100 protein-coding genes and 7 pseudogenes (2 of these 107 cut by a window edge) are annotated in these 115,105 nt (G+C 72.3%); 69 read left to right on the forward strand and 38 right to left on the reverse strand.

Annotation, left to right across the window (positions count from 1 at the left end):
• Positions 1-351 carry the 3' portion of a thymidine kinase gene (locus tag AB0G56_RS04635; protein ID WP_360963582.1) on the forward strand. It extends 309 nt beyond the left edge of the window, so 351 of the gene's 660 nt are visible here — the last part of the coding sequence; its start codon lies beyond the left edge, outside the window; it ends in the stop codon at positions 349-351.
• 136 nt (positions 352-487) lie between these two features.
• On the opposite strand, the gene AB0G56_RS04640 is transcribed toward AB0G56_RS04635, so the two are convergent.
• Positions 488-1,318, reverse strand: coding sequence for a VOC family protein (locus tag AB0G56_RS04640; RefSeq protein WP_360963585.1), 831 nt, complete (start codon positions 1,316-1,318; stop codon positions 488-490).
• A gap of 243 nt (positions 1,319-1,561) precedes the next feature.
• Between AB0G56_RS04640 and AB0G56_RS04645 the strand changes: the two genes are divergently transcribed.
• Positions 1,562-2,413 carry a sulfurtransferase gene (locus tag AB0G56_RS04645; protein WP_360963588.1) on the forward strand — a complete coding sequence of 284 codons (852 nt, stop codon included), beginning with the start codon at positions 1,562-1,564 and terminating at the stop codon, positions 2,411-2,413.
• Between the two features lie 69 nt (positions 2,414-2,482).
• On the opposite strand, the gene sepH is transcribed toward AB0G56_RS04645, so the two are convergent.
• Entirely contained in the window at positions 2,483-3,532 is a 1,050-nt protein-coding gene (gene sepH, locus AB0G56_RS04650) for a septation protein SepH (RefSeq protein WP_360963591.1), read from the reverse strand.
• 487 nt (positions 3,533-4,019) lie between these two features.
• On the opposite strand from sepH, the gene AB0G56_RS04655 reads away from it, so the two are divergent.
• Positions 4,020-4,907 carry a hypothetical protein gene (locus tag AB0G56_RS04655; protein WP_360963594.1) on the forward strand — a complete coding sequence of 296 codons (888 nt, stop codon included), beginning with the start codon at positions 4,020-4,022 and terminating at the stop codon, positions 4,905-4,907.
• Here AB0G56_RS04655 and AB0G56_RS04660 read toward each other — a convergent pair.
• Positions 4,831-6,150: a D-arabinono-1,4-lactone oxidase gene (locus AB0G56_RS04660; protein ID WP_360963597.1), complete on the reverse strand. Its 1,320-nt coding sequence runs from the start codon at positions 6,148-6,150 to the stop codon at positions 4,831-4,833. The two genes, AB0G56_RS04655 and AB0G56_RS04660, sit on opposite strands and share 77 nt — an antisense overlap.
• The gene (locus AB0G56_RS04665) at positions 6,110-7,348 is read right to left on the reverse strand and encodes an MFS transporter (protein WP_360963600.1); all 1,239 of its coding nucleotides are present in this window, start codon (positions 7,346-7,348) and stop codon (positions 6,110-6,112) included. Before AB0G56_RS04665 ends, AB0G56_RS04660 begins: the two co-directional genes overlap by 41 nt.
• Before the next feature lie 126 nt (positions 7,349-7,474).
• Between AB0G56_RS04665 and AB0G56_RS04670 the strand changes: the two genes are divergently transcribed.
• Both AB0G56_RS04670 and AB0G56_RS04675 read left to right on the forward strand, forming a co-directional pair.
• On the forward strand, positions 7,475-8,602 hold the full coding sequence (locus AB0G56_RS04670) for a ferrochelatase (RefSeq protein ID WP_360963603.1): 1,128 nt from the start codon (positions 7,475-7,477) through the stop codon (positions 8,600-8,602).
• Between the two features lie 8 nt (positions 8,603-8,610).
• On the forward strand, positions 8,611-9,432 hold the full coding sequence (locus AB0G56_RS04675; RefSeq protein WP_360964245.1) for an inositol monophosphatase family protein: 822 nt from the start codon (positions 8,611-8,613) through the stop codon (positions 9,430-9,432).
• A 102-nt stretch (positions 9,433-9,534) separates the two neighbouring features.
• Here AB0G56_RS04675 and AB0G56_RS04680 read toward each other — a convergent pair whose 3' ends face one another.
• The gene (locus AB0G56_RS04680; RefSeq protein ID WP_360963605.1) at positions 9,535-9,708 is read right to left on the reverse strand and encodes a hypothetical protein; all 174 of its coding nucleotides are present in this window, start codon (positions 9,706-9,708) and stop codon (positions 9,535-9,537) included.
• A gap of 471 nt (positions 9,709-10,179) precedes the next feature.
• Between AB0G56_RS04680 and AB0G56_RS04685 the strand changes: the two genes are divergently transcribed.
• From AB0G56_RS04685 to AB0G56_RS04700, 4 genes are all read left to right on the forward strand, one after another.
• Positions 10,180-10,833, forward strand: a complete 654-nt coding sequence (locus AB0G56_RS04685) for a response regulator transcription factor (protein WP_028424348.1) — start codon at positions 10,180-10,182, stop codon at positions 10,831-10,833.
• A gap of 6 nt (positions 10,834-10,839) precedes the next feature.
• A complete protein-coding gene (locus AB0G56_RS04690; protein WP_360963608.1) occupies positions 10,840-12,072 on the forward strand; it encodes a HAMP domain-containing sensor histidine kinase in 1,233 nt (410 codons plus the stop codon).
• Positions 12,073-12,466: 394 nt separating this feature from the next.
• Entirely contained in the window at positions 12,467-12,763 is a 297-nt protein-coding gene (locus tag AB0G56_RS04695) for a DUF4193 domain-containing protein (protein ID WP_005481602.1), read from the forward strand.
• Positions 12,764-12,776: 13 nt separating this feature from the next.
• Positions 12,777-13,730, forward strand: a complete 954-nt coding sequence (locus tag AB0G56_RS04700) for a hypothetical protein (protein ID WP_360963610.1) — start codon at positions 12,777-12,779, stop codon at positions 13,728-13,730.
• 228 nt (positions 13,731-13,958) lie between these two features.
• Here the strand turns inward: AB0G56_RS04700 and AB0G56_RS04705 are convergent, their stop codons facing one another.
• Positions 13,959-14,438 carry a DUF3093 domain-containing protein gene (locus tag AB0G56_RS04705; protein ID WP_360963613.1) on the reverse strand — a complete coding sequence of 160 codons (480 nt, stop codon included), beginning with the start codon at positions 14,436-14,438 and terminating at the stop codon, positions 13,959-13,961.
• A gap of 58 nt (positions 14,439-14,496) precedes the next feature.
• Here AB0G56_RS04705 and AB0G56_RS04710 point away from each other — a divergent pair, with 58 nt between their 5' ends.
• The 8 genes from AB0G56_RS04710 to AB0G56_RS04745 all read left to right on the forward strand — a co-directional run bounded on the left by AB0G56_RS04710 (position 14,497) and on the right by AB0G56_RS04745 (position 22,384).
• On the forward strand, positions 14,497-15,081 hold the full coding sequence (locus AB0G56_RS04710) for a PaaI family thioesterase (RefSeq protein ID WP_360963616.1): 585 nt from the start codon (positions 14,497-14,499) through the stop codon (positions 15,079-15,081).
• Positions 15,082-15,200: 119 nt separating this feature from the next.
• Positions 15,201-15,737, forward strand: a complete 537-nt coding sequence (dut, locus tag AB0G56_RS04715) for a dUTP diphosphatase (protein ID WP_360964248.1) — start codon at positions 15,201-15,203, stop codon at positions 15,735-15,737.
• Position 15,738: 1 nt separating this feature from the next.
• Complete coding sequence (locus AB0G56_RS04720) at positions 15,739-16,506, forward strand: DUF3710 domain-containing protein (protein ID WP_360963619.1); 768 nt, start codon at positions 15,739-15,741, stop codon at positions 16,504-16,506.
• Positions 16,507-16,692: 186 nt separating this feature from the next.
• Entirely contained in the window at positions 16,693-17,385 is a 693-nt protein-coding gene (locus tag AB0G56_RS04725) for an ABC transporter ATP-binding protein (RefSeq protein ID WP_360963622.1), read from the forward strand.
• 328 nt (positions 17,386-17,713) lie between these two features.
• Entirely contained in the window at positions 17,714-20,329 is a 2,616-nt protein-coding gene (locus AB0G56_RS04730; protein ID WP_360963625.1) for a sensor histidine kinase KdpD, read from the forward strand.
• A gap of 134 nt (positions 20,330-20,463) precedes the next feature.
• The gene (locus AB0G56_RS04735; protein ID WP_360963628.1) at positions 20,464-21,150 is read left to right on the forward strand and encodes a response regulator; all 687 of its coding nucleotides are present in this window, start codon (positions 20,464-20,466) and stop codon (positions 21,148-21,150) included.
• Positions 21,151-21,193: 43 nt separating this feature from the next.
• Positions 21,194-21,592, forward strand: coding sequence for an OB-fold nucleic acid binding domain-containing protein (locus AB0G56_RS04740; protein WP_360963631.1), 399 nt, complete (start codon positions 21,194-21,196; stop codon positions 21,590-21,592).
• Between the two features lie 3 nt (positions 21,593-21,595).
• Complete coding sequence (locus AB0G56_RS04745; RefSeq protein WP_360963634.1) at positions 21,596-22,384, forward strand: DUF3159 domain-containing protein; 789 nt, start codon at positions 21,596-21,598, stop codon at positions 22,382-22,384.
• Between the two features lie 97 nt (positions 22,385-22,481).
• Here AB0G56_RS04745 and AB0G56_RS04750 read toward each other — a convergent pair whose 3' ends face one another.
• The gene (locus AB0G56_RS04750) at positions 22,482-23,159 is read right to left on the reverse strand and encodes a TrkA family potassium uptake protein (RefSeq protein ID WP_360963637.1); all 678 of its coding nucleotides are present in this window, start codon (positions 23,157-23,159) and stop codon (positions 22,482-22,484) included.
• Positions 23,159-23,830 carry a TrkA family potassium uptake protein gene (locus tag AB0G56_RS04755; RefSeq protein ID WP_360963640.1) on the reverse strand — a complete coding sequence of 224 codons (672 nt, stop codon included), beginning with the start codon at positions 23,828-23,830 and terminating at the stop codon, positions 23,159-23,161. Before AB0G56_RS04755 ends, AB0G56_RS04750 begins: the two co-directional genes overlap by 1 nt.
• 476 nt (positions 23,831-24,306) lie before the next feature.
• Here AB0G56_RS04755 and AB0G56_RS04760 point away from each other — a divergent pair, with 476 nt between their 5' ends.
• From AB0G56_RS04760 to AB0G56_RS04770, 3 genes and pseudogenes are all read left to right on the forward strand, one after another.
• A complete protein-coding gene (locus tag AB0G56_RS04760) occupies positions 24,307-26,364 on the forward strand; it encodes an APC family permease (protein WP_360963643.1) in 2,058 nt (685 codons plus the stop codon).
• 126 nt (positions 26,365-26,490) lie between these two features.
• On the forward strand, positions 26,491-27,843 hold the full coding sequence (locus tag AB0G56_RS04765) for a TRAM domain-containing protein (protein ID WP_360963646.1): 1,353 nt from the start codon (positions 26,491-26,493) through the stop codon (positions 27,841-27,843).
• Positions 27,844-28,124: 281 nt separating this feature from the next.
• Positions 28,125-28,214 (forward strand): annotated as a pseudogene (locus AB0G56_RS04770) (ATP-binding protein); the annotation flags it as partial.
• Between the two features lie 36 nt (positions 28,215-28,250).
• Here AB0G56_RS04770 and AB0G56_RS04775 read toward each other — a convergent pair.
• Positions 28,251-28,625: pseudogene (locus AB0G56_RS04775) on the reverse strand (hypothetical protein); the annotation flags it as partial.
• Between the two features lie 640 nt (positions 28,626-29,265).
• Between AB0G56_RS04775 and AB0G56_RS04780 the strand changes: the two are divergent.
• The gene (locus AB0G56_RS04780) at positions 29,266-32,634 is read left to right on the forward strand and encodes a type ISP restriction/modification enzyme (RefSeq protein WP_360963649.1); all 3,369 of its coding nucleotides are present in this window, start codon (positions 29,266-29,268) and stop codon (positions 32,632-32,634) included.
• A gap of 675 nt (positions 32,635-33,309) precedes the next feature.
• On the opposite strand, the gene AB0G56_RS04785 is transcribed toward AB0G56_RS04780, so the two are convergent.
• Positions 33,310-34,242, reverse strand: a complete 933-nt coding sequence (locus AB0G56_RS04785) for an alpha/beta hydrolase (protein WP_360963652.1) — start codon at positions 34,240-34,242, stop codon at positions 33,310-33,312.
• 100 nt (positions 34,243-34,342) lie between these two features.
• Between AB0G56_RS04785 and AB0G56_RS04790 the strand changes: the two genes are divergently transcribed.
• On the forward strand, positions 34,343-34,939 hold the full coding sequence (locus AB0G56_RS04790) for a TetR/AcrR family transcriptional regulator (protein WP_360963654.1): 597 nt from the start codon (positions 34,343-34,345) through the stop codon (positions 34,937-34,939).
• A gap of 108 nt (positions 34,940-35,047) precedes the next feature.
• Here the strand turns inward: AB0G56_RS04790 and AB0G56_RS04795 are convergent, their stop codons facing one another.
• A complete protein-coding gene (locus tag AB0G56_RS04795) occupies positions 35,048-35,668 on the reverse strand; it encodes a TetR/AcrR family transcriptional regulator (RefSeq protein WP_360963657.1) in 621 nt (206 codons plus the stop codon).
• A 197-nt stretch (positions 35,669-35,865) separates the two neighbouring features.
• Between AB0G56_RS04795 and AB0G56_RS04800 the strand changes: the two genes are divergently transcribed.
• The 7 genes and pseudogenes from AB0G56_RS04800 to AB0G56_RS04830 all read left to right on the forward strand — a co-directional run bounded on the left by AB0G56_RS04800 (position 35,866) and on the right by AB0G56_RS04830 (position 42,931).
• Positions 35,866-36,609 (forward strand): class II aldolase/adducin family protein, encoded by a 744-nt coding sequence (locus tag AB0G56_RS04800; RefSeq protein ID WP_360964251.1) that lies wholly within the window; start codon positions 35,866-35,868, stop codon positions 36,607-36,609.
• A 101-nt stretch (positions 36,610-36,710) separates the two neighbouring features.
• Positions 36,711-37,955 carry an MFS transporter gene (locus tag AB0G56_RS04805; RefSeq protein ID WP_360963660.1) on the forward strand — a complete coding sequence of 415 codons (1,245 nt, stop codon included), beginning with the start codon at positions 36,711-36,713 and terminating at the stop codon, positions 37,953-37,955.
• Entirely contained in the window at positions 37,952-39,208 is a 1,257-nt protein-coding gene (locus AB0G56_RS04810) for an amidohydrolase (protein WP_360963663.1), read from the forward strand. Before AB0G56_RS04805 ends, AB0G56_RS04810 begins: the two co-directional genes overlap by 4 nt.
• 63 nt (positions 39,209-39,271) lie before the next feature.
• A pseudogene (locus AB0G56_RS04815) lies at positions 39,272-39,937 on the forward strand (amidohydrolase family protein); the annotation flags it as partial.
• 154 nt (positions 39,938-40,091) lie between these two features.
• Positions 40,092-40,876: pseudogene (locus AB0G56_RS04820) on the forward strand (amidohydrolase family protein).
• Between the two features lie 24 nt (positions 40,877-40,900).
• Complete coding sequence (locus AB0G56_RS04825; RefSeq protein ID WP_360963666.1) at positions 40,901-42,124, forward strand: alpha-hydroxy-acid oxidizing protein; 1,224 nt, start codon at positions 40,901-40,903, stop codon at positions 42,122-42,124.
• A gap of 266 nt (positions 42,125-42,390) precedes the next feature.
• Positions 42,391-42,931: pseudogene (locus AB0G56_RS04830) on the forward strand (TetR/AcrR family transcriptional regulator).
• A gap of 966 nt (positions 42,932-43,897) precedes the next feature.
• Here the strand turns inward: AB0G56_RS04830 and AB0G56_RS04835 are convergent.
• The 3 genes from AB0G56_RS04835 to AB0G56_RS04845 all read right to left on the reverse strand — a co-directional run bounded on the left by AB0G56_RS04835 (position 43,898) and on the right by AB0G56_RS04845 (position 45,689).
• On the reverse strand, positions 43,898-44,569 hold the full coding sequence (locus AB0G56_RS04835) for a 2OG-Fe(II) oxygenase (protein WP_360963669.1): 672 nt from the start codon (positions 44,567-44,569) through the stop codon (positions 43,898-43,900).
• Between the two features lie 215 nt (positions 44,570-44,784).
• Complete coding sequence (locus AB0G56_RS04840; RefSeq protein WP_360963672.1) at positions 44,785-45,081, reverse strand: tail fiber domain-containing protein; 297 nt, start codon at positions 45,079-45,081, stop codon at positions 44,785-44,787.
• A gap of 86 nt (positions 45,082-45,167) precedes the next feature.
• A complete protein-coding gene (locus tag AB0G56_RS04845; RefSeq protein WP_360963675.1) occupies positions 45,168-45,689 on the reverse strand; it encodes a hypothetical protein in 522 nt (173 codons plus the stop codon).
• A gap of 962 nt (positions 45,690-46,651) precedes the next feature.
• Between AB0G56_RS04845 and AB0G56_RS04850 the strand changes: the two are divergent.
• Positions 46,652-47,554: pseudogene (locus tag AB0G56_RS04850) on the forward strand (serine/threonine-protein kinase); the annotation flags it as partial.
• Positions 47,555-47,984: 430 nt separating this feature from the next.
• On the opposite strand, the gene AB0G56_RS04855 reads toward AB0G56_RS04850, so the two are convergent.
• The 5 genes from AB0G56_RS04855 to AB0G56_RS04875 all read right to left on the reverse strand — a co-directional run bounded on the left by AB0G56_RS04855 (position 47,985) and on the right by AB0G56_RS04875 (position 53,881).
• Positions 47,985-48,890 carry a LysR family transcriptional regulator gene (locus tag AB0G56_RS04855; protein WP_360963678.1) on the reverse strand — a complete coding sequence of 302 codons (906 nt, stop codon included), beginning with the start codon at positions 48,888-48,890 and terminating at the stop codon, positions 47,985-47,987.
• A gap of 296 nt (positions 48,891-49,186) precedes the next feature.
• Positions 49,187-49,975 (reverse strand): OBAP family protein, encoded by a 789-nt coding sequence (locus AB0G56_RS04860; RefSeq protein ID WP_360963681.1) that lies wholly within the window; start codon positions 49,973-49,975, stop codon positions 49,187-49,189.
• A gap of 87 nt (positions 49,976-50,062) precedes the next feature.
• Positions 50,063-51,406 carry an MFS transporter gene (locus AB0G56_RS04865; protein ID WP_360963684.1) on the reverse strand — a complete coding sequence of 448 codons (1,344 nt, stop codon included), beginning with the start codon at positions 51,404-51,406 and terminating at the stop codon, positions 50,063-50,065.
• A 355-nt stretch (positions 51,407-51,761) separates the two neighbouring features.
• Complete coding sequence (locus AB0G56_RS04870) at positions 51,762-52,127, reverse strand: hypothetical protein (protein ID WP_360963687.1); 366 nt, start codon at positions 52,125-52,127, stop codon at positions 51,762-51,764.
• An 848-nt stretch (positions 52,128-52,975) separates the two neighbouring features.
• The gene (locus AB0G56_RS04875) at positions 52,976-53,881 is read right to left on the reverse strand and encodes a phosphorothioated DNA-binding restriction endonuclease (protein WP_360963690.1); all 906 of its coding nucleotides are present in this window, start codon (positions 53,879-53,881) and stop codon (positions 52,976-52,978) included.
• Positions 53,882-54,145: 264 nt separating this feature from the next.
• On the opposite strand from AB0G56_RS04875, the gene AB0G56_RS04880 reads away from it, so the two are divergent.
• Positions 54,146-54,880: a lytic polysaccharide monooxygenase gene (locus tag AB0G56_RS04880; RefSeq protein WP_360963693.1), complete on the forward strand. Its 735-nt coding sequence runs from the start codon at positions 54,146-54,148 to the stop codon at positions 54,878-54,880.
• Between the two features lie 89 nt (positions 54,881-54,969).
• On the opposite strand, the gene AB0G56_RS04885 is transcribed toward AB0G56_RS04880, so the two are convergent.
• Complete coding sequence (locus AB0G56_RS04885; RefSeq protein ID WP_360963696.1) at positions 54,970-55,236, reverse strand: GlsB/YeaQ/YmgE family stress response membrane protein; 267 nt, start codon at positions 55,234-55,236, stop codon at positions 54,970-54,972.
• Positions 55,237-55,524: 288 nt separating this feature from the next.
• Here AB0G56_RS04885 and AB0G56_RS04890 point away from each other — a divergent pair, with 288 nt between their 5' ends.
• The 3 genes from AB0G56_RS04890 to mgtA all read left to right on the forward strand — a co-directional run bounded on the left by AB0G56_RS04890 (position 55,525) and on the right by mgtA (position 59,856).
• Positions 55,525-56,709 carry a TerD family protein gene (locus AB0G56_RS04890; RefSeq protein WP_360963699.1) on the forward strand — a complete coding sequence of 395 codons (1,185 nt, stop codon included), beginning with the start codon at positions 55,525-55,527 and terminating at the stop codon, positions 56,707-56,709.
• 113 nt (positions 56,710-56,822) lie between these two features.
• Positions 56,823-57,185 carry a metalloregulator ArsR/SmtB family transcription factor gene (locus tag AB0G56_RS04895; RefSeq protein ID WP_360963702.1) on the forward strand — a complete coding sequence of 121 codons (363 nt, stop codon included), beginning with the start codon at positions 56,823-56,825 and terminating at the stop codon, positions 57,183-57,185.
• Complete coding sequence (gene mgtA / locus AB0G56_RS04900; protein ID WP_360963705.1) at positions 57,178-59,856, forward strand: magnesium-translocating P-type ATPase; 2,679 nt, start codon at positions 57,178-57,180, stop codon at positions 59,854-59,856. Before AB0G56_RS04895 ends, mgtA begins: the two co-directional genes overlap by 8 nt.
• A gap of 73 nt (positions 59,857-59,929) precedes the next feature.
• On the opposite strand, the gene AB0G56_RS04905 is transcribed toward mgtA, so the two are convergent.
• The 4 genes from AB0G56_RS04905 to AB0G56_RS04920 all read right to left on the reverse strand — a co-directional run bounded on the left by AB0G56_RS04905 (position 59,930) and on the right by AB0G56_RS04920 (position 64,815).
• Positions 59,930-61,138 (reverse strand): helix-turn-helix domain-containing protein, encoded by a 1,209-nt coding sequence (locus AB0G56_RS04905; protein WP_360963707.1) that lies wholly within the window; start codon positions 61,136-61,138, stop codon positions 59,930-59,932.
• A gap of 231 nt (positions 61,139-61,369) precedes the next feature.
• On the reverse strand, positions 61,370-62,320 hold the full coding sequence (locus tag AB0G56_RS04910; RefSeq protein WP_360963710.1) for a hypothetical protein: 951 nt from the start codon (positions 62,318-62,320) through the stop codon (positions 61,370-61,372).
• Between the two features lie 35 nt (positions 62,321-62,355).
• A complete protein-coding gene (locus AB0G56_RS04915; RefSeq protein WP_360963713.1) occupies positions 62,356-63,978 on the reverse strand; it encodes a DUF6801 domain-containing protein in 1,623 nt (540 codons plus the stop codon).
• Positions 63,979-64,188: 210 nt separating this feature from the next.
• Positions 64,189-64,815, reverse strand: a complete 627-nt coding sequence (locus AB0G56_RS04920) for a hypothetical protein (RefSeq protein ID WP_360963716.1) — start codon at positions 64,813-64,815, stop codon at positions 64,189-64,191.
• A gap of 744 nt (positions 64,816-65,559) precedes the next feature.
• On the opposite strand from AB0G56_RS04920, the gene AB0G56_RS04925 reads away from it, so the two are divergent.
• From AB0G56_RS04925 to AB0G56_RS04990, 14 genes are read left to right on the forward strand one after another with little or no spacing between them, the layout of a single operon-like run.
• Complete coding sequence (locus AB0G56_RS04925; protein ID WP_360963719.1) at positions 65,560-66,558, forward strand: ATP-binding cassette domain-containing protein; 999 nt, start codon at positions 65,560-65,562, stop codon at positions 66,556-66,558.
• Positions 66,555-67,319 (forward strand): ABC transporter permease, encoded by a 765-nt coding sequence (locus AB0G56_RS04930; protein ID WP_360963722.1) that lies wholly within the window; start codon positions 66,555-66,557, stop codon positions 67,317-67,319. The genes AB0G56_RS04925 and AB0G56_RS04930 overlap by 4 nt, the downstream gene beginning before the upstream one ends.
• 4 nt (positions 67,320-67,323) lie before the next feature.
• Entirely contained in the window at positions 67,324-68,130 is an 807-nt protein-coding gene (locus tag AB0G56_RS04935; RefSeq protein WP_037856002.1) for an ABC transporter permease, read from the forward strand.
• Position 68,131: 1 nt separating this feature from the next.
• Positions 68,132-69,385, forward strand: coding sequence for an MCE family protein (locus AB0G56_RS04940; RefSeq protein ID WP_360963726.1), 1,254 nt, complete (start codon positions 68,132-68,134; stop codon positions 69,383-69,385).
• Positions 69,382-70,440, forward strand: coding sequence for an MCE family protein (locus tag AB0G56_RS04945; protein WP_360963729.1), 1,059 nt, complete (start codon positions 69,382-69,384; stop codon positions 70,438-70,440). The genes AB0G56_RS04940 and AB0G56_RS04945 overlap by 4 nt, the downstream gene beginning before the upstream one ends.
• Positions 70,437-71,534, forward strand: coding sequence for an MCE family protein (locus AB0G56_RS04950; RefSeq protein ID WP_360963732.1), 1,098 nt, complete (start codon positions 70,437-70,439; stop codon positions 71,532-71,534). The genes AB0G56_RS04945 and AB0G56_RS04950 overlap by 4 nt, the downstream gene beginning before the upstream one ends.
• Complete coding sequence (locus tag AB0G56_RS04955) at positions 71,534-72,565, forward strand: MCE family protein (protein ID WP_360963735.1); 1,032 nt, start codon at positions 71,534-71,536, stop codon at positions 72,563-72,565. Before AB0G56_RS04950 ends, AB0G56_RS04955 begins: the two co-directional genes overlap by 1 nt.
• Positions 72,562-73,881 (forward strand): MCE family protein, encoded by a 1,320-nt coding sequence (locus AB0G56_RS04960; protein ID WP_360963738.1) that lies wholly within the window; start codon positions 72,562-72,564, stop codon positions 73,879-73,881. Before AB0G56_RS04955 ends, AB0G56_RS04960 begins: the two co-directional genes overlap by 4 nt.
• A complete protein-coding gene (locus AB0G56_RS04965) occupies positions 73,878-75,179 on the forward strand; it encodes an MlaD family protein (protein WP_360963741.1) in 1,302 nt (433 codons plus the stop codon). The genes AB0G56_RS04960 and AB0G56_RS04965 overlap by 4 nt, the downstream gene beginning before the upstream one ends.
• Entirely contained in the window at positions 75,176-75,712 is a 537-nt protein-coding gene (locus AB0G56_RS04970) for a hypothetical protein (protein ID WP_360963744.1), read from the forward strand. Before AB0G56_RS04965 ends, AB0G56_RS04970 begins: the two co-directional genes overlap by 4 nt.
• Positions 75,709-76,485, forward strand: coding sequence for a hypothetical protein (locus tag AB0G56_RS04975; RefSeq protein WP_360963746.1), 777 nt, complete (start codon positions 75,709-75,711; stop codon positions 76,483-76,485). Before AB0G56_RS04970 ends, AB0G56_RS04975 begins: the two co-directional genes overlap by 4 nt.
• A gap of 26 nt (positions 76,486-76,511) precedes the next feature.
• A complete protein-coding gene (locus AB0G56_RS04980; RefSeq protein WP_360963749.1) occupies positions 76,512-77,057 on the forward strand; it encodes a nuclear transport factor 2 family protein in 546 nt (181 codons plus the stop codon).
• A 51-nt stretch (positions 77,058-77,108) separates the two neighbouring features.
• Positions 77,109-78,047: a hypothetical protein gene (locus AB0G56_RS04985; protein WP_360963753.1), complete on the forward strand. Its 939-nt coding sequence runs from the start codon at positions 77,109-77,111 to the stop codon at positions 78,045-78,047.
• Positions 78,048-78,099: 52 nt separating this feature from the next.
• Positions 78,100-79,401 (forward strand): lytic murein transglycosylase, encoded by a 1,302-nt coding sequence (locus AB0G56_RS04990; protein ID WP_360963756.1) that lies wholly within the window; start codon positions 78,100-78,102, stop codon positions 79,399-79,401.
• Positions 79,402-79,430: 29 nt separating this feature from the next.
• Here AB0G56_RS04990 and AB0G56_RS04995 read toward each other — a convergent pair whose 3' ends face one another.
• The 4 genes from AB0G56_RS04995 to AB0G56_RS05010 all read right to left on the reverse strand — a co-directional run bounded on the left by AB0G56_RS04995 (position 79,431) and on the right by AB0G56_RS05010 (position 82,469).
• Positions 79,431-79,610, reverse strand: coding sequence for a hypothetical protein (locus AB0G56_RS04995; RefSeq protein WP_360963759.1), 180 nt, complete (start codon positions 79,608-79,610; stop codon positions 79,431-79,433).
• Positions 79,611-79,699: 89 nt separating this feature from the next.
• A complete protein-coding gene (locus tag AB0G56_RS05000) occupies positions 79,700-80,269 on the reverse strand; it encodes a hypothetical protein (protein ID WP_360963761.1) in 570 nt (189 codons plus the stop codon).
• A complete protein-coding gene (locus tag AB0G56_RS05005) occupies positions 80,266-81,783 on the reverse strand; it encodes a HAMP domain-containing sensor histidine kinase (RefSeq protein ID WP_360963763.1) in 1,518 nt (505 codons plus the stop codon). The genes AB0G56_RS05000 and AB0G56_RS05005 overlap by 4 nt, the downstream gene beginning before the upstream one ends.
• Complete coding sequence (locus AB0G56_RS05010; protein WP_360963766.1) at positions 81,780-82,469, reverse strand: response regulator transcription factor; 690 nt, start codon at positions 82,467-82,469, stop codon at positions 81,780-81,782. The genes AB0G56_RS05005 and AB0G56_RS05010 overlap by 4 nt, the downstream gene beginning before the upstream one ends.
• Positions 82,470-82,642: 173 nt before the next feature.
• On the opposite strand from AB0G56_RS05010, the gene AB0G56_RS05015 reads away from it, so the two are divergent.
• Positions 82,643-83,593, forward strand: a complete 951-nt coding sequence (locus AB0G56_RS05015; protein WP_360963769.1) for a DUF3152 domain-containing protein — start codon at positions 82,643-82,645, stop codon at positions 83,591-83,593.
• Positions 83,594-83,888: 295 nt separating this feature from the next.
• Here AB0G56_RS05015 and AB0G56_RS05020 read toward each other — a convergent pair whose 3' ends face one another.
• The gene (locus AB0G56_RS05020; RefSeq protein WP_360963772.1) at positions 83,889-85,241 is read right to left on the reverse strand and encodes an MFS transporter; all 1,353 of its coding nucleotides are present in this window, start codon (positions 85,239-85,241) and stop codon (positions 83,889-83,891) included.
• A gap of 246 nt (positions 85,242-85,487) precedes the next feature.
• Between AB0G56_RS05020 and AB0G56_RS05025 the strand changes: the two genes are divergently transcribed.
• The 9 genes from AB0G56_RS05025 (at position 85,488) to argF (ending at position 94,685) form a co-directional block, all read left to right on the forward strand.
• On the forward strand, positions 85,488-85,844 hold the full coding sequence (locus tag AB0G56_RS05025; protein ID WP_360963774.1) for a hypothetical protein: 357 nt from the start codon (positions 85,488-85,490) through the stop codon (positions 85,842-85,844).
• A 122-nt stretch (positions 85,845-85,966) separates the two neighbouring features.
• A complete protein-coding gene (gene helR, locus AB0G56_RS05030; protein ID WP_360963777.1) occupies positions 85,967-88,111 on the forward strand; it encodes an RNA polymerase recycling motor ATPase HelR in 2,145 nt (714 codons plus the stop codon).
• Positions 88,112-88,220: 109 nt separating this feature from the next.
• Positions 88,221-88,610, forward strand: coding sequence for a cell division protein SepF (locus AB0G56_RS05035; RefSeq protein ID WP_360963780.1), 390 nt, complete (start codon positions 88,221-88,223; stop codon positions 88,608-88,610).
• A gap of 99 nt (positions 88,611-88,709) precedes the next feature.
• Entirely contained in the window at positions 88,710-90,056 is a 1,347-nt protein-coding gene (locus AB0G56_RS05040; protein WP_360963783.1) for an ATP-binding protein, read from the forward strand.
• Between the two features lie 100 nt (positions 90,057-90,156).
• Positions 90,157-90,501 (forward strand): nucleotide pyrophosphohydrolase, encoded by a 345-nt coding sequence (locus AB0G56_RS05045; protein WP_360964254.1) that lies wholly within the window; start codon positions 90,157-90,159, stop codon positions 90,499-90,501.
• 170 nt (positions 90,502-90,671) lie between these two features.
• Positions 90,672-91,145 (forward strand): DUF6099 family protein, encoded by a 474-nt coding sequence (locus AB0G56_RS05050; protein WP_360963785.1) that lies wholly within the window; start codon positions 90,672-90,674, stop codon positions 91,143-91,145.
• Between the two features lie 112 nt (positions 91,146-91,257).
• A complete protein-coding gene (locus AB0G56_RS05055; RefSeq protein WP_360963788.1) occupies positions 91,258-92,181 on the forward strand; it encodes an LLM class F420-dependent oxidoreductase in 924 nt (307 codons plus the stop codon).
• Positions 92,182-92,371: 190 nt separating this feature from the next.
• The gene (locus AB0G56_RS05060; RefSeq protein WP_360963791.1) at positions 92,372-93,610 is read left to right on the forward strand and encodes an arginine deiminase; all 1,239 of its coding nucleotides are present in this window, start codon (positions 92,372-92,374) and stop codon (positions 93,608-93,610) included.
• Between the two features lie 61 nt (positions 93,611-93,671).
• Positions 93,672-94,685, forward strand: coding sequence for an ornithine carbamoyltransferase (argF, locus tag AB0G56_RS05065; RefSeq protein ID WP_360963794.1), 1,014 nt, complete (start codon positions 93,672-93,674; stop codon positions 94,683-94,685).
• A gap of 10 nt (positions 94,686-94,695) precedes the next feature.
• On the opposite strand, the gene AB0G56_RS05070 is transcribed toward argF, so the two are convergent.
• Positions 94,696-95,172, reverse strand: a complete 477-nt coding sequence (locus AB0G56_RS05070; RefSeq protein WP_360963797.1) for an ATP-binding protein — start codon at positions 95,170-95,172, stop codon at positions 94,696-94,698.
• Positions 95,173-95,516: 344 nt separating this feature from the next.
• On the opposite strand from AB0G56_RS05070, the gene AB0G56_RS05075 reads away from it, so the two are divergent.
• Together AB0G56_RS05075 and AB0G56_RS05080 are read left to right on the forward strand one after the other, a co-directional pair.
• Entirely contained in the window at positions 95,517-96,344 is an 828-nt protein-coding gene (locus tag AB0G56_RS05075) for an enoyl-CoA hydratase family protein (RefSeq protein ID WP_360963800.1), read from the forward strand.
• Between the two features lie 7 nt (positions 96,345-96,351).
• Positions 96,352-98,631, forward strand: a complete 2,280-nt coding sequence (locus AB0G56_RS05080; protein ID WP_360963803.1) for a bifunctional salicylyl-CoA 5-hydroxylase/oxidoreductase — start codon at positions 96,352-96,354, stop codon at positions 98,629-98,631.
• Between the two features lie 7 nt (positions 98,632-98,638).
• Here AB0G56_RS05080 and AB0G56_RS05085 read toward each other — a convergent pair whose 3' ends face one another.
• Positions 98,639-99,472, reverse strand: coding sequence for a PaaX family transcriptional regulator C-terminal domain-containing protein (locus tag AB0G56_RS05085; RefSeq protein WP_360963806.1), 834 nt, complete (start codon positions 99,470-99,472; stop codon positions 98,639-98,641).
• Positions 99,473-99,517: 45 nt separating this feature from the next.
• Complete coding sequence (locus tag AB0G56_RS05090; RefSeq protein WP_360963809.1) at positions 99,518-101,179, reverse strand: AMP-binding protein; 1,662 nt, start codon at positions 101,177-101,179, stop codon at positions 99,518-99,520.
• 125 nt (positions 101,180-101,304) lie between these two features.
• On the opposite strand from AB0G56_RS05090, the gene AB0G56_RS05095 reads away from it, so the two are divergent.
• The 5 genes from AB0G56_RS05095 (at position 101,305) to AB0G56_RS05115 (ending at position 105,757) form a co-directional block, all read left to right on the forward strand.
• Positions 101,305-102,783 carry an acyl-CoA dehydrogenase gene (locus AB0G56_RS05095; protein ID WP_360963812.1) on the forward strand — a complete coding sequence of 493 codons (1,479 nt, stop codon included), beginning with the start codon at positions 101,305-101,307 and terminating at the stop codon, positions 102,781-102,783.
• Positions 102,780-103,178 (forward strand): RidA family protein, encoded by a 399-nt coding sequence (locus tag AB0G56_RS05100; RefSeq protein WP_360963815.1) that lies wholly within the window; start codon positions 102,780-102,782, stop codon positions 103,176-103,178. Before AB0G56_RS05095 ends, AB0G56_RS05100 begins: the two co-directional genes overlap by 4 nt.
• Positions 103,179-103,320: 142 nt before the next feature.
• Entirely contained in the window at positions 103,321-103,773 is a 453-nt protein-coding gene (locus AB0G56_RS05105) for a DUF6299 family protein (protein ID WP_360963818.1), read from the forward strand.
• Positions 103,774-103,946: 173 nt separating this feature from the next.
• Complete coding sequence (locus AB0G56_RS05110; protein WP_360963821.1) at positions 103,947-104,885, forward strand: hypothetical protein; 939 nt, start codon at positions 103,947-103,949, stop codon at positions 104,883-104,885.
• A 5-nt stretch (positions 104,886-104,890) separates the two neighbouring features.
• Complete coding sequence (locus AB0G56_RS05115; protein ID WP_360963824.1) at positions 104,891-105,757, forward strand: alpha-L-glutamate ligase; 867 nt, start codon at positions 104,891-104,893, stop codon at positions 105,755-105,757.
• A gap of 22 nt (positions 105,758-105,779) precedes the next feature.
• On the opposite strand, the pseudogene AB0G56_RS05120 reads toward AB0G56_RS05115, so the two are convergent.
• Positions 105,780-106,511: pseudogene (locus AB0G56_RS05120) on the reverse strand (YhjD/YihY/BrkB family envelope integrity protein); the annotation flags it as partial.
• A gap of 362 nt (positions 106,512-106,873) precedes the next feature.
• On the opposite strand from AB0G56_RS05120, the gene AB0G56_RS05125 reads away from it, so the two are divergent.
• Positions 106,874-108,205, forward strand: coding sequence for a hypothetical protein (locus AB0G56_RS05125; RefSeq protein ID WP_360963827.1), 1,332 nt, complete (start codon positions 106,874-106,876; stop codon positions 108,203-108,205).
• Between the two features lie 24 nt (positions 108,206-108,229).
• Here AB0G56_RS05125 and AB0G56_RS05130 read toward each other — a convergent pair whose 3' ends face one another.
• Positions 108,230-109,498 carry an MFS transporter gene (locus tag AB0G56_RS05130; RefSeq protein ID WP_360963830.1) on the reverse strand — a complete coding sequence of 423 codons (1,269 nt, stop codon included), beginning with the start codon at positions 109,496-109,498 and terminating at the stop codon, positions 108,230-108,232.
• A gap of 133 nt (positions 109,499-109,631) precedes the next feature.
• On the opposite strand from AB0G56_RS05130, the gene AB0G56_RS05135 reads away from it, so the two are divergent.
• A complete protein-coding gene (locus AB0G56_RS05135) occupies positions 109,632-110,516 on the forward strand; it encodes a LysR family transcriptional regulator (protein ID WP_360963833.1) in 885 nt (294 codons plus the stop codon).
• A 311-nt stretch (positions 110,517-110,827) separates the two neighbouring features.
• Here AB0G56_RS05135 and AB0G56_RS05140 read toward each other — a convergent pair whose 3' ends face one another.
• From AB0G56_RS05140 to AB0G56_RS05155, 4 genes are all read right to left on the reverse strand, one after another.
• Complete coding sequence (locus AB0G56_RS05140; protein WP_360963836.1) at positions 110,828-111,244, reverse strand: hypothetical protein; 417 nt, start codon at positions 111,242-111,244, stop codon at positions 110,828-110,830.
• Between the two features lie 18 nt (positions 111,245-111,262).
• Positions 111,263-112,012, reverse strand: a complete 750-nt coding sequence (locus AB0G56_RS05145) for a hypothetical protein (protein ID WP_360963839.1) — start codon at positions 112,010-112,012, stop codon at positions 111,263-111,265.
• 509 nt (positions 112,013-112,521) lie between these two features.
• The gene (locus AB0G56_RS05150; protein ID WP_360963842.1) at positions 112,522-112,719 is read right to left on the reverse strand and encodes a DUF397 domain-containing protein; all 198 of its coding nucleotides are present in this window, start codon (positions 112,717-112,719) and stop codon (positions 112,522-112,524) included.
• Entirely contained in the window at positions 112,716-113,585 is an 870-nt protein-coding gene (locus tag AB0G56_RS05155; RefSeq protein ID WP_360963845.1) for a helix-turn-helix transcriptional regulator, read from the reverse strand. The genes AB0G56_RS05150 and AB0G56_RS05155 overlap by 4 nt, the downstream gene beginning before the upstream one ends.
• Positions 113,586-113,729: 144 nt before the next feature.
• Here AB0G56_RS05155 and AB0G56_RS05160 point away from each other — a divergent pair, with 144 nt between their 5' ends.
• Positions 113,730-114,218: an ATP-binding protein gene (locus AB0G56_RS05160; protein ID WP_360963848.1), complete on the forward strand. Its 489-nt coding sequence runs from the start codon at positions 113,730-113,732 to the stop codon at positions 114,216-114,218.
• A gap of 31 nt (positions 114,219-114,249) precedes the next feature.
• On the forward strand, positions 114,250-115,105 hold the 5' portion of the coding sequence (locus AB0G56_RS05165) for a TIGR02677 family protein (RefSeq protein WP_360963851.1). The gene runs 743 nt beyond the window's last position; 856 of the gene's 1,599 nt are visible here — the first part of the coding sequence; it begins with the start codon at positions 114,250-114,252; its stop codon lies beyond the right edge, outside the window.

Genomic DNA, 115,105 nt, shown 5'->3' on the forward strand with positions numbered 1-115,105 from the left:
GACGACCTGGAGATCGACGTCTACGCGTTCGGCATCACGACGGACTTCCGCTCCAAGCTGTTCCCCGGCTCCCAGCGCCTGGTCGAACTGGCCGACCGGGTCGAGGTGCTCCAGGTCGAGGCCCTGTGCTGGTGCGGCGCCCGCGCCACGCACAACGCCCGCACGGTGGGCGGCGTCATGGTCGTCGAGGGCGCCCAGGTGGTCGTGGGCGACGTCGACCAGTCCGAGGACGAGGTCGGTTACGAGGTACTGTGCCGCCGCCACCACCGTCGCCGCATGACGGCGGCCTCGGCCCGGGCGGCGGCACTGTCGCCGGACGTCCTCCCGGTGGAGCCGGGCACCCGCCGCTGACACCGGAGGCGTCGGCCGCGCCGAGCCGGCCGGGCGAACCCGGACCGAGCCTCACGCGAGAGGGTGACGACGACCCCGCCGCGTTCCTGCGGTCCCGGTGCGCCGAGCGCATTCCCCGCCGCTCGGAACTGCCGCGTCAGCGGCCGCTCCGCACCAGGGCGAACCGGGCCCCCTCGGGGTCCGCGACCGTGGCCGCCCGGCCGTGGGCGGTCTCCCGCGCCGGAGCGAGGACACGGCCACCGAGCCCGATCACGCGCTCCAGCGCCGCGTCCACGTCGTCGACCGCGAAGTACGTCGTCCAGTGGGACCCCCCGTCGTGCCGCAGGGCAGGCCCCACGCCGAGGATCCCCGCGACCGGGCGGCCGTCGAGGCACAGAGTGACCTGGTCGACGGCCTCCCCGTCCGCGCCGGTACCGCCGGACTCGGACTCAGCCCGCCGTTCCTCGTAACCGAACAGCGTCCCGTAGAACTTGGCGACGTTCGCGGTCTCGAAGGTCCGCAGCTCGTTCCAGACGGGCGTGCCGGGCACCCCGCCGGCGTTCGTGCCGCGCTCGGCCGGCACCTGCCAGACGCCGAAGACCGCCCCCGAGGGATCGCAGCCCAGGGCCAGCCGGCCGGCCGCGCCCGCGTCGAGCGGCCCCACCCCGACCGTGCCGCCGCACAGCCGTACCGTTTCCGCCGTCAGATCCACGTCGTCCGAGACGAGATACGGCGTCCACGCGACGGGCAGCTGCCGGTCGGCGGGCAACCGGCCGATCCCCGCCACGTGCCGTCCGCCCAGCAGTGCCCGCACGTACGGGCCGAGCTGGGGCGGCCCCGGTTCGAACTCCCAGCCGAACAGCTCCCCGTAGAAGGCCTGTGTCGCCGTCATGTCGTGGACCATCAGGCTCACCCAGCAGGGTGCGCCGGGCGTGTGCCGAGCGGGTGTCCGGCCGTCGCGTCCGGTCGGCCCCGGTGCCTGCGTCATCGTCACTCTCTCCTTCGGCCATCGAGGTGGCCGCGTCGATTCCGCTCTTCCCCCGGACCCCGGTCGATGACCGGAGGATGCCCCCTGTGCGGTGTCCTGCCCGTTTCGGCTCGCTTGCCGGCGGATGTCGATCGGCTGCACAGCATGTGGCCGATCCCGTACGCCTCGTGATCGGACCTGTCCGGCCGAGCAGAGTAGCGGGACCTGGACGCCGCGGCCACCCCGTGCGCGAGGATGGTGACCATGAACGCCATCATCTCCGCATCCGAACTGGCGACCGCCCTCGCCGGGCCGAACCCGCCGGTCGTCCTCGACGTGCGCTGGCAGCTCAGCGTGGCCAAGGCCGCCGGGGAGCCACCCTTCGACGGGCGCGCCGCGTACGCGTCGGGGCACGTCCCCGGCGCCGTCTTCGTCGACCTGGACCGCGAACTGGCCTCGGCACCGGGCCCCGACGGCCGGCACCCGCTGCCCGGCACCGAGCAGTTCGGTGCGGCGATGCGCCGCGCCGGGGTCCGCTCCGCAGTGCCGGTCGTCGTCTACGACGGCGGGCAGGGCTGGGCGGCGGCTCGCGCGTGGTGGCTGCTGCGCTGGACCGGGCACTCCGACGTACAGGTCCTTGACGGGGGCCTGGCGGCCTGGGACGGACCGCTGGAGACGACGGTCCGCGAGCCGGACGCGGGTGATTTCACGCCGTCGCCCGGCGCCCTGGAACTGCTCGACGCCGACGGCGCGGGGGAGTTGGCCCGCTCCGGAGTGCTGTTCGACGCGCGCGCGGGGGAGCGCTACCGCGGTGAGGTGGAGCCGATCGACCGCGTCGGCGGCCACATCCCGGGCGCGGTGTCCGCGCCCACGACCGAGAACGTGGGCCCCGACGGTCGTTTCCTGCCCGCGGCCGAGCTGCGGGAGCGGTTCCGCGCGCTGGGCGCGGCCGACGACACGCACGTGGGTGTGTACTGCGGCTCGGGCGTCTCCGGCGCGCACGAGGTGCTGGCCCTGGCCGTGGCGGGCATTCCGGCGGCGCTGTACGTCGGCTCGTGGTCGGAGTGGTCCTCGGACCCCTCGCGTCCGGTGGCGGTGGGAGCCGATCCGCAGTAGGCGCGGGCAGCGCGCACGGGAAGGGCCGCGCCGGTCCGCGCGGCCCTCCTTCCCGTACGCGGTCGCCTGCTACTCCTGCTTCTTGCGGCGGGTGCCGAAGACGATCTCGTCCCAGCTCGGGACGGCGGCCCGGCGGCCGGGCCGGACACCGTCCGCCTCGGCCTGGCGGTCGGTCGCGCCGACGAGGCGGTCACGGTGGCTGCTGACCGAGCGGGGCATGAGAACGTCCGCGTAGGCGGAACCGGCACCGGCGGACGCCGCGGGGGCGGGCGGTTCCTCCACCGCCGCCTCCTGGTCGGGCTCCTCCACGGGCTCCGGTGTGCGCTCGGGCACCACCAGGTCGCCGCGGAAGCTCGGCACCGCCTCCAGCAGGCTGGTCAGGGAGTCACGCTCGCCCGCGCTCTCCTCGGCCGGTTCGAGCGCCTGCGCGGGCAGCGCGGGACGATCCCGGTCGCGCTCCCGGTCGCGTTCCCTGTCCAAGGGGCGGTCGCGGGGCAGCCGGGCGATGCGCGGCACGAACGGGAAGCTGGGTTCCGGGGCGCCGAGGTCGTCGGACTCGCCGATCAGGGCGCGCGCCTCCGAGTCGACGGCCTGCACCAGGCGTCGCGGCGGGTCGTACGTCCAGCTCGCCGAGTGCGGTTCGCCCGCGACCAGGTAGACCAGCAGGACCTCCCAGGTGCCGTCGTCGCGGCGCCAGGAGTCCCACTGCACGGTGTCCTTCTCGGCGCCGCGCAGCAGCAGCCGTTCCTGGACGGCCTCGCCGAGCAGCGGTCCGGAGTTCTCGCCGGGGCGGCGGACCGGGGTCTTGCGGGCCCGCTCGGCCATGAAGGCGCGCTCGGCGAGTACGGGGCCCTCGAAGCGGCGTACGCGGTCCACGGGGATGCCGGCGAGCTGGGCGACCTCTTCCGCGGTCGCACCTGCTCTTATCCGCGCCTGGATGTCGCGGGGGCGGAGATGGCTCTCCACCTCGATCTCGATCTGGCCGAGGCGGGGACGGTCGCCGCGCACGGCGGCGCGGAGCCGTTCGTCGATGGGAAGCGTGTACTCCGTGCTGTCCGCAGCCTTCAGCACCAGCCGTGTGCCGTCATTGGAGACGGCCACGACACGCAGTTCGGGCATGGGGACCTCCCGGGTGGTGCCTGCCGACGTCACGTGCGTCGCTGCTTCCGCTAGTCGAGTGTGGCCTGCCCGGGTGCAGCCTGCCACAACCTTGCCGAGTTGCCCGGCGTGTCGGGCACGGGCCCTGGATCGCCGTTATGGCACGGTTACCAGTTCACCACGCTCAGTGACCAACTGCGTCACCCTGTGCAACCAGCCCCCTCCCGGCGGTCCAGCAGGTCTCGGACACCCCGGCGGGAGGCCGGACCCAGGGCTCGCAACAGTACTCCATTCGGACCACGTGCGTGGATCGGCGCGCCGCCCAACTTCTGGCGAGGCGAAGGACTTGGCCGCCCCTGACCCGTTTTATCGATCATGAACGTGGCGTACTTCACGTAATCACCAGAAACGGAACTAACGGTTTCGTCCGTACGTCCCTTTCTCGTGCAGTCGGCCGATCAGATCCCGAAGGCCGGTCATGTACGGGAGAGGCAGGCAAGGTCCGGGTATGCGCGAAAAGCCCGAGAGCGGTGGCGGGGCGAGTGCGGGGGAGGAAGTGAGGAAGCGGCGGATCGACCTGAACGTGCCCCAGGTCGCGGGCAGTGCCGTGGCCGCGGTGGTGGCCGCGAAACTCGCCTCGTACTTCGGCGTCTACGGCACGATCCTCGGGGCCGGCGTCGTCAGTGTGGTCGCCACCTGCGGCGGCTCGGTCTTCCAGCACTTCTTCCGGCGCACCGGCGAGCAGATCCGCACCGTCACCGTCCCCACTACCCGGCCGGTGGCGGCCGGTGCGCCCGCCGGGGTGCCCGCCGGGCGCGGCGCCCCGGCCCCCGGCGAGTTCTCCGAGGGCACGGTCTACCGGGCCCGCGTGAAGAGCTGGAAGCGGCCGGTGATCGCGGCGGCCCTGGTGTTCGGGGTCACCATGGCCGGCATCACCGCCTACGAACTGGTGTCGGGCAGCAGCTTCAGCGGCCGGGGCGGCACCACGGTCGGCGACGCCGTGACCGGTCACCGCGGCAAGCCGTCGCCCTCCGGCGGCGACACGCCGCGGACGTCCACCTCCCCGGGCGCGGGCACCGGAACGGGTGACGGACACGCGCCGGGCGACACCTCCCAAGGTCCTGGCCGGGGCACGGCGGGGAGCCCGACACCGACCCCCGGCGCCGGCACGGGCTCGGCGGACACGGGGAGCGGAGGCGGCGCGGGCGCCGGGAGCGCGGACGGCGGCGCGGGAACCGGAGGCCGGACCTCCGCGGGACCGGGCGGGGACGGCACGCGGGGCACCGGCGGCACGGCCACCCCCGAACCGGGTGCCTCGGCTACTGCCCCAGCACCCTCCGCAAGTAGTCATTCTGGAAACGGCGTTCAGGATCCAGCCGGTCCCGCAGCGCAGTGAACTCGCCGAACCGCGGATACACCCGCGCGAAGTACTCCGCGTCCCTGGTGTGGATCTTCCCCCAGTGCGGCCGTCCCTCGTGCGCGGTGAAGATGCGCTCGGCGGCGGTGAAGTACCGCTGGTAGGGCGTGCCACGGAACATGTGGACCGCGATGTAGGCGCTGTCCCGGCCCGAGGCGGTGGACAGGGTGATGTCGTCGGCGGGCGCGGTGCGCACCTCCACCGGGAAGCTCACGCGCAGGCCGGAACGGTCGACCATCGCCTTCAGCTCACGCAGGGTGTCCGCCAGGGCCGCCCGCGGAACGGCGTACTCCATCTCCACGAAGCGCACCCGGCGCGGCGAGGTGAAGACCTTGTACGGGATGTCGGTGTACGTCCGCGCGGACAGCGCCCGGCTGGAGATGCGGGCGATCGCCGGGACGGCCGCGGGCGCCGCCCGGCCGACCCAGTTGGCCACCTGGAAGACCCCGTTGGACAGGAACTCGTCCTCGAACCAGCCGGCCAGCGGTCCCACCGGCGCCTCGGGGCCCGCGCTGCGGTTGTTGCGCTTGGTGTTGGTGCTGTCGGTGTGCGGGAACCAGTAGAACTCGAAGTGCTCGTTCTCCGCCCAGAGCTGGTCGAACTCCGTCAGCACCCGGTCCAGGCGCATCGGTTCCTCGCGGGCGGTCAGCAGGAAGACCGGTTCCACCGCGAACGTGATCGCCGTGATGATGCCGAGCGCGCCGAGGCCCACCCGGGCCGCCGCGAAGACCTCGGGGTTCTCCTGCGTGGAGCAGCTGAGCACCGAGCCGTCCGCCGTGACCAGTTCCAGGCCCTTGATCTGAGCGGCGATGGAGGCCGACTCACGGCCCGTGCCGTGCGTGCCGGTGCTCGTCGCCCCCGACACCGTCTGCTCCATGATGTCGCCCATGTTGGTGAGCGAGAGCCCCTCGCGCGCCAGCGCCATGTTCAGGCGCTTGAGGGGAGTGCCCGCCTCCACCGTGACCGTCATGGCCCCGCGGTCGATGCCGCGGATGCCGGTGAGCAGCTGCGGGCGGACCAGGACGCCGTCGGTGGCGGCGATGGACGTGAAGGAGTGCCCGGTGCCCACCGCCTTCACCGGCAGACCGTCCTCGGCGGCCCGGCGCACGGCCACGGCCAGCTCCTCCACCGACGCCGGTGTCACCTCCCGCGCGGGACGGGAGCGGACGTTCCCGCCCCAGTTACGCCATATGCCGTTCTTCGCGCTCGCTGTGCTGCCCAACGGTGCCTCCCCGACCCGGAGCCGGCCTGCTGAGCCGGCGGTACCCGAGGAAACCGACCGCGACCGCGACGGCCCCGGCCACCGCCGGGACCCCGTACCCGGAGCGCGCGCCGGAGGAGTCGATCACCCAGCCGGCCACCGACGACCCCAGCGCCACCCCCACCGCGAGCCCGGTGCTCACCCAGGTCATGCCCTCGGTCAGGTGCGCGCGCGGTACGTGCTCTTCGACGAGGGCCATCGTCGTGATCATCGTGGGAGCGACGGACAGGCCCGCAACGAACAGCGCCACGGCCAGAAACGGAAGGTTTCCGACCAGTAGGAGGGGGATCATACTCACGGCCATCGTGCATATGCCCAGCAGCCAGCGGCGGGCGGGCGCTCCCGAGGGCCGCAGCAGTCCGAACAGCACGCCCGCCGTGCACGAGCCCGCCGCGTACAGCGCGAGCACGACACTGGCGGCGCCCTTGTGGCCCCGCTCGTCGGCGAAGGCCACGGTGACCACGTCCACCGCCCCGAAGATCGACCCGGTCGCCACGAAGGTGGCCACCAGCACCTGGAGGCCGCGCGCCCGCAGCGCCGAACCGCCGCTGTGCTGCTCGCGCGGGTGCGGTGCGGGCTCGGTGGCCCGCTGCGACGTCAGCCAGAAGACGCCCACCGCGAGGAAACAGGCGGCCAGCAGTGGCCCCGCCTCCGGGAACCAGGCCGTCGACAGCCCGATGGAGACGATCGGCCCGAAGATGAAGCAGACCTCGTCCACCACCGACTCGAACGAGTACGCGGTGTGCAGATGCGGGGTGCCCCGGTACAGCGCCGCCCAGCGCGCGCGGACCATCGCCCCCAGCGAGGGCACCGAGCCGATCCCGGCCGCGCACACGAACAGCACCCAGTCCGGCCACCGGAACCAGGCGGCCAGCAGCAGACCCGCCGCCGCGGTGAGCGAGACGAGCGTCGCCGGGCGCAGCACCCGGCGCTGCCCGTACCGGTCGACCAGGCGGGATATCTGGGGTCCGAACGCGGCGGCGGCCAGCGCGATGGTGGCCGACAGGGCGCCCGCGAGCCCGTAGCGCCCGGTCAGCTGGGAGATCATCGTGACCACGCCGATGCCCATCATCGACAGCGGCATCCGGCCGAGGAACCCGGCGGCGGAGAAGCCCTTGGAGCCGGGAGCGGCGAACAGGGCGCGGTACGGGCTGGGCACAGGATCTCCGGGTATCCGGTAAGGCGTGAAAGGAGCTGATACAGCTTACGGCCCCGCCGGTCCCCGGCGCACCCGCTCACGCGGGTCGCAATCCCGGCCGTCGGTGGCGGGTGGCAGGATCGAGACATGTCAGACGTGCTCGATGCCACCCCGTACGACGCCCTGCTCCTGCTCTCCTTCGGCGGCCCCGAGGGGCCGGACGACGTCGTCCCGTTCCTGGAGAACGTGACCCGCGGGCGCGGCATCCCCACCGAACGCCTGAAGGAAGTCGGGCAGCACTACTTCCTCTTCGGCGGGGTCAGCCCCATCAACGCCCAGAACCGCGCCCTGCTGGACGCCCTGCGCAAGGACTTCGCCGAACACGGTCTCGACCTGCCGGTCTACTGGGGCAACCGCAACTGGGCGCCCTACCTGACCGACACCCTGCGGGAGATGGTCCGCGACGGCCGCCGCCGCATCCTGGTCCTGGCCACCAGCGCCTACGCCTCCTACTCGGGCTGCCGCCAGTACCGGGAGAACCTCGCCGACGCGCTGGCGACGCTCGAAGCCGAGGGCCTGGAGCTGCCGAGGATCGACAAGCTGCGGCACTACTTCAACCACCCGGGCTTCGTCGAGCCCATGATCGACGGCGTGATCGAGTCCCTCGCCGACCTGCCCGGCGACGTCCGCGACGGCGCCCACATCGCCTTCACCACCCACTCCATCCCCACCTCGGCCGCCGACACCTCCGGCCCCGCCGAGGAGCACGGCGACGGCGGGGCGTACGTCCGCGAGCACCTGGACGTGGCCCGGCTGATCGCCGACGCGGTCCGCGAGCGCACCGGCGTCGACCACCCCTGGCAGCTCGTCTACCAGTCGCGCTCCGGCGCCCCGCACATCCCGTGGCTGGAACCCGACATCTGCGACCACCTCGAAGAGCGGCACGCGGCCGGGGTCCCCGCCGTCGTCATGGCACCCATCGGCTTCGTCTCCGACCACATGGAGGTGCTGTACGACCTGGACACGGAGGCCAAGGCCCAGGCCGGGGAACTGGGTCTGCCGGTGCGCCGCTCGGCCACCGTCGGCGCCGACCCGCGCTTCGCCGCCGCCGTGCGCGACCTGGTCCTGGAGCGCGCCGCCGCCGAGAGCGGGCGGCGGGTCACGCCGTGCGCCCTGGGCGCGCTCGGCGCGAGCCACGACCTGTGCCCGGTGGGCTGCTGCCCGGCCCGCGCACCCCGCCCCGCCGCCGCGGGCGCCGACAGCCCCTACGCGTGAGGACGACCGTGACCGACGCCCTGCACACCGCACTTCTCCAGATCGCCCTCCAGGCCGCCGCCCGCGCCTCCGACCTGCTCAAGAACGGCCGCCCGGCCGACCTCGGGGTGGCCGCCACCAAGTCCAGCCCGATCGACGTCGTCACCGAGATGGACATCGCCGCCGAGAAACTGATCACCGGCCTGATCGCCGACCGTCGGCCCGACGACGGCTTCCTCGGCGAGGAGGGCGCCGCCACCGAGGGCACCAGCGGCATCCGCTGGGTCGTCGACCCGCTCGACGGCACGGTGAACTACCTCTACGGGCTGCCCACCTGGGCCGTCTCCATCGCGGCCGAGCAGGACGGCGAGACCGTGGTGGGGGTCGTCGCCGCCCCGATGCGCGGGGAGACCTTCCGCGCGGTGCGCGGCCGGGGCGCCTGGGCCTCCGGTATCTGGGCCGGCGAGCGCAAGCTGGCCTGCCGCGCGGACGCCCCCCTGGACCAGGCCCTGGTCTCCACCGGCTTCAACTACGTCACCGACGTCCGCGCCCACCAGGCCGACGTCGCCCGGCGGCTGATCCCGCTCGTCCGCGACATCCGCCGCGGCGGCTCTGCCGCGATCGACCTGTGCGACGTGGCCGCGGGCCGCCTCGACGGCTACTACGAGCGCGGCCTGAACCCCTGGGACTACGCGGCCGGAGACCTGATCGCCCGGGAGGCGGGCGCGGTGACCGGTGGCCGCCCCCAGGAGCGCGTCTCCCGCGACCTGACCATCGCCGCCACCCCCGGCGTCTTCCAGCCCCTCCAGGGCCTCCTGGAGGACTTCGGCGCCTGGCACGACGGCGTTTGACGGCTCCCTCGCCCACGCGAGCAGGGCGCCCCGCGGGCGAGCGGACACGAAACGGGACCCCGGCGCTGGATTCGCCGGGGTCCCGTCACGCGTGCAGGCTCATCAGACGGCGGACACGCCGACCTCCACACCGTGTTCGGCGGCGAGGCGGCGCAGGTCGTCGAGTTCGGCCAGCTCCACCTCGACGAGGAAGTCGTCGCCCTCGTCACGAGCCCGCGTCAGGTCGGACTCGGTCGCCTTTATGCGCTGCAGAAGTCCTGCGGTGAATGCGTCCATGCTGCGCCCCCTCGTCCTGGGTCGTGGGTCGGTGGCACGGGGGTGTGCCGTTGGGAAGGGGCGATCACGTCTCCATCAGGTGCCCAGCGCTGCCCTGCCGGGCGGCGACGGTGCCGGACACCCACGCCCACTCTGCGGAAGCGGATCGCGGCGTACCGCATGGTGGTGCGGTACATGCAGAGCGTGATCGCGGGGTGTAAAGCCGTCCTCCCCCTGCTGTCTCCCGCGGAAACCTCAACCGCGCGAGAAAGTTCCGCATTCCCGTGTCCTTCATCCCCCGCACACCCGGCACTCATGCCCCGCTCATCTGTCGCGGAGGTCACGCGGGCCACCCTCGCGCGGGCGCCGGTCCCCCGGCTTACAGCCGACTTATGGCCGAAAAGGGCAGGATGGAGGCAACACACCCATGAAGATCCCTGCCCACGTGTGCCTCAGCGGCGCCGCGCGGCGGACACAGGAAGGACAAGCGACGTGCGCGTACTCGTCGTCGAGGACGAGCAGCTGCTCGCCGATGCGGTGGCCACCGGACTGCGCCGGGAGGCCATGGCCGTCGACGTCGTGTACGACGGTGCGGCCGCCCTGGAACGCATCGGCGTCAACGACTACGACGTGGTCGTCCTCGACCGCGACCTCCCGCTCGTGCACGGCGACGACGTCTGCCGCAAGATCGTCGAGCTGGGCATGCCCACCCGCGTGCTGATGCTCACCGCCTCCGGCGACGTCAGCGACCGTGTGGAGGGGCTGGAGATCGGCGCCGACGACTATCTGCCCAAACCCTTCGCGTTCAGTGAGCTGACGGCACGCGTGCGTGCCCTCGGCCGGCGCACCAGCGTGCCCCTGCCGCCCGTCCTGGAGCGCGCCGGGATCAAGCTCGACCCCAACCGGCGCGAGGTGTTCCGCGACGGCCGGGAGGTCCAGCTGGCCCCCAAGGAGTTCGCCGTGCTGGAGGTCCTCATGCGCAGCGAGGGCGCGGTCGTCTCGGCCGAGCAGCTCCTGGAGAAGGCCTGGGACGAGAACACCGACCCGTTCACCAACGTGGTGCGCGTCACCGTGATGACCCTGCGCCGCAAGCTGGGCGAACCCCCGGTGATCGTCACCGTCCCCGGCTCCGGCTACCGGATCTGATCCGCCGTGGCAGCGTCACCCGCGCCGCCCCAGGCGCCCCCGAAGCCCACCTGGGACCCCCGCAGGCCGGAACCGCCCTTCCCGTGGCTGCGCCCCACCATCCGCATACGGCTCACCCTGCTGTACGGCGGCATGTTCCTGATCGCCGGGATCCTGCTGCTGTCGATCATCTACCTGCTCGCGGCGAACGCGCTGAACGTGGGCAGTGAACTGCCGTTCAAGATCGTCTCCGGGCAGGTCTCCAGCCAGACGTGCAACTTCCCGAACCCGACGACGGCCGACGAGCTGAACCACGCCATGAACGAGTGTGCGAACCAGCAGCGCCAGCACGCTCTGGACGACCTGCTCAGCCGCTCGCTGCTCGCGCTGCTCGGCCTCGCCGTCATCGCGTTCGCCTTCGGCTACGCCATGGCGGGCCGGGTCCTGGCGCCGCTGGGCCGGATCACCCGCACCGCCCGCGCGGTGGCCGGCTCCGACCTGTCCCGGCGGATCGAGCTGGACGGCCCGGACGACGAGCTGAAGGAGCTGGCGGACACCTTCGACGACATGCTGGAACGGCTGCAACGGGCCTTCACCGCCCAGCAGCGCTTCGTCGGCAACGCCTCGCACGAGCTGCGCACGCCGCTGGCGATCAACCGCACGCTGCTGGAGGTGCACCTGTCGGACCCGCACGCGCCCGTGGAACTGCAGCAGCTCGGCAAGACCCTGCTGGCCACCAACGAACGCAGCGAGCAGCTCGTGGAAGGCCTGCTGCTGCTCGCCCGCAGTGACAACCAGATCGTCGAGCGCAAGCCGGTGGACCTGGCCGAGGTCGCCTCGCAGGCGATCGACCAGGTGCACGCGGAGGCGGAGGCCAAGGGCGTGGAGATCCGCGGCGAGCGCAAGCCCGCCGTCGTCCAGGGCAACGGCGTGCTGCTGGAGCGGATCGCGCTGAACCTCGTGCAGAACGCGGTGCGTTACAACGTGGCGGAGGAGGGCTGGGTGGAGGTCACGACGGACGTCCAGCACGGGCAGGCCGTCCTGGTCGTCACGAACACCGGTCCGGTCGTCCCGGCGTACGAGGTGGACAACCTCTTCGAGCCCTTCAGGCGGCTGCGTACCGAGCGCACCGGCAGCGACAAGGGTGTGGGGCTCGGGCTGTCCATCGTGCGCTCCGTGGCGCGGGCGCACGGCGGGCACATCGCGGCCCAGCCTCGCGAGGGGGGAGGGCTCGTGATGCGAGTCACCCTGCCGGTCTGAGATCATGGCGGCGACACCTGAGCGTGTTCGCTTTGCGCGGAATTTTCAGGAGCCCTTACCAACCTCTTCCTGTGTGATCGATCACATGGACCGATTGCCGGCCGTCTACGGACCGTGATCATGGAAGGTGGCGAAAAGCCGGAAAAATCCGGGTTTTCAGGGGTCCTGATCACGGGAAGTACACGGTGAGACCGCTTTGAAGTGCGACATTCGAACCGTGTACGGTCCCCATCGCCATCCAAGCCGATCACTCTTGAGGAGTGCGGTTGGGTGTCGATTGAGTAACAGACCTTGATGTGAGGCAAAATCTCCGCCTCGGGTCGGGCACAAGTCCGGCCTCTCACGCGTTACGTGCGCTGGAGACACCCGCAGACACCCAGAGGGGGAGAGCGACATGGCAACCGATTACGACACTCCACGCAAGACCGATGACGACGTCGACTCGGACAGCCTTGAAGAGCTGAAGGCCAGGCGGAACGACAAGTCGACCTCCGCCGTGGACGTCGACGAGTTCGAGGCCGCCGAGGGCCTCGAACTGCCCGGAGCAGACCTCTCCAACGAGGAGCTGGCCGTCCGGGTGCTGCCCAAGCAGCAGGACGAGTTCACCTGCATGAGCTGCTTCCTGGTGCACCACCGCAGTCAGCTGGCCCGCGAGAAGAACGGTCAGCCGATCTGCCGCGACTGCGACTGAGGCAGGGTCGGCCGTGACCGGCTCGACCCCTCCTCGGAAGCGCCGCTTCTCCCACGGGGGAGCGGACCCGGAGCCGTCCGACGGCTCCCACGGCGCGCGTGACCACGAGCGAGGCCCATCCCGTTCGTCCGACCGGACGGATGCGACAGCATCGACGGGATCGGCCTCGCTCGCGCAGGTGTCAGGGCGTGGTGACCCCGCCGCCCCGGTGGCAAGGCCCGCGGCCCTCGCCCGGCGCCGCATCGCGGTGATCCGCGACCGGGCCGGCGAGGCCGCGAGGAACGGCGTCCGCAAGAGCGGCAGCCGCGCCAGAGCGGCGCTGTCCCACCTCGCCGACCGGATCATCGACATCGCCCCCCGGATCCCGGTGCGCGACCTCGCCGCACTGCGCCGGCAGTTCCCGGACCTCGGCCCCGAGGAACTGGCGGACAAGCTCGTCGCGGGCGCCGCCCACGGGACGTCCACCATCGGCGCGGGGATCGGCGCCGCGGCCATGCTGCCCGTACCGCCCGCGATGCCGACCGAACTGGCCGCGGAGATCACCGGAGTCGCCGCGGTGGAGATCAAACTGATCGCCGAACTCCACGAGGTCTACGGAGTGCGGCCCCCGGGCCACCTCAGAGCGCGCAGCGCCGTGTACCTGTCCTCCTGGTCGGGGGAGCGCGGGATCGACGTGACCAAGCCGTCGACCGTCGACTCGGCCCTCGGCGGCCAGATGAAGCGCCGTCTGCGCCAGCAGATCATGAAGCGCATGGTCCGGGACCTGCCGAACCTGATGCCCTTCCTCGTCGGCGCCGCCGTCGGCGCCGTGATCAACCGGCGCGACACCAGGAGACTCGCGGCCCGCGTCCGCGCCGACCTGCGCAAGATCCAGGTTCCCTGGGACGAACTGCCCGCGCTTCCGCCCCTGGAGCCCCCCGAGGCCCCGCTCCCGATGGACGACGGCCCTCAAAGGGCAGGGGGCTGACCAGGGCTGCCCACGTGAGCGGGGTGTGGTGCGTGCAGTTGCAAGGCGTGCGTGCAGTTGCAAGGCGGAGGAGGGCGTCGACGTGACGGGGGTCCCTCCCGCGCGAGCGAAGCCGAGCGTGAGGGAGTGCCGGTAACCGACGACAACGCCGCTGGGGGTCCCCTGCTCGAAGAGCTTGGGGGAGGCGTGCCGCACCCCGCGTCTGGGGCATGATCCGCCGGACAGGCCTTAAGCGGCCGTCTCCGGAGACGTGGCCGCCCGCGCCGCCCGCAGCGCCTCCGCCAGCCGCTCCGGCTCCCGCGTCGACAGGTACAGGTAGGGCGTCGGGTCCTGCGGATCGGTGACCTCCACCCGCAGCGCCGTGGGGATGTAGGCGCGCAGCAGCAGGAACGCCCGGGTGTCGGCCTTGTACGTGCGCCAGGCGCGCGCCTCCTCCGCGTCCAGGACCTCCGCGTCGCCCAGGGCCGTGACCGGCACCTTCGCCTCGCCCGCGATCAGCGAGCCGCCCACGACACGGATGCGGAGCGACCCGTAGGAGCTGGCCACGACCGCCGCGACCGCCGTGCCGCCGACCAGGCCGCCGAGCATCGGCAGGGTGCCGAACGGGAACAGGATCAGGGCGCACGAGACACCGATCAGGAAGCTGATCAGCCACCACGAACGGGGGGCGGTGAGACGTTCTTCGTACGGCTGGGCGGGAAGCTGCATGAAACCAAGCTTGGCACGGTGTCCGGACAACGCCGACGCGCGGGTAAGGTCTGCGCCTGTGAGTGGTAGTTCCGCAGCCCTTCAGCCTCCCGCCGACGCCCGCAAGCCCGTACGGCACCCCGACGCCCCCGCGCCCGGGGAACTCCTCGGCGCGCACTACGGCGGATGCTTCGGGTGCGGCGGCGACCAGCCGAACGGGCTGCACCTCCAGGCACGGGCCGGGGAGGGCGTGAGCATCACCGCCGAGTTCACCGTGCAGAGCGCCCACCAGGGCGCGCCGGGCCTCGCGCACGGCGGCGTCCTCGCGACCGCCCTGGACGAGACGCTCGGTTCGCTGAACTGGCTGCTGCGGACGGTCGCGGTCACCGGACGCCTGGAGACCGACTTCGTGCGGCCGGTCCCGGTCGGGACGACACTCCACCTGGAGGCCGAGGTCACCGCGGTGGCCGGGCGGAAGATCTACTCCACGGCCACCGGCCGCGTCGGCGGCCCCGCCGGACCGGTCGCCGTCCGCGCCGACGCCCTGTTCATCGAGGTCAAGGTCGACCACTTCGTGCAGCACGGCCGCCAGGAGGAGATCCGGGCGGCCATGGACGACCCGGACCAGGTCCGCCGTGCCCGCGCCTTCGAGGTGAACCCGTGAGCCACCTGAACCCCGCAGAGCCCGCAAACCCCGCAGAGCCCGCAAACCCCGCAGAGCCCGCAAACCCCGCAGAGCCCGCCGGCTCCTCCCGCCCCCTCGGCCCCTGCGGCCGCGCCCCGCTGGACGTGCTGATCCGCCGCGTCGACCCCGACGTGCCACTTCCGGGATACGAGCACCCCGGCGACGCGGGGGCGGACCTGCGCACCACCGTCGCCCGCACGCTCGCTCCCGGCGAGCGGGCCGTCCTGCCCACGGGTGTGTCCATCGCCCTCCCCGAGGGGTACGCGGCCTTCGTGCACCCCCGGTCCGGCCTGGCCGCCCGGTGCGGTGTCGCCCTCGTGAATGCCCCGGGGACGGTTGATGCCGGGTACCGTGGGGAGATCAAGGTGATCGTGGTGAATCTCGACCCGCGCGAGTCCGTGCGGTTCGAGCGCTTCGACCGGATTGCCCAACTGGTCGTCCAGCAGGTCGAGAGGGTCCGCTTCCAGGAGGTGGCGGAACTTCCCGACTCGGCGCGGGCCGAAGGGGGCTTCGGGTCCACCGGTGGCCATGCCGCGGTGGACGGTGGGAGCGGCACAAGCGGCCGGGCTGCCATGAGCGGCCCGGCGGGTGGGAATCGATACGCTTCGGTCGTATCCGACCGGGAAGGACAGTGACGTGTTCGGACGTCGCAAGAAGAAGGGTGCCGCCGAGGACGCGGCCGGCGAGGCCGAGCAGGTCGTCGACAGCGTCGGCACCGAGGCGGACGAAGAGGACGAGGCCGAGCGCGAGCGGGTGCGGCTCGAGCCCGAGCCGCGGCCCGACGGGCCCTGGGACAGCACCGAGGTCGGCGACCCGAACGAGGGCCGCGTCGACCTGGGGGGTCTGTTCGTGCCGGGCGTGGACGGCATGGAGCTGCGGGTGGAGGTCGCGGGCGACGCGATCGTCGCGGCGACCGTCGTCCTGGGGGACAGCGCGGTCCAGTTGCAGGCTTTCGCCGCACCGAAGCGCGAGGGCATCTGGGGCGAGGTGCGCGAGGAGATCGCGTCCGGTATCACCCAGCAGGGCGGCATCATCGACGAGGTCGAGGGCCCGCTGGGGTGGGAACTGCGCGCACAGGTGCCGGTGCAGCTGCCGGACGGCACGGGCGGCTTCCAGGTCGTGCGGTTCGTCGGCGTGGACGGCCCCCGCTGGTTCCTGCGCGGGGTCATCTCCGGCCAGGGAGCGGTACAGCCGCAGGCGGCCGGGCTGCTGGAACAGATCTTCCGCGACACGGTCGTCGTCCGCGGCGAGGGGCCGATGGCGCCCCGCGACCCGATCGTGCTGCAGTTGCCGAACGACGCGCAGATGGTGCCCGAGGGCGTCCAGCAGGACGAGGGCCAGTCCCGCTTCTCCGGCGGCATGGGCCAGCTGCAGCGCGGCCCGGAGATCACCGAGGTGCGCTAGGGAGTAGCACCGCAGAACACCGAGGGCCGCACCCGTGAAGGGGCGGCCCTTCTGCACATTCCGCGGATTCCGTGGCTCCCGCGGAAACCAATACCGGATGCCGTCCGTTGAGGGATTGATCGAACGGGCCGCCGGTCGTGATACTGGCGCCCGGTCCACGGGGGAGCACAGCGGGGAGGGCAGCACATGAGCCAGGTCGTCACCGACACGATGGTGCGTGTCGAGAACGTCCACAAGTCCTACGGGCAGGGCGCCGGCGCGGTGCACGCCCTGCGCGGCGTCTCCTTCGAGGTGCCGCGCGGCGAACTCGTCGCGCTCAAGGGCCGTTCCGGCTCGGGCAAGACCACCCTTCTGAACATCGTCGGCGGCCTCGACGAGCCGGACGAGGGCGGGGTCCACGTCGACGGCCGCGACCTGTCCGAACTGGGCGAGGAAGGCCTGCTCGCCCTGCGCCGTGACCGCGTCGGCTTCGTCTTCCAGTCCTTCGGCCTGATCCCCATCCTCACGGCCGCGGAGAACGTGGGGGTGCCCCTGCGGATGCGCCGCGCCGACCCCCGCGAGCGCGAGGAGCGCGTGGAGCTGCTGCTCTCCCTGGTCGGCCTCGCCGACCACGCCAGGCAGCGGCCCGGCGAGCTGTCCGGCGGCCAGCAGCAGCGCGTCGCCATCGCCCGCGCCCTCGCCAACGATCCCGCGCTCCTCATCGCCGACGAGCCGACCGGCCAGCTCGACGCGGAGACCGGCCTCGCCGTGATGGAACTGCTCCGCGCCGTGGTGCACAGCCAGCAGGTCACCGCTCTGGTCGCCACCCACGACCTGACCCTTCTCGACCTCGCCGACCGCGTCCTGGAACTCCGGGACGGCGAGATAGTCGAACACTGACCCCGCGGGACACTCCCGCTACGGACTGACGCTCGCTGTCCCCGGGTGGGGACGTGACGCTTGGCGGCTTTCCGTCCGATGTCCCGGGCCTGCGCCCGTCGCCCCCGGCGGGTGCCCGCCGCACGGAGCGGTGCCCTGCCCGGTGCCCGCCGGCCTTCTCCCCGGCCCCTGGTAGACCCCCGGCCTTGGCAGGGCGTCGTGCCCACTTCCTTCCGCGTCAGGGTTGTGTCAAAGACAGCGGCGGAGTCTCACCCGGCTCCTTTTGTCGGGATTGTTGGCCGTAAGGTCGACGCTGCGTGCACAGGTGTGACGGGAAGACAATGAGGCCATGGGACGCGGCAAGCTTCGGATCTATCTCGGTGCGGCACCGGGGGTAGGCAAGACGTACGCGATGCTGTCCGAGGCGCACCGCCGGGTGGAGCGGGGTACCGACTGCGTCGTCGCCTTCGTGGAGCACCACGGCCGGCCGCGTACCGAGGTGATGCTGCACGGTCTGGAGCAGGTGCCGCGCACGGAGCTGGAGCACCGGGGAGCCGTTTTCACGGAGATGGACGTGGACGCCGTGCTGCGCCGCGCGCCCGCGGTCGCCCTGGTGGACGAACTCGCCCACACCAACATCCCCGGCTCCCGCAACGCCAAGCGCTGGCAGGACGTGGAGGAACTGCTCGCCGCCGGCATCGACGTCGTCTCGACCGTCAACATCCAGCACCTGGAGTCACTCGGTGACGTCGTGGAGTCGATCACCGGCGTACGGCAGCGCGAGACGGTCCCCGACGAGGTCGTACGCCGCGCCGACCAGATCGAACTGGTCGACATGTCGCCCGAGTCCCTGCGCCGCCGGATGGCGCACGGCAACATCTACCAGCCGGACAAGGTCGACGCGGCCCTGTCCAACTACTTCCGCCCCGGCAACCTCACCGCACTGCGCGAGCTGGCGCTGCTGTGGGTCGCCGACCGGGTCGACGAGTACCTGCAGCAGTACCGCAGCGAGCACCGGGTCTCGAAGATCTGGGGCTCGCGCGAGCGCATCGTGGTGGGTCTGACCGGCGGTCCGGAGGGGCGCACCCTGATCCGCCGTGCCGCCCGGCTGGCGGAGAAGGGCGCGGGCGGCGAGGTCATGGCCGTCTACATCGCCCGCAGCGACGGCCTCACCGCCGCCTCCCCGAAGGAACTGACCGTCCAGCGCACCCTCGTGGAGGACCTGGGCGGCACCTTCCACCACGTCGTCGGCGATGACATACCAGCCGCCCTGCTCGACTTCGCGCGCGGCGTCAACGCCACCCAGATCGTGCTGGGCTCCTCGCGCCGCAAGACGTGGCAGTACGTCTTCGGGCCCGGCGTCGGCGCCACCGTGGCCCGCGAGTCCGGCCCCGACCTCGACGTGCACATCGTCACCCACGGCCAGATCGCGAAGGGGCGCGGACTGCCCGTGGCCAGGGGGGCGCGGCTCGGACGGGCGCGCATCGCCTGGGGCTGGGTGATGGCGCTCGCCGGCCCGGTGGTCCTCGCCCTGCTGCTCAACGGCGTCGACCTCGGCCTGGCCAACGACATGCTGCTGTTCCTCACCCTGACGGTGGCGGCGGCCCTGCTCGGCGGACTGCTGCCGGCGCTCGCCTCGGCGGCCGTGGGGTCGTTCCTGCTGAACTACTACTACACCCCGCCCCTGCACCGGCTGACCATCGCCGACCCCAAGAACATCGTCGCCATCGCGATCTTCGTCGGCGTCGCCGTCTCCGTGGCCTCCGTGGTCGACCTCGCGGCCCGCCGCACCCACCAGGCAGCCCGGCTGCGCGCCGAGGCCGAGATACTGTCCTTCCTGGCGGGCAGCGTCCTGCGCGGCGAGACCAGCCTCGAGGCCCTTCTGGAACGGGTCCGCGAGACCTTCGCCATGGAATCGGTGGCCCTCCTCGAACGGCAGAGCGACGTCGACCCGTGGACCTGCGCGGGCCGCGTCGGCACCGACCGCCCGCTGCAGCGCCCGGAGGACGCGGACGTGGACATGCCCGTCGGCGACCACATGGCGCTGGCGCTGACCGGACGCGTCCTGCCCGCCTCCGACCGGCGGGTGCTCGCCGCCTTCGCCGCCCAGGCCGCCGTGGTCCTGGACCGCCGCAGGCTCCAGGAGCAGGCAGACCGGGCCCGGGCCCTGGCCGAGGGCAACCGCATCCGCACCGCCCTCCTCGCCGCCGTCAGCCACGACCTGCGCACCCCCCTCGCCGCCATCAAGGCAGCCGTCTCCTCACTGCGCTCCGAGGACGTCGAGTGGTCCGAGGAGGACCGGGCGGAACTGCTCGAAGGCATCGAGGAGGGCTCCGACCGGCTCGACCACCTCGTGGGCAACCTGCTGGACATGTCCCGCCTGCAGACCGGCACCGTCACCCCGCTGATCCGCGAGATCGACCTCGACGAGGTGGTGCCCATGGCCCTGGGCGGGGTGCCCGAGGACAGCGTGCACCTTGACGTCCCCGAGACCCTGCCGATGGTCGCCGTGGACGCCGGGCTCCTGGAGCGCGCGATGGCCAACATCGTCGAGAACGCGGTCAAGTACAGTCCCGCGCACGGGTCCGTCCTGGTCTCGGCCAGCGCCATCGCCGACCGCGTCGAGGTGCGCGTCGTCGACCGCGGCCCCGGGGTGCCGGACGACGCCAAGGACCGCATCTTCGAACCGTTCCAGCGGTACGGCGACGCCCCGCGCGGCGCGGGTGTCGGCCTCGGCCTCGCGGTCGCGCGCGGCTTCGCCGAGGCCATGGGCGGCACCCTCAACGCCGAGGACACGCCCGGCGGCGGCCTCACGATGGTGCTCAGCCTCCGTGCGGCCGGTCCGGTCGGGGAGCCACCCCGGGCCGGCCCCGGCGCGGACCGCCCCGAGCCGCGCCGCGCACCCGGCGGCCGCGGCAGGCCGCACCGCCCCCAGGGGGCGCTGAGCCCCGTACGACCGGACTGAGCCGCGTACGACCGGACCGAGCCACGAACGACCGGACCGAGCCCCGGAGACGGGGCCCAGCTCCGGACACACACCCGGACTGAGCCCCGGACACCCGGAAAGCTGAGCCCCGTACACCCAGAAAGGCAGGTTTCATGACCAGGGTGCTGGTGGTCGACGACGAGCCGCAGATCGTGCGCGCCCTCGTGATCAACCTCAAGGCACGCAAGTACGAGGTCGACGCCGCGCCCGACGGCCGCACCGCCCTCGACCTCGCCGCCTCCCGCCACCCCGACGTCGTCGTCCTCGACCTGGGCCTGCCCGACATGGACGGCGTCGAGGTGATCAGGGGCCTGCGCGGCTGGACGAGGGTGCCGATCCTGGTGCTGTCCGCCCGGCACTCCTCCGACGAGAAGGTCGAGGCCCTGGACGCGGGCGCCGACGACTACGTCACCAAGCCCTTCGGCATGGACGAACTGCTGGCCCGGCTGCGCGCCGCCGTCCGCCGCGCCGAGCCCGTCGGCGGCGGCGAGGACGACGTGACGACGGTGGAGACCGCACAGTTCACCGTCGACCTCGCCGCGAAGAAGGTCAACAGGGGCGGCAAGGACGTACGACTGACCCCGACCGAGTGGCACCTGCTGGAGGTGCTGGTGCGCAACACCGGCCGTCTGGTCAGCCAGAAGCAGCTGCTCCAGGAGGTGTGGGGTCCGTCGTACGGTACGGAGACGAACTACCTGCGCGTGTACATGGCCCAGCTGCGCAGGAAGCTGGAGGCCGACCCCTCGCACCCCGAGCACTTCGTCACCGAACCGGGGATGGGCTACCGCTTCGAGAAGTGAGAGCGGTTACGGTCCTGTCGGCCCACCCCGGTACCCTTCAGACATGAGTGCTGTTCCTCGACCCGAGAAGCCGACGGGCCGGTTCCGGCGCATGCTCGACCGGCTCTCCTCGTCGCAGGAGGACCTGGAGTCGGAGGAGCTGCGCGAGGACGCCGAGACCGCGGGGTGCACCCGGATCGGTGACTGCCACGACCGGCAGATCGTCACGGTTACTGGTACCTTGCGCACGGTCACCCTGCGCCCGCGCGCCGGAGTCCCGGCCCTGGAGGCGGAGCTGTTCGACGGTTCCGCGGCCCTGGACGTGGTGTGGCTCGGCAGGCGCTCCATCGTGGGTATAGAACCGGGGCGCAAGCTGATCGCATCGGGCCGGATCTCCATGAGCCGGGGCCGCCGGGTGCTGTTCAACCCCAAGTACGAACTGCGACCCCTCGGACGGGAGTAGCCCGTGACGTCACTCGACAAGCGGACCGAAGAGACGACCGCCGACGACGGGGCGAGGGCGGTGACGGAGGCCGCGCTTTTCGAGGCGTTCGGCGGGGTCCGGGGCATGGTCGAGACCGTGCTTCCCGGCCTGCTCTTCGTCAGCATCTTCACGGTGAACAAGGACCTGCACTGGTCGGCGATCGCCGCCCTGGCGGTCTCCGTGGTGCTGGTCGTGGTCCGGCTGGTGATGCGGGACACCGTCAAGCACGCCTTCAGCGGCGTCTTCGGCGTGGCCTTCGGCGTGGTCTTCGCGATGATGACCGGCAACGCCAAGGACTTCTACCTGCCGGGCATGCTGTACACCCTGGGCCTGAGCCTGGCGTACATCGTCACCGCGCTCGCCGGGGTCCCGCTGATCGGCCTGATCCTCGGCCCGGTCTTCAAGGAGAACCTCTCCTGGCGCACCCGCAACCCGGGCCGCAAGAAGGCGTACACCAAGGCCAGCTGGGCGTGGGGCCTGATCCTGCTCGCCAAGTGCGCGATCCTCTTCCCGCTGTACTGGTGGGCGGACACCACCCAGCTCGGCTGGATCCTGATCGCCCTGAAGATCCCGCCGTTCCTGCTGGCGGTCTGGCTGACCTGGGTGTTCCTGGCGAAGGCGCCCGCGCCCATCGACGTGTTCGCCGAGATGGAGGCGGAGGAGAAGGCCGAGGAGGAGCGCAAGGCCGCCCTGGCGGCCGAGGGCGGCGACGGCTCCGAGGGAACGCCGTCGGCGGACCCGGCGGGCGGCCGCCACCGCCGCGAGGCATAGGCAGCCCAGCCCAGCCCGGACAGGGCCGAAGCCCTACGACGACGAGGGGCGCCCGGAAACCACCGGGCGCCCCTCGTCGTCGTACTCCTCGGGCGGCTCAGCCCTCCGTGTCCTCCCGCCGCACCGACAGCAGGTCCTCCAGCTGCTCCTCGCGGGCCTGCGCGGCCACGAACAGCAGTTCGTCACCGGCCTCCAGCGAGTCCTCCTGCGACGGGGTGAGCACCCGGGTGCCGCGGATGATCGTGACCAGGGAGGTGTCCTCGGGCCACTGGACGTCACCGACCTGGGTGCCGGCCAGCGCCGACTCCTCCGGCAGCGTCAGCTCGACCAGGTTGGCGTCGCCGTGGCTGAAGCGCAGCAGCCGCACCAGGTCGCCGACGCTCACCGCCTCCTCGACCAGCGCCGACATCAGCCGCGGCGTGGACACGGCGACGTCCACGCCCCACGCCTCGTTGAAGAGCCACTCGTTCTTCGGGTTGTTCACCCGGGCGACGACGCGCGGCACGCCGTACTCCGTCTTCGCCAGCAGGGAGACGACCAGGTTCACCTTGTCGTCACCTGTGGCGGCGATCACCACGTTGCAGCGCTGGAGCGCCGCCTCGTCCAGGGACGTGATCTCGCAGGCGTCGGCGAGCAGCCACTCGGCCTGCGGGACGCGCTCGACCGAGATGGCGGTCGGCGCCTTGTCGACGAGAAGGACCTCGTGGCCGTTCTCCAGCAGCTCGCCCGCGATCGAGCGACCGACCGCGCCGGCACCGGCAATGGCGACCCTCATCAGTGACCGCTCTCCTCTTCGGGGCCCTCGGCGAACGCCGCCTCGACCTTGTCCACGTCGTCCGTCCGCATCATCACGTGCACGAGGTCGCCCTCCTGCAGCACGGTCTGCGAGGTCGGCAGCATCGCCTCGCCCAGGCGGGTCAGGAACGCCACCCGGACGCCCGTCTCCTCCTGCAGCCTGCTGATCTTGTGGCCGACCCACTTCGGGGACGCGTGCACCTCGGCGAGCTGGACGCCGCCGGTGGGGTCGCGCCACAGCGGCTCCGCCCCCGAGGGCAGCAGCCGGCGCAGCATCTGGTCGGCCGTCCAGCGGACCGTGGCCACGGTCGGGATGCCGAGGCGCTGGTAGACCTCGGCGCGGCGGGGGTCGTAGATGCGGGCCGCGACGTTCTGCACGCCGAACATCTCGCGGGCCACCCGCGCCGAAATGATGTTCGAGTTGTCGCCGCTGGAGACCGCCGCGAAGGCACCGGCCTCCTCGATGCCCGCCTCGCGCAGGGTGTCCTGGTCGAAGCCGATCCCGGTGACCCGGCGACCACCGAAGCCGGGTCCCAGCCGACGGAAGGCGGTGGGGTCCTGGTCGATCACGGCGACCGTGTGCCCCTGTTGCTCCAGGGTCTGGGCGAGAGCGGAACCCACTCTCCCGCAGCCCATGATGACGATGTGCACGACCGTCCTTCCGGTGTCAACAGCTACTTCTCAGCCCCATCAGGGTCTCAGACAGAGGGACAAGCTACACATGCGCGGTGCGGGGCGGGCACCCCCGTGCCGCATACCGGACGGACGTCGGGGCGGGACGACAGGGCGCCGGTCCCCTCCCGCCCCCGACGGGACGACGGGGACGGGCCTATTCCGCTTCCGAGGGACCGCGCCGCGTGATGCTGCGCACGCTGCACACAGTCAGGAATCCGAGGCCGAGCAGCGTGACGGCGGCGCCGATCAGCTCCGCGGTCGGGGGCATGGGACCTCCGGGGGTCGGCGACGGGCGGGGAACGGGCGGCGGGACGGGCGAGTTCAGTCATCTAGGCACGGCCCCGCCCCCACCTGCGGAATCCGTGGCGCCGCCCGCCCCCGAATTCACTCGTGAGGCAGATCTCGGGTGGCAGGTGGGCGAGCCCCAGTTCGAAGGCCTACGATCCTCTGTTGTGTCCAAACTGACCGACGTGCCCAAACGCATTCTGATCGGGCGCGCACTGCGCAGCGACCGGCTGGGGGAGACCCTCCTGCCGAAGCGCATCGCACTCCCCGTCTTCGCCTCCGACCCGCTGTCGTCCGTGGCGTACGCACCTGGCGAGGTGCTGCTGGTCCTGTCCATCGCGGGCGTGTCGGCCTACCACTTCAGCCCGTGGATCGCGGTCGCGGTCGTCGTGCTGATGTTCACGGTCGTCGCCTCCTACCGGCAGAACGTGCACGCCTACCCCAGCGGCGGCGGCGACTACGAGGTGGCCACGACCAACCTCGGCGCCAAGGCGGGCCTTACGGTGGCCAGCGCACTGCTCGTCGACTACGTCATGACCGTCGCCGTCTCGATCTCCTCCGGCATCGAGAACCTCGGCTCCGCGATCCCGTTCGTCGTCGAGCACAAGGTGCTCTGCGCGGTCGTCGTGATCGTGCTCCTGACCCTGATGAACCTGCGCGGTGTGAAGGAGTCGGGCACGCTGTTCGCCATCCCGACGTACGTCTTCGTCGCCGGCGTCTTCATCATGATCCTCTGGGGTGCGTTCCGCGGACTGGCCCTCGGCGACACCATGCGGGCACCGACGGCGGACTACCACATCAAGGCCGAGCACCAGGGCCTGGCGGGCTTCGCGCTCGTCTTCCTGCTGCTGCGCGCCTTCTCCTCCGGCTGCGCCGCGCTCACCGGTGTCGAGGCGATCTCCAACGGCGTCCCGGCCTTCCGCAAGCCCAAGTCGAAGAACGCGGCGACCACGCTGGCGGCGATGGGCCTGCTGGCCGTGACCATGTTCTGCGGCATCATCGGCCTCGCCATGACGACCAAGGTCCACATGGCCGAGAACCCGGCCACCGACCTCCTGCACAACGGCGACCCGCTCGGCTCCGGATACGTGCAGAACCCGGTGATCTCCCAGGTCGCCGAGGCCGTCTTCGGCAAGGGCAGCTTCCTGTTCGTGGTCCTGGCCGCGGCCACCGCCCTGGTCCTCTTCCTCGCGGCCAACACGGCGTACAACGGCTTCCCGCTCCTCGGCTCGATCCTCGCCCAGGACCGCTACCTGCCCCGCCAGCTGCACACCCGCGGCGACCGCCTCGCCTTCTCCAACGGCATCGTCCTGCTCGCGGGCGCGGCGACCCTGCTGGTCGTCGTCTACGGCGCCGACTCCACCCGGCTGATCCAGCTGTACATCGTCGGTGTGTTCGTCTCCTTCACGCTGAGCCAGATCGGCATGGTGCGGCACTGGAACCGCCACCTGGCCACCGAACGCGACCAGGCCAAGCGGCGCCACATGATCCGCTCGCGCGCCATCAACGCCTTCGGCGCCTTCCTCACCGGCCTGGTGCTGGTCGTCGTCCTGCTCACCAAGTTCACGCACGGAGCCTGGGTCGCCCTGCTCGGCATGTGCATCTTCTTCGCGACGATGACGGCGATCCGCAAGCACTACGACCGGGTCGCCGAGGAGATCGCCGCGCCCGAGGAACCGGCCGACGATCTCGTGCGCCCCTCCCGGATCCACTCCGTGGTCCTCATCTCCAAGATCCACCGGCCCACCCTGCGCGCCCTGGCCTACGCCAAGCTGATGCGCTCGGACAGCCTGGAGGCGCTCACCGTCAACGTCGACCCGGCCGAGACGAAGGTGCTGCGCGAGGAGTGGGAACGGCGCGGCATCGACGTACCGCTGAAGGTGCTGGACTCGCCGTACCGCGAGGTGACACGCCCGGTCATCGAGTACGTCAAGAGCCTGCGCAAGGAGTCCCCGCGCGACGCGGTCTCGGTGATCATCCCCGAGTACGTCGTCGGCCACTGGTACGAGCACCTGCTGCACAACCAGAGCGCGCTGCGCCTGAAGGGCCGGCTGCTGTTCACGCCGGGCGTCATGGTCACCTCGGTGCCCTACCAGCTCGCCTCCTCCGAGGCGGCGAAGCTGCGGGCCCGCAGGCGCCAGGAGTGGAGCGCGCCCGGCGCGGTGCGGCGCGGCCCCGCCCAGGTGCGCAAGGAGCCGAAGGAGCCGTCGGCGCCCAAGGGCTGAGCCCCGGAGTCGTGGTGAGCCGTGGTCTGAGCAGTGGCCTCGTGGTGAACGGCCGGACGACACCCACGTAGACTGGTGGGCTGTTGTCCGGCCGTTTCCCCGTTCTCGATCTGGAGCCACCCCACCATGCACGCAGAACCGAAGAACTCGCAGGTGGGGCCGGAGACGGACTCGCTGGTGGGCCAGGAGTACGAGGTGGAGATCGGCCCGGTGGCCCACGGCGGCCACTGCATCGCCCGCACCGCCGAGGGCCAGGTCCTCTTCGTCCGGCACGCGCTGCCCGGCGAGCGCGTCGTGGCCCGGGTGACCGAGGGCGAGCAGGGTGCCCGCTTCCTGCGGGCGGACGCCGTACGGATCCTTGAGGCGTCCAAGGACCGCGTCGAGGCCCCCTGCCCCTACGCCGGCCCGGGCCGCTGCGGCGGCTGCGACTGGCAGCACGCCAAGCCGGGTGCCCAGCGCCGCCTGAAGGGCGAGGTGATCGCCGAGCAGCTGAAGCGCCTCGCGGGTCTCACCCCGGAGGAGGCCGGCTGGGACGGCACCGTCATGCCCGCCGAGGGCGACAAGCTGCCCGCGGGCGAGGTCCCGCAGTGGCGCACCCGCGTCCAGTACGCCGTCGACGCCGAGGGCCACGCGGGTCTGCGCCGGCACCGCTCGCACGAGGTCGAGCGCATCGACCACTGCATGATCGCGGCCGAGGGCGTCAGCGAGCTGGGCATCGAACAGCGCGACTGGACCGGCATGGAGACGGTCGAGGCGATCGCGGCGACGGGCTCCCAGGACCGCCAGGTCGTCCTCACCCCCCGCCCGGGCGCCCGCCTCCCGCTGGTCGAACTGGACAAGCCGGTCTCCGTCCTCCGCGTCGACGAGAAGACGGGCGGCGTCCACCGCGTCCACGGCCGCCCCTTCGTCCGCGAACGCGCCGACGGCCGCACCCACCGCGTCGGAGCCGGCGGCTTCTGGCAGGTCCACCCCAAGGCGGCCGACACCCTGGTCACCGCCGTCATGCAGGGCCTGCTCCCGCGCAAGGGCGACATGGCCCTCGACCTGTACTGCGGCGTCGGCCTCTTCGCCGGTGCCCTGGCCGACCGCATCGGTGACAAGGGCGCCGTCCTCGGCATCGAGTCCGGCAAGCGCGCCGTCGAGGACGCCCGCCACAACCTCGCGGACTTCCCCCGCGTCCGCATCGAACAGGGCAAGGTCGACTCCGTCCTCCCGCGCACCGGCATCACCGACGTCGACCTCATCGTCCTGGACCCGCCCCGAGCAGGCGCCGGCCGCAACACGGTCACCCACCTCGCTTCCCTCGGCGCCCGCCGCATCGCCTACGTGGCCTGCGACCCGGCCGCGCTGGCGCGGGATCTGGGGTACTTCCGGGAGGGCGGGTATCGGGTGCGGACGTTGCGGGCGTTCGATCTGTTTCCGATGACGTCGCATGTGGAGTGTGTGGCTATCCTTGAGCCTGCCGTGAAGGGCGCTTGACCTGCGGCTTTGTTTCGCAGGCGGTTCGACCGACCTGTTTCTCTCCATGCAGCGGGTCGAATGGACGGATCGATCCTTGAAGGTTGCCTGACCTGCGACTTCTTGAGGCAGACGGTCGCTTCGGCGGCGCTTTCAGAGGTTCCGTCGAGGAATCTTGACGCTCGGCTGACGCTCGCTTCGGGGCTCTGGGCGTTACTGGGGCCGTCGCGAGATGATCTCGGTATCTCGCACCACACCGGGCAGCTCAGTTCTCGGAGTTCGAAAGTCGGTAACCGGGTGGGGGCCACCCGCACGGTACCGAGGCACACGACACGGTCGTCCTGGTCGTCGCCGAACTCGCCGCGAACGCCGTCCTCCACGGCCGCGTCCCGGACGGTGCTTAGCCCGCCCCTTTCCCACGACGAGAGTCGCGAGGCGAGCTCGGGGAAGGCGTCCTCCCATACGGCGCGCACGGTGCGGCCAACGAGGGTGCGCAGCACTGGCCACAGATGGAGGAGCAGGTCCTGGTTGAGATAGCGGGGCAGGTCGTCGTGCAGGCCCTCGTGCAAGACGGTGCGGTACAGGCCCATACGCTGGCGCGGCTTGCCCAGGTCGTACGAGGTCATCCCGGACCAGGCCAGGTGCAGCGGCAGATCCACGACACCGTGTGTCGGCCCGCGCAGCTCGTCCAGCGACTCCGGCAGACGGCGACGGAACTTCTCCCGGTACAGCGCGAGGTCCTCGGCGTCCGCTCCCGAGACGTCCCTTGGGGTGGGCGCGGGGTGCTGTGGGCTGGAGGGCATGACTCCATTATGGCGGCCGGAGACGTTGCGAGTGTCATGATGAGCGAGCTGGCGTCCGGAGCGAGCGGGGGTGGATCTCCTGGTGAGCTGGTTGCCGCAGTCTGCTATTCCGTGAGCGGTGCTGACTCCTGCCAGTCCGCCGGGCGCTGGTCCCATCCTCGGGGGTCGTCCGTCCAGCGGGTTAATGCTTATGGCGGCAAGCATCTGTAGGACTTTCGAGAGGCGGGGCAGAGGGGCCGCTCGCCTTCTTTGATTCGCACACTGTGCATCGCTGCGATGACGGTATGAAGGAAGGATTCCAGCACCCCGGTAGTAAATCGGGAATGGCATCCCGAGAGCGCCTTCCCGCCTGAGGGGGCGGTCAAGGGGGCTCTGGAGGTCTCTTCCCGACCAACATCCGCCCCTCTTTTCCCAGCGGTCACGGAACGCGCCGTCCGTGCCCCTCGCGCGCCCCCCGTGCGCACTGAGCCGGTCCTTTCGCCTCCAACAAGCTGTGTCTGCGGTGATCCACCGTCCGCGTCCACAGCTTGGAGGGGACAAGGTGCCGGAGGAGTGGATACGGACTCTCGTGTCGGACTTTGGGTCCGAGTGCAGGGAGCGTCTGCGGGTCAGCGACACGGAGGCGTCCATCAGCTTGCCGGTGGCGAAGCTGGTGGAGACATTCGGGGCGCGCTGGAAGCTGCGTCCTCGCCTTCATCCTGAGTATTCCTTGCCCGAGGCCCGGGTGCGTCCGGATTACGCGGTGGAGACATCGGGGCGCATCACCGGGTTCCTCGAGCTGAAGGCCCCGGGGCACGACGTCACGCCTGACGGCTTCACGAAGCGGGACCGGGAGCAGTGGGAGCTGATGCGCCGACTGCCGAATGTGCTGTATAGCAACGGTCACACCTGGTGCTTGTACCGAGGCGGGTCGCGGCCTCTGCGCACGGTTCGGCTCGAAGGTGATCTGTACCGGTCCGGCAGCCGGTTGCGTATCAGTGCAGCCGATGGAGCGGCGTTTCGGGATCTGTTGCGGGAATTTCTCGGTTGGCAGCCCCGACGCATCACGACTGTTGGCCAGTTGGTGTCGTCTATCGCTCCGCTGTGTCAGTACTTGCGTGAGGAGGTGCTGGAGCAGCTCGCCCTCGAACGCAGAACGGCAGACGGTACTCGCAGCCGACGACTTGTCCCCAAGCCGTTCACCGCCTTGGCACACCACTGGAGCAAGGTGCTCTTCCCCTCAACCGATGGGCAAGACCCCGATCACCTCTTCGCCGACCGTTACACCCAGACGATCGCCTTCGCCCTGCTGCTGGCCCGTATCGAGAACGTACCGCTCGCCGACCGCAACTTCGTTGATGTTGCACATGAGTTGAAGGCAGAGAACACGGTCATGGGTCGAGCCCTGCAGTTGCTGACGGAGACGGTGGACGCCGAGTTCGCCCGCCGAATCGACACGCTCGTGCAGGTCATCGACGCTGTCGACTGGGAGGCGATCCGAGCACGGACGCCCGACGCCCACGTTCATCTCTACGAGGATTTCCTCCAGGAGTACGACCGCGATCTGCGTAAACGCTCCGGCACGTACTACACCCCGCCCCGGCTGGTGAAGGAGATGGTTCGCTTCACCGACGCAGTCCTGCGTACCCGCCTGGGCTGTGTGGAGGGCTTCGCCGACGAGCAGGTGACGATCGTCGACCCCGCCATGGGCACCGGCACATTCCTCAGCGAGATTATCGACAGGGTCGCCGAAGAACGCTCCCGCCGCGGGGAGGGTTTCCGCGGCGAAGCGGTGGAACAGCTGGCGGGCCGGCTGATCGGCTTCGAGCGTCAGATGGCCGCCTACGCGGTCGCGCAGATGAGGATCACCCAGACCCTCCGTAAGCAAGTCACCGACACTCAACTCGGCGATCTGCGGCTCCATCTCGCCGACACCCTCGCAGACCCCTACGAGAGGGCCACGCTCTTCACGTTCCTGCCCGATGGCGATCCTCTGGTCGAGAACACCCGCAAGGCGGACTGGATCAAGCGCGAGCAGAAGGTCACTGTCATGATCAGTAACCCCCCGGACCGGGAGAGAGCCGAGGGGGAGGGCGGATGGGTGGAGAAAGGGCGCGAGGGGGATGACAAAGCACCCCTGCTCGATGCCTTCCGCCTCGGTGGCAGAAACGGAGTACACGAGAACAAGCTGAAGAACCTGTACGTCTACTTCTGGCGCTGGGCCACCTTCAAGGTCTTCGAACAGCACCGTTCCGAGTCGGACCGCGGAATCGTCGCCTTCATCAGTACCGCGGGCTTCCTCAGCGGGCCCGGTTTCCGAGGGATGAGGAAGTACCTGCGTGAGACTTGTTCCGAGGGCTGGATCATCGACCTCAGCCCCGAGGGTATCCAGCCACCTTTACGGACACGCCTCTTCGAGGGCGTTCAGCAGCAACTGACGATCGCCGTGTTCGTCCGCAGCAGAGCCGACACCGAACCTGCCCATATCAGGTACGTCGCCCTGGACGGCAGCACTCGTGAGGAGAAGTACGCACAGCTCGAGGCTCTCGGGCCGGACAGTGACCAGTGGCGCCCGGTGCGTCAGGATGCCCATGCTCCGTTCACCCCTGCGGCCATCGGAGCATGGGATACGTATCCCGCCTTGGATGATCTGCTGCCATGGACAGTGCCCGGCATTTTGCCCAAGCGGACGTGGGTCTACTCCGCGGACCCCGATACGCTGCGCTCCCGGTGGCGGAGGTTGACCGCCGAGACGGACCTGGCCGAGAAGCGTGCCTTGTTCAGGGAGACCAAAGGCGGCCGTATCATCGACCGGCCGGTCAAGCCGCTCCCGGGATCGGCACAGCGAAGGCGGTCGATGCTGGAGGCGGGTCCCGAGTGTCCGGAGCCGGTGCCCGTGGCCTTCCGCCCTTTCGATCGGCAGTGGATCATCCCGGACAACAGAGTCCTTGACAGGTGCTCGCCGGAGCTGTGGGAGAACCGGGCCGAGGGCCAGATACACATCGTGGAGCTGCACTCAGAACGGTTCGGTGACGGCCCCGCCACGCTGTTCACCGCGCTGATGCCGGACATGCATCACTTCGCCGGCTGGGGTGGTGGCAGGGTGATCCCCTTCCAGCAGAAGGACGGCATTCCCAATGTGACCCCCGGCCTTCTCCAGCACCTTCGTAACTCCTTCGGCGGTCTGGCTGTCTCCGCCGAGGACTTGCTCGCGTACATCGCCGCGATCACGGCCCACCCTGGTTTCCGGTCCCGCTTCGATGACGAACTCACCACCGTCGGCGTCCGCGTACCGCTCACGGGTGACGCCACGCTGTGGTCGGAGGCGCTGCACATCGGGCGGAAGGTGATCTGGGCCTCCACCTTCGGAGAGAGACTCGTGGACCCGGTGGCGGGGAGGCCCGGCGGACCCCAGGAGGTCTGGACGACCGCACAGCCGGCGATCAGGTACCGGAGACAGGTCGGCAGGGACGAACTACCCGAGAGTTTCGTCTACGACTCCGACCGTCTGGAACTCCACTTCGGCCAAGGAGTTTTCGGTGCGGTAACTCAGCAAATGCGGGATTACCAGGTCAGCGGACAGAACGTTCTCGACGGCTGGTTGAAACGTAGGACGGGACCGCCGTCTCGCAGAGCCGTCAGCCAGCTGGACCACATCCGGCCCGAGCGGTGGCTACCTGCCTGGAGTAAGGAACTCCAGTACGTGTTGTCCGTTCTGTGGCATCTGGTCGAGCTGCAGTCGGCTCAGAATGAGCTGCTCGACCGTGTTCTCATGTCACCGCTGGTCAGCGTCGCCGAGTTGCAGCGTCGGAACGTCCTGCCCGTCCCGGACAACGCCCGGCGTTCTGCTCCCGCACCACTGCAGACCGACCCCATCCCCGGGACCGAGGGGATCGAGGGGCGTGAGCCCCACGCCGTAAGGCCACTCACCGTAGAGAAGAGCTCTCCGGCCGACGCTCCCACGCTGCCACGGAGGAGTAGGAACACCGGCGCCGCGCAGTCGTCCCGGAGAAAGCGACAAGATCCGTAGAGCTCTTGATGAAGGTGACGCGCCTGCCGTATCGAGGGCGGGTGCGTCCGGCCAGTCGTGACGCTCATTTGACGCCGGTTCCGACGGAGCGTCGGTCGACTGGCCCGCTGGTCCGCGTCTGACGCGCGCCGTCCTTCCCTGGGCAGAGGGGGCCAGCCTGCCGGTCGCAGGGCGATGGCCCGCCTCTGGCTGGCGCTGAGCGCCACCGCGTTGCCCCTGGGGCCTCGATCCCGCTCACCGAGCGAGCCCACCGCGACCGTGCCCCTGGCTTTGACCGGCTGCGGTCTGGGCTTACCGGCACCATGGTCGGGTGCTCGGCGCGCTGGTAGTGCGCTTTGCCGGTTCCGCGCCGGGCAGTTCGTCGTCCAGCGCGGGGATCGCCGCGGACTCCTGGGGTGTGCATCGTCCTGACTCGCTCCTGGGGCAGGCCGGGCCACCGCTGGTCGGCACAGTGACGGCCGGCCTCCCCTTCGTACCGTTCACGGCGCTCGTGTTGCTGCGCGCCACTCGTTCCGACGCACCGCTGCTCAGGCCAGGAGCAGGCGCAGCCAGTCGGTCGAGGTCAGCCAACAGGACACGGCCTGATGGCATCGCTGAGAAGCCTTCGCCCGCTGTCCCGCGTCGGTCAGCCGACGACGGCGTACTGCCTTCTCGAGTACTCGACGAGACCGCGGGTCACCGGATCAGCACGTCGAGGACCTCGGCGCGCCACTGACGGGCGGCGGGCAGGACCGCGGTCAGCATCATCGACATGTGCACATGGCCCCGGCCGAGGGTGTGGGACACCTCGACTCCGGCCTCGCTCAGACGTTCGGCGTACGCCAGCCCCTCGTCTCTGAGGATGTCGTACTCCGCGGTCATGACATGCGTTCTGGGGAGGCCGGAGAAGTCGGTCGCCCGCAGGGGCGAGACCAGTGGATGGGAACGCTGCTCGAGCGAGGGGACGTAGGCCGACTTGGCCAGGGACATCGTGGTCGAGGACAGTGCGAAGCCCTCTGCGAACAGCCGGTGGGATTCGAAGTCCCCCGCAAGGTCGGTCGCGGGGACCTCCAGGATCTGAAGGCGGATGCGGGGGCCGCCCTCGTCCCGGGCCTTGGCGGAGAGCGCGGCCGCGAGATTGGCGCCGGCGGAGACTCCTCCGACGCTGATGCCGTCAGCGCGGCCACCGATGTCCGCCGCGTGCTCGGCGGCCCACATCAGGGCGGCGTAGCAGTCTTCGAGACCCGTGGGGAACCGGTTCTCAGGAGCTTTGCGGTAGTTGACCGCGACGACGACCTGACCGGCTCCGGCGGCGCGCTCGCGGCAGCAGACGTCCGTGGAGCGCTCGAAGACCGATCCCGAGATCCAGGCGCCGCCGTGGAGGTAGAGGTGGATCGGGCGGGGCCCTGGCCCGGCCGGCCGGTACACACGCAAGGCGATCTCGCCGTCGGCCACCGGCAGTCGTACGAGCCGCACTTCGGCGACAGGGGGACCGGGTTCCATGAATCGCGCGGAGAGCTGTTCGAACAGTTGGCGCTTCTCCATGCGGTACCGCTCAGGGTCCTCGATCTCCGTTGCCGGTTCGGGGAGCTGCTTCACGAGAGCGCCGAGCACGGGGTCCAGAGTCACGGCGGTGGCCCACCTCCATAAAATTCGAGGTTGTTCATTTATGAGTGACGCGTACTGTGGCACGGACCTCAGGCAGCGTCAACGGGTGGGGAAGGACGTCATGGCGAAGGGTGCGCCGACGCGGGCGCGAAGTGTGGCGAAACTGCGGGCGGCGGCGCTGGAGGCGTTCGCGGAGCGAGGTTTCCACGGCGCGTCCGTCGAGGAGATCTGCACACGCGCCGGGCTGTCGCGAGGGGCGTTCTACTCGAACTTCGAGGACAAGGAGACGTTGTTCTTCGCCCTGTTCGACGAACATGCCGACCGTGAGGTGGCCCGTCTGGACGCGGCGATCTCCCAGGCGGCCACGGTCGAGGAGGTCCTCGACGGGCTGTCGGGCGCCTGGAGCGGGAGCGGCGACGAGGAGCGCCTGTGGTTTCTGGCGTCCACGGAGTTCACCCTGCACGCCATCCGGCATCCCGAGACCGCTCGGCGGCTCGCCGAGCACGACCGCTGGCTGCGGGCCCGGTTCGCCGAACTCCTGGCGGTGTTCTTCGCCCGCGGCGGGCGGCGTGCGGACCCGGACATCGACATGCTCGCGCGGTTGATCATCGCCCTCCACGAAGGCGCGATGATGCAGGCCCTCATCGAACCCGGCCAACTCCAGCCAGGGGAGCTGCTGCGCAGGTACCTGCCCGCGATCCTGCAAGCGGACGATTGACGCCGGGGCGGGTGGGGACCGTTCGGCCGACGGGGGCGCCCGCATGGCGTGGGCTTCGCAGCGACCTCAGTCCGCCGGGCGGCCGAGCGGCAGCCGCTGAATCTCCCCTCACCCCTCCGTGGCCACCGGCTCGGAGACCGTCTCCAGCAACGCCGGCAGGAAGGTGACGGCCAGCTGCTCGGGGGCCAGGCGGTCGGGTTCGACGAGGCTCTGAGCCAGGGAGCCTTCGTGGACGGCCGCGGTGAGGCGGGCCAGCAGGTCCAGGTCGACCGTGGGTCTGCGGCCGATGCGGTCGAAGAGGAGGGCGAGCACGCGGACGATCTCCTCGCGCAGGCGGCGGTCGTGGTCGGCCAGGGCGCGGGCCGTGTCGGGGTGCCGGATGGCGTGCAAGGTGAACTCGGTGGACAGCAGGTACCAGCGGCGTTCGGTCTCGTCGACGGTGCCCATGTGGGTGAGGACCGTCCGCACGGGGTCTTCGGCCGTGTCGAGTTCGTCGACCGCATGCGTCAGGCGGTCCACCACGCGTTGTGCGTGCAGGTCGAACAGGGCGAAGAACAGGTCTTCCTTGGCGCGGAAGTTGGAGTAGAAGGCCCCGCGGGTCAGGCCCGCCCGCTCGCAGATCACCTCGATCGAGGAGCCGTGGAAACCGCGCTCGGCGAACGTCTCCTGAGCCGCCTGAAGAAGCCGCGCGGTCGTCTGCGGGCGGCGCTTGGTGGGTCCCTTCGGCACGTCGTTCCTTCCCGGCCATTGACACCTCGGCATGACCCGCCTCACGATACAGCATCGTATGCGATACGGGTTCGTATCCCATGCGGGTCCGTATCTCATACGGTCCGTGCCCGTGGCGCTCAACGAGGAGGCCAACGATGGAAACGTCCACCGCACCGCACACCGGCGTGGGTCCCGTGCCGCCCGGATTCCAGGCGATGCTCCCGCCCGAGTTCGACTCGATCGAGGAGGAACGGCTGCACCGCAAGCAGGAACTGGCCGCCGCCTTCCGGCTGTTCGGGAAGCTCGGGTTCTCCGAAGGGGTCGCGGGCCACATCACCGCGCGGGACCCGGAGAACCCCGAGTGGTTCTGGGTCAACCCCTTCGGGATGAGCTTCAGCCGGATCAGGGTCTCCGACCTGGTCCTCGTCGACCATGCCGGCAACGTCGTCGAAGGCCGTCACCCCGTCAACCGCGCCGCGTTCTGCATCCACTCCGAGGTCCACAAGGCCCGCCCCGACGCGGTCGCCGCGGCGCACGCGCACTCCGTGCACGGAAAGGCGTTCTCCGCGCTGCGCCGACGCCTCGACCCGCTCACGCAGGACGCCTGCGCGTTCTTCGAGGACCACGGGCTCTACGAGGACTTCCGCGGCGTCGTCAACGACACGGAGGAGGGCCGGCGGATCGGCGTGGCACTCGGCCCGCACAAGGCCGTCATCCTCGCCAACCACGGTCTGCTGACGGTCGGCCGGACCGTCGCCGAGGCCGCGTGGTGGTTCATCACCATGGAGCGCTCCTGTCAGGCACAGCTGCTGGCGATGGCGGCCGGCACACCGTTCCTCATCGACCGGGAGACCGCGCTCCAGGTACGTGAGCAGATCGGCAGCCCGCTGTCGGGGTGGTTCCAGCTCCGGCCGCTCTGGGACCAGATCACCGAGGAGCAGCCGGACCTCTTCCACTGACCGACGGACAGGGACCGCACCGGCCCCGCGCCGTCGCGGCCGTCTCAGAGAGGACCACCGTGCCCTTCCTCCGTTCCTCTGCCACCGGAGCGCAGCCGGCGATGAGCGCGCCGGTCAGAAGCACCGTCGCCCTGCTGTTCGCGGCATGGTTCATCGACTACGTGGACAGGACCGCGCTCGCGGTGATCCTCCCGACGATCGGTGACGAGTTCAACGTCGATCGCGGGCAGCAGGGTCTGCTCGTCTCCGTGTTCTTCGCCTCCTACGCCGCCTGCCAGATACCCGGCGGCATGCTGGCCGACCGGTTCGGCGCCAAACGCGTCACCTGCTGGGCGCTGCTCGCATGGTCGCTCTTCACCGCGCTCACCGGTCTCGCCTGGTCCTTCACCGCCCTCCTGCTGGTGCGCTTCGCCTTCGGCGCGGCCGAAGGCATCTTCCCTTCCGCCTCCATGAAGGCCCTGGTCGAGCGGACTTCGGTCGGCGAGCGGATGGGAGCGCAGGGGCTGATCATGAGCTCCAACGCCCTCGCCTCCGTCGCCGCGCCCTTGGCTGTTCCGCCGCTCGCGGCGGTGGTCGGCTGGCGCTGGGCCTTCGTCCTGGCCGCAGGGGTGGGCGTGTTCGTCTACGTCGCGGTACGGCTGTGGCTGCCAGCTCCCCGCGAGCATGCCGAGGGCGCCGCGCCCGCCGCGAGCGGCGTCCCGCTGCGGGAGGTACTGCGCATCGGCGTACTGTGGCGCTTCTCCCTGATGCTCTTCGGATACTCCGCCCTCATGTGGGGGCTGAGCACCTGGATCCCGTCCTACCTCAACACGGAACGCGGGCTCTCCCTCACCTCCGCCGGCGTCCTCGTGGCGGTGCCCTCCCTTGCCGCGGCGCTCGGCACCCTGCTGGGCGGGCGGCTTTCCGATCGGTTCGAGGGCCACCACCGCAAGGTGATCCTGCCCGCCATGTCGGTCGCGGCTCCGGCTCTGTGCCTCATGGCGCTCTCGCCCAGCCTCACCGGCGCCATCGCGTGCGGCACCATCGCCGTCCTGGCCGCCTCCCTGTGCTACATGCCCATCCTCGCCGTGCCGCTGCGCAGCCTCGCCCCCGAACTCGTCGGTGTCGGCAGCGCGGTCATCGTTTTCGGAGGGCAGGTCGCCGGCATGGTCGTGCCGCCGGTGCTGGGCGTGATCGCGGACGCGATCTCCTTCGAAGCGGCCTTCGCCGTCCTCGCCATCGGTCCGGTCATCACGGCGGTGCTGGCCCTTTTGACCCCGCAGGACACGGAGTCCTTCACCACCGCCGTCCACCGGCGCACGCCTCCGGCCGACACCCCCGTACCCACCGAGAAGGAGTCCTCGTGACCGCCGCCCTCCTTGACGGCCTGGACCGTCAACTGCCCGACCTGCTCGCTCTGTACCGCGATCTGCACGCCCACCCCGAGCTGTCCCATCAGGAGATCCGTACCGCCCAGATCGTCGCCGCCCGACTGCGGGAGCAGGGCTGGACGGTGACCGAGGGCGTCGGCGGCACGGGTGTCGTCGGGGTCCTCGCCTCCGGGAAGCCGGGAGCGGTCGTGCTGCTGCGGGCCGACATGGACGCGCTGCCGGTGCGGGAGGCGACCGGACTGCCGTACGCCTCGATCCGGACGGTGACGGACGCCGCCGGCCAGGAGGTGCCCGTGATGCACGCCTGCGGGCACGACGTGCACGTCACCTGCCTCCTCGGCGCGACGGCCCTGCTGGCCGCCAACCAGCACGCCTGGCAGGGCACGGTCGTCGCGGTGTTCCAGCCGGCGGAGGAGGTCTGCGGGGCCCCGGCGATGGTCGCGGACCGGTTCGCCGAGCGCTTCCCCCGCCCGGACATCTGCCTGGCCCAGCACGTGGCCCCCGCTCCCGCGGGGCTGGTCGCCACCCGCCCGGGGACGTTCATGTCCGCCTCGGACAGTCTGGCCGTACGCCTGCACGGACGCGGCGGGCACGGATCGACCCCGGCTGCGACCGTCGATCCGGTGGTGATGGCCGCCGCGACCGTGATGCGCCTGCAGACGGTGGTCGCCCGCGAGGTCGCGGCGGACAGGCCGGCCGTCGTCACGGTGGGAACGCTGCACGCCGGAACCCGGGAGAACGTCATTCCCGACACGGCCGACCTCACGATCAACATCCGCAGCACGACGTCCGCGGTGCGCGCACAGGTGCTGGACGGGGTCGAGCGGATCATCCGCGCCGAAGCGGCTGCCTCGGCGGCGCCGAAGGAACCGGAGATCACCGTCATCAACGCCTTCCCGGTGACGGTGAACAGCGCCGAGGCAACCGCGTCCGTCCAGGCCGCGTTCCGGGCCGCCCTCGGCCCGGAACGCGTGATCGACCTGCCGCACCCCCTCACCGGCAGCGAGGACTTCGGCGCCTTCGGAGCGGCGCTCGGCGCGCCGTCGGTGTACTGGACGTTCGGCGGCCTCGACCCGGCCGCGTTCGCCGGGGCCGACATCCTGGCGGACGGCATCCCGCCGGAGATCCCCCACAACCACTCGCCGCTCTTCGCGCCGGTGCCCGACCCGACCATCGAACTGGGCGTGCACTACCTCCTGTTGGCTGCCTCACCGTGGCTGACCTCCTGAAACCGGGGCGGATCCATGTCTGACACCCCACAACGCACCTTCACCGGCGGCCCGTTTTTCACCATGGACCCCGCCGCCCCCGACGCCGAGGCCCTGGCCGTACGTGACGGCACCATCACCGCCGCGGGCGCCGCACGCGACGTACTCGCCCTGCGCGGTCCCGGCACCGATGTGGTGGACCTCCAGGGACGGGCGCCGCTGCCGGGGTTCATCGAGGCACACGGCCCCCCGACCATCATGGGCCTGGCCGTCGCGCCGTCTGCCGTGGACGTCCGCCCCTTCACCGTGCCGACCGGGTGGGAGGTCTACGACGAGATCCGCGCGGCCGTGGCATCGGCACCCGGCCGGCCGGTCGGCGCGTACGGGATCGACCTGCTGCTTCAGCGTGATCTCGCCTCGCCGACCCGCGACCTGCTCGACGGCATCAGTCCCTACGCCCCACTCGTGGTCGTCTCCAACAGCGGTCACGCGGCGTACGGCAACACCCCGGCCCTTCGTGCAGCCGGGATCACGGCGGCCACGTCCGACCCGCCCGGTGGCCGCTTCGTCCGCGACGAGAGCGGCGAGCCCAGCGGCGAGGCACACGAGAGTGCGGCCGTCATCGCGCTGATGAACACCGTCGCAGGCGACCGTCTCGACGAGCACCGCGTTCGGACGGCCCCGCGGTGGTCCTTCGCCCAGCACGCCCGGGTCGGCATCACCACGGTGACCGAAATGGCCGCCGAACCCCGGCTGCTGCCCGATCTGCGCGCCGCCGCCGAACAGCCGGACGCCGAGGTGCGGGTGCGTGCCTACGTCATGGGCACGCCCGAGCCGGCCGCCGATCCCGGCCGGCGGTTCACCGGCTACGCCCCCCGCACGCGAGATGTTCGGTGTCTCCGGTATGAAGCTGCGGGCCGACGGCACGCCCTGGCAGGGCAGCATCGCCACCAGCTTTCCCTTCCGGGCGGGCGACGCCACCGTGCGCATCAGCCTCGATCGCTGCGCCCACGGCGGAATGAACTACAGCACCGACGAACTCGCCTTCCTGGTCGCCGCCTTCACTGCCCAGAACTTTCCCGTGGCCCCCCATGTGCATGGGGACGTCACCTGTGAGGCTGGCCTGCACGCCTACGAGACGGCGGCCGGCGACGATCCCGAGCGGCTGCGCTCGCTCAGACCGCGGCTGGAGCACTGCGGACCGTCACGGCGGGCCAGCACCGCCGCGCCGCCCGGCTCGGCGCGACCGTCAGCCTGTTCATGGACCACGTGCGCTGGTGGGGGGACGTGCTGACGGACGACCTGTTCGGCCCGGACGTCGACGCCCGCTGGATGGCCGCCCGGACGGCCGTGGACGCCGGCCACCGTGTCTCCCTCCACAACGACGGCGTCTGCTCGCCCACCGACCCCCTCTCCGGTGTCGCCACCGCGATCACGCGCCGCTGCCGCCCGAGCGGCCGTGTACACGGGCCCGACGAGCGCCTCACCATCGAGGAGGCCCTGCGCGCCGTCACCGCAGGCCCCGCCTGGCAGCTGCACCTGGAGAACGAGATCGGCATGCTCCGTACCGGAATGCGCGCCGACCTCGTCGTCCTGACCACGGACCCACGCACCGTGCACCCCGACCGCTTCCAGGAGGACGTCGCCGTGACAGCGACGTACCTCGGCGGTCGACCGACCTGGCCCTGACCGCCGGAAGGGAAAGCCCTCGCCATGTCCAGCCATCCAGCACCCCGAGAGCCGTACGCCGCCTATCAGAACGAGATCTACCTCAACGGACTGTCCGGCGTCGTTCCGGAACATCCCATGGAATTCGGTGAACTGGAGGCACGGGCCCGGCACGCCATGCCACCGACTGTGTGGTCGTACGTCGCCGGGGGAGCCGGCGACGAGCACACACAGAACGCCAACCGCGCGGCCTTCGCGCACTGGGGCCTCGCCCCGCGCATGCTCGTCGGCGCGGACCGGCGTGACCTGTCCGTCGGCCTCTTCGGCCTGACGCTGCCCTCGCCGCTGTTCATGGCCCCGGTCGGGGTCTTGGGCATCTGCGCCCACGACGGTCACGGCGACCTGGCGACCGCCCGCGCCGCCGCCAGCACCGGCGTACCCATGATCGCCTCGACCCTCTCGGCCGACCCCTTGGAGGAGGTGGCGGCCGAGTTCGGCGGCACGCCCGGCTTCTTCCAGCTCTACACTCCCACGGACAGGGCACTGGCGGAGAGCCTCGTCCACCGGGCCGAGAAGGCCGGTTTCGCCGGTGTCGTCGTCACGCTCGACACCTGGATCGCGGGCTGGCGCCCCCGTGACCTGGCCAGCTCGAACTTCCCTCAGCTGCGCGGCCACTGCCTGGCCAACTACATCAGCGACCCCGCGTTCCGCGCCCTGCTGCCGAACGGCCGCCTGGACGACCCCAGGGACACGTCCCTCACCTGGGCCCGAATCTTCGGCAACCCGCTCACCTGGGACGACCTGCCCTGGCTGCGCTCGCTCACCACGCTGCCGCTCATCCTCAAAGGCATCTGCCACCCAGACGACGCCCGCCGTGCCAAGGACCTGGGCGTGGACGGCATCTACTGCTCCAACCACGGCGGCCGCCAGGCGAACGGCGGCCTGCCCGCGCTCGACGCACTGCCCGCCGTCGTCGAGGCCGCGGAAGGACTCCCCGTCCTCTTCGACTCCGGGGTGCGCTCCGGTGCGGACATCGTCAAGGCCCTCGCACTCGGCGCCACGGCCGTCGGCGTCGGACGCCCCTACGCCTACGGCCTGGCCCTCGGTGGCACGGACGGGGTGGCCCACGTCCTGCGCGCACTGCTCGCCGAAGCCGACCTGATCATGGCCGTGGACGGCTACCCCACCCTCGCCGAACTCACACCGGCGGCCCTGCGGCGCGTGTGCTGCGGCACAGGGCCGCTGTTCGATCACCTGGGGGCCGGCTGATCCGGTGCGCAGGCATGCACTGGCCCTGGCGGTGACCCGGACGGCCGAGGGGCATGGAGTCCGCGCCGCTTCAGGCGGGGCGTGCACCGGGGCGGCCATGGTCTTGCGGCTGTTGCCGGACCTGGAGACGTCCGGTTGAGGGGCGGTGCCGAGGGCGAACTTCGGGGCCAGGACGGAGTGGTCGCGGTCGGCGGAGATCAGCTTTCCGGTCAGTTCCTCCGACTCGGGTGGTGGGCACCGCGTCCCGGCTGTTCCGCGAGCAGGGCATGCAGGTCAGCGTCGCCGACCTGGTGAAGGCGGCCGGTCTGACCCACGGCGCCTTCTACAAGCAGTTCGCCTCCAGGGAGACGCTCGTCGACGAGGCCGCCGCCCACACCTTCGCCGCACTCGCCCGACGCCACGGGGCCGGGCTCGAGCGGCACGACGGGCAGCGCGTCGCCGACCAGCAGGCGCTGATCGACACCTACCTCTCCGTCGAGCACCGCGACGACCCGGCGGACGGCTGCCGGGTCGCCGCGCTCGCCACCGACATCGCGCGCGAGGGCGGGGGGCGAGGCCCGTCGCGTCCACTCCGAGGGGGCGGCCGCCTTCGCCGATTTCCTGGCCAGTGACGACCAGGAGGGCATCCTCCGACTCCGCACGTTGCTCGGTGCACTGGTCCTGTCCCGGGCCATCACGGGCTCCCCGCTCGAGATAATCGCCGCCGCGCACGCGGCCTTGACTGGAACAGGCCGAGTTGGCGGCATGGCAAGCCAACTCCCCAGCCCCACCCCAACTCCCAAACCATGCGTCCCGGGGGCGATTTGAGCCGCAGCTCGGGGATGCGGTTCACCTCCACCCCACGCGGCGCCCGCCTCGCCCGCCGACTGGCCGCGTCCGGCTGGACACCTGGGGCATTCCGTGCGGCGCAGGTCCGCACGGGGACATCGTGCCGGCGAGTTGACCGCAGGCACCGTACGGCGCGGCCACATGCCCGGCCGCGACTCATGCCGCTGCGCGTGATCGCGCCCGCCTGCACGGCCGGGATCGAGTCACCGACACCCGTACCGAACGCACGCCGCCGGACCCGGAGGGAGGCTGTGCTCCGGGCGGCGAGGACGTCTGCGGCCGAGGCTGCTTCTCGTCGTGGCACTCGCCATCCGTTGGCAAGACGGTGTGGGCGGAGTGGGTCTTCGAGGACTCCCGCGTGATCTCGGTGTCCTCTCATGGAAGACAGGGTGAAGTGGCCTGCTTCTGGATGCTTGATTCCGGGTTCCTCTCAAATGCCTGTGAAAGATGCGCCAATGGCGCTCACCAATCATTCAATCGAAGGTTGGATGAGCGTAGATGCCTCGTTCATCAAGGTCTCGGTGACGTGCACCCAGGAGGCATTGACGGGTTGGCGAAAAGGATGCCAAAGCGCGGTGTCTCATGAGAGACGGTGTCCCTCTATAGGAGACAGCTTTGGGTACGCAGATTCTCACCTCCTCACTCAAGACGCTGGAGGTTCTCGCCGCACTCGCCGACGAGCCACGGGGCGTGTCACGCTCACGCTCAGTGAGCGTGACAGCCGGCCTGGAGCGCAGTGCGGTCAACTGGCGCCGGAGCGGGCTGTCCCGTGCCACTGAACCTTGACCGATTGCCACCGAATTGACCGGCGCGCGTTTCTGCCACTGAAGGTTGACCGACCGGGCCAACGGGCCGGACGCTCGAGTCCCGGGCGCTCACGTGCCCTCACCTCGAGTCCGACTGACGGGATGCATCCCCTGCAGTCGGACTCGGGGACGATGTCTCTCACGGGTTCGCGTCGTTCCCGCGGTTCGCGGGATCGGGGCTGCACATCCATCCATTGATGGCGAAACGACTGTCCGCGTGCTGTTTGCTCGGGCAGCTGACCGGCCGCACCTCGTGCCAGGCATTGGGGAGGAAAAACACGATGCTGTCGTGCTCGGGCTCCCAGTCCCGCCAGGTGCGTTCCTGCCATCTCCCGGCTGTCTCGGTGTGCAGTGGCAGAGCCGCGTCGAACACACGCAGCTCGCCCCCGTCGAAAGGCCGGGGCGTTCGATGCAGGTAGTACACGAATGTGAGCAGACGCCGGGAGGCGAACTCCGCGCTGGTGTCCTGGTGCGGCCGGTAGAAGTCGCCGTCGTTGTGCGCGTTGAGGCTGTAGCTGGGTTCGGTGTACTGGCAGGAGACTCCAAGAGTGTGCTCGACCGCCTCCAGCACCTCGTCGATGGCTGCCATCAGCTCAGGCGCGGCGAAGTCGTGGCGCGAGCGGGACCGGCGAAAGTCGGGGACCACTTCTCCGTCGCGGATCATGGAAGGCTTCAGCGTGTCGTCGGCGGAGGCGATGGCGCGCTCCAGCAAGGAGCCGGCCGTCTGCTCACCCAGGAACTGGGTGATGCGGCAGACCGTCACCGGAAGCCGCCAGACCGCGTCCGTACACACGGGTGACCGCAGATCCATCGCCTGGGATGGTCCCGTCACGGTGTCGTGTCGTTCCAAGGTGTCCTGCCTTGTCATGGTGTCTTGCCTTCTGGATCGCGATGGGTGTTCCGCAGGGACCGACTCCCCAGCCTTCCGAGGGAAGAGATGGCGGCCGCGGGCCGCGCTCGGCGAGGGCGGCGACTGGCCTTCCCCCGGCCGAGCGCTGGAGCATCACAACAGGCCATCTGGCGTCGTCACGCGGCCCCGGATGTGTTCACGCTCGCGGCTTCTCTCAGACGATCCACTTCAGCCGTGAGCTCTTCCACGCGGCGGTGCAGTGCCTGAATGCACACCAGGGCGACGCCGAGGCCGTCGACGACGGGGATGGTGGTGTCGTCCTGGCTGAAGTTGAAGGCGGCGTGCCAGTCCTGGGCCATCGGCCCCAGGTGACGCACGCCTTCGGGCTCCCAGAGGTAGCGCCAGGTGCTGATGGGCAGCGCGGCCGCGGTCTCCAGGACCGCGTAGCCGTTGACCGGGCCGACCGGCGCCACACCGCTGCTCTCCCGCGCCTCGGCTCGAAGCCGTGCCGGGGTACCGCGGTCAGCCGCCCGGGAGCGCCGACGGAAGAGCCACACCGCTACCGGCTCCAGTCGACCGGGACCACGTCCTGCTTGAGCGCACGGTCGCTGCAGACGGCGCATGGGTTGCCCGGGAGACCGGGACCCTGGTCGGTGCCGATCGTGATGGCTCCGTGGGCCCCGGCCGGGGCATGAACGCCGTCGCCGACCATTGCCGCTTCGTAGCCGCCCAGCAGTTCCTGGAGGGTTCCTGGGCCCAGGTTCTCCGGGGCAGCGATCGCAGCGATGCCGTCGTAGTCCGTGTAGGCCGTCCCCAGCGTCCTGCCGCCCATGGTGGCGAACACGATCTTCGCGCCGCGAATGGGCTCCCCGGTCACCGCGTCGGACGCCATCGCGTTGATGTTCTCCAGTTGCATCTGGGTGACATTCAGGCTGGCCTGGCTGGCCGTGAGCCTGGTCGGCTTCAGACTGGGGCAGTCCGCCCCGCTGCACGACGGCGTCGCCGTGGAGGCGGCGGACGCGGGGGCACCACTTCCTACTCCCAGCGCCGCCATAGCCACGGCCATTGCCGAGACAGCCATACGCCCCGAAGACCTCACGTCCCACTCCCATGTGTCAGCGACGGATGCCGTCTCATCCGGACGGCACGCAGACTGTAAGGCCGCCCGCCTGGCGATATTGCATGAAGGTCGGAGATGCCTTCTATCGGGTGAACTGCCGTCCGGGGGCGCTGACTTGGTCAGTCAAGATTCGATGGCACGAACCGGGCAGTGGTCAATCTTCAGTGGCAATCGGTCAAGATTCAGTGGCGTGGGACACTCGTGACCGCTCATTTGACGCTTGTTCTGATGGGGCGTCAGGAAAGTGGCTGGGCACGTCAGGTACTCGGAAGGGGAGCGTGTGTCGGTCACCAGAAGCTGCGTCGTCCTTGCCGCGATCAGCTGCCTGTCCATGAACTGAGGGCACGGTCAGCGTCGGATGGGGGTGACAGGACCGTCCGTGACAAAGCCCTTCACGGCCCCTTCTCGCTCAGAAGGATCACCGACGGAGGGGGGTGGGGGACGTGCGGGGGAGCGGCGGTATGGAAGGCGGAGGCCGTCGGCCGTCGTCAGAGTGTGTGCATGCGCGCCGGGGGGCTGCGGTGCGCAAGCGTGTCCGTGATCAGGCGCTCGTTGAGGTTCGGGGCTGTCTGCGGGACTGGGACGATGGCCGAGAGGCGGCTCGCGAGGCCAAGGCCGTGGCCGAGACGATCATCTCGCCTGAGTGCGACGGTGGGTGCTCGTCGAGCTGCTGCAGAAGGCGCACGACGCTCACCCGGCGTGCAGCGCTGACGGGCGCATCGAGATTCTTTTCGACGAGGACGAGGGAGAGCACGGCACTCTCTGGGCCAACGGCGGCAAACCGTTCGGCGGCAGGGACTTCAAGGAACCTCACTCTCCTGTTCTACGGACGTTCCGTCTCCGCTTCTACGGACGTTCCGTCTCCGCATACTCTGCCTGTCGTGACAGACAACGGGGACAACGTGGGCGGCGGGGGCTGTGAGGTGGGCGTCGAGCCGCTGGAGGACGACGATCCCCGGCTGATCGGGACGATCCCGCTGGTCGGGCGGCTCGGGGCCGGCGGCATGGGACGGGTCTACCTCGGCGTGCACCAGGGGCGGTACGCTGCCGTCAAACAGCTGCGGCCCTCCGTGGTCGCCGAGGACAAGGACTTCCTGCGGCGCTTCGGCCAGGAGCTGGACAACCTCTCGCGGCTGCCCGCCGAGGCGACCGCACCGCTGCTCGACAGCGACCGCACCGCCCGGCCGCCGTGGTTCGCCACCGCGTACGTCCCTGGTATCACCCTGCGCGAGGCCGTCGACGTGAACGGCGGCCCGCTGCCCTCGGACGCGCTGTGGCTGCTGCTGCGGGAAGCGGCCTCGGGGCTCGCGGTCGTACATGGGCAGGACGGCATGGTGCACCGGGACGTCAAGCCGTCGAACGTCATGCTCACTCTCGACGGCCTCACCCTCATCGACTTCGGGGTGGCCCGTGCCGCCGAGCAGAGCCAGCTGACCCGGACCGGCATGGTGGTCGGCACGCCCGCCTACATGGCGCCCGAACAGGCGTCCGGCAGGCGGCAGTTGAGCGCCGCGGTCGATGTGTTCGCGCTGGGCTCGGTGGTCGCGTACGCGGCGAGCGGGCAGCCGCCGTTCGGGGACGAGTCCGGACACGGCGTGCTGTACCGCATCGTGCACGAGGAGCCCGACCTCCAGGCCGTACGGGACCTCGATCCAGACCTCGCCGACGTCGTCGCCGCGTGCCTCGCCAAGGAACCCGAGGCCCGCCCCACCGCCGCCGGACTCCTCGAACTCGCCTCGGCACACGGGCCGTTCGAGCCGCCGCTGTGGCCGGAGGCGATCACCGTACGGCTGTCCGAACGGGCCGCGTTCGCGACGAACGTGCCGGAGGTGACGGCCGCGAGCTCTTCGGCAAACCTCTCCGGCCACAGCACCGGCGTCCGCCGGCCCCGCGTCGTCCAGTGACCTGGCGATGGGACGGCTGTCGATGTCCGCAGTCGCCTGCACGAATGTCTGTAGTCCCCTGCGCGCGGCTCGTTGCTGATCAGACGGCGACTTCCGGCGGTTGTCGGCTCGGTCGCTGCCGCTCTTCACGCTCGCCCAACCGGCCGTAGGGCCGGGACGGGGACAGCTGCTTGTACTTCTCCTAGACGGCGGCCGCCGCGGGACGGTTGGCCGGGTCCACGCGCAGGGTGATCTCAAGACAGGCCGTGGCTGTGGCTGCCCTTCTCGCTCGACGGTCGTGCTGCGGCACATCCGCCAGCACAACCGCGGAGTCAGGTGCGCGCCATACGGTGCGGTAGGGGCGTCCTCCGAATCAGGGCATAAGCGGTGCGTATGGCTGGCGGGACGCGCCGAGTGCCTGTGCCAACAGGGTCAGGTCCGGGCGCAGCGCGGAGTCCGGGTTCCAGACGGCCTCGAAGGAGATCTGCACTTCCCGGCCCTCGTTCAGCAGGGGGCGGTGGGGGACATCCGGGGAGGTGAGCCGGGACCGGGGGATCATCGCCGAGCCGAGCCCGAGACCGGCCCACTCCTCCAGCACGCGGTAGCTGGCAGCCTCACCGGGATAGGTGCGAAGCGGCACTTCGTGGGCGTGGAAGAGCTGGGTGGTGAACGTCGTCAGTCCGCACGCGTCCGGCACGAGGATGAACTGTTCGTCCGCGGCTTCGGCGAGTTCGAGCGAGGCGTCCTCGTCGGCGGTGGGGCCGACGACGACGATGGGCTCGACGTCGATGACCCGGTGCTCGAAGCGCGGCATCGCCGTGACCGCCGGGATGAGGATGATGTCGAGCTGCCCGGCCCGCAGGCCGTCGCGCAGGTCCTGCATGTTCGCCTCGCGCAGCACCAGATCGCGGGCTGTGGGCAGCTCGCGGACGGCGCTGAACGCGCGGGCCACCAGATGCGGGCCGATGAGCGGCGAGACGCCCATGCGGATCTTCTGATCGCCCGGCTCGGTCAGCCGTCTGGCCTCCGCGGCGACGGCGTCGAGCGCGGCCACGGCACGCTCGACGAGGGGGAGGATGCGGGTGCCGAACGGGGTCTGGGTCACACCGCGCGGCGACCGGTCGAAGAGCCTCTCCCCGAGCCGTTCCTCCAGTTTGGCGATCCCGTTGGACAGGGCCGGCTGAGTGACGCCGTAGGCCCGGGCCGCGGCGCTGAAGGAGCGCGTCTCGGCGACCGCCTTCGCGTAGCGGAGCCCCTCGGCGTTCAGTCGTTCCGCCATAGCCATGGCTTATCGCCCCGTTCGTCGTCTGTCACCTACCGCCTCGGCTCACCGGTGCCTACGGCGGGCCGCCTGGTGACCTCCTCATCGCCTCCCCTTATAACACTCACCGCCGTTTCGCCAGGAAGCGCATCGATGTCGGACTCCGTCGTCGCCATGGTCGTGACCGAGCGGGGAGCGGGAGGCGCACGCCGTCCTGTCCTCGGCGACGTACGACTCCGGCGCCGCCCGCGTCTGGCACCGGCAGCGGCAGCGCTTCCGGGGCGGTGGGCTCGGGCCGGTGGGGTTCGGGGCGGTCAGCGCCTGAAATCCATCTCCTCGACACGTGTCTGCACCGTCCGGCCGCTTTCCCACGCGTTGGCGCCCGGTGCCACGTCCGGCATGGGGATGTCCGCCCGGTGCTGCCGCTTGCGGGACGTCGAGATGCCGAGCCTGTCGTCGCGGGCCTGGATCATCTCGTCCGCGGCCTGCCCGTCCTCGGTGAAGCCCATCATCAGCTGCGGGATGCCGTAGGGGAAGTCGTCGCGGTCGTACTGCCAGGTGTGGAACGTCTTCCCGTAGGTCGTGACGAGATCCTCGAAGTAGGCGTGTTCGGCCATGTCGGGGATACCGGGGGCGGTGAGGCTGCCGGACTTGACCTCGTAGTGGTGGCTGTGCCACAGCCGTTTCTCGTCCTCGGGCAGGCTGCGGAACCGCTCCTCGCTGATGATGTACTCGATGCCGATCAGACGGGCGTCGGGCGCGTTGCGGTCGAAGATCACGCACTGGTGCAGGTCGTGCTGGAGATGGATGCAGAAGTGCGTGGCTTCCACCTGCCGGCCCATGTCGTCGGCGTACATGTGGAAGCCGTTGAGATAGGTGCTCATCGCATCGAGCGGGTACTTCCGTTGCACGGCGCCGGCCGCCAGGTCGAGTGCGCGGTGCTTGAGCGGGTGCCCCTTGCCGATCTTGCCGACCGTGGCCGCCTTGCGGCCGAACAGGAGACCGGCCGCGGCCGTCACGCCTGCCGCGACACCGATCCCGACGGACGCGGCCGGCCCCCGGCCGGAACCGCGCGAGCGGTGCGTTCCGTGTGTGAATGCCATGGGCGGCGAGTGCCCTGTGCCCGGGGGGCCGTAACGGATCGCGCAGTGGCGTTCCGGCGTGCGACCGAGGCGGCGGCCGGGCTGCCCTCAGCGCGGGCGGACGAGGACGGCCCAGAAGGCGAGCACCGGCAGGACCAGGGCGCCGGCGACGGCGTTCAGCCCGCCGAAGCCGATCCAGCCCAGCAGCGGCCCGGCCAGGCCGGCGCCCACGGCCGCGACGACGTTCATCGCGGTGTCGGCGGTGCCCTGCACGCCGGGCCGCAGTGCGGCGGGAGTGGCCTCGGTGAGCATGGCCGAGCCTGCCACCAGGCTGAACGACCAGCCCAGCCCCAGGAGGAACAACCCCGCCATCATCATGCCGACGCAGTCGTGGCCCATACCCGACAGCGCCGCGGCCACGAGGAAGACCGCCTGCCCGGCCGCCACGGTCGACAGGTGACCGATCCGGTCGGCCAGCCGGCCGACGACCGGGGAGAACGCGTACATGCCCAGCAGGTGGCCGCTTATGGTGACGCCGACGACGGTGAGACCGGTGCCGTGCCGGGACATGCTGACCGGGGTCATCGTCATGATCGCGCCCATGACCGTGTGGGCCACGACGATGGTCACGAAAGCGAAGGCCGCACGCGGTGTCCGGCGAAGGTGTCGCAGACCCGCGCGCAGCGTCCCGGTCTGCGGCTCCTTCCCCCGCGACGTGACCTCCGTGCCCGCCGCCGGGATGTCCGTACCGCTTTCCCGTCCTTCCTCGGCATCCTGGTGCCGGCGGGACAGAAGGAGCGGATCAGGGCGCATGAGGCCCCACAGCAGGACCGACGCCAGTGCCATGCAGACGGTGGCCAGGACGAACGCCCCGGCCAGCCGGGGGAGGTGAAGGACCGACGCCACGGCGGCGCCGGGGCCGGCCAGGTTGGGCCCGATCACCGAACCGATGGTCGTGGACCACACCACGATGGACAGAGCCTGGGCCCGGCGGTGCGGCGCGGCCAGGTCGGCCGCCGCGTAGCGGCTCTGCTGGCTCGTCGCGCTGCCGACGCCGAACAACAGCATGCCCACGATGAGCAGGGGTATCGACCGGCTCACCGCCGATCCTGCGAGCAGGGCCCCGCCGACGGCGGCCACGAGCCACCCGGCGCTCAGCGAGGTCCGGCGGCCGCACCGCTGTGCGACCAGGGCGAGGGGCACACCGACTGCGGCGGCGCCCGCCGTCGTGGCCGTGCGGGCCAGCCCCGCGTAGGTCTCGCTGCGGGCCACCGATTCCGCCAGCAGCGAGCCGATCGACACCGATACGCCCACCCCGACCCCGCCGACCATCTGTGCCGCGGCCAGGACCCGGACCGTGCGCTTCTGCGCGGCGCGCACCCGGGGCTGGGTCTGCCACGGCTGCGCGGGTACGTCCTGGGGCTGTGTGGACATGTCCTGTGACGCGCTCACGTCCGGGTGCTCCTCGGTAGGTCGGCTGAATGGATTCAGAGGGCGGGGAGCATGGGTGCCGGGCAGCCCCACCGTGCTTCAGGAAGCGGGCCGGGACGGCTTTCCAGAGCGGGGTTCCGCCCGCGGGCCGTTCCGCCCGCGGGCCGTTCCAGCCTCGTGCGGGAAGTGCGAGTGGTGGACAGCGGTCGGCGCACGGCCCGTCAGCTGTGCGAGCGGCCGCAGCGGGGCCCGGGGCACGTCCCGGTGGCTGCGCCCTCTCGCGCGCCTCGCCGCCACGGCTGTGGGGCCGAACCGGGAAAGAACCGGCATCACCTCACGTCGCACCGGTCATGGACGGGCGGACGCACCTTGCACGTCACTCGTAGGGATGCAGGACTAGGTAGCCGTCGATGCGGCGGACCTGGTCGGAGTCAGGGTCGGTGGGCAGGACGTGCCCGAGGTGTCCGGTGCGGACCTCGCCGATCCACTGGTCGTGCTGGTACTCGTGATTGATGAGAGCGGTCAGCAGACGCGTCGCGACGACGGTCATCTGCGTGGGGGCACTGGCCTTCCCGGCCTCGATGCCGCCGATCCGGGCGTGCACCCGCTGGGCGACGGTCTCCCCGAGGGCGGTCAGCCGTCGCACGGTCGGGAGGGCGCCCCGCAACCGCTCCGGCGACGCGGAGTCCATCAGGGCGTCCAGGGCCGGATCGGGGCTGGGCTCCGGCCGCGGTGGGATCACGGATCACGAAGTGGGCGACGTGGGCCTGGTGACCGAGGTGCCGGCCGATGGCGCTGAAGTCCTCACACGGACGCCAGACCACCTCGTCCGGGGTCAGGTCCCGCCACGGCTCGTCGGTGTGGCCGCGGGCACGGTCGTACTCGCGCAGCAGTGCGTGCAGTTCGTGCATGGATCCTCCTCGAGACGTACGGGGCGGGGCGAGGTCAAGGGGGCAGGGACCAAGCCGCCGTGTCGGAGCGCTGCTGGCGGCCGGCCTCTACGCCTCGGGCGACGTGGCTGCCGGCGGCGCACCGCCGCCAATGTAGGGAGCCGATCCGCGACCCGGTAGGAGACGAAGCCGAATGCCCCCATAACTGCCCTGTATGGCTCATGCTGCTGCTGCTGCGCGCCGGCCGGCTCCAGGATTGCGCGGGGGCGGTGGTGAGCAGCCGGGCGAGGCGGGCGCCGCGACGGGTGGAGGACAGCAGCTGGGAGAACGTTTGTGCGGCGCGGGGGAGTTGGAGCGCGCTGGGCTTCATGGGGCCACGACGGCGGGCGAGCGGGGTGGATCCAGATGCGCGATCCGTACGCTGAGTACGGGCACAGTCGGTGGACGGTGCGACGATCCTTCCGTCACGCCGTGTGCCGTTGGGCGCGGGAGTGCAGCACGGTATGGATGCACCTGGAGGTGGCCGCGGATGGCACACGGCGGCGCGAGCGAGAACGAGGACCTGGCGGTCTGCGAGGCGGAGCGGGAACCCGACCCCTTCACGGGCGGAAACTGAAGCAAGACCGAGGCGTACCGGTGGTTCCCCTCGGCGGGGTCCGCGGTGCGCCTGGGCCACGTGGCTGTCGCTTCTCCCGCGTCGTCAAGCGGCCCGGGTGCGCGGGGCGCCGCGGAAGACCTGGGTGGTGTGCCAGGAGCGGTGGGCGTCCGCGACGGGGCGGGTTCCGGGTTGCGGTCCGGTCAGCGGACGGCCGGCGAGGGCGGTGACGTGGTCGCGGGCGGCCGGGCTGCGGCCCACGAAGTGCCGTGAGACCAGGACGCGGTGGCCGTCCCCTATGCCGAGGACGCCCTTGTCGAACAGCTTGTGGTGCAAGGAGCACAGGCACAGCCCGTTGTCGACGTCGTCCGGGCCCTCGAACGCCCACCATCGCACGTGGGCGGCCTCCAGGCCGACGGGAGCGGAGTCGATCATGCCGTCGTAGCCGCAGAAGGCGCACCGGTACTCGTAGGCGATCAGCACCATCTCCCGCATGCGGCGGTCCCGTTGCCGCCTGGCCGGAATCGCCGTTCCGGGTGACGGCGCTGCCTGGAGGTACGGTTCCGGGTCCAGGCCCACCGCGTCGCACAGGTCCTGGTGCAGGGACGGGGGGAAGTGCTGGTCCAGCAGCGTGCGCGCCATGCGGGCCAGCAGCGACGGTTCGTGCCGGAGCGCCGTCCGCAGGTCCGGGGCCAGTCGCCCGGTGGCGCCGCTCGCCCGCAGTTCCCGTACTCCCGTGCCCGGGCTGCCGGTTCCGCGATCGGTGCGGACCTCCCAGACCCCGTCGTTGACCAGGTGGTGGAAGGGGTAGGCGGGTGTGGTCGGGCGCGCGGGACCGTACTCGGCCAGCAGCCGCTTCAGGTCGGCCTCCACCGCGCTGTACGGCAAGGTGTCGTCGGCGTCCGCCTGGAAACGGCCCAGTGCGTACAGCAGCAGCAAGGGTTTGTGCGGGGCCCGCACCCCGTCCCGGCTCCACTGCTTCAGCTTCGCGGCGCGCTCCAGCCAGTCCATGGGCGGTGATCCTAGTGTCGCGGTGATCCGGCTGGCGCCGGGCCGGCAGCGGTGTCGAGGTGGAAGCGGAGGGTGTGTGCGTCCCCGACGGCGTGAACGTCCTCGGGGCGTGTCGGTCCGGGGACGTTGACGCGCCGGTTCTGCTCAATCCCTTGACCTGCCACGGTCCTTGAGTATGGTCTAGACCAAGTTTCGTAGGTCTAGACCTACATCGGCATGGCCTCCCATGCGTCGGTTCCGACACACCGAGGGAAGTGATGTGGCATGGACACGAAAAGACGGGTGGCTGTCGCGATCGGGGCGCTGGTCGCCCCGGTGCTCGCCGTCAGCCTTCCGGCGGCTTCGGCCAGCGCGCACGGCTGGGTCACCCTGCCCACCAGCCGGCAGGAGCAGTGCGCCGAAGGCGTCGTCGCCTGCGGTCAGATCAAGTACGAGCCGCAGAGCGTCGAGGGGCCCAAGGGCCTGCAGAGCTGTAGCGGCGGGCACGCGGAGTACGCCGAGCTGGACGACGACAGCAAGGGCTGGAAGGTCACCCCGGTCGGCTCCACGGCGACGTTCACCTGGCACAACACGGCGCGGCACTCCACCGCCAACTGGCAGTACTTCATCGGCGGACAGAAGATCGCCGAGTTCGACGGCCACAGCCAGCAGCCCCCCGCCGACGTCAGCCAGCAGGTGAACTTCGGCGGCTTCACCGGCCGGCAGAAGGTGCTCGCCGTCTGGAACATCGCGGACACCGGCAACGCGTTCTACTCCTGCGTCGACGTCAACATCGGCGGCACCGGCGGCGGTGACGGCGGCGGGAACGGTGGGGGCAACGGCGGTGGGGACACCTGCACCGCGCCGGTCTGGGACCCCGCGCGCGTCTACAACGGCGGCGACACCGTCTCCTACGGCGGCCACACCTGGCGTGCCAAGTGGTGGGTGTCCGGCGACAAGCCCGGCACCACCGGCCAGTGGGGCGTCTGGGAGGACCTGGGGGCCTGCCCGGCCGCGTGATCCCCGGTTCCTCGCGCGAGTGCGAGTACAACGGTGGGGCGGAGCGCAGTGCGCCGCCCCACCGGCGACCCGGCCTGCGAAGTCGCCGGTCAGTCCCGTGAGTTGCCGAACAGCAGCCGGTAGAGGACGAGCAGCACCAGCGAACCGCCGATCGCCGCGCCCCACGTGTAGGGGTCGAAGAAGTGCTTCTCCACGGTGCGGTCGAAGAAGCGGGCGGAGAGCCAGCCGCCCACGAAGGCGCCCGCGATGCCGATGAGGGTCGTACCGACCAGGCCGCCCGGGTCGCGGCCGGGCAGCAGGATCTTGGCGATCGCTCCGGCGAGCAGGCCGAGGATGATCCAGCTGATGACGCCCACTATGTCGTCCTCCAGACGAGTCGAGGTGTGCTGCGTGTTCGTGTTGTCGGATTGCGTGGTTGCGCAATCCTAGGGGGGCATCGGACCAGGGGCCACCTGACCTCCATCTGACCTCCATCCGGCCTTGCCACACTCTGCCTCCGTCTGGCCTTGCCCGTCCGTACCTCCGTCCGGCCCCGCCCATCCCTCTCATTCGTGAAATTGCGCAAGCCGGGAACTCCGTCGAGGTGTCCTCGCGTTGATCATGACGACGACGGCGGGAAGCGGAAGCGGCTGCGGAGGACGTGGATGAGTGTGCCCCTGACCAAGGGCGGCAACGTGTCACTGAGCGGGCAGGCCCCGGGCCTGGACGCGGTGACCGTCGGGCTGGGCTGGCAGGTGCGGACCGGCTACGAGCCGGACGCGAGCGCCCTGCTCTGTGACGTGTCGGGGAAGGTGCCGTCCGACGAGCACTTCGTCTTCTTCAACAACCCGGCCAGTCCGGACGGTTCGGTCCGCCACCTCGGCGGCGGCCCCGTCGACGGCGACGACCAGCGGATCGAGGCCGACCTGGACCGGGTCCCCGACCGCATCACGAAGATCGTCTTCGCGGTGTCGCTCTACGAGGGCGCGGCGCGCGGCCAGAGCTTCGGGCAGGTGCCCCGGGCGCACATCTGCGTCCTCGACCGGGAATCGGGCGCCGAACTGGCCCGCTACGACCTCGCGGCCGGCGGCCTGTCCGGCGAGACCGCGCTCGTCTTCGGCGAGCTGTACCGGCACGGTGCGGGGTGGAAGTTCCGCGCGGTGGGCCAGGGCTACGCCTCCGGGCTCGCCGGCATCGCCACCGACTACGGGGTGGACGTCCTGCGCGGGACGGCGCCGAGCACCGCTCCGTCCCCGGTCAAGCCCCCGCAGCCCGCGGTGCCGTCGCTGTCCGCCCCTCCCGCGCCGGCGCCCCCCGTGTCGGCACCGCCTCCCGCGGCGTCGGCCCCGCCTTCCCCCTTCTCCCCGCCGGCTCCTCCACCGCCTCCTGCGCCCCAGCCGCCCCAGTCACCGCCATCACCTCCAGGGAGTTCCGCCATGACGTGCTTCTTCGATGCCCAGCACGGGCCCGGTACGACCACCGTGACCTGGTCGCCGCAGTGGGGTGCGGCCAGGCCGGTGCAGGCGTGCGGCGGCTGCGCACAGCGCGTGCAGACCACGGCACCGCCCTTCTACACCCCGCCGCAGCCCCAGCAGGGTTACCCGCAGGCGGTGCCCCAGGCCGGATACCCGCAGCCGGGGTACCCCCAGCAGGGATATCCGCAGCAAGGGCACGCTCCCGAGTACGGGTACCCCCGGCAGGGCGCCCCGGAGCAGGGCGGCGGACGCCGCTTCGGGACCGGGGCGCTCATCGGTGCCGGTGCGGCCGGCCTCGTGGGAGGCGCCCTGCTGAACGAGGCGTTCGACGACGACGAACCGGACGTGGTGGTGAACAACTACTACGAGGACTGACAGCCGGTTGCCGCGGGAGCGACCGCGCGGCGCCGCAGGCCCGGGCACCTACACTGGTGGGCGCACACGTGCCCGGCCGGGCAGAGGGCGGACGGGAGAGGCGGGAGAGGGCTGTGACGGGGAGAGCCGGTGGCTTCGACGACCCGCCCGCCGAGGTGCTGGCCTCCGCGGCCGCCGCGTTCGGACTGCTCGCGTCCTCCGCCCGGCTGCACCTGATGTGGGCGCTGTCCCAGGGCGAGAGCGACGTGACGCACCTCGCCGACCGCGTGGGCGGCGCGCTGCCCGCCGTCAGCCAGCACCTGGCCAAGCTGAAGCTCGCCGGACTCGTGCGCTCCCGCCGCGAGGGCCGGCGGCAGGTGTACTACGTCGACGACCCCGACGTCGTCACCGTGGTCCGGGTGATGGTGGGGCAGCTGACCGCGCGTTCCCAGCACGCCCCGGCGGCGGTGCGCGCGCTGCGCGGGAACGGTGCCTGAGAGCACCGCGCGGTCGGGGCGGCAGCCCGCCGGGACTCCTGAACCGCCGGCCCTGGCGGCGGCCCCCGAGGGGCCGGAGCCGGGGCTCCCCGCGCCGACGGTCCTCGAAGTGCTGCGCCGGCTGGACGGCGGCCCGCGCGGTCTGACCGAGACCGAGGCCGGACAACGGCTGGCGCGGCTGGGCGAGAACACCGTTCCGGCCCGGCGCGATCCCTCCTGGCCGCGGCTGTTCGTCCGCAGCCTGCGGGATCCGTTCACGGCGGTGCTCGGGTGCCTCGGGCTGGTGTCCGCGGCCGTGTCCGCCTGGGGCACCGCCTCGGTGATCCTCCTGCTCGTCGTGGTGAGCTGCGTCCTGCGGGCCTGCGGGGAGCACCGGGCCGACCGGTCCGCCGCCGCGCTGCGGGATCTGGTCGCCACGACCGCCACGGTGCTCCGGCGGGACGACGAGGACGCACCGCCGGTGCCCCGCGAGGTGCCCGTCGCCGACCTGGTGCCCGGTGACGTCGTCCGGCTCGGCCCGGGCGACCTCGTACCGGCGGACGTACGCCTGCTGCGGGCGAGCGGCCTGACCGTGCACCAGGCCGCGCTGACCGGCGAGTCCGCGCCCGTCGCGAAGAGCGCCGGCGACCTGCCGCGCGCCGCCGGCCAAGGAGTCTTCGACCAGCCGCAGCTCTGCTTCCTGGGCAGCAGCGTAGCCTCCGGGAGCGCCGCCGCCGTGGTCACCGAGACCGGCGCGCGCGTCCGGTTCGCCGCCGCGCACGACCCGGCGGCGAACCGGCCCCGGACGAGCGCCTTCGACCGGTCGGTGCACGGCATCTCCTGGCTCCTCATCCGGTTCATGCTGCTCACCCCGCCGCTGGTGCTGACGGCCAACGCGGCGCTGCGCGGGCGCGGCCTGGAGACGCTGCCGTTCGCGGTGGCGGTGGCGGTCGGGCTGAGCCCGGAGATGCTGCCGGTCCTGGTCACCCTGTGCCTGGCCAGGGGCGCCTCGCTGCTGGCCCGCGCCCACGGTGTGATCGTCAAGCGGCTGCCCGCCCTGCACGACCTGGGCGCGGTCGACGTGCTGTGCCTGGACAAGACCGGCACCCTCACCCAGGACCGGCCGGTCCTCGACCGCGCCCTCGGCCCCGACGGCCGGGACGACCCCGACGTCCTGCACTGGGCCGCCGTCAACGCCTGGTGGACCCTCCAACTTGCCGACCTGCCCGAACCCGACGCCCTCGACGAGGCCATCCTGGACGCGGCCGACGAGGACGCGCTCACGGCGTACGACGGCACGGCGGCCATCGCCTTCACCCCGGCCCACCGCCTCGCCACCGCCGTGGTCAGGACACCCGGCCGGCTCGGCACGCACACCCTGGTCGTCAAGGGCGACGTCCAGGCGGTCCTCGAACGCTGCGCGCTCGGCGACGACGAACGCGAACGGCTCGGCCGCCTGACCCTCCGCCACGCCGACAGCGGGGTGCGCGTCCTCGCGGTCGCCACCGCCGAGCGCTCCGCCCGCCGGGGCGCCTACACGCCCGCCGACGCGCGCGGCCTCACCTTCCGCGGGCTGATCACCCTGCGGGACGCGCTCGCGCCCACCGCCGCCGACGCGCTCGCCGTCCTCACCGCCCGCGGCGTCACCGTCAAGGTCCTCACCGGCGACCACCCGGGCACGGCCAGGCGCGCCTGCCTCGACCTCGGCGTGCCCGTGGGGGAGGGCACCGTCCTCACCGCCGACCGCGTCGACGCCCTCACCGACGACGAACTCACCGAAGCGGCCGGCCGTACGACCGTCTTCGCCCGCTGCACCCCGGAGCACAAGGCACGGATCACCGGGGCGCTGCGACGGTCCGGGCGCACGGTGGGTTTCCTCGGCGACGGGGTCAACGACCTGCCCGCGCTGCGCGCCGCCGACGTGGGCATCGCCCCGCGCGAGGCCGCCGACGTGGCCCGGGAGAGCGCGGACGTGGTGCTCGCCGAGAAGGACCTCACCGCGATCGCCCACGCCGTCACCGCGGGCCGGCACGCCGGGGACAACATCGCCACCTACCTGCGGGTCACGCTCTCGTCCAACCTCGGCAACGTCCTCGCGATGCTCTGTGCCGGACTGCTGCTGCCCTTCCTGCCGATGCTCCCCGCGCAGGTCCTGGCGCAGAACCTGTGCTTCGACGCGGCCCAGCTGACCTTCGCCCACGACCGGCCGCATCCGGCGGCACTGCGGCGGCCGGCCGTGCTGGACCCGCGCGACCTGCTGCGCTTCATCACCGGCTTCGGCATGCTCAACGCCGTCGCCGACCTGGCCACCTTCGGCGTTCTCGCGCTCGCCCTGCACGGCCCGGGGGCCGGGGACGACGGGGCGGTGTTCCACTCCGGCTGGTTCACCGAGAACCTGCTCACCCAGGCCCTGGTCATGGTGCTGCTGCGCGTCGGCCGGCGCAGTGCCGAGGGGAGCGGACCCGGCCCGGTCGTGTGGGCCGCGCTCGCCCTGGCCGGAACCGGCCTGGCGCTGCCGCCCTCGCCGCTCGGACCGGTACTCGGACTGACCGCCCTGCCGGCCGTCTACTACCTGCTGCTCACCGTCGTCCTGGTGCTGTACGCGGGGGCCCTGCTGGCGGCCAGGGCGCGCTACGAGCGTCGTGCCGGGGCAGGGACGGCGGCGTGCGCCGGGGGAGGAGCGGCGGCATAGCCCACCGGCTCCCGCGAACTTCCCCGTCTCCCTCGGTCCCTCGGCTCGACTGGGCCCGTACCGTACCGCCTCCTCAGACCCCGTCGCCGTCCCGCAGGTGCAGCGAGCGCAGGGCGGCCTCCAGGGCGAAGCGGTGGTCGGGGTCGGCGAGGCGGTCGCCGAGGCGGGCGTCCAGGTTCCGCAGCCGGTAGCGGACGGTCTGGGCGTGCACGCCCAGCATCTCGCCGACCTGTTCGGCGGGCGCGCGCGTGGAGACGTGCACGCGCAGCGTCTCCACGAGCCGGTCGCGGCGGCTGGCGGGCAGGCCGTCGAGCGGGGCCAGTTCCCTGGCGGCGAGGTGGGAGACGAGCGAGGGGTCGGACAGCAGCCACAGCGTCACCAGGTGGTCCTCGCAGCGGACCAGGGGCGCGTCGGCCACGACGCCCTCGTCGATCAGCTGGAGCACGCGGCGCGCCCACCGGATGGAGTCGGCGGCCTGGGTGAGCGGTACGGTCAGGCCAGCCACGGCGTGCGCGCCGGCCAGGGCGGTGTCGAGCATGGCCTGCCGCTGCGGGGTCAGCTCGCCCGGCAGGAGCAGGTGCGGCTGGGGGATGTCCAGGTCCGCGAGGACGTCCGCGGCCAGGCCCGCTTCCAGGTGGTCGGGGGCGGGGGAGCGCAGCGCGACGAGGGTGACGTGGGCGGGCAGCGGCCAGGCGGCGGCCTCGCACAGGTGGGACACGGTCGACTGGGGCAGCGGCGGGGCGGCCAGGATCAGGTGGAGCAGTTGCCTGCGCAGGGCGGATACCTCGCAGGAGCCCCGCGACTGCACCTCGACGTAGCCCTCGCGGGAGATCGCCTCCAGTTCCTCGACGTAGGCGAACAGGGCGTCGGCGAAGGCGAGGATGACGGTGGGGGAGAGGTTGTACTGGCGGCCCACGGCCTTGGCGCGGCGCAGCGCGATCCGCGCGCCGAGCCGGTAGGCGCCCTGGAGGGTGTCGAGTTCGCGGCCCTCGTAGGCCTCGACGCGGCCGAACTTGCGGAGCAGTTCGTCGCGGAGTGCCGAGTTCTTGCCGGGTTCGGCGACGCGGTCCACGAACGCGGACAGCGCCTGTTCGACGCCCTGGCGGATGGCGTCCGCGTTCGGCCCGTTGAGCAGGCGGCCGTAGACCGGGTAGGCGCGGGTGACCTCGATGCGTATCTCCTTCATGAGACCGGGTAACTCCGGTCTCATGAAGGCCGCGAACTCCTTGGGCAGGGGGTCGAGCGGTTCTCCGACCTCCGGCGTCCGTACGGTTGAAGGCATGAGTTGGTCGTCCCTTGCTCTTCCGACGCGCCCGGTGGGGGGACCGGCCGCGTGCCACCCGCCGCCGCGTCGACGGGCGGTGGAGGGCAGGCGGCCGGTCGTCAGGTGCAGACCTGTGTGAAAGGTGAAGCTAAATCAACTTCCTTGATCCGTACACAGGTTGTGCACACTTTGGTGCCGTGGGGCGGGGGCGGCCGGCCGGGACGGCTGATAATCGCCGCCTTGCGGCCATTACCTGACGGCGGAGTTCCAGTTCCGCGCGAGGACCTTGCCCGCGTCCGGTGCCGCGGTGCCGGGGGCGTTCAGGCCGGCCAGGTAGGTCTGGGTGTCGTTGAGGGTGATGCTGTTCTTCCCGGCGGCGGAGGGCAGCCCCGTCTTGAGGTTGACGGCCGCGTCGATCAGGCCGAACAGGCCCAGGCCGCAGCCGCTGGCGCCGGGCACGGCGAAGGTGCTGTCGTTCTGGGTGGCGCCGGTGAGGTTGATCCGGCTCATGTCGCCGTCGTCGGCGAGGGTGCCGTCGCCCTTGAAGAACGTCATGCCGAACTCGGGGTAGTTCAGGTTCTGCGGGCGCAGCACGATCGGGTTCGACTTGGTGCCGATGTAGCAGTTGCCGCCCAGGAACGGGTTCTGGAGGTGGATGCGGACCGGGAGGGAGACGATCGGCTCGCCGGTGACGATGCCCGCGGTCTGGTCGAAGCCGGTGGGGGCGCCCACGGACTCCACGGTGGCCGTGATCTTGTTGAGGCTGCTGTTGGTGATCTGCTCGCAGATGGCCGTGATGGCGGGCACGTTGCTCGGGCAGATCAGGCCGAGCAGACCGCCCGGGACGGTCGCGGAGTCCGCGATGATCGCCCCCGCGGACGGGGACACCACCGTGCTGGTGCCGTCGGAGTTCTGTACGACGCCCATCTGGAGGTCGGTGCGGCCCGTCGTCACGGTGGTGTTGCCCAGCTTGATGGAGCCGCCGGCCGAGGTGGAGACCACGCACTGCGGCGTCTGGACCTGCCCGTCGGCGGCCAGCATGGCGGGGGCGTTCACGGGACAGCGGGTGAAGGGCGCCCACTCGCCGTTGAGCTGGGTGGTCGCGGCGGTCGCCGTGCCCGTGGAGGCGAAGGCGCCGAGGGCGGTGCCGAGCACGGTGAGGGTGGTGGCGAGTCTGGCACGGCGGGAGAACCGGTTCATGGGGTGCCTTCCGTGAGAGTCCGAGGGGGAGGGGATCAGCGTTCGGGTACGGGGATCTGCGCCGGCTGCAGGTCCTTGGTGCACTGGCCCTCGACCGGCGCGGCCAGGCCGCACGTCTGGCCCTGGATCTGCTTGATGTAGTTGCCGGGGCCGGAGACCGCCGCCGTGAGCAGACCGTCGAGGTCCTCGCCGCCCGCGCCGCAGCCGGTGAAGGCGGGGATCGTCGTCTCGCCGGTCAGCGGGCCGCCCGAGAGCAGGATGTAGCCGGTGGCCTGTTCGCCCAAGGCGTACTCGCCCTTGCCGTGCAGCACCAGGTGGTCCTCCGGGTGCTTCGCGGGCTCGGGGTCGGCGGAGCTGAGCGACGTGCGGGTCCGACAGGAGCTTCCGACGTCCAGGGGGGTGCCGTTGACGGTCAGCGAGGTGACCCGCAGGACCAGAGGGACGCGGATGTAGGTGTCCATCGTGGTGTAGTAGGTCGACGTGTCCATGTGGCCGAGGGAGTCGATGGTCAGCGGTGCCGTCTGCTCCAGCACCATGGTGGCCGTCGCCGGGACGAAACCGAAGGTCAGGAAGGTGGCCTTGAACGGGGCGGTCTGCGCCCGCCCCTGATAGGAGAGCTGGCCCTCGGAGTGCTGGGTGATGACGGCCGGGCCGTTGCCGTCCGGCGGGAACTGGAAGTCCGGCTGGCCCTGCTCGATCAGCGCGCACGACACCGGGATCAGCGACGCGCCCTTCTGCTTGCGTACGTTCGCGTAACCGGTGATGTACGAGTTCAACGACATCTCGTCCGAGGGGTGCTGGGCGTCGTAGCGGCACGGCGGGACGCCGCTGCGGTCGGTGGTGGAGCCGGGTGCGGTCCCTGCGATCTTCGGGGCCCGTCCGCTCTGCGGGCTGCCGGGATGCGGCTGCGGTCGCCCGGACGCCGAGGACGACGCCGACGGGGTGCCCGGACCCGTGCCGGTCGGTGAGGCGGACGGCGAACCGCCCGGCCCGGACGTCACCGACCCGACCGGCACGGTGGCCAGCAGTCCGTTGCCGGGAGCGTCCTTGTCCAGGGTGCACCGCACCGTGGTCGGGGCGGGGCCGGTGGCGGCGGCGGTGGGGGTGCCCGTCGCGGCGGCGGAGCCGTCCGGCGCACTCACGGCCAGGTCGATCTCCAGGTCGCCGGCGGAGAGCGTCAGGTCGCCGGTGCTGCGTGCGGTCACCGAGGGGACGTCACCGGTCGCGGTCAGGGTGAGCGGGCCGGACTCCGGGACGGTGACGGGTTGCACCGTGCCGCGCCAGGTCGCCTCGGCCGTGGCCTTGTTCTGGGCGACCGCCACGGTCAGACGGGTCGCGGCGCTCACCTCGCCGCCCTTCGGCACGCCCAGGTCGACCGCTGCCGCGGCCGGCAGTTCCACCGTGGTGGTGACCCGCGTGGGCCGGATCGCCTCACGGGGCTCCACCCGGTCCGGGAGGCTCGCCGAGACGCGTACCGTCGCCTGCTGCCGGCCGGAGGGGAAGGCGCACGCGTAGGGGAGCGCGGTGTCGACCTGCTGCGCGTCGGCGGTGGCGACGGCGGCCGGGACCATGGCGGCGAGCACGACCAGCGCGGCGGTCGCCGCGCTCCTGGCGCGGGACCGGCGGGTCCCACGGTGGGTTGCGTGGGGGCCTGTCATCTACTGCTCCGGGGTGTTTCGTTCGGGCACGGGGGGTCCGTGGCGGTGGTGACGCGCGTGCCGCAGCCGCGGCACACCGACCCCACCGGCGTTTCGCCGGTGAGCGTGCGGACGCCGGCGCCGCGGACCGCCTTGAGCTGCACACCTCCGACCGGCCGCAACCGCCCGGCCGGGGCTGTCCCGGGCGGGCGGTTGCGAGCGGAGGGTGTCTTACGGGTTCGAGCCGACGATCGTCGGGATGGTGCTGGTGCCCTTGACCTTCACGGCGTAGTTGCCCTTGAAGGTGGGCTTGGTGGACGTGGTGACGACCGTGCCGCAGCCGCTGGCGGCGGTGACGGCCAGGTCACCGGCGACGCTGTTGACCGCCAGGATGCCGGTGGAGTTGGTGTACGTGGCGGAGGCCTTGCCCTCCACGGTGAAGTGGCAGGCACCCGCGGCCACGTTCGCCTTGACGCTTCCGACGTAGCCCTTGGTGACACCCGCGGTGTAGTCCTGCGCGACGACATGCCAGGTCCCGACCGGGGTGGCCGTGACGGCACCCAGGATGCTGGTGCACGGGGAGCTGGTGGTGCCGAAGTTGATGGCGGTGATGTCGGCGACCGACGCGGGGTTGCCGGTGGCGCTCGCCATGGTGCCGGACGCCCCCGAAGTCGTACACGTCATCGGGATGTTGGCGGTCAGCACGATGTTCCCGCTGTTGGTCGCCGTGAAGTTGGCCGGCGTCGGGTTCACGGTCCAGATGGTGGAGGCGTTCGCGGAGGCGGGGGCGACGGCGATGCCGAACGCTGCCGCGCCCGCTCCCGCCACGACGGCGATCCTTCTGATGGACTTCTTCATGGCTCTGGGACTCTCCTTGGGGATTGACCGGCAGAGGCGGACCGCCACAGAACGGATGGAGCGGGAGTCGTGCGGCCCGGGGGATCGGAATACCTCGATCGCGAGCACCGACGTTACTTGCGGGAAACTTGGCCGAACAATGCCGCCGACCATGATTCTTTGAAAAGGCCGGCCGTCTGTCCAGCCGGTGAGCACTCGTCGCGCCGGCTTAGTCATCCGCTGCTAAGGCCGGATCGGCCCGGACTGCTCCCGCCGGTGCGGGCGAGAAGTCCGGAATGTGCTGCCCGGATCGTCTTCCGGGGTGTTCGACACGCAGCGCGATGACAAATTCGAGGCACCCTTTTGTATTCACTCTGACAGGCGGAGGATGGCCGAAGGGAATGTTGTCGAAAACTGCGGACCTGCTCTTGCCCGCCGAGGTTACTCAGCCGTAACGTGCCGGGTACGGCGCTGATCTCCAGGTCGGTGGCCCCCCACCGGCCGGAGACGCGACGGGCGATTTCCGGCCCTTGCCCTCCTTCGGGGCCGGTCGTCCGCAGGCAGGGCCCGCGGATCCACTCCCCCCGGAGGCGCGCGGCCCTGCCCTGTCTCGCGGAGACAAGTGCCGGACCGCTTTTTGTCTGCGCGGTGACAAAGACGGAAAGCGCGCCAGGAACCCGGCGCCCCGCCTATTGTCAGTGGGCCGTGCACCGACTTAACGTGCGCTCCTCGGTGCACACCTGACCCATCCTTGTCGGAGGTGATATGGGAATCGAAGTGGTGGTCGAGGGCCTGACCAAGTCCTTCGGCAAGCAGAACATCTGGCAGGATGTCACCCTCACCCTTCCGGCCGGAGAAGTCAGTGTGATGCTGGGCCCGTCCGGGACCGGTAAGACCGTGTTCCTCAAGTCGCTCATCGGGCTCCTGAAGGCGGAGCGCGGCCGTGTCCTCATCAATGGGGTGGACATGGTGAACGGCCCGGAACGCGACATCTACGAGACCCGGAAACTCTTCGGTCTCATGTTCCAGGACGGTGCCCTCTTCGGCTCCATGTCCCTTTTCGACAACATCGCCTTTCCGCTGCGCGAGCACACCCGCAAGAAGGAGTCCGAGATCCGCCGCATCGTCATGGAGCGGATCGAGGTCGTCGGCCTGCTGGGCGCCGAGGGGAAGCTGCCCGGCGAGATCAGCGGCGGCATGCGCAAACGGGCCGGCCTGGCCCGCGCCCTCGTGCTCGACCCGCAGATCATCCTGTGCGACGAACCGGACTCCGGACTCGACCCGGTCCGCACCGCCTACATCTCCCAGCTGCTGATCGACCTGAACGCGCAGATCGACGCGACGATGCTGATCGTCACCCACAACCTCGACATCGCGGCCACGGTCCCCGACAACATCGGCATGCTCTTCCGCCGCGAACTGGTCACCTTCGGGCCGCGCGAGGTGCTGCTCACCAGCGACGAACCCGTCGTGGCCCAGTTCCTCGCCGCCCGGCGCGAGGGACCCATCGGCATGTCGGAGGAGAAGGACGCCGCCACCCTCGCCGCCGAGGCCGTGCCCGTGCCGTCCGGACCCCGCGAGATCGTCCCGCAACTGGAGCCGTCCCCGGGCCTGCCGCCGCGCCGCGCCGTCGACCGGCGCCGCGAGCGGGTCATGGGCATGCTCGACCGGCTGCCGCCCGCCGCGCGCTCGGCCATCGAGCGCACCCACGCCGCCCCCGGCGCGCCCACGCTGACGCTGCCCACGCGCGGGAGCGGCCAGTGATCACCGGCGCCCTGCGGCAGACCGGCCGGCTCTTCGCACTGGGCGCGGAGGTCGGCCGGGCCATCTTCCGACGGCCCTTCCAGTTCCGGGAGTTCGTCGAGCAGTTCTGGTTCCTGGCCAGCGTCACCATCCTGCCCGCCGCGCTCGTCTCCATCCCCTTCGGCGCCGTGATCGCCCTCCAGGTCGGCTCGCTCACCCAGCAGCTCGGCGCCCAGTCGTTCACCGGCGGGGCCAGTGTGCTCGCCGTCGTCCAGCAGGCCAGCCCGCTCATCGTCGCCCTGCTGATCTCCGGCGCCGGCGGCTCCGCGATCTGCGCCGACCTCGGCTCGCGCACCATCCGCGAGGAACTGGACGCCATGGAGGTCATGGGGGTCTCCCCGGTGCAGCGCCTGGTCGTCCCGCGGGTCCTGGCCGCCATGGGCGTGGCCGTCCTGCTCAACGGGCTGGTCTCCGTGGTCGGCATCCTCGGCGGTTACTTCTTCAACGTGTACCTCCAGGACGGCACCCCCGGCGCCTACCTGTCCAGCTTCTCCTCCCTCGCCCAGCTGCCCGACCTGTATGTCAGCGAACTCAAGGCGCTCGTCTTCGGGTTCATCGCGGGCATCGTGGCCGCCTACCGCGGACTCAACCCGCGCGGCGGTCCCAAGGGCGTGGGCGACGCGGTCAACCAGTCCGTCGTCATCACCTTCCTCCTGCTCTTCTTCGTCAACATGGTGATGACGGGCGTCTACCTCCAGATCGTCCCGCCGAAGGGAGGCTGAGGCCGTGGCCTCCCCGCTCGTCTGGCTCGACCGCTCCGGCGACCAGCTCCTGTTCTACCTGCGCTCCCTGCTGTGGGTCCCGCGCACCCTGCGCCGCTACCTCAAGGAGGTGCAGCGGCTGCTCGCCGAGGTCGTCTTCGGCACCGGCGGCCTCGGCGTCATCGGCGGCACCATCGGCGTGATGATCGCGATGACCCTGTTCACCGGGACCGTCGTCGGACTCCAGGGGTACGCGGCCCTCGACCAGATCGGCACCGCCGCGTTCACCGGGTTCGTCTCCGCCTACTTCAACACCCGCGAGATCGCCCCGCTGGTCGCCGGACTCGCCCTGTCGGCGACCGTCGGCGCCGGGTTCACCGCCCAGCTCGGCGCCATGCGCATCAACGAGGAGGTGGACGCCCTGGAAGGCATGGGCATCCGCTCCCTGCCGTACCTGGTCACCACCCGCATCATCGCCGGGGTCGTCGCGATCATCCCGCTCTACGCGATCGGGCTGCTCTCCTCCTACCTGGCCTCCCGCTACGTCACCGTCCTGTTCAAGGGCCAGTCCCGGGGCACCTACGACCACTACTTCGGCCTGTTCCTGTCGCCCACGGACGTCCTGCTCTCCGTACTGAAGGTGCTCATCTTCAGCGTGATGGTGATCGTCGCCCACTGCTACTACGGCTACCGCGCCACCGGCGGCCCCGCCGGGGTCGGTGTCGCCGTGGGCCGCTCGGTGCGCAACGCCATCGTGCTGATCGGCCTCACCGACTTCTTCCTCTCGCTCGCCCTGTGGGGCGCCACCACGACCGTGAAGGTGGCGGGGTGAGATGAGCGGACACACAGGCGAACCGGTGCGCCGCAGACTGGCCGGCGTGGTGTTCCTGGTGGTGCCCGCGCTGCTGATCTGGCTCGCCGTCGCCGTCTACGACAAGCAGTTCACCGACTCCGACCCGGTGGTCGTGGAGACCGGCAGCGTCGGCAACGAGATGCACCTGGGCGCCGAGGTGAAGCTGCGCGGCGTCGTCGTCGGCGAGGTCCGCTCCATCGACGCCACCGACCACGGCGCCCGCCTCACCCTCGCCCTGCGGCCCGGAGCACTGGCCCACATCCCCTCCGACGTGCGCGCGCAGATGCTGCCGACCACCCTGTTCGGCGCCCGGTTCGTCGCCCTCGTCCCGCCCCCGCACCCCTCCGGCACACCGCTGCAGGCCGGGGACACCATCCCGCAGGACCGTTCCGCGAACGCCGTCGAACTCCAGCAGGTGCTCGACAACGTGCTGCCCATGCTCACCGCCGTACAGCCGCAGAAACTCTCCGCCACCCTCTCCGCCGTCTCCCGGGCACTGGAGGGACGCGGCGCGAAGCTCGGGGACACCCTCACCCGACTCGACGCCCACCTGCGGAAGTTCAACCCCGAGCTGCCCACCCTCAACCAGGACCTGAAAGAACTCGTGAAGGTCAGCCAGGTCTACGCCGACGCCGCGCCCGACATCGTCACCGCGCTCACCGACTTCACCACCACCACCGGCACCCTGGCCGAGAAGGACAGCCACCTGGCCGCCACCTTCGGCGCCACCACCCGCACCGCCGAGGACCTGACCTCCTTCCTGCGGCAGAACAAGGACGACATCATCCGGCTCAGCGCCACCTCGAAACCCACCCTGCGGCTGCTGTCCGAGTACTCCTCCGCCTTCCCGTGCACGCTGCGCACCCTCGCCGACTTCGTGCCCCGGATGGACAAGGTCCTCGGCAAGGGCACCGACCAGCCGGGACTGCACGTCGACGTCACCACCGTGCGCTCGCGCGGCGCCTACGTCCCCGGCCGGGACACCCCCTCCTACGACGCCTCCGGCGGCCCGCACTGCTACCCGGTGCCCTACCTCGGCGTACCCGTCCAGCCCGCCGCGCAGGTCCCGGCCGCCGCGAGAGGGGACCTCGGGCCCGCCAACTCCCCGCAGGAGAACGACCTCGTCAACGAACTCCTCGCACCGGCGGCCGGCAAGCAGCCCGGCGACCTGCCCAAGTGGAGCAGCCTGCTGGCCGGACCCGTCCTGCGCGGCACGGAGGTGACCCTGCGATGACCTCCCCGCGCGGCACGCACACCCGCCGCCGCCCGCTGACCGGCCCCCTGCTGAAGTCCCTCGTGTTCGTCATCGTCACCGCGCTGGCCACGACCGTGCTCGCACTGAGCGTCGCCAACCGGGGCGTCGGCGACGGCACCCGCTCCTACAAGGCCCTGTTCACCGACGTCACCGGACTCGTCGACGGCGACAGCGTGCGCGTCTCCGGAGTGAAGGTCGGCGAGGTCACCGACGTACGCGTCGTGAACCGGCGCACCGCCCAGGTCACCTTCAGTGTCCGCGACGACCGCACCCTGCCCCGCTCGACGACCGCCGCCGTGAAGTACCTGAACATGGTCGGCCAGCGCTACATCGCCCTCGACCGGGGCAGCGGGGACGTCGGCGGCACCCTCGCCTCCGGCGGCACCATCCCGCTCGACCGCACCGCACCCGCCCTCGACCTGACGCTGCTCTTCAACGGCTTCAAACCGCTGTTCGAGGGGCTCTCCCCGAAGGACGTCAACGAACTCGCCGGATCGATCGTGCAGGTGCTCCAGGGCGAGGGCGGCACCGTCGACAGCCTGATCCGGCACATCGGCTCGCTCAGCACCACCGTCGCCGCCAAGGACCAGGTCATCGGCGCGGTGGTGAAGAACCTCAACACCGTCCTGACCACCCTCAACGAACGCGAGGCCGGCTTCGACGACCTCGTGGACACGCTCCGCCGCCTCGTCAGCGGGTTCAACGCCGACCGCAAACCGCTGGGCCGGGCGGTCGCCGCCATGGGCGACCTGACCACCGTCACCGCCGGCCTCCTCCAGGACGGCCGCGCCCCCCTCAAGCAGGACATCCGCGAACTGGGCCGGCTCTCCGGAAACCTCGGCGACGCCACCGGCCAGATCGAGAACTTCCTGGCCAAGAGCCCCGACAAGATGACCGCCCTGGCCCGGCTGTCCTCCTACGGCTCCTGGTTCAACCTCTACCTCTGCGAGGCGCGCGTGAGCGGAGTCAGCACCTCCGACGGCTCCGAGCCGCCCACCGGCATCGCGGTCACGGAACAGAGGTGCGGCGCATGACCCTCCTGCAACGGCCCCGCCCCGACGAGCCGCCCGTCGAACCCCGCCGCGCCCGCCGCCCCCGCATCAAGCCCGTCAAGGAACGCAATCCGATCGCCGTCGCCCTCGTCGGCCTGCTCCTGCTGGCCCTGCTCACCGTCTTCGCCTACAACGCGGACCGGCTCCCCCTGATCGGCGGCGGCACCACCTACAGCGCCGACTTCAGCGAGGCCGCCGGGCTCGAGAAGGGCGACGAGGTGCGCATCGCCGGCGTCAAGGTCGGCAAGGTCACCGGGGTCTCCCTGGACCGCGGCAGGGTCAAGGTCACCTTCGAGACCAAGGGTGCCTGGATCGGCGACCGCACCACCGCCGCCATCGCCATCAAGACCCTCCTCGGCGACAAGTACCTGGCGCTCGACCCGCTCGGCAGCGCCCGCCAGGACCCCGGCAACCGCATCCCGCTGACCCGCACCACCTCGCCGTACGACGTCACCCAGGCCTTCCAGGACCTCAGCTCCACCGTCGACCAGATCGACACCCGGCAGCTCGCCAAGAGCTTCGAGACCATCTCGCAGACCTTCAAGGACTCGCCGCCCGCCGTGCGCAACGCCGCCACCGGACTGTCCGCCCTGTCCAGGTCCGTCTCCAAGCGTGACGCCGAACTCTCCGAACTCCTCCAGGGCAGCGCCCGCTTCACCCAGACCCTGCAGAACAAGAAGTCCAGCTTCGAGACGCTCATCGAGGACGGCGGCTCCCTGCTCGGCGAACTCAAGGACCGCCGCGACGCCATCCGCGCCCTGCTCACCGGCAGCAGGGCGCTCGCCACCCAGCTCACCGGCCTGGTCCAGGACAACGACAAGCAGCTCGGCCCCACCCTCAGGGCACTGGGTCGCGTCACCGACGTCCTGGCGAAGAACAACACCCAGCTCGACAAGACCCTGGCCCTGGTCGGCCCGTACTACCGCCTGGTCGGCAACAGCCTGGGCAACGGGCGCTGGTTCGACAGCTACCTGTGCGGAGTCGTCCCCCGTGACTACCTGCCCGCGCAGTCCCCGCCCAAGACCGGATGCATACCGCCCAAGCAGTCCGCGCGGACCCTGGGGAGCGGAGAGTGATGAGCAGACGCAGGAAACTCCTCGCCGCGGCCGTCGCCCTGGTGGTCGTCGCCGCCGGCCTCGCCGTCGCCCGCGTCCTGGACTCCGGCGGCACCCGGCTGACCGCCTACTTCGACCGCGCGGTCGGCATCTACGCCGGCTCCGACCTGCGCATCCTCGGCGTACGGGCCGGAGAGGTGACCTCCGTGCGGCCCGAGGGCACCCAGGTGCGCGTGGAACTCCGGCTCGACGACGGCATCGAGGTCCCGCGGGGCGCGCACGCCGTCATCGTCGCACCGAGCGTCGTCGCCGACCGCTTCGTGCAGCTCACCCCCACCTACCGGTCGGGACCCGCCCTCCCGGACGGTGCCGCACTGCCCGCCTCCGGCAACCGCACCCCGGTCGAGATCGACCAGCTCTACGCCTCCCTCACCGACCTCGGCAAGGCACTCGGCCCCGACGGCGCCAACTCCACCGGCGCCCTGTCCGACCTGCTGAAGACCGGCGCCGCCAACCTCGACGGCAACGGCAGGGCCATCGGCGACAGCATCGAGCAGTTCGGCAAGGCCGCCAAGACGCTCAACGGCTCCAGCAGCGACCTGTTCGCCACCCTCAGCAGGCTCCAGACCTTCACCACCATGCTGAAGGACAAGGACGCCGACGTCCGCACCGCCCAGGAACGGCTCGACACGGTCGTCGGCTTCTTCGCCGACAACAAGGACGACCTCGCGGGCGCGCTCGCCGAACTCGGCAAGGCCCTCGGGCAGGTCAAGCAGTTCATCCAGGACAACCGGGGCGAACTGAAGAAGAACGTCGACAAGCTGGTGCCCATCACCCAGACCCTGGTGCGCCAGCGGGCCTCCCTCGCCGAGGCACTGGACGTCGCACCGCTGGCCGCGGACAACCTCGTGAACGCCTACGACACCGACCACCGCACCATCGACGGCCGCGCCGACCTCAACGAGATCAGCATGGGCGGACCGCTGCTGCCACTGCCGGCCAGCGGCCCCACCTCGTCCACGGACCGCACCCCGGGGAAGGGGGAGAGGTGAAGCGCTCCTTGCTCACCGGCGGCGCGGCCGTGGGAGCCGGACTGGGCGGACTCCTCGCCCTGGCCCTCGGGTTCACGCTGGCCTTCGGCGCGTTCTCCGTCGACGCCCCGCACTTCGACGGCATCGAGGACCTGCCGCTGCCCGGCGGCGCCGACCTCGGCCCCCACCCCTACACCGTCACCGCCGAACTCGACGACGTCCTCAGCCTCGTCCCGCAGGCCGCGGTCAAGGTGGACGACGTCGCCGTCGGCCGGGTCACCGCCATCCGCCTCGACGGCTGGAAGGCCCGCGTCACCATGAAGATCAACGGCGACGTGCGGCTGCCCTCCGACGCCGGCGCCCGCCTGGAACAGTCCAGCCTGCTCGGCGAGAAGTACGTCCAGCTCGTCGCCCCCGCCAAGGACACCTCCGCCGGGCACCTCACCGACGGCAGCGAGATCCCGATCACCCGCACCGGCCGCAACACCGAGGTCGAGGAGGTGTTCGGCGCGCTGTCCCTGCTCCTCAACGGCGGCGGCGTCAACCAGCTCAAGACCATCACCAGGGAACTGAACACGGCCATCGGCGGACGCGAACCCGAGGTCCGCTCCATGCTCCAGCGCGTCGACACCCTCGTCACCGACCTCGACCAGCACCGCGGCGACATCACCGACGCCCTCGACAGCGTCAACCGGCTCGCCGCCACCCTCGCCCACCGCAAGACCGACGTACAGACCGTCCTCACCGGCCTCTCACCCGGCCTGAAGACCCTGGACGAGCAGCGCGGCGCCCTGCTGACCATGCTCCGCTCACTCGACACGCTGTCCGGCGTCGCCGTCTCCACCGTCAACGCCAGCAAGGACGACATGGTCGCCGACCTCAAGGCCCTCGCCCCCACCCTGAAGGCCCTCGCCGACGCGGGCACCGGCCTGCCCGACTCGCTCCAGGCCCTGCTGACCTACCCGTTCACCGACGAGGTGCTGCGCGGCGTCAAGGGCGACTACCTCAACGTGTACCTGAACATGACCGCCCTGCCCGGGACCCGGATCATCCCGCCCCTGGTACCGCAGTCCACCTCCTCGCCCTCGCCCTCCGCCCCGGCGCCGGCCGCCGCACGCGGAGGGAGCGGCGGCACACCGGCCGCCGGGAAGACGGGGAGCACCGGAAGGACCGGGCAGACGGGGCGGTCCGGGAAGAACGGGGAGTCCGGGAGGGGCGGAGGGACGGGGAAGAGCGCCGCCGGGACCGGGCCGGCCACCCCGCAGACCTCGCCCCCGGCACCGCTGCCGCTGCCGTCCGTCCCCACCCCCGCCCAGGACGGAGGCCAGCCGAGGTGATCACCCTCGCCGTACGCCTGAAGAACCTCGCCTTCCTGGTCATCGCCGTCCTCGTCCTCGGCTTCGTCGGCATCCGCTACGCCGACCTCGGCCGCTACCTCGGCGTCGCCGACTACTACACCGTCGACGTACAACTACCGCGCACGGGAGGTCTGTTCACCCACTCGGACGTCACCTACCGCGGAGTGTCGGTGGGCCGGGTCGGCCCGATCGACCTCACCGGGGACGGCGTCGTCGCGGAACTGCGCATCAAGAAGTCCGCTCCGCACATCCCCGCCGACAGCCAGGCCGTCGTGGCCTCGCTGTCCGCCGTCGGCGAGCAGTACATCGACCTGCGGCCCCGCGGCGACAGCGGCCCCTACCTCGCCGACGGCGCCCGCATCGAACAGCCCGACACCCAGGTGCCCGCCCCCGTCACCGACGTCCTCACCAGCGTGAACGACCTCACCGAGTCGGTACCGCTGGACGACCTGCGCACCGTCGTCGACGAGTTCGGCAAGACCTTCGAGGGCCACGGCGACGACCTCCAGGTCCTCCTCGACAACGGCAGCGAGTTCGTCCGGGCCGCAGACCGCAACCTGCCCTCCACCACCCGGCTGCTCACCGACGGCGAGACCGTCCTGCGCACCCAGGCCGAAGAGGGCCGCGCCGTACGGGACTTCGCCACCGGCGCCAAGGAACTCGCGAGCACCCTCAAGGGCTCCGACGCCGACCTGCGCCGCCTGCTCACCGTCGCCCCCGACGCGGCCACCCAGATCAGCGGCGTCCTGCGCGACCTCGACCCCAGCCTGGGCGTGGTCCTCGCCAACCTGCTCACCACCTCCGAGGTCGCCGTCACCCGGCAGCACGGCATGGAAGAGCTGCTCGTGAAGTACCCGGCGGCCGTCGCCGCCGGTGCCACCGCCGTCGACGGAGGGAAACTGAACCTCGGCATGGCCGTCACCTTCTTCAAACCCCTGCCCTGCACCGCCGGTTACGGTGCCACCCGCTACCGCAACGGCCTCGACCTCGGCACCGCCCCCGCGCTCAACACCGGCGCCTCCTGCACCGTGCCCGCCTCCAGCGGCATCGACGTGAGGGGCTCGGCCCACGCCCCCGAGGGCGGCCAGGTGCCCGATCCCGCCAAGCCGGCCTCCCTGCCCTCCGGCAGCGGCGCGACGTCGGCGGACGGCGGCCCGGGCGCCGGAGGCACCGGTTCCGCGCCGCTGCCGGGCGCGCTCGCCCTGCCGGGCGTCGGCGACGGCACCCCGGCCGGACTGGCGGGCCTGCTCGCCCCGGCCACCGGGGGTGAGCGGTGAGGCGGGCGCGCGTCCTGACCGGCGCCGGGCTGGCACTGGCGCTGGCCTTCTGCGGCACGGGCGCGTGGACGTACGCGCAGGCCCGCGGCGACGACTCGCTCGCCTACGGCCGCGAGCGCGACGCGGCGCTCGCCGACGGACGCCGGGCGATCGCCGTCCTGACCACCCTCGACGCGTCGTCCCGGCAGCAGGCGCAGGCGGGCATCAAGGCCTGGCGCGACGCCTCGACCGGCCCGCTCCAGGACGAACTGGGCCGCACCGCACCCAAGACGGGCGCCTCGGCGCGCGGCACCGTCACCGAGGCCGCGGTCACGGCACTGGACACGCGGGCGGGCACGGCCAAGCTCATCGCGACCGTGCGCGTGGACGTCACACCCGCCGCTTCGAAGACACCGAATACACCGAAGACACCGACCACGGACCGCAAGCGCCTGGAAGCGGTCCTGGTCCGCACCGGGGACGACGAATGGAAGGTCAAGGCACTGGACGCGGTACTGCCGGCCCGGACGGCGGGGGAGGACGACGCCCGATGACACGGCTGCTGCGCAAGGAACGCCCGGAACGGGCACGCGAGCCCGAGTCCGAGCCCGCCGGACCGAAGGACGGGGCGGACCCGGCCGAGGCGGCGCAGAGGGCGGACGGGACGGCCGAAGGGAGTGACGCGTCAGCGGGGAGTGACGCGCCGGCGGAGAGTGACGCGTCAGCGGGGAGTGACGCGTCAAAGGGGAGTGACGCGTCCCCCGAGAGCGACGCGTCCGGCACCGAGGAGCCCGACGCCGACGAGGCGCCCGCGCGCGGCCCCCGGAGCAGGTCGCTGCGCAGGGCCGCCCTCGCGGCGGGCGCGGCCGTACTCGTCCTCGCAGGCGGCGGCTTCTTCCACGGCGCCCACCAGCTGCGCTCCGCACCCTCCGCAGAGAACACCGCACTGAGCGACGTCGCGGCCACCACCCGGGTCGCCGGCGACGTCGGCAACGACCTCGCCCGCGTCTTCTCCTACACACCGGACGGCCTGGACGCCACCGAACGTTCCGCGCGCTCCGTCCTCACCGGGAAGGCGGCCCGCCAGTACACCGAACTCGTCGGCCGGATCCGCGCGGACGTCGCCAAGCAGCGCGTGACCCTGAGCACCCAGGCCGTACGCGTCGGGGTGATCGAACTCCACGGGGACGAGGCGCGGTTGCTGGTCTTCCTCGACCAGGTCTCCCGCCGGGACAAGGGCAAGGCGGCGGCCGCGGCGGCCCAGCTCACGGTCACCGCCCAACGGGAGGACGACCAGTGGCGGATCGTCGACATCCAGACCCGCTGACGGCGCACGGGAGACGGGAGCACCCCATGAAACGCACGGTCCGCACGCTGTCGGCCGGACCCCGCGCCCTGCCCGCCGTGGCCCTCGCCCTCACCCTCCTCGCGGGCGGGTTCGCGGCGTGGGCGGGCTGGGACTGGTACGGCGCGGCGCACGACGACTCGGCGGCGTACGCGGTCCAGCGCGACAAGGCGCTCGCCGCCGGTGAACAGGCCGTCGAGAACCTCAACACCCTCGACCACCGCAGCGTCGGCCGCGGCCTCGACCTGTGGGAGTCCTCGACGACCGGCGACCTGCACAGCCAACTGGTGAGCGGGCGCAAGGAGTTCACCGAACAGGTACAGACGGCGAAGACCGTCACCACGGCCCGGGTGCTCTCCGGTGCCGTCACCGAACTCGACGACCGGGCCGGACGGGCCCGGGTGCTCGTCGCACTGCGGGTGACGGTGAAGGCGCCCGGCGGTGAGAGCACCGACAAGGACAGCCGCATGCTCGGCGAGCTCACCCGCACCGGCGGCGGATGGAAGCTGAGCGCCCTGGGCCAGGCACCCGTGGGCGGCACCTCAGCCGGCTGACCCGGTCCGGCACCGCAGCGACGGCCGGCCCGCACGAGAGGACGACACCCGATGCCGACGACCCGGCACCACATCAACCGCCAGCGACGCCGCCAGGCGCGCGAACCGAGGCCCGAGCCGCCGGCGGTGCCGGCCGCCCCGGCGGAGACGGCGGCCGCACCGGCAAAGGACCCGGGAGCGGACGGGCGCGGGCCCGGACGGCCCCGTACCGGCGTCGCCGTACTGCCCGCCCGCGCCTCCTCCACCACTTCCCCGCGCCGGACCCCGGAGGCGACACCGGGCCCGGACCCGGATGCGGCCACGGACCGGGACACGGCCACGGACGACCCGGACCCGATAACGCACCCGGACGCGGCCACGGACCCGGACCCGGCCACGGACTCGCGCACGACGAGCCGCCCACCCCGCGGACGTCCGTCCCGCCGGTCCCTGGCGCTGTGCCTGCTGTGCCTGCTGACCCTGGCCCTCGGCGGCTTCGCCGGGTGGGCGCACGCGCGCGCCCAGAGCCTGCGGGACGACCCGGCCGTGCGCAACACCGCCCTCACCGACGCCGCCCGCACGAGCGAGATCAAGGGTGAGACGGAGAAGGCGGTCGCCGCGCTCTTCTCCTACGACCACGCCGCCCCCGGCGCGTACGAGAAGGCGGTGAAGACGCTGCTCACGGGCAAGGCGGTAGCCCAGCACCGAGCCCTGCTCGACGGCGTGCGCACCCGCGCCGACCAGCAGAAGGCGGTCATCACCACCACCGTCACGGACAGCGCGGTCGAGCGCATCGACGGCGACCGCGCCCGAGTACTGGTCTACGCCGACCAGAGCAGCGTCAGCACCGCCGGGACCAAGGCCGCCCCGGGCGCGAAGAACAAGCAGGGAGCACAGGGCAAGCAGGGAGCACAGGACCAAGGGACCTACGCCGGGGCCATGTTCGCCGTCGACGTCGTCCTGCGGGACGGGCACTGGCTCGTCTCCGGCATCGACACCTTCGGCCGCTGAGGACGAGCCCCCGCCCACCGCGCCGAGGACCCACCGACAGGGAGTGACAGCCATGCCCGCACGCCGCGTACGACGTCTGCGCGCCCGTACCCGACAGGGCCTGCGCGCCACCGCCATCGCCGTGGCCGCCGTGGCGGCCCTCACCGCCTCGCAGGCACCCGGCGCGCCCGGAGCGGCCGGGGCGGCCGGGAACGGCCCCGGCCGTCCGGCGGCCGACGAGGAGCGCGCGCCGGCCGCGGGCGTCCCGTACGCGGCGCCCGACGCGCCCGGCGACGGGTCGTACCACACCGAACTCCCGCCCCTGATCACCACCGGTGCCCCCCTGACGCCGCATCAGGTGAGCGAGGTGCGGGCCGAGTCCGGGATCCCGGGCACCGTGCTGCGCGCCTACCGGGCGGCCGCGCGGTCCATCGCCCGTACCGACCCCGGCTGCCGGCTGCCCTGGCAACTGCTCGCCGCGATCGGCAAGGTGGAGTCGGGCCAGGCGCGCGGCGGCGCGGTCGACCGGCAGGGCACGACGCTGGGCCGTATCACCGGTCCGGCGCTCGACGGCAGGGGCTTCGCGCTGGTCCGGGACACCGACGGCGGCGTCTACGACGGCGACCCGGTCTACGACCGCGCTGTGGGGCCGATGCAGTTCCTGCCGTCGACGTGGACCGGGTGGGGCGCCGACGGCAACGGGGACGGCCGCGCCGACCCGAACAACGTCTTCGACGCGGCCCTCGCGGCCGGGCATTACCTGTGCGCGGGGGACCGGGACCTGAGCCGGGCCGCGGACCTGGACCGGGCCGTCCTCGGCTACAACAACTCGCGCGCCTACCTGGACCTGGTCCGCTACTGGCTGGACTTCTACCGCCGGGGCGTGCACAGCGTGCCCGACGGCCAGGGCGTCATCCCGAGGTCCCCCGGGGCGGGCGGCGGCACCCCGGCGACGAAACCCGTGGACAGAGAGGACGGAGGGAACACCGGCGGCGGGATCCTCGTCGGTCCGGACCACGGCGGCCCCTCGGGGCCGGGCACTCCCACCCCCTCGCGCCCCCACCCGGCGCCGCCGACCGGGCCGTCCACCCCGGCGCCCACGCCCACCGGGGATCCGTCGCAGCCCGGCTCGCCCACGCCCGATCCCTCGGGGTCCTCCACCGCGGACCCGTCACCGACGACGCAGCCCAGCGGCTCGGCGACCCCGGACCCGGGCGGCTCGACGTCCCCCTCGGCCTGCCCGTCGCCCTCGGCGAGCGCCTCCGCGGACGGTCCGGGCCAGCCGGCCGCCGGTACGGGCACCGTGCCCGGCGCTCCGACGGGCGACCCGACGGCCGACCCGTCGTGCGGTCCGGAACAGGCCGTACGCCGGTGACGGCGGCAACGGCGCGTCCGTAGGGAGTCTCAGGCGCCCGCCGGTCCGCCGGGACGGCCGCGGACGAAGGCGAAAACGTCGGCGTGCGCGGCGGCGAGCCGGAGGAAGTCGTCGAGGACGATCTCGTGGCTGCTCCGGGGCGCCTGCCGCCGGCGGCTGCTGATGCCGGCCCAGCGCTTGGACACCGCGCTCGCGGACCGGCTGATCACACCTCTTCGACGGCGTGGCACGAGACGGAGGGGCGCCGGACACGCAGGCGCACCCGGGTTCCGGACGCGGCCGCTGCGCGGACGAGGCGTCAGCCGGCGGGGCAGACGGCGTCCGAGCGGGCCGTGGCCCAGCCGTACCCCGTGGCGCGGACGCTGATGTGCGGCTCCGGCGTCGCCGTGCTCGCGCCTTCGGGAGCGGGGGGTGTGGCGGCGTACGTGGGGACCGCGAGGCCCTCGCGGTCCCCGGACCGGCGCAGCGCCCTCGCCGCGGTACAGGTGAGCTGCTCCATCGCCAGGGTGCCGGGACGTCCCACCCCGGCCGGGAAGCGGACGGAGACGACGTCCTGCTCGACGGTGACGCCGACCGGGCCCGGCAGGGCGGGCAGGGACGTGGTCAGCTGCCGGGCCTCGCCCGGGTTCGGTCCGGCCAGCAGGAGCCGTACGGCCGCCCCGACCGGGTCGGCGGCCCCGGCGGGCATCTGCCGGGGCGCGGGGCGCAGTACTCCGTCCGCCACGAAGTAGACCGTGACCTGCGCGGGGACCCCGACCGCCGGGGCACCGGCGTCGATGACGCCCGACGTGGGCACCCCGCAGCCCGCCGCCGTGAGCAGGGCGCCGGCGACGGCCGCCGCGGCGGCGGCGCGCGGGACGCGTCTCATGTGCTCTCCTTCCCTTCCTCCCCGGGGGAGGTGTCCGCCGCCGGCCGGGGCCGCAGCGGCAGTTCGACGGTGAAGACCGCGCCGCCGCCGGGATCGTTGCCCGCCCGGACGCGTCCGCCGTGCAGGCGTACGTTCTCGGCGGTGATGGCCAGCCCCAGTCCGCTGCTCTCACTGCGGGTCCGGGCCCGGCTCGCCTTGTAGAACCGTTCGAAGATGTGCGGCAGGTCCGCCTCGGGGATGCCGGGCCCCCGGTCGGTGACCGTGATCACCGCCCACCCGTCCGCGGCGGTCAGGCGCAGGGTCACCGGCGGTGCCCCGTGCCGCAGCGCGTTGCCGACAAGGTTGGCCACCACCACGTCCACCCGGCGCGGATCGACGCGGGCCCGCAGCGCCCCGCCGGCCGGCAGGTCCGTGTTCACCCGGTCCAGCCAGCCGCGGGCGGCGAGGGTGCGCCGGACCGACTCGGCCAAGTCGATGTCGTCGGCGCCCAGTTCGGCCGCGCCCGCGTCGAAGCGGGAGATCTCCATCAGGTCGTCGACCAGCCGGGCCAGCCGTGCCGTCTCCTCACTGACCAGCCGTACCGCCTCGCCCGTGACCTGGTCCAGGCCGGACGACTGCTCGTCGAGCACGTCGGTGACGGCCGTCATCGCGGCGAGCGGGGTGCGCAGTTCGTGCGAGACGTCCGCGGCGAACCGCCGGGCCCGCGCCTCCATGCGGCGCAGCTCCGCCACCGACTGCTCCAGCGCGGCCGCGGTGTCGTTGAACGTCCGGGACAGCTCGGCCAGTTCGTCGGAGCCGTCGACCGTCAGCCGGGTGTCGAGGTGTCCGGCGGCCATCCGCCGGGTGGCCCGCCCGAGGGCCCGTACGGGGCGCAGCACCCCGCGGGCGACGAGCAGCGCGATGAGGACGGCGAGGCCGAGCGCGGGCAGGGTGGCCCGTTCGATGGCGGTGATCAGCGCCCGCACGTAGAGCTGTTCGGTCTCCTGGGGGACCACCAGGTAGAGCGCCAGGCCCGTCGCGGCGGTGGACACATCGGCCGAGGAGGCGTAGGTGACGGGCAGCCCGACGACGAGGAAGGACCGGCCGTCGTGGTGCACGCGCTGGAAGACCGCGGCGGCCCGGGTCCGTACGGAACGCAGCAGTTCGGGGGTGAGGACGTCGAAGCTGTCCTGCGGTCCGTAGACGGCGCGCTCGTCGCCGTAGGTGGCGAGGAAACGCCACTGCTGCGAGCGGTGCGTGTAGGCGAGGTCGGCGACCATGGCGTTCAGGTCGGACCGGCTGGGCGCGTCCGGGAAGCCGGGCGCCCGCGCGTCGACACTGTCGCGGAACTGCCGCACCACCGCGTCCTGGCTCTGCTGGAGCACCCCGGTGCGCGCCTCGCGGAAGGTGAGGACGCCGGTGCTCAGGCAGCTGACGACGGCGACGACGGTGAACCCCGCGACGAGGCGGAGCCGCAGCCCGCCACGCAGGGAGGGGCGGCGCACGGTCCGCGGGGCGGGGCGGCGGGGGCTCACGGCGCCCGGAAGCAGTAGCCGAAACCGCGCACGGTGTGGACGTAGCGCGGGGTGCCGCCCAGCTCGCCGAGTTTGCCGCGCAGGCGTTTCACGCAGGCGTCCACCAGGCGTATGTCCCCGTGGTAGCTGTGCTCCCAGACCGCTTCGAGGAGCTGCTGGCGGCTGAGGACCTGGCCCGGTGAGGCGGACAGCGCGAGCAGCAGCCGCAGTTCGGAGGGGGCGAGGTCGACCTGCTGCCCCCGGTGGGTGACGCGCAGTCCGGCGCGGTCGATGCCGAGGTCGCCGTGCGTCTCGGCGCGGGGCCGGGTGGTGCCCGCAGCCGGTGCGTCGAGGCGGCGCAGCAGGGCGCGGATACGGGCGTCGAGGACCCGGGCCTGCACGGGTTTGACCACGTAGTCGTCGGCCCCCGCCTCCAGGCCGACGATCATGTCGACGCTGTCGCCCTTGGCGGTCATCATGATGATCCCGACCTGCTCGCGCCCCCTGATCCGGCGGCACACGTCGAGGCCGGGCAGGCCGGGCAGCATGAGGTCCAGGATCACCACGTCCGGGCGGAAGGCGCCGAGCTGCTCCAGTCCCTCCTCGCCGGTGGCGGCGGCGCAGACGTCGTGCCCCTGGTGGCGCAGGGCGAGCACGACTCCCTGGCGCACGGCGGCGTCGTCTTCGATGAGCAGGATCCGGGGCATGTCGATCAGTATGTGCGGCCCGCGACCGGCGGCGGCTGCCGGGGCCCGGCCTCTCGGGGAACTGTTACGGAAGGATCATATCGACGTGATGCTCAAGCCCCGGAAGAGCACTGTTGCAGTCCTGTGACCTTTCGGTCCAGAGGACATCACATACGGTCACCAGCCTGGGCGCCATGCCAGGAACCAGACTCCGCTCGGACGCGGGCCCCGGCGCGGACGGCATTCCGAGCCGCCGCACCGCCACCACCCGTCGCGCCTCCCGCCGCCGCGCACGCCGCCGTCGCCACGTCTACGTCCTCAGCGCTCTGGCCGCCGCCGGCGCGGTCGGCGCGGCGGTCCTGTTCGTGGGCGCGGGAGGGGAGCCGGGCGGCGGGTCCGCCGCCGCGCCGGCCGCTACGGGCGGGCGGGGGCCGACGCGGGCGGGGGACTCCTTGCGGCACGCGGAGGGCGGGTCCACGCCGACGACGCAGGCGTCCGGGAAGACGTCGGGGAAGGACACGAAGAAGGACTCGGGGAAGGGCGGGGGCAAGGACGGGAAGCCGGCGGCGGGGACGGGCACCGGCAAGGCCGGGAACGGGATCTTCCACACCGCGCGGGCCTCCGGGCAGGTGGCGGGCACCGGGACGGTGCGGCGCTACGAGGTCCAGGTCGAGGAGGGGACGGGTGTCACGCCCGACGAGGCGGCCCACGAGATCCAGGGCATCCTCGCCGACCGGCGCAGCTGGACCGCCGACGGCCATGACGCCTTCCAGCTCGTCTCCCAGGGGCCCGTGGACTTCGTGGTGAAGATCGCCACGCCCGCCACCGTGGACCGCATCTGCGGTGCGGCCGGACTGCACACCCACGGTGAGGTCAACTGCGACGTCGGCAGCCAGGTGGTCGTCAACCTCAAGCGCTGGAACCAGGGTTCGCCCCAGTTCTCCGGACCCATCCACGAGTACCGCGCCCTGATCATCAACCACGAGGTCGGCCACCGCATCGGTCACGGCCACGAGACGTGCCCCGGGCCGGGGCGGCCCGCCCCCGCGATGATGCAGCAGATCGACGGACTCCACGGGTGCGTCGCCAACGCCTGGCCCTACGACTCCAAGGGGAACTACCTCAAGGGCCCCGCGGTGCCCTGACACTCATCTCACCTCACGACGCTGACGCGCAGCCCGGTGATCTCCCGCTCGTCGTGCGCGGTGCGTGATCGGTCCACGGGCGTGGCCGGTCCAACGAGGTGGCCGGTCCAAGGGTCCGGACGGCATGACGCGCGGGCCTGTGGCTCGCGGTCGCCCGTGACGCCGCCCGGGCAGGAGAGGCCCCTGAACGCTGTATCGACGGAGTTCTCCGGTCACCGGCCCCCGGCGCCGATCGCGTGACCGGCTGCGGCTTCCACGCCGCCGTCGTCGACGCGCCCGGTTCCCGGCCCTGCGATCACGGCTCCGAACGGGCCCCGGCCCCACCGGCGCCGTCGGGCCGAACGGCCCCCGCGTCCTCCGGAGCACCCCGGTCCCGAGCCGGCCCGGCCACCGGGCGCTCCCCGGCCGGCCCGGTGGCCGGCTTCGGCCTGCGGGTCAGCCGGCGGACGTCCGGTACGCACAGCACCGCCAGGGTCAGCGCCAGCACCAGTGCCGAGCACCCCCACAGCGCCGCCGGCCGGCCCACCGCGTCCTGCACCGGGCCGGCCACCGCCGTGGCCACCGGCACCAGCGCCAGCGAGCCGAGCCAGTCGTACGACGACACCCGCGAGAACTTCTCCTCCGGTATCTCCTGGTGCAGCGCGGACATCCACGCCACGGCGAACACCTCGACGCTCACCCCGGTCGCGAACATCACCGCCACCAGCGCGGGCGTCGGCACCGGCACGGCCAGTGCCGCGGAGGGCAAGGCGAGCGGCAGCACGCCGAGGACGCCCACCAGCAGCAGCCGGCGCGGCGCCCACCGCGTCATCAGCAACCCGCCGAGAACCGTGCCCACGCCGAAGGCGGCCAGCGCCAGTCCCCAAGGCTGCGGCCCGCCCAGCCGTTCCCGCGCCACCAGCGGTCCGTAGACCGTCTCGGCGGCCGCGACCACCGCGTTCACGACCGCGAACTGCACCACGATCGACCACAGCCAGGGCCGGCCCGCCACCTCGCGCCAGCCCTCCCGCAGGTCCGCCAGGAGGTTGGTGCCGCCCCGCCGCCCGGGGACGTCACGCACGTCCAGGAAGGCGCGCAGCGCCCCCGCGACCGCGAAGGCCACCGCGTCGACCGCCAGCACCCACCCCGGCCCGGCCGCCGCCACCAGCGCGCCGCCGAGCCCGGTGCCCAGGATGCCGGCGCCGTTCACCCCCGTACGGAAGACGGCGAAGGCGCGCCCGGAGTCGCTGCCGGAGACCGTGGCCAGCACCATTCCCTCGGCGGCCGGGGAGAAGAACGCCTGCCCCGTCCCGCCCAGCGCGGCCAGCAGGGCCATCTGCCACACCCGCGCGGTGCCGGTCAGCACCAAGGCGGCGAACAGGCCCTGCGAGACGCAGTTGAGCGCGTTCGCCGCGACCATCACCCGGTGCCGGGGCAGCCGGTCCGCCAGCGCCCCGCCGATCAGCACGAACACCACCAGCGGCACCGTCCGTGCCGCCGCGACCAGTCCCACGTCGGTCGCCGAGCCGCCGACCGCGAGCACCGCGAACGCCCCCGCGACCAGTGCCCCGGAACTGCCCAGCCCGGACACGACGGCGGCAGCGGTCAGCAGCGTGTAGTTGCGCCCGGCCCAGGACGGACGGCGGACGCGGTTTCGCGGGGGAGTCATCCGCGGATTATCCCTTGCCCCCGCGTCGCCCCCGCGCGGTCGGGCCTGCGAACCCGATGCCGCCGATGACCCCGAGGAGCCCGGGGCAGGCGGGCAAAAAACAAGCGGGCAAAAAAGAGGGAAAGGAGACGACCCGCTCCTTTCCACTCTCAACGTATAGCGCACCGGGGGGCTTGCGGCAAGGCCCCCGTCGTCCCGCACAATGACCGGCCGAAGCCAGAGACCTGCGGAAACGGGAGTCGCGAAGTGCGTGTGGTGGTGTCGACGTATGGGTCGCGCGCGGACGTGGAACCGCTCGCCGCCCTCGCGGCGCGGCTGCGTGAAATCGGCGCGGAGGTGCGGGTGTGCGCGCCGCCGGACGAGGACTTCGCGCGGCGGCCGGCCGGTGTCGGCGTGCCGCTGGTGCCGGTCGGCCGGTCGGCGCGCGCGCTGACGACCGCGGCACCGGCACCGTCGTCGTTGCCCGGACGGGCCGCGGAACTGATCGCCGCCCAGTTCGAGGCGGTCACCGCGGCGGCCGAGGGCTGCGACGGTGGGGCGGAGCCACCCGCCCCACCGGCCGAATCCGCCCGCCCCCGCCAAGTCCCCCCGTCCGCCCGGTGATGGGAGCGGCCCGCCCCACCAGCTCCATCCGCCCCCCCATGAAGCACGAGCCCCTGCGCCACCCCGCCCCACCCCGGCGCCCCGTACCCCACCCCACCCCACAGATGCGGAGCATCACGGACGTGAATCCCCTGTCCACCAGTGTTTTCGACCTCCCCGAGCGGCTGGCCGCCAAGGCCGGACCGGAGTTGATCGCCGACGACGAGCGGCACTTCGCGGCCGTCGCGGAGTGTCTGGAGCAGTCGGTCGCCGAGTTGTCCGTCCGGCTCGACGCCGAGCGCAGGGCGCCAGGCGGGGTCGGCCGGCAGGCCATGGACCGGGACGCGGAGGTCCACCGGCTCTCCACCCGCCTGCGCACCCTGCGCCGCTTCGGGCTCGACCTGTGCCTGGGCCGCATGGTCGGCGCGGACGGCACCGAGCCCCTGTACGTCGGACGGCTCGGCCTCACCGACAGCACCGGGCGCCGGCTGCTGCTCGACTGGCGCTCGCCCGCGGCCGAGCCGTTCTTCGGGGCCACCCACGCCGACCCGATGGGCCTGGCGAGCCGCCGCAGGTACCGCTGGAGAGGCGGCCGGATCAGCGACTACTGGGACGAGGTGTTCACCGCGGACGCCTCCGCCGGGCACGCCGCACTCGACGACCAGTCCGCCTTCATCGCCAGCCTCGGCGGCAACCGGTCGCCGCGGATGCGGGACGTCCTCGGCACCATCCAGGCCGACCAGGACGCCGTCATCCGCGCGGGCTCCCGCGGCGCCCTCGTCGTCGACGGCGGGCCGGGCACGGGCAAGACCGTCGTCGCCCTGCACCGCTCCGCCTACCTCCTCTACAGCGACCCCCGCCTCGGACACCGCCGCGGCGGTGTCCTGTTCGTCGGCCCGCACGAGCCCTACCTCGGCTACGTCTCCGACGTGCTGCCCAGCCTCGGCGAGGAGGGCGTACAGACCTGCACGCTGCGGGACCTCGTCGCCGAGGGCGCCGCGGCCGGGGCCGAGGCCGACCCGGAGGTGGCCCGCCTGAAGTCGTCCGCGGACCTGGTGAAGGCGATCGAGAAGGCCGTCAGGTTCTACGAGGAGCCGCCGACGGAAGGGATGACCCTCACCACCCACTGGTCCGACATCCGGCTGGACCCCGACGACTGGGCCGCGGCGTTCGAGGCGGCGGAACCCGGCACCCCCCACAACCAGGCACGCGCCCAGGTCTGGGAGGAACTGCTCACCGTCCTGACGGACAAGCAGGACGGCGACGCCCCGCCCGACCTGCTCCGCCGGTCGCTGGCGCGAAACCGGGACCTGCTCACGGCCTTCCGCCGTGCCTGGCCCCTGCTGGAGGCGGCCGACCTCGTCTCGGACCTGTGGTCGGTACCCGCCTACCTGCGCCTGTGCGCGCCCTGGCTCGCGCCCGCGGACGTACGGCGGCTGCAGCGCGCGGACGCCAAGGCCTGGACCGTGTCCGACCTGCCGCTCCTGGACGCGGCCCGGCAGCGGCTCGGCGACCCCGAGGCCGCCCGGCACGAGCGCCGCCGCGAGGCGTCCCTCGCCGCCGAACGCGAGCGGATGGCCGCGGTCATCGACAACGTCCTCGCGGCCGACGACGGCGAGGGCGCGGTGACGATGCTGCACGGACGGGACCTGCGGGACGCCCTCGTCGACGAGGACGCGGCGCCACGCATCGAAGCGGACCGGCTCGCCGGACCGTTCGCGCACGTCGTCGTGGACGAGGCGCAGGAACTGACCGACGCGCAGTGGCAGATGCTGCTGCTGCGCTGCCCGTCCCGCAGCTTCACCGTCGTCGGGGACCGCGCGCAGGCCCGGCACGGCTTCACCGAGTCGTGGCGCGAACGGCTGGAACGGGTCGGGTTCGGCCGGATCACCCTGGCCTCCCTCACCGTCAACTACCGGACTCCGCAGGAGATCATGACGGAGGCCGAGCCGGTCATCCGGGCCGTGCTCCCCGACGTCAACGTGCCCGTCTCCATCCGCAGCAACGGCGTCCCCGTCGTCCACGGCCGCGTCGCCGACCTCGACTCGGTCCTCGCCACCTGGGCGGCGGCGCATGCCGAGGGAACCGCCTGCGTGATCGGCGCCCCCTCGTTCCCCGAGAGCCCGCGCATCCGGTCACTGACCCCGGAGCTGTCCAAGGGACTGGAGTTCGATCTGGTCGTCCTGGTCGACCCGCAGGAGTACGGAACGGGCATCGAGGGAGCGGTCGACCGCTACGTCGCGATGACCAGGGCGACCCGGCAACTCGTCGTCCTCACCAGCTCCTGAGACCGCCGTATCTCCGTCGCCGACCGTGTCGCAGTTGGGCCGAACAGGTGACATGGCGTAAGAATTGGCTGGTGCAGGCGATGAGTGCGAGTCAGGTCGGGGGGAGCCGGTGAACAGCCACGACGTCACCGATGAACAGTGGGAGGGGCTCGCCCAGGTCGTTCCTTTGCGCGGACGCGACTCCTGGCCGTCCGCGGTGCACCACCGCTCCCTCCCGGACGCGGACACGGAGATGCGCCGCCGCTTCGTCGTCCTCAGGGTCAACATCTTCGCGGACGCCCGCGACGTGGCCGAGACGCTGATGGCGGGGGTGCCGGTCCTGCTGGACCTCACCGGCGCCGAGACCGAGGTGGCCAAGCGGGTCCTGGACTTCAGTACCGGCGTCGTCTTCGGCCTGGCCAGCGGGATGCACCGGGTCGACCGGAACGTGTTCCTCCTCACGCCGCCCGGCACCGAGGTCAGCGGGCTGATGCAGGGCGCGGCGGTTCCCGGCATGTGAGACGGCCGGGGCGGGCCGCCCGGGGCGGTGTCCCCCGATCGTGGGAAGGCGCTCAGGGCGGAACGGTTCGCCCTGGTCACAGCCCTCTACGGTCCCGGTATGACCGCGTTCCCACCCGCGCCCCCGTCCGCGCCCTCATCGACGGCACCCTCATCGTCCGTGCCGTCCGTGCCGTCCGTGCCGTCCGTGTCGTCCGTGCCGTCCGCGTCCACGCCGGTGCCGTACCCGTCCGGATCCGCCGCTCCGGCCGCCCGCGCGGTCCCGCCGGCCCGGCCGTGCATCACCGAGCTGCGGCTGACGGCGTTCGCGGCACACCGCCGTGTCCGCCTCCCGCTCGGGCCGCTGACGCTTGTGGCCGGGCCCAGCGGGTGCGGCAAGACCAGCGCGGCCAGGGCGTACGAGGCGCTGGCCCGGCTCGGCGGCGGGGCCGCACTGGGCGAGGTCTTCCCGGACCCGGCCGCCTGCGTACCCGAGGACACCCGCCCGGACCACCGCCGCCGCCGCGGCTTCCGCATCGGCTGCACGGCGGACGGCCCGCAGGGCGCGGTCCGCCTCGACGTCGCCGTCCAGGCCGAACCCGGACTGCGCGTGGTGGGGGAGCGGCTGACCGCGGGCGGGCAGGTCCTGCTGGAGACGTCCTTGCGCGATCCCGGGCGGCGGGCCGTCGAGGCGTCGTGGTGCACGGGCGGCCCCGGACAGCCGCCGCACCGCTCGTCCCTGCCCGACGACCGGCTCGGCACCGCCCTGCTGCCGCTGCGGGTCGCCGGGAAGAACGACGGGCAGCGCAGGGTCCTGGCCGCGGCCGAGCAGATGGTGGTCGCCCTGCGGTCGGTGTTCGCGTGCGATCCGCTGCCCGGACGGATGCGTGCGCCCGCGCCCGTCGGGGCCGGGCGGCTGCTGCGCGGGTGCGACAACCTCGCCGCCGTGCTGTGGCGCACCCGCGCCGAGTGCGCCCGTCGGCACGCACTGCTGGTGGAGGCGGTGCGCGCCGGCTGCGCCGGGCCCGTGGCCGACGTGCTCGCCGAGCCGGCGGGCGCCGGACGGGTACGGGCGGTGCTGGACCGAGGGGACGGCACGCGCACCGGCTTCGAGCGGCTGGGGGACGGCGAACTGCGGTACGCGGCGCTGGCGTCGGTGCTGCTCACCGGTCCGGGCGTGCTGGACGTCGACCCGGCGGGCGAGGTGCCCGCGGCGCTCCAGTCCCTCACGGTCCTCGCCGACGGCTTCGACCGGTCGCTCGACCCGCGCCAGCGCGCCGCGCTGCTGCGGCTGGCCGAGCGGATGTGCGAACGCGGGCACATCCGCGTCACCGGCACCGTGAGCGACGCGTCATGGGCGGGAGAGACGCGGGCGGCGGCGCGGGTGGTGGAGCTGGGCGGGGCGGCGGCGCGGGTGGTGGAGCTGGGCGGGGCGGCGGCTCCGGAAGGGACGGGAGGTCACGGGTGATAGACCTGATCCCGTGACCGACCACGCCGAGTCCCCTGAGCACCCCGAGCCTCCGGGCACCGCCTCGCCCTCGGCCCCCGGGGAGGGTCGCGACCTCGACCTGGCCGGGTTGCAGCGCCGCCTCGCCGAGTTCGCCGCCGCGCGCGACTGGCAGCCGTACCACACCCCGAAGAACCTGGTGGCTGCCCTCAGCGTCGAGGCGTCCGAACTGGTCGAGATCTTCCAGTGGCTGACCCCGGAGGAGTCGGCGCGCGTCATGGCCGACCCCGAGTCGGCGTACCGCGTGCGGGACGAGGTCGCCGACGTCCTCGCGTACCTGCTGCAACTCTGCGAGGTGCTCGGCGTCGATCCGCTGGCGGCGCTGGCCGCGAAGATCGACCGGAACGAACGGCGGTTCCCGGTGCGGGGAGTGGCCGGGGAGGCGGACACCACCGAGGGGAACTGACAGCTCCGCTATCACTCTCCGGAGTCATGCACTCGGTCGAAATCGATTCGTTGTCCAGAGATTTCCGTCTTCCTCTGGCTTTTTGTCCCGAGCACCCTCACTCTGGGTAGTGGACAAGGGAGTTCGGGCAGACGTGCGACACGTACGTCGGAAGATGACGGGGGCAGCGCATGGACGCGGTGCGGCTCATCCTGGCGAGCAGGCGTGCCCTGGCGGGCAGCGCCGAGACCCCGGCCGTCCTGGCGGAGGTGTGGCAGGCCCAGGCCCTGGCCCAGGCCATCGGCAGCCGCCTCGCGGTCTCGGGGCCGCCCGAGCTGCGCGGCGAGGCCCTGGGCCTGACCGAACTGGCGGGCCGCGGCTGCGGCGTCCTGGACGCCCCGGACCTGGACCCCGGCGCCTTGCGCGCCGCCCAGCTCACCGAACTCGCCGACGCGCACCGGGCGTTGCTGTGCCTCGGTGGGCTGCTGGGCGAGGTCGGGATCGCCCTCGTCGGCATCGCCAGCTCGGCCGCCGACGAACGTACGTACTGGCAGTGCATGGAGGCGATCGACGCGGCCGACGAGTCCAGGGACCGCGTCCGCGAGCTGCTCCGCAAACTGGCGGCCCGCGAGGAAGCGGTCCTCCCGGAGCGCGAGGCGGGCTGACCGCGCCCATCCCACCGCGGCTCGGACGGTTCACCCGTCCGGCAGCCGGGGTCGTCGTCGGGCCCGGTGGGGTCGGCGGGGACGGCGGGGTGGCGGCGTGCAGGATGGAGGCATGGATCTCCGCATCTTCACCGAGCCCCAGCAGGGGGCCTCGTACGACACCCTGCTCACCGTCGCCAAGGCCACCGAGGACCTGGGCTTCGACGCGTTCTTCCGCTCCGACCACTACCTGCGCATGGGCGACGGGGACGGCCTGCCCGGCCCCACCGACGCCTGGATCACCCTCGCCGGACTCGCCCGCGAGACCAAGCGCATCCGTCTCGGCACCCTGATGACCGCCGCCACCTTCCGCCTCCCCGGCGTCCTCGCCATCCAGGTCGCGCAGGTCGACCGGATGTCCGGCGGCCGGGTCGAGCTGGGCCTGGGCGCGGGCTGGTACGAGGAGGAGCACAAGGCGTACGGCATCCCCTTCCCCAAGGAGAAGTTCGCCCGCCTGGAGGAGCAGCTGGCCATCGTCACCGGCCTGTGGGCGACCGAGACCGGCAAGACCTTCGACTTCCAGGGCGAGCACTACCGGCTGAGCGAGTCGCCCGCGCTGCCCAAGCCCGCGCAGACGAAGATCCCGGTGCTCATCGGCGGCCTCGGCGCGAGTCGCACCCCGCGGCTGGCCGCCCAGTACGCCGACGAGTTCAACGTCCCCTTCGCCTCGATCGAGGACAGCGAGCGGCAGTTCGGCCGGGTACGCGCCGCCGCGCGGACGGCCGGCCGTGACGCGGACGACATCGTCTACTCCAACGCCCTGGTCGCCTGCGTCGGCCGGGACGACCAGGAGGTCGCCCGCCGCGCCGCCGCGATCGGCCGCGAGGTCGACGAGCTGAAGGCCAACGGCCTGGCGGGCTCCCCGGCCGAGGTGGTCGACAAGATCGGCCGCTACGCCGCGACCGGCTCCAGCCGCATCTACCTCCAGATCCTCGACCTGTCCGATCTGGACCACCTGGAGCTGATCTCCTCCCAGGTGCAGTCGCAGCTGTCGTAGCCGATCCACCCCGGCGACGCCCCGGCCCCGCTGTCGCGCGGGGCCCCGCAGCCGTCCCGGCCCCGCGCCCCGCGCGGCAGGCCGGGGCGGCGGCTCGGGGGGTGCGGCGGTGCGGCGCACGGGAACGCGGGGCCGTACGGAAACCCGCGAGCAGCGGGTGAAGTCGCCCGTCGGTGGTCAGGATGGAGACATGGGATTCCATGTCGACTCCGAGGCCGGGCGGCTGCGCCGCGTCATCCTGCACCGGCCGGATCTGGAGCTCAAGAGGCTCACCCCCAGCAACAAGGACGCCCTCCTCTTCGACGACGTGCTGTGGGTGCGCCGGGCGCGCGCCGAGCACGACGGGTTCGCCGACGTGCTGCGCGACCGCGGGGTCGCCGTGCACCTCTTCGGTGATCTGCTGACCGAGACGTTGGAGATCCCGTCGGCCCGGTCGCTCGTCCTGGACCGCGTCTTCGACGAGAAGGAGTACGGTCCGCTGGCCACCGACCACCTCCGGGCCGCGTTCGAGACGCTGGACGCGCAGGAGCTGGCGGAGGCGCTGGTCGGCGGGATGACCAAGCGGGAGTTCCTGCGGGCGCACGCCGAGCCGGCCTCCGTGCGGTTCCACGTCATGGACGTGGACGACTTCCTGCTCGGCCCGCTGCCCAACCACCTCTTCACCCGGGACACCTCCGCCTGGATCTACGACGGCGTCTCCATCAACGCGATGCGCTGGCCCGCCCGGCAGCGCGAGACCGTGCACTTCGAGGCGATCTACCGCTACCACCCGCTCTTCCGCGGCGACACCTTCCACGTGTGGTCCGAGGGGCAGGCCGACTACCCGTCCACCATCGAGGGCGGGGACGTGCTGGTCATCGGCAACGGCGCCGTGCTCATCGGGATGAGCGAGCGGACCACCCCGCAGGCCGTCGAGATGCTCGCGCACAAGCTGTTCGCCGCCGGTTCGGCCCGGACGATCGTGGCGCTCGACATGCCCAAGCGGCGTGCGTTCATGCACCTGGACACGGTGATGACGATGGTCGACGGGGACACGTTCACCCAGTACGCGGGGCTCGGCATGCTCCGCTCGTACACCATCGAGCCGGGCTCGGGCGACAAGGAGCTGAAGGTCACCGACCATCCGCCGGAGCACATGCACCGCGCGATCGCCGCCGCCCTCGGGCTGAGCGAGATCCGGGTGCTGACCGCCACGCAGGACGTCCACGCGGCCGAGCGCGAGCAGTGGGACGACGGCTGCAACGTCCTCGCGGTCGAGCCGGGCGTCGTCGTCGCCTACGAACGCAACTCCACCACCAACACCCACCTGCGCAAGCAGGGCATCGAGGTGATCGAGATCCCGGGCAGCGAGCTGGGCCGGGGCAGGGGCGGCCCGCGCTGCATGAGCTGCCCGGTGGAGCGGGACCCGGTCACCGGCCCGTCCGCATAGAAATTCTGGGAATCGTATAGAATTCCAGTCGTCCCTGTCCCTCATCCGTTGGAGCGCCCCCATGGCGACAGTCCCGACCGCCCTCGCAGGCCGCCACTTCCTCAAGGAGCTGGACTTCACCGAGGAGGAGTTCCGCGGCCTGATCGAACTGGCCGCCGAACTGAAGGCCGCGAAGAAGGCCGGGACCGAGACGCGGTACCTGAGCGGGAAGAACATCGCGCTGGTCTTCGAGAAGACCTCGACGCGCACCCGCTGCGCGTTCGAGGTCGCCGCCGCCGACCAGGGCGCCTCGACCACGTACCTCGACCCGTCCGGCTCGCAGATCGGGCACAAGGAGTCCACGAAGGACACCGCCCGGGTCCTCGGACGGATGTTCGACGCGATCGAGTTCCGGGGAGACAGCCAGGCGGCCGTCGAAGAGCTGGCCGCCCACGCCGGCGTCCCCGTCTACAACGGGCTCACCGACGACTGGCACCCCACCCAGATGCTCGCCGACGTGCTCACGATGACCGAGCACAGCGGCAAGCCGCTGCGCGAGATCGCCTTCGCCTACCTCGGCGACGCCCGCTTCAACATGGGCAACTCCTACCTGATCACCGGCGCCCTGCTCGGCATGGACGTACGGCTCGTCGCCCCCAAGACCTACTGGCCCGCCCAGGAGATCGTCGACCGGGCCCAGGAGCTGGCCGCCACGAGCGGCGCGCGCCTCACCCTCACCGAGTCCCTGGAGGAGGGTGTGCGCGGCGCCGACTTCGTCGCCACCGACGTGTGGGTCTCCATGGGGGAGCCCAAGGAGGTCTGGGACGAGCGGATCCGGTCCCTGGCCCCGTACGCGGTGACCATGGACGTCCTGCGCGCCACCGGCAACCCGGACGTCAAGTTCCTGCACTGCCTGCCGGCCTTCCACGACCTCGGCACCAAGGTCGCCCGGGAGATCCACGAGCAGTACGGCCTGCGGTCGCTGGAAGTGACCGACGAGGTCTTCGAGTCCGCCCACTCGGTCGTCTTCGACGAGGCCGAGAACCGGCTGCACACCATCAAGGCGATCCTGGTCGCCACGCTGGCGCGGGGTTAGTTCGAGCTGCTCAGGCGCCGCCCGGTCCCACGGGCGGCGCGGACAGCCTGAACCAGACCGCCTTGCCCGACGCCGTCGGGCGGTGCCCGCAGGACGAGCTGAGCGCGCGGATCAGCAGCAGGCCGCGCCCGTCCTCGCGCCAGGGGTCGGGCGGGGTCAGGCCGGGCCGGGTGAGGCCGCCCGGCGGCGCCGGGTCCGGATCGCGCACCTCGACGTGGCAGCCGCCCGGCTCCAGCTCCACCAGGAGCTCTATCGGACCGCTGCCCGCCGTGTGCTCCACGGCGTTGGCCACCAGTTCGGCCGTGAGCAGTTCCGCGGTGTCGCTGTCGGCGGTGTGCTCCCGCTCGGCCAGCGCCGTACGGACCAGGGCGCGGGCCACCGGCACGGCGGCGACCGAGTGCGGCAGCGCGATGCGCCAGGCGGAGGCGGGGGGTTCCTGCAACGTGTGTCCGTTCATGACGCAGGGCGGCGCACCGGTCGTCACCATCGGGCTGCCTGCTTTCGACGAGGGAATGGTACGGGGGCCGTCGGCGGCGGCTCTCGGTGCCCTCCGTCCGGGGCGCGGGCCCCGGCACGGACGGACTACCCCTGCGAACGCCCGTCCTCCCCCGGCCCCTCCCGTCGTTACCGCGCCATCGACCACCTGTGACGAAGCGACGGACGCCGGCCACATTGTCACAGCCCTCCTCCCGCAGACCCCCTCCCGGAACCGCGCTCTATCGCGCACTCGTGACGGCAGTCACAGACAGGTGATAACTTCGACAGGGAGAGCCGCGCGCGGCACCGCCGGCGCCGGACGACACGGGCAGTCCGCCGAGGAGGCCGTACGTCATGAGTCCCTTCACCGGCTCCGTCACCCGCACCTCCGCGTGGCGGCACCTGCGCGTCGAGCTGGACGGCGGGGTGGCCACGGTCACCCTCGCCCGCCCCGACAAGCTCAACGCCCTCACCTTCGGCGCCTACGCCGACCTGCGCGACCTGCTCGCCGAGCTGTCCCGGGAGCGGGCCGTGCGCGCCCTGGTGCTGGCCGGCGAGGGCCGCGGCTTCTGCTCGGGCGGCGACGTCGACGAGATCATCGGCGCCACCCTGTCCATGGACACCGCCGAACTGCTGGATTTCAACCGGATGACCGGCCAGGTCGTACGGGCCGTGCGCGAGTGCCCCTTCCCGGTGATCGCGGCGGTGCACGGCGTCGCGGCGGGCGCCGGAGCCGTGCTGGCGCTGGCCGCCGACTTCCGGATCGCCGACCCGAGCGCCCGCTTCGCCTTCCTGTTCACCCGCGTCGGCCTCTCCGGCGGCGACATGGGCGCCGCCTACCTGCTGCCCCGCGTGGTCGGCCTCGGCCACGCCACGCGGCTGCTGATGCTGGGCGAGCCGGTCCGGGCGCCCGAGGCCGAGCGGATCGGCCTGATCAGCCAGCTCACCGACGAGGGCCACGCCGACGAGGCCGCCCAGGCACTCGCCCACCGCCTCGCCGACGGCCCCGCCCTCGCCCACGCGCAGACCAAGGCCCTGCTCACCGCCGAACTGGACATGCCCCTGTCCGCAGCCGTCGAGATGGACGCAGCCACCCAGGCCCTGCTCATGAACGGCGAGGACTACGCCGAGTTCCACGCCGCCTTCACCGAGAAGCGCCCGCCCAAGTGGCAGGGGAGGTGAGTCGGCGATGACGGACGCCCTGCGGGTCGCGGTCATCGGCGGCGGGCCCGGCGGCCTGTACGCGGCGGCCCTGCTGAAACGGCTCGACCCCGCCCGCGAGGTCACCGTCTGGGAGCGCAACGCGCCCGACGACACCTTCGGCTTCGGCGTCGTCCTCTCCGACGAGACCCTGGGCGGCATCGAACACGCCGACCCGGTGGTCCACCAGGCGCTCCAGCGGGACTTCGTGCGCTGGGACGACATCGACATCGTCCACCGGGGCACCCGGCAGACCTCCGGCGGCCACGGCTTCGCCGCCCTCGGCAGGCGAAGGCTCCTGCAGATCCTGCACACCCGCTGCCGCTCCCTCGGCGTCGACCTGCGCTTTCGCAGCGAGGCACCGGACCCCGCCCGGCTGCGGGAGGCCTGCGACCTGGTCGTCGCCGCCGACGGCGTGCACAGCGCCACCCGCGAGGCGTACGCCGACGTGTTCCGGCCCCGGATCACCGCCCACCGCTGCCGCTACATCTGGCTCGCCGCCGACTTCGCCTTCGACGCCTTCCGCTTCGAGATCGCCGAGACCGAGCACGGCGTGATGCAACTGCACGGCTACCCCTACTCGGACGACGCCTCCACGGTCATCGTCGAGATGCGCGAAGAGGTCTGGCGGGCCGCCGGGTTCGGGGAACTGGACGAACGGGAGTCCGTCGAGCGCTGCGCCAAGATCTTCGCGGACGCGCTCGGCGGACGCCCGCTGCGCTCCCACAACTCGGCCTGGACCACCTTCCGCACGGTGGTCAACGAGCGCTGGTCGCACGGCAACCTGGTGCTCCTCGGCGACGCCGCGCACACCGCCCACTTCTCCATCGGCTCCGGCACCAAACTCGCCGTCGAGGACGCTCTCGCGCTCGCCGCCTGCCTGGACGAACAGCCCTGCCTGAGCGAGGCGTTGACGGCGTACGAGGAGGAGCGCAAGCCGGTCGTCGCCTCCACCCAGCGGGCCGCCCGCGCCAGCCTGGAGTGGTTCGAGAACCTCGGCCTCCACCTCGACCAGCCGCCCCGCCAGTTCGCCTTCAACCTGCTCACCCGCAGCCGCCGCGTCACCCACTACAACCTGGCCCTGCGCGACGCCCGCTTCACCGATGCCGTGGAGCGCGAGTTCGGCTGCCCGCCCGGCACCCCGCCCATGTTCACCCCGTTCAGACTGCGCGGCCTGACCCTGCGCAACCGGGTCGTCGTCTCGCCCATGGACATGTACTCGGCCGTCGACGGCGTCCCCGGCGACCTCCACCTCGTGCACCTCGGCGCGCGGGCCCTCGGCGGCGCCGGCCTGGTGATGACCGAGATGGTGTGCGTGAGTCCCGAGGGGCGGATCACCCCGGGCTGCACCGGTCTGTGGAACGGACGGCAGGCGGAGTCCTGGCGCCGGATCACCGACTTCGTGCACCGGCAGGCGCCGGGCACCGCGATCGGCGTGCAGCTCGGGCACAGCGGGCGCAAGGGCTCCACCAGGCTGATGTGGGAGGGCATGGACGAGCCGCTGCCCGAGGGCAACTGGCCACTGGTGGCCGCCTCCCCGCTGCCGTACAAGCCGGGCGGCCAGGTCCCGCGCCAGCTCACCCGCGCGCAACTCACCGACATACGCGAACAGTTCACCTCGGCTGCCCTGCGGGCCGCCCGCGCCGGGTTCGACCTCCTCGAACTGCACTGCGCCCACGGCTACCTGCTCTCCGGATTCCTCTCTCCGCTGACCAACCACCGCACCGACGCCTACGGCGGCTCCCTCGAGAAGCGGCTGCGCTTCCCGCTGGAGGTCTTCGACGCCGTGCGCGCGGTGTGGCCAGCGGAGCGGCCCATGACCGTCCGCATCTCCGCCACCGACTGGGCCGAGGGCGGGACGGCGGCCGAGGACGCCGTGGAGATCGCCCGCGCCTTCGCCGCGCACGGCGCCGACGCCATCGACGTCTCCACCGGGCAGGTGGTCGCCGAGGAGCGGCCGGAGTTCGGGCGGTCGTACCAGACGCCGTTCGCCGACCGGATCCGGCACGCGACCGGTGTCCCGGTGGTCGCCGTCGGCGCGATCTCCTCCTGGGACGACGTCAACTCCCTGATCCTGGCCGGGCGCGCCGACCTGTGCGCGCTCGCCCGCCCCCATCTGTACGACCCGCACTGGACGCTGCACGCCGCCGCCGAACAGGGGTACCAGGGCCCCGGCGCCGTGTGGCCCGCCCCCTACCGCGCGGGCAGCAGGCCGCCGCAGACCGGCCGCACGGACGCGCCCAAACCCCGCCTCGGCCTGGCGACCTGAGTGCGGGTCAGGGCCCCTGTGTCAGGCCCGCGAACTGCGCGCCCGCGTCCCGCAGCCGCTCGTGCAGGCTCCGGAAGACGGCGGCCGAGCGGACCCCGGGCCAGCCGGCGGGCAGCAGGCGGGCGGGCAGCCCGGGGTCGGTGTACGGCAGGTGGCGCCAGGAGTCCAGGGCGAGCAGATAGTCGCGGTACGCCTCCTCGGGCGGCGTGTCCGCACGCCCCTCCCAGGCCTCCAGCACGCGCGCGTGCCGGTCGAGGAACGCCTCGTGCTCCTTGGCGACCGCCGCCAGGTCCCACCAGCGGCCCACCGCCTCGGCGGTCGGCGTGTACCCCAGGTGCTCGCCCCGGAAGAAGTCCACGTACGCGTCAAGACGCAGCCGCCGCAGCGTGTGCCGGGTCTCCTCGTACAGCCGGGCCGGGGCGATCCACACCCCCGGCGCCGCCGTGCCGAATCCGAGTCCGGCCAGCCGGGAGCGCAGCACGTGCCGCTTCTGCCGCTCCGACTCCGGCACGGAGAACACGGCCAGCACCCAGCCCTCGTCGCCGGGCGGCGCGCCCGCGTAGATGCGGCGGTCGCCGTCCTCCAGCAACTGCCGTGCCTCGATGGAGAGTTCGTAGCCGGCGGCGCCCTGGGCGGTCCGGGCCGGGAGCAGCAGCCCGCGCCGCTTGAGCCGGGACACCGAGGAACGCACCGACGGCGCGTCCACGCCGACCGCCGCCAGCAGCCGGATCAGCTCGGCGACGGGCACCGGGCCGGGTGCGAAGCGGCCGTACGCCCCGTAGAGCGTGACGATGAGGGACCTGGGGGCGTGCGGTACGGGCTGCTCGGACACGTTGATCATTTTAGGTCGTCCCAGGTCGTCCCAGGTCGTCGGTGTCCCTGGCGGTCACCGCAGGCGGAAGCGCTGGAGCTTGCCGGTGGCCGTGCGCGGCAGGGCGTCCAGGAACACGATCTCGCGCGGGCACTTGTACGGCGCCAGCTCGGACTTCACGAACGCCCGCAGCGCCTCCGCGTCCCGCGCGGCGCCCTGGCGCAGGACGGCGTAGGCCACCACGACCTGGCCGCGCGCGTCGTCGGGCCGCCCCACGACCGCCGCCTCGGCCACGTCCGGGTGCCGCAGCAGCGCGTCCTCGACCTCCGGTCCGGCGATGTTGTACCCGGCCGAGATGATCATGTCGTCGGCGCGGGCGACGTAGCGGAAGTAGCCGTCGGAGTCGCGGACGTAGGTGTCCCCGGTGATGTTCCAGCCGTCGCGCACGTACGCGTGCTGCCGCGGGTCGGCCAGGTAGCGGCAGCCGACGGGCCCCTGGACGGCGAGCAGGCCGGGCTCGCCGTCGGGCACGGGCCGTCCGTACTCGTCCTGCACGCGCGCGTGCCACCCCGGTACCGGCACGCCGGTCGTGCCCGGCCGGATGTCCTCGTCCGCCGCCGAGACGAAGATGTGCAGCAGCTCGGTGGCCCCGATGCCGTTGATGATGCGCAGGCCGGTGCGCTCGTGCCAGGCGTGCCAGGTGGTCGCGGGCAGGTTCTCGCCGGCCGACACGCAGCGTCTGAGCGAGGAGACGTCGTGGGTGCCCAGCCGGTCGAGCATCGCGCGGTAGGCGGTGGGGGCGGTGAACAGCACGGAGACGCGGTGCTCGGCGACCGCCTCCAGCAACTGCCCGGGGTGGGCGTCTTCGAGCAGCAGTGCGCTGGCCCCCGCCCGCATCGGGAAGACGACCAGACCGCCCAGGCCGAAGGTGAACCCGAGCGGCGGACTGCCCGCGAAGACGTCGTCGGCACGCGGTCGGAGCACATGCCGGGAGAAGGTGTCCGCGATCGCCAGGACGTCCCGGTGGAAGTGCACACACCCCTTGGGGCGCCCCGTGGTGCCGGACGTGAACGCGATGAGCGCCACGTCGTCGGCGGCGGTGTCCACGGCCCGGAAGGGAACCTCGGGCACGTAGCGGTGCAGCAGGTCGTCGGGTCCGTCGCCGCCGTAGGTGGTGATCGCGAGCCCCGGCACCTCCGCCTTGACCAGGTCGTCGACGGCCCGCACGTCACACAGCGCGTGCCGGATCCGGGCGATCTCGCAGATCGTGCCCAGCTCGTGCGCGCGCTGCTGGGCCAGTACCGTGACGGCGACCGCCCCGGCCTTGAGCACCGCGAGCCAGCAGGCGGCCAGCCAGGGCGTGGTCGGGCCGCGCAGCAGGACGCGGTTGCCGGGCACGACCCCGAGGTCGGCGGTGAGGACGTGCGCGATGCGGTCGACGCGGGCCCCCAGGTCGGCGTAGCTCCAGGTCGCTCCGCCGGGTGTGCGGAACACCGGGCGCGCGGCGGCCCGGGGCTGGTCGAGGAGTACGGAGGCGCAGTTCAGCCGGTCGGGGTAGCGCAGTTCCGGCAGCTCGAAACGCAGCCGCGGCCACTGGTCCGGGGGCGGGAGGTGGTCGCGCGCGAAGGTGTCGACGTGGGCCGAGAAGGCCGGCGGCCGGACGGCGTCCCGGGAGCCGGCTCCGGCCCTCTCCGTGTCCGCCCTGGCGTCGTCCCTGCCGGGGTCCGTCGGGTTCATAGCGGTTCGCCCCCTTGTCGTGGTGGGCTCGCACAGGGAGCGTATCGTGTTGATGACGACAGTCAACGGGGCGCGATACGGTGGCTCATGGACCCCGGTCGCCCCGGGGGAGGGAGGACCGGCGAATGCCCGCATTCTCGCTCGAACCGGCCCAGGTCGCCTGGTGTGCCGAGCTGCGCTCGCTGGCCGCCGACCGGCTGCGCCCGCTCGCCGAGAAGGGCGAGCCCGGCCGCGTCAACCGTCCGCTCCTCGCCGACCTCGGCCGGCTCGGCCTCCTGGAACGGCTGTTCACCTCCGGTGCCCTGGACCTCTGCCTGATGCGGGAGTCCCTGGCCTACGCCTGCACGGAGGCCGAGACCGCCCTCGCTCTCCAGGGCCTGGGCGCCCACCCTGTCCACGCCCACGGCACCCCCGCCCAGCGCGCCCGCTGGCTGCCGGCGGTGGCGGACGGCAGCGCGGTGGCGGCGTTCGCCCTGAGCGAGCCGGGCGCGGGCTCGGACGCGGCGGCACTGGCGCTGCGGGCCGAACCGGAGGGCGACGGCCCGCCCGAGGCGCGCGCCCGTCCCGCCTCCACGGTCGGCGCCCCGGCTCCCGCGACGGGACACGGCGGCGCCCCGGCTCCCGCGACGGCGCACGGCGCCCCGGCTCCCGCAGCGAGTCCCCCTGGCGCCCCCGCTCCCGCGGCAAGTGCCCACCAGGGCGGTGCGGCCCGCGAGCCCGCGCCCCGCGCCGGCGACCTCGACACCCCGCGTCCGGGAAAGCCGCGCAGCCCGCACGCCGGCGCCCGGCAGCCGGCCGGTCCCGGGGTGCCGCCCGCCCCCGCCGCCCCGCCCGCCCCCGCGCCGGGCGGCCCTCTCACCGCCCGCCCCGACGGCCCTCGGCGCTGGCGGCTCACCGGCGGCAAGTCCTGGATCTCCAACGCCCCCGAGGCGGACGTGTACACCGTCTTCGCGCGCACCACCCCCGGCGCAGGCGCCCGGGGCGTGACCGCGTTCCTGGTCCCCGCCGACCGCCCCGGCCTCACCGGCGGCGCCCTGGAGATGCTCTCCCCGCACCCCATCGGCACCCTGGACTTCGACGGCGTGCCCGTCACCGAGGACGACGTGCTCGGCGAGGTGGACCGCGGGTTCCGGGTCGCGATGGGCACCCTCAACCTGTTCCGCCCCAGCGTCGGCGCGTTCGCGGTCGGCATGGCCCAGGCGGCGCTGGACGCGACCGTCGCCCACACCGCGCACCGCGACGCCTTCGGGGGCACGCTGAGCGACCTCCAGGCCGTCGCCCACCAGGTGGCCGAGATGGCCCTGCGCACGGAGGCGGCCCGCCTGATGGTGCACGCGGCGGCGAGCGCGTACGACTCCGGCGCCCCGGACGTGCCCCGGCGCTCCGCCATGGCCAAACTCCTGGCCACCGAGACCGCGCAGTACGTCGTCGACGCCGCCGTCCAGCTGCACGGCGCCCGCGCCCTGTGCCGCGGCCACCTCCTCGAACACCTGTACCGCGAGGTGCGGGCGCCCCGCATCTACGAGGGCGCCAGCGAGGTCCAACGGGCCATCATCGCCAAGGAGTTGTACGCCCAGCAGCAGTCGACCGGGGAGGCCCCGTGACCGTCCAGCGCGTCAACCCGCCCGAACTCTCGCCGCCCACCGGCTTCTCGCACGCCGTCGTCGCCGCCGGCTCCCGGGTCGTGTTCCTGGCCGGCCAGACGGCGCTCGACCAGGACGGCAAGGTGGCCGGGGACACCCTGCCCGAACAGTTCACCCGGGCCCTCACCAACCTCCTCGCGGCCCTGCGCGCCGCCGGCGGCACCCCGGCCGACCTCACCCGCGTCACCGTCTACGCCACCGACATCGCCGCCTACCGCGCCCACGCGCCCGAACTCGGCCGCAGCTGGCGCGAACTGGCGGGCCGCGACTACCCGGCGATGGCGGTCGTCCAGGTCGTACGCCTGTGGGACGAGGAGGCCATGGTGGAGCTGGACGGCCTGGCGGTCCTCGCCTGACGGCACGGGGCCGCACGCCACCGACCGCCCCCCGGACTCGCCACCGAAGGGGTGAGGGTCACGGCGGAAGGCACGGGCGCCGGGTACGAGTGGAGGCCCCTATTCCACTCACCAGTCACGTCACCCGTACCGGGAGGCCCCGATGTCCCTCACCCCGCCCCTCACCTCCGTACGATCCGCACTCGGCGCCCTCGGCCTGGCCGCCGCCGCGCTGCTCCTGGGCGCACCGGCCACTTCCGCGGCGACGGCCGCCGACGAGACCGTCACCGTCGACCCGACGGCCCGGCTCGCGGCCGACGGCACCGTCACCCTCTCCGGCACCTACCGCTGCACCGGCGCGAGCGGTCCGGTCTTCGTCAGCTCGGCCCTCAGCCGCCGGAACCCGATCACCCGCTACGGCATCGGCGGCACCCGCGCGGTGTGCGACGGCGCCGTGCACACCTGGGCCAACACGGGCACGCCCGCCGACGCCCTGGAGCCGGGCGCGGCCCACGTCCAGGCCACCGTCATGGAACTCACCACGCAGGGCGGCCTGCCGCTGATGCCCCGCTTCCACGCCGTGGCCGAGCAGGACGTCAGCCTGACCCGGGCCTGAGGCCCGTTCAGGCACCCGGACCGGACCGGTCGTCCCCGCCCGCGCCGCCCGCCACCGTCGGCGGGGCAGCCACCCTCCGAATGGCTGACGGTCCATGACATCCTGTGACGCCACAGGACGTCACAGGGTGCCGGACGACGAGGGCGGGCGCCCGGCGGTTACGGGGAAGATCGATGAAGCTCTGCTTTCTGGTGGAGGAGCAGTACCGCCACGACGGCATGCCGGTCGAGGTGATCCGCCGGCTGACGTCCTGGGGACACCAGGTGGACGTCGTGCGGCCCGGCGGCTCCCTGCTGGACATGACGCAGGCGGTGCGGTCGGGCGCCCACGACGCCTGGGTGCTCAAGACGGTCTCCGGCGGCCCCGGGCTCACCCTGCTCGAAGCCGCCGCCGCCGCCGGGACGAGGACCGTCAACGACGCCCGGTCGATACGGGGCGTACGGGACAAGGCGCTCGCCGCGGCGATCGGCCGCAGCCGCGGGCTGCCGCTGCCGCCCACCTACGCGGCGGCCCGCCCCGAACTGCTCGCCGAGATACCGCCGTCGGAGTACCCGCTCGTCGTCAAGCCCGCCGACGGCAGCTCGGGCCGGGCGGTGCACCTGGTCCCCTCACCGGACCACCTCGCCGCGCTGCTGCCCGAACTGGCGGGGGAGGGCCTGCTCATCGCCCAGCCGTACGTGCCCAACCCGGGCACCGACGTCAAGGTGTACAGCGTCGGCGGCGACCTCTACGCGACCGAGCGCCGCTCCCCGCTCCACCCCGACCACGCCGTACGGGAACGCCGCGTACCGCTGTCGGCCGAGGTGGCCGCGATCGCCGCCCAGGTCGGTGTGGTCTACGGCCTCGACCTGTACGGCGTGGACGTGGTGCTCGGACCCGACGGCCCCGTGGTCGTCGACGTGAACGACTTCCCGAGCTTCCGCCAGGTGCCCGACGGCGTGGCCCGGGTGGCCCGGGCCGTGCTGGAACTCGCGGCCCGGCCGGGCCCCGCCGGCGGCCCGGGCCTCGCCCCGCCGGCGGACCTGCCGGACGCGCAGGACAGGACCCCGCTGTCCCTGCCCCTGCCCCCGCACCCGGAACAGGTGCCCGTGACCGCGGGCAAGAACGGGTGAGAAGCATGAGAATAGGCCTGATCACCCCCGAACCCGGCCATCCGCTGCTGGCCGCCGCGACCGCGCTCCTCACCCCCGAGCACCAGGTCGAGACACTGGACCCGGGAACCCTGGCGGACGCCCCCGGACCGGCGGCCGTCCCCGGACGCCTTGCCGACGTCTACCTCCTCAAGGCCCGCACGCCCCGCGCCCTCGCCCTCGCCGGTGCCCTGGAGCGCCGGGGCGCCCCCGTGGTGAACTCCGCCGCCGCGACCGCGCTGTGCCAGGACCGCACGGCGATGGCCGAACGCGCCCGGCGGGCCGGCCTGCCCTTCGCTGCCACCCGCGCTTTCGGCACGCTCGCCGAACTGGCCGCCGGACCACCGCCGACCGCCCCCCTGGTGGTCAAGAGCCGTCACAGCAGGCGGAACGACGTGGTGGCCCGCGTGGACGGCGCCGCCCACCTGGCCCGGCTCGCCGCCGCCCACCCCGGCGAACCGGTCGTCGTCCAGGACTTCGTCCCCAACAGCGGCTGGGACCACAAGCTGTGGGTCATAGGGGGCCGGCTCTTCGCCGCGCTGCGCCGCTCCGAACTCTCCCCCGAGGGGAGGGGCCCCACCGTGCCCCTCGCCCAGGACGCCCTGCCGCCCGGCTGGGCCGCCCTCGCGCACCGCGTCGGCGCGGTCTTCGCCCTGGACGTCTACGGCGTCGACCTCATCGACCGCGGCGACGGGTCCCCCCTGATCGTCGACGTCAACGCCTTCCCCGGCGCCCGCGACCAGCCCGGCGCGCCCGAGGCCCTGGCGGCGCTGGCGCTGTCCCGGGCCGCCGCAGCAGGCGGTCCAGCGGCGGTTCCTCCGCGAGCACCGCTCCGATCGTCACCGCGAACGTGACGGCCCCGCACAGGACGATCAGCCACGACAGCAGGGACAGGACGAGGCCGAGCGAACCGTACTCGGCCAGCGTGCGGTTGAGGGCGGCGGGCATGTAGAGACGGGCGGTCAGGCCGAGCGCGGTCGTGGCCGCCGCGGCCAGCAGCGCCCCCGGCAGCAGCCGCGCCCAGGGGACGCGGGCGGCGAGCAGCAGGTGCTGGGTCCACAGCCACACCCCCGTGGCCACCAGGAACAGCAGCGGCGTACCGAGCCAGAGACCGGCACCGAAGCCGTCCCGGACCGGGCCCTGCAGGATGACCACGACGACCAGTGACAGCAGCCAGACCACCCAGCGCCAGGCCGCCACCCGCGTGCCCGCCCTGGGCAGGCGCCAGGCCCGCTCGCAGACCCGGGCCATGGCACGGCTGAAGCTGGTCGCGGAGAGCAACGCGATCACCAGGCCGATGATCCCGGTCGTCTGGCGCAGGCTCTTCCCGCCGGGGTCGGTGAGGACCTGCCGGAGCTGCTCGGCGGAGTCGCCGGTCAGGCCGAACATGGCGAGCAGCGACTCGCAGAGCTGGTCGCGCACGCCGCGCGGGGCGAAGGCGGCGACGGCGAAGAGCAGGGGGACCGAGGCCAGGAACGCCTGGGCGGCCAGCCGGGTGCCGGCGTCCAGGAGATTCGCGGACAGCAGCCGGTCCGTCAGCTCGGTCAGCACGGGGAAGCGCTGCTCGGCGGCGCTCCGCAGCCGTGCCACCCGTGACGTCCACGTCATGCCGGTCCCGCCGTCACGGCCGTCCCCCCGGTGCCTGATCACGGGCCTCCCTCCGTCGCCGGTCCCCGGAAGGGGACTTCCAGCGTCGGCCGGGCCGGGCGGCCCGGCGAGCCGTCGTGCGCCGCCCGTGTGACGCGCCGGGCCCCTGCCCACGGCCGCACGCAAGGTGGCTGATCCGCCCGGTTCTCCCTCCAACGGCGTACGACCGCTCGTGCCGGAGGCGGGGGCCGGGGAGGGTGGCAGAGGCGGAGCCGGTCCCGCCGCGCCCCGGCCGGTCGCCCGCGAGGAGAGCGAGATGCCCGGTTGCGCGCGGGCGGCGGCCGCACGGAGCGGACGTCCCTGGCCTCGACGGAGTCGGAGGCGTGGTGAAGGACGACGGAGCGTTCGCGGCCGGCGATGCCGAGGGCTCGCACGAGCCCGAACTCGATGCGCTGAGGGCACGGGTCGCGGCCCTCGAGAGCGAGCGGGCGCGGCCCGCGCGCCACCACGGGCGCTCCTTCCTCGCCGCGGTCCTCCTCGTCCTCGGCTGCCTCCTCGCCCCGCTCGCGGTCGTGGCCTCCTGGGCGTCCGACGAGGTGGGCCACACCGACCGCTACGTCGCCACGGTCGCTCCGCTCGCGGCGGACCCCGACGTGCAGGACGCCGTGGCCGGCCGGGTCACCGACGCGCTCATGACCCGCCTCGACCTGCCCACCCTGCTCGCCGACGCGGCCCCCGCCGACCGGCCCCGACTGGAGAAGGCGCTGGGTGCCCTCGGCGGCACCCTGGAAGGCGCGGTCCGCGGCTTCGTCCACGACCAGGCGAAGACGGTCGTCGCCTCCCACGCCTTCGAGACCGTCTGGACCGACGCCAACCGCCGGATCCACGCCTCCCTGGACAAGGCGCTGACCGGCAGCGGCGGCGGCGCGGTCCAGCTGAACGACGACACCGTCACCCTCGACCTCGCCCCCGTCGTCGAACGGGTCAAGACGCGCCTCGTCGACGCGGGCATGACCGTCGCCGGGCACATCCCGCAGATCCACACCGACTTCACCCTCGTGAGGTCCGACGACGTCGGCAGGGTCAAGACGTACGTCCGTGTGCTGCAACTGGCCGGCGACTGGCTGCCGGTGCTCGCCGCCGTCCTGATCGCCGCGGGCGTCCTCCTCGCGGTGCGCCGCCGCCGGGCCCTGGTCGCGGGCTGCCTCGGCGCGGCCGTGACCACGGGCGTTCTCGGCATCGGCCTGCGCGTCTTCCGGGCGATCTACCTCGACCGGCTGCCGCCCGACGTCTCGCGGCCGGCGGCGGGCGCGGTCTACGACGCGCTCACCCACTTCCTCCAGACCACCGTGCGCATGGTCGTCGCCGTCGGGGTCGTCCTCGCACTGGCCGCCTGGCTCAGCGGCCCCGGCCGCCGCGCGGGACTCGGACGGCGCCTGTGGACCTCCGGCATCGGGGCGGTACGCACCACAGCGGACCGGGCGGGCCTGCGCACCGGCCCGGTCGGCCCCTTCGCCCGCCGCCACCGCACCTGGATCACCGGGGTGCTGGTGGCCGCCGTCCTGCTGGCCTTCCTGCTGTGGCCGCACCCCACCGGCTGGGTCGTCGTGGGACTCGCCCTGTGCCTGCTGGCGCTCCTCGCGGTGCTGGAGTTCCTGGCCCAGCCCCCCGCCGGGGACGCGCAGGAGCCCCCGGCGGCCCCGCTGCCCGCGTGAGCGCCGCACCTTCCCGAGCCGTCGTCAGGCGGTGGCCGGGCGCCGCCGGGCCAGGACGGCGACCGCGCCCAGCAGGACCAGCAGCACGCCCGCGAACCAGGTCATCACGGTCGGCACGGGCAAGGAGCGGGCGGCCACCCCGATGGCGACGACGGGAACGGTCAGGCCGAGGTAGGCGATCAGGAACAGCCCGGCGAGGGCCTCGCCGCGCTCGGCGGGCGCGGCCATCGCGGCGACCGTGCCGAGGGAGGCCTTGAACAGCACGCCCGCACCGATCCCGGCGACGATCCCGCCCACGAGGAAGGTGGTCAGGCCGGCGGTGCGCATACCGACGACGAGCGTCGCGACGCCGACCGCCTGGGCCGCCAGCCCCAGTGAGCGCTTGGCGGCGGTGGACAGCCGGGTGGTGAGGCTCTGCGCGGCGGCAGCGGCACCGAAGACGGCGAAGACGATCAGCCCGGCGAGCGCCCGGGAGGGGTGGTGCAGGGTGCCGGCGACGAAGCCTGGGGCGACGGAGGTGAACAGGCCGAAGACGGCGAAGGACGCGAACCCGGCCGCCGCGGCGGCGACGTATCCGGCCCGGTCGCCGTGGTCGGCCGAGATCCGCTGGGGCCGGTAGGCGGGCCTGACGAGCCGTTCCTCGACGGTCTCGGGGGCCAGCGCGATCGCGACGATGCTCGCCGGCAGCAGCACGGCGAACACGATGTAGGGGGTGCGCAGCGGGCCGGTGACCCACTGGGCCAGGACGCCGGCGACGAGCGGGCCGACGCCGAGGCCGCCGATGTTGGCCGCGGTCGACACCAGTTCGAAGCGCTGAGTGGAGGCACCGGGCCGGTGCGCGGTGTGCAGCTCGTGCAGGTGGGCCGTCGCGGTGGCGGTGACCATGCCGACGCCGAGGCCCGTGAGGAGCCGGGCCACCAGGAGGACGGGCAGCGAGGTGCTCGCCAGGAAGAGCAGGGCGGCGATCAGTTCCAGGCCGATGGCGGGCATGAGGATCTTCTTGCGGCCGGCCCAGTCCGATATGTGCCCGGCCAGGACCAGACTGATCACGACGCCCACCGCGTAGGTGGCGAAGACGACGGTGACCATGAACGTGGAGAACCCGTCCTTCGCCATGTAGAGCGGGTACAGCGGCGTGGGAACGGTCGAGAACGCCATCGCCGTCAGGAACGCGAACGCGATGAGCGCGAACCCGACGCCGTGGCGCCCGGCACCGGCGCGGCGCCGGGCGGCACCGTGCGTGCCTGCGGACGCGCCCGTGCGCGGGCGGGCTGCGGAGGTCGACTGCGCCATGGGGAACATCTCCGGATCTGGGACGAGCGGTGAGCGGAACACCACACAGGATGCGGCGCGGAAACCATCTCGTCCAACGAAAGAAATAGACCGCGACCATCTCGGAAGCAGATGCTTGGCGCATACTTGGCGGATGGAACTGCGCCAGCTCGCCTGCTTCGTCGCCGTGGCCGACGAGGCGAACTTCACCCGCGCCGCCGCCCGGCTGCACATCGTCCAGTCCGCGGTCTCCAGCACGATCAAGAGCCTCGAACGCGAGCTGGGCGCGCAACTGCTCGACCGCAACTCCAAGCGGGTGCTCCTCACCGACGCCGGGGTGGCGCTGCTCCCGCGCGCACGCGCCGCCCTCCACGCCGCGCAGGAGGCCGCGGACGCCGTCGCCGAGGTCCGCGGCGGACTGCGCGGCACCCTGCGTCTGGGCACACTGACCTCGGTCCGGCTGCTCGACCTCCCGGCGCTGCTCGGCGAGTTCCACCGCCGACATCCCGGCGTGCTGCTCCAGACCAGCGCGGACCCCTCCGGCTCGCGGGGCCTGGTGGCGGCCCTTCTCGAACACCGCCTCGACGCGGCCTTCGTCTCGCTGCCCGGCCCCTGCCCCGCCGGGATCGCGCTGACGGACCTCACCAGCTCGGTCCTCGACCTCGTGGTACCGGCGGGCCATCCCCTGGCCGGGCGCGGCAGTGTGTCGATCGCCGAACTGGCCGGACTCGACTTCGTCGACTCCCCGCTGGGGTACGGCAACCGGACGGTGGCCGACCGCGCCTTCGCCGCCGCGTCCGTGCCCCGCCGCGTCACCGTGGAGAACCCCGACGTGGCCACCGGCGTGGACTACGTACGGCACGGCCTGGGCGTGGCGCTCCTGCCCCGCTTCGTCCTCCGGTCGGCCGAGGGCGTCGCCGTCCTGACGGTCCGCGACGCCGACCTGGACTGGCCCCTGTCCCTGGCCGTCCCGAGCGCCCACCGCCCCGGCACAGCGGCCCGCGCGATGATCACGCTGGCCCGCGAGTTCGTGACCTGAGCTGTCGGGAGCGAGGCCGGCCGGCCGGCACGGCTTTTCGCAGCAGCGAATGGTCCCACCCGGCCGAAGCAGCAATCTGCACGGGACGCGCCGAGGGGGGACGCCGCTCGTCCCACCGTCGCCCCTTCCGACCCTGGGCCTTCTCCTCGGCCTCGCCGGCGTGCTGCCTGACCGGCGCCGACGCGAGGTGCGCCGGCCTGAGCCGGGCACCTGGCCGAAGGACGGCCGGGCGGGGCAGGGGCGCCATCCGAGAGCCCTGCCCTGCCCGGCCTCCTCGCCGCCTGCGCCGGGCCCTCCCTTCGCCGGGGGCCTCAGCCGCCGTTGAAAGTCATGTCGCCGTTCGCCTGGTAGACGCGGGAGTAGTCCCCGGTCCGCGCCTGCATCGTGGTCCCGTCGCGGCGAGCGGCCCCGCTCGCCGGCAGGAGGGGGGTCAGCACCTCGTCCAGAACCCGCTGGAGCTCCTGCCGCAGAGCGGGGTCGGCGTTCAGCAACTGCTGCAGCTGCGGAGCCCACTCCTGTGCCAGCGCCTCCTCGGTCTGCCTGTCGTCGGCTTCCCTGGCCGCTCGCACGTCCTCGCGTACCTCTGCCAGACGGCCCGCCACGGACGTGACCCGGTCGGGGCGGGTCCGTTGCCAGAGCACCAGTACCGCCGAGCGCGCCTGCTGCCAGGCATCGGTCGCCATCGAACCGACCAGAGCGCTCGCGGCGCTCATCACCAGTGGGTCCATGTTCCCCTCCCCTTCAGCTCAACCGCCCTGGCCGTCGGCGGCCTTCCACACGACGGCCTCGAACTCCACCGCGGACATGAAGTCCTGCGGGAGACGGGTCACCTTCAGCCGGGCGACGCGTCCTTCGTCGGTGCGCAGGCACAGCACGGTGCCCTGCCGCAGTTTCACCCCGTAGGGTTCACCGCCGGCGTCAGCCGTTTCGGCGCAGGCGGCCTCGCCGGGTTCCCCGCCGGAGCCCTTCCACAGTTCGATGGCCCCGCTTCCCGTGAAAGCCCTCATGCCGTCTCCCAGCGTTCCGACGGAGATGTCGGGCCCGGCCAGGGACGAGGCTGAGCTCTGCACGGGGTGGCCACCGTCCAGCTCCTTGCCGCCCTCCGCGCTGACCGCCAAGGTGCCCTGCCACTGCTCGGCGGACCCGGAGGACGCTTCCCGCGCTGCTCCGCCCGGGGACCCCGTCGGTGTGCCGGCGCTGCTCGGGACGCCCGGATCCGCCGTGATGCCCGGTTGCCCGAAGGCGCCGCCCGCCGCCGTGTCCTGGGCCGACGGACTCACGGACGAAAGCGGCGTGATGGGCCCCGACCCCCGCTCCGAGCGCTCGGCGGTGAGCCCGTACACACCCACCGCTCCGGCGGCGACGGCGACCACGGCGGCGAGGACGGCCCACCCGCTCACACGGACGTGGGTGGACGTGCTGCTGTTGATGTCGCGCGCAGCCTGATAGACGCGGCCCCCGTCGCCCGTACGGCCGTCCAGCCCCGGTTCCCTCATGGGTTCCCCGGGCTCGTCCCACTCGGCGTTCGATCTGTCACCGGCCACTGCCAGTCACCCCCCGCGTGACGCTCCGTGCGGTGTGAAGCGTACGGGAGTGGAATGACGGCTGATCAGATTTTGCGCGAACTCGCCCATGACGTAGGCAACTTGTGATGGACCGTGTCCCTGGCGCTCCGCGCGCTCGGCCCTTGCGGCTGCGCACGCCGGTCTCGGCCGCACGGGCACGCGTGCAGCGCCGGGCGAGCCGCCGGACGTGACCGGGGCAGGCGTTCCGGTCGAGGCCACCGGAGAGGCGGACGGAGCCGCGCCAAGGGCCGTCGCGCTTCAAAGGCCTCGGATACCGGAGGCTCGCCGTCGTCGGTGCCCGCGACGGCGTCGTCCCCCGCGCGTCCGTCGTCCAGCGCTGCCGCGACACGGACCCGAGCCCGTGCCTGTCCAGGTGGAGGTGACGCATGAGCCCTGCCGTCCTTCAGGGAGCGGCTGGGCTCACGCATGACGTACGCCCGTCAGGCCTCCCCGACGAACCCGGCCCACGCCTCACGTGACACACGGATGACGGGTCCGGTGACGGCCTTGGAGTCCCGGACGTGTACGACTCCCGTGTCGGCCGCGACCTCGACGCAGTCGCCGCCCTCCGCTCCGCTGTAGCTGCTCTTGAACCAGGCGAGGCTGGTCGCGACGGCCGAGGACTCAGCGGTGTTCATAGCTCTCCCAGCAACCTCTCGATGAACTCCAGAGACTCTCGCGGAGTGAGAGCCTGCGATCGGATGATCCCATAACGGGCGGCGGCGAGCGCTGCTTGCTGAGGGTCGGTCTGAAGGGTGCTGGATCCCTGCGCCTCGGTGTACGCGAACTTCTTGCCGTCGTCACGCGTGACGACCGTGAACGCTCCGTCCACGCCGGCGCTTTCCTCACAGTCGAGCGGCATGACCTGGATCTCGACGTTCCGTTTCTGGCCGACGAGCAGCAGATGCTCCAACTGCCCTCGAAGCACCTCCCTTCCACCGAGCCGACGCCGCACTACCGACTCGTCCATCACGAAGCTGAGAAGTGGGGCGGGATGCCGGTCGAAGATGTCCTGCCTGGCCAACCGAGCGGCCACGCGCTGCTCGATGGTCTCCTGGTCCAGAGGGGGGCGCCGCATAGCCAGTACCGCCCTCATGTACTCCTCGGTCTGAAGCAGGCCCTTGACCACCAGCGTGTCGTAGGAGAGCAACTCGATGGCCTCCTTCTCCAGCGTGGCCATCCCCTGGAAGAACACCGGATACTGAGCCCGCTCCACCTGCTCCTTCCACACCGTCAGCAACCCGCCCGCGTCCAGGACCTCGTCCGCCCGCTCGATGGTCCTGGGCGACGGGATCCGCCGCCCCTGCTCGTACGACGCGACCGTGGACGCCGAGTATCCGATCCGCCGCCCGAACTCCTCGCGCTCCAGGCCCGCCCGCACCCGCAGCGTCTTCAACGTCTGCCCGAACGCGATGACCACGGCCTGGCCGGACGTGTCCGCCGTCGCCTGCCCCGCGTCGTCCGCCACCACGGCCTCGGCCCTCTCGCCCGTACCCTCGGTCATCACTACCGCCTCCCTGGCCCAACGCCGCCCCGGCGGTCTCGTCACGCCGCGCGTGTCGTACTCGCGCCGCCACCACACGTACAACAGTCCGCGTCGGTGCGTCACCACTGGTCACGCTACGCGACCGAGGACACCGTTGTCGGCATGACGAGCCAACTCCCCAACCCCGTCAGCGCCCCCCGGTCCGGCGGCCTCGGCGACGACTTGGGCCGCACTTTCGAGATGCGCTTCACCTCCACCCCGCGCGGGGCCCGCCTCGCCCGCCGACTGGCCGCACATCGGCTGGACACCTGGGGCATCCCGTACGGCACCGGCCCGCACGAAGAGATCGTGCTCGTCCTCGCCGAGCTGGCCGCCAACGCCGTACGGCACGGACACGTCTCCGGTCGGGACTTCCATCTGTTCCTGCACGTGATCGCGCCCGCCCGCACGATCAGGATCGAGGTCACCGACACCCGTGCCGAACGCACGCCGCCCGAACCGGAAGCGCTGCTCGCCCCCGACTCCGAGGACACCGGCGGCCGAGGGCTGCTTCTCGTCGGGGCGCTCGCCACCCGCTGGGGCTGGCACCTCCGGCCCGAAGGCCCGGGCAAGACCGTGTGGGCGGAGTGCGTGTTCGCAACTCCCGCATGAGCCCGTTACCGGGGTGGAAGAATGGGCCGGGATGACCTCCAGCGACTACACCCCGTTCGCTCACCTCACCACCCCCAACGCCCCTCTCTACCGTCAGGTGATGCGGGCGTTCCTCGCCGCCAAGGAGCGGTTCGCGGTGCACCTGCGGCCGGAGGACGTGTACGCCGCGCTGGACGCGGGGAGCCGGCCCGCCGACCTGGAAGCGGTGACGCAGGCGCTGGACAAGCTCGTGGAGTGGGGCAACCTGCGGGCCGACCCCGACCACGCGCGGGTGACGGCGGTCGAGGACTTCTACCGCAGGCGGTTCATCTACCAGCTCACCCGGGCCGGTGAGGCGGCCGAGGCGGCGCTGGGGACGTACGACGAGGTGCTGGGGCGGCGCGGCGAACTCCAGGCGGTCGCGTTGCACGACATCGTCACGCAGCTGAGGGCGCTGCTGGTGATCGCCGCGGAGGACGAGCCCGACCCGGCCAAGACGTACGTCGCCCTGTCCGTGCTGACGGCGCGGTTCACCGACCTCGCCGACAACGCCCGCGCCTTCATGGGCTCGCTCCAGCGCACCATCGACCTGCACGACACCGAGGTCGAGGCGTTCCTCGCGTACAAGGACCGGTTGATCCAGTACCTGGAGCGCTTCATCCAGGACCTCATCACCCTCGGCGGCCGGATCGCCCTGCTGATCGGCGAGTTGGAGGAGCAGGAGCGGGTCGGCCCGCTGCTGCGGCTCGCCGCCGCCCGCGAGGCCGCCGACGCCGCTCCCGAGGACGCCGGGCGCGCGGAGGCGGTGGCGTACGAGCGGTGGGCGGCCCGGTGGTCGGGGCTCGCCGAGTGGTTCGTGTCGGGGGAGGGACGGGACTCGCAGGCCAGGCTGCTGCGCGGGCGGGCGC

Source organism: Streptomyces sp. NPDC021356, assembly GCF_040641015.1.
Classification (GTDB): domain Bacteria; phylum Actinomycetota; class Actinomycetes; order Streptomycetales; family Streptomycetaceae; genus Streptomyces.

Coding starts and splice junctions, on each gene's coding strand:
- AB0G56_RS04640 (WP_360963585.1), bottom strand. CDS start 1,318: ATGACGCAGGCACCGGGGCCGACCGGACGCGACGGCCGGACACCCGCT.
- AB0G56_RS04645 (WP_360963588.1), top strand. CDS start 1,562: ATGAACGCCATCATCTCCGCATCCGAACTGGCGACCGCCCTCGCCGGG.
- sepH (WP_360963591.1), bottom strand. CDS start 3,532: ATGCCCGAACTGCGTGTCGTGGCCGTCTCCAATGACGGCACACGGCTG.
- AB0G56_RS04655 (WP_360963594.1), top strand. CDS start 4,020: ATGCGCGAAAAGCCCGAGAGCGGTGGCGGGGCGAGTGCGGGGGAGGAA.
- AB0G56_RS04670 (WP_360963603.1), top strand. CDS start 7,475: ATGTCAGACGTGCTCGATGCCACCCCGTACGACGCCCTGCTCCTGCTC.
- AB0G56_RS04680 (WP_360963605.1), bottom strand. CDS start 9,708: ATGGACGCATTCACCGCAGGACTTCTGCAGCGCATAAAGGCGACCGAG.
- AB0G56_RS04695 (WP_005481602.1), top strand. CDS start 12,467: ATGGCAACCGATTACGACACTCCACGCAAGACCGATGACGACGTCGAC.
- AB0G56_RS04705 (WP_360963613.1), bottom strand. CDS start 14,438: ATGCAGCTTCCCGCCCAGCCGTACGAAGAACGTCTCACCGCCCCCCGT.
- AB0G56_RS04725 (WP_360963622.1), top strand. CDS start 16,693: ATGAGCCAGGTCGTCACCGACACGATGGTGCGTGTCGAGAACGTCCAC.
- AB0G56_RS04730 (WP_360963625.1), top strand. CDS start 17,714: ATGGGACGCGGCAAGCTTCGGATCTATCTCGGTGCGGCACCGGGGGTA.
- AB0G56_RS04735 (WP_360963628.1), top strand. CDS start 20,464: ATGACCAGGGTGCTGGTGGTCGACGACGAGCCGCAGATCGTGCGCGCC.
- AB0G56_RS04740 (WP_360963631.1), top strand. CDS start 21,194: ATGAGTGCTGTTCCTCGACCCGAGAAGCCGACGGGCCGGTTCCGGCGC.
- AB0G56_RS04750 (WP_360963637.1), bottom strand. CDS start 23,159: ATGAGGGTCGCCATTGCCGGTGCCGGCGCGGTCGGTCGCTCGATCGCG.
- AB0G56_RS04765 (WP_360963646.1), top strand. CDS start 26,491: ATGCACGCAGAACCGAAGAACTCGCAGGTGGGGCCGGAGACGGACTCG.
- AB0G56_RS04790 (WP_360963654.1), top strand. CDS start 34,343: ATGGCGAAGGGTGCGCCGACGCGGGCGCGAAGTGTGGCGAAACTGCGG.
- AB0G56_RS04800 (WP_360964251.1), top strand. CDS start 35,866: ATGCTCCCGCCCGAGTTCGACTCGATCGAGGAGGAACGGCTGCACCGC.
- AB0G56_RS04805 (WP_360963660.1), top strand. CDS start 36,711: ATGAGCGCGCCGGTCAGAAGCACCGTCGCCCTGCTGTTCGCGGCATGG.
- AB0G56_RS04825 (WP_360963666.1), top strand. CDS start 40,901: ATGTCCAGCCATCCAGCACCCCGAGAGCCGTACGCCGCCTATCAGAAC.
- AB0G56_RS04835 (WP_360963669.1), bottom strand. CDS start 44,569: ATGGATCTGCGGTCACCCGTGTGTACGGACGCGGTCTGGCGGCTTCCG.
- AB0G56_RS04845 (WP_360963675.1), bottom strand. CDS start 45,689: ATGGCTGTCTCGGCAATGGCCGTGGCTATGGCGGCGCTGGGAGTAGGA.
- AB0G56_RS04855 (WP_360963678.1), bottom strand. CDS start 48,890: ATGGCGGAACGACTGAACGCCGAGGGGCTCCGCTACGCGAAGGCGGTC.
- AB0G56_RS04860 (WP_360963681.1), bottom strand. CDS start 49,975: ATGGCATTCACACACGGAACGCACCGCTCGCGCGGTTCCGGCCGGGGG.
- AB0G56_RS04875 (WP_360963690.1), bottom strand. CDS start 53,881: ATGGACTGGCTGGAGCGCGCCGCGAAGCTGAAGCAGTGGAGCCGGGAC.
- AB0G56_RS04880 (WP_360963693.1), top strand. CDS start 54,146: ATGGACACGAAAAGACGGGTGGCTGTCGCGATCGGGGCGCTGGTCGCC.
- AB0G56_RS04890 (WP_360963699.1), top strand. CDS start 55,525: ATGAGTGTGCCCCTGACCAAGGGCGGCAACGTGTCACTGAGCGGGCAG.
- AB0G56_RS04905 (WP_360963707.1), bottom strand. CDS start 61,138: ATGCCTTCAACCGTACGGACGCCGGAGGTCGGAGAACCGCTCGACCCC.
- AB0G56_RS04910 (WP_360963710.1), bottom strand. CDS start 62,320: ATGAACCGGTTCTCCCGCCGTGCCAGACTCGCCACCACCCTCACCGTG.
- AB0G56_RS04915 (WP_360963713.1), bottom strand. CDS start 63,978: ATGACAGGCCCCCACGCAACCCACCGTGGGACCCGCCGGTCCCGCGCC.
- AB0G56_RS04920 (WP_360963716.1), bottom strand. CDS start 64,815: ATGAAGAAGTCCATCAGAAGGATCGCCGTCGTGGCGGGAGCGGGCGCG.
- AB0G56_RS04925 (WP_360963719.1), top strand. CDS start 65,560: ATGGGAATCGAAGTGGTGGTCGAGGGCCTGACCAAGTCCTTCGGCAAG.
- AB0G56_RS04940 (WP_360963726.1), top strand. CDS start 68,132: ATGAGCGGACACACAGGCGAACCGGTGCGCCGCAGACTGGCCGGCGTG.
- AB0G56_RS04945 (WP_360963729.1), top strand. CDS start 69,382: ATGACCTCCCCGCGCGGCACGCACACCCGCCGCCGCCCGCTGACCGGC.
- AB0G56_RS04950 (WP_360963732.1), top strand. CDS start 70,437: ATGACCCTCCTGCAACGGCCCCGCCCCGACGAGCCGCCCGTCGAACCC.
- AB0G56_RS04955 (WP_360963735.1), top strand. CDS start 71,534: ATGAGCAGACGCAGGAAACTCCTCGCCGCGGCCGTCGCCCTGGTGGTC.
- AB0G56_RS04975 (WP_360963746.1), top strand. CDS start 75,709: ATGACACGGCTGCTGCGCAAGGAACGCCCGGAACGGGCACGCGAGCCC.
- AB0G56_RS04980 (WP_360963749.1), top strand. CDS start 76,512: ATGAAACGCACGGTCCGCACGCTGTCGGCCGGACCCCGCGCCCTGCCC.
- AB0G56_RS04985 (WP_360963753.1), top strand. CDS start 77,109: ATGCCGACGACCCGGCACCACATCAACCGCCAGCGACGCCGCCAGGCG.
- AB0G56_RS04990 (WP_360963756.1), top strand. CDS start 78,100: ATGCCCGCACGCCGCGTACGACGTCTGCGCGCCCGTACCCGACAGGGC.
- AB0G56_RS05000 (WP_360963761.1), bottom strand. CDS start 80,269: ATGAGACGCGTCCCGCGCGCCGCCGCCGCGGCGGCCGTCGCCGGCGCC.
- AB0G56_RS05010 (WP_360963766.1), bottom strand. CDS start 82,469: ATGCCCCGGATCCTGCTCATCGAAGACGACGCCGCCGTGCGCCAGGGA.
- AB0G56_RS05015 (WP_360963769.1), top strand. CDS start 82,643: ATGCCAGGAACCAGACTCCGCTCGGACGCGGGCCCCGGCGCGGACGGC.
- AB0G56_RS05020 (WP_360963772.1), bottom strand. CDS start 85,241: ATGACTCCCCCGCGAAACCGCGTCCGCCGTCCGTCCTGGGCCGGGCGC.
- AB0G56_RS05040 (WP_360963783.1), top strand. CDS start 88,710: ATGACCGCGTTCCCACCCGCGCCCCCGTCCGCGCCCTCATCGACGGCA.
- AB0G56_RS05050 (WP_360963785.1), top strand. CDS start 90,672: ATGGACGCGGTGCGGCTCATCCTGGCGAGCAGGCGTGCCCTGGCGGGC.
- AB0G56_RS05055 (WP_360963788.1), top strand. CDS start 91,258: ATGGATCTCCGCATCTTCACCGAGCCCCAGCAGGGGGCCTCGTACGAC.
- AB0G56_RS05060 (WP_360963791.1), top strand. CDS start 92,372: ATGGGATTCCATGTCGACTCCGAGGCCGGGCGGCTGCGCCGCGTCATC.
- argF (WP_360963794.1), top strand. CDS start 93,672: ATGGCGACAGTCCCGACCGCCCTCGCAGGCCGCCACTTCCTCAAGGAG.
- AB0G56_RS05070 (WP_360963797.1), bottom strand. CDS start 95,172: ATGGTGACGACCGGTGCGCCGCCCTGCGTCATGAACGGACACACGTTG.
- AB0G56_RS05075 (WP_360963800.1), top strand. CDS start 95,517: ATGAGTCCCTTCACCGGCTCCGTCACCCGCACCTCCGCGTGGCGGCAC.
- AB0G56_RS05080 (WP_360963803.1), top strand. CDS start 96,352: ATGACGGACGCCCTGCGGGTCGCGGTCATCGGCGGCGGGCCCGGCGGC.
- AB0G56_RS05085 (WP_360963806.1), bottom strand. CDS start 99,472: ATGATCAACGTGTCCGAGCAGCCCGTACCGCACGCCCCCAGGTCCCTC.
- AB0G56_RS05090 (WP_360963809.1), bottom strand. CDS start 101,179: ATGAACCCGACGGACCCCGGCAGGGACGACGCCAGGGCGGACACGGAG.
- AB0G56_RS05095 (WP_360963812.1), top strand. CDS start 101,305: ATGCCCGCATTCTCGCTCGAACCGGCCCAGGTCGCCTGGTGTGCCGAG.
- AB0G56_RS05105 (WP_360963818.1), top strand. CDS start 103,321: ATGTCCCTCACCCCGCCCCTCACCTCCGTACGATCCGCACTCGGCGCC.
- AB0G56_RS05110 (WP_360963821.1), top strand. CDS start 103,947: ATGAAGCTCTGCTTTCTGGTGGAGGAGCAGTACCGCCACGACGGCATG.
- AB0G56_RS05115 (WP_360963824.1), top strand. CDS start 104,891: ATGAGAATAGGCCTGATCACCCCCGAACCCGGCCATCCGCTGCTGGCC.
- AB0G56_RS05130 (WP_360963830.1), bottom strand. CDS start 109,498: ATGGCGCAGTCGACCTCCGCAGCCCGCCCGCGCACGGGCGCGTCCGCA.
- AB0G56_RS05135 (WP_360963833.1), top strand. CDS start 109,632: ATGGAACTGCGCCAGCTCGCCTGCTTCGTCGCCGTGGCCGACGAGGCG.
- AB0G56_RS05140 (WP_360963836.1), bottom strand. CDS start 111,244: ATGGACCCACTGGTGATGAGCGCCGCGAGCGCTCTGGTCGGTTCGATG.
- AB0G56_RS05145 (WP_360963839.1), bottom strand. CDS start 112,012: ATGAGGGAACCGGGGCTGGACGGCCGTACGGGCGACGGGGGCCGCGTC.
- AB0G56_RS05150 (WP_360963842.1), bottom strand. CDS start 112,719: ATGAACACCGCTGAGTCCTCGGCCGTCGCGACCAGCCTCGCCTGGTTC.
- AB0G56_RS05155 (WP_360963845.1), bottom strand. CDS start 113,585: ATGACCGAGGGTACGGGCGAGAGGGCCGAGGCCGTGGTGGCGGACGAC.
- AB0G56_RS05160 (WP_360963848.1), top strand. CDS start 113,730: ATGACGAGCCAACTCCCCAACCCCGTCAGCGCCCCCCGGTCCGGCGGC.